Genomic DNA, 115,343 nt, shown 5'->3' on the forward strand with positions numbered 1-115,343 from the left:
TCCAGTCCTTCAACGGGGTCGTCGAGGCTATGCCGAACCTCTCCATGGCCTCGGGCTTCGTCATGCCCTCGTCGACGACGGCGCGCGCGGCGGCGACCTTGGTCTCATATGAGTAGACGGCGTATTTCTTTCCCATGTCTGTCAGCCCCTCGATGCCGACGGATCTGTACGTGTCGATCCATTTTCTCACGGCCTCGTAGGGAACACCGATCAGGCTGGAGATGGCTTTGACACCGTTCCCCGCGTCGTAGAGCTCGGCGGCTTTCGACCTCGTGGCGGCGTCGTACAAAGTTCTTCGGGTCATGAAAGAAGCCTCCCTTTTCTCATGTCCAAGAAAAGGGAGGCGGTTCAGTCTGGCAAGACGGGCCGACTCTTTCCAAAGCGTCTTCCAAGTCGCGACGCGCCTACGACAGCGTGATGCGCGGTCCGCCCAGGGGACGTACGACCTCGCCCACGACGTCCGCGAACGGAACGCGGCCGTCCGCTTGAAGGTCGGCCACCAGGGCATCGGCGTCGCCGGGCGCGACGGCAATCATGAGGCCGCCGGAGGTCTCTGGGCAAAAGAGCACGTCCTGCAACTCGCGCGAGACGCTTCCGACCGCGACCTCGGCCTCGGCAAAGTGACGGTTGCGGTACATGCCCGCAGGCAAGATGCCCAGCTGCGCCCATTCGAGGACGTGCGGCAGCAGCTCAACCGCACCCGTCTCGAGCATGATGGCGACATCTGCGCCCTGCGCCATCTCGAGGAGATGACCCAACATGCCGAAGCCCGTGACGTCGGTCGCGGCATGGACGTCGTGCTCGACCATGACGTCTCGGGCCCAGCGGTTGAGGGTCATCATGAGTCCCTCGGCACGGGTCACGTCCTCCCGATTCGCAAGGTCGCCCTTGGCGGCGGTCACCGTCTCGCCAATGCCCAGGGGCTTGGTGTAGACAAGCAGGTCCCCCGGACGAGCGCCGGAGTTGGTGAGCATGCGGGTGGGATTGACGAAACCCGTCACGGCAAGGCCGTACTTGGGCTCGGGATCGTAGATGGAATGGCCCCCGACGATGCTGGCACCCGCCTCGAAGACCTTCTCGTAGCCGCCGCGCAGGATCTCGTGGACCACCTCGGAGGGCATGTCCTCGGGCACGGCCATGACGTTGAGCGCCACCTTGGGCTCGCCGCCCATGGCGTACACGTCGGAAAGCGCGTTGGTCGCTGCGATGGCCCCGTAGGTGTATGGGTCGTCGGCGATGGGCGGGAAGAAGTCGACGGTCTGGACGAGCGCGAGGTCGTCGGTCACGCGGTAGACCGCCGCGTCGTCGCTGCGGTCGAAGCCCACCAGAAGGTTGGGGTCCTTGCGCACGTCGAGGTCGCTCAGGAGCGCGGCCAGCTGGCCCGCCCCCACCTTCGCGCCGCAGCCGGCGCACTCGGCCAGCTTGGTCAGCTTCACGTCGTCGTGGGCACCCATCGCGCTCACCCAAACCTTTCCGGGGCTACGTCCGCCCCCAACGTCAATCGCACCAAGGCGATGCTCAGAGTTCCAGATCGTACACGCCGGCGAACGAGAAGCGTCCAGGGGCGAGCTCCTCGAACGCCTCCCGCTCCTCGGGTGGCATGGACCACGCGAGCCCGCAGTCAGCGCGGATGGCGGTGGGCGTCGGGATAATCCTTCCGAGCACGCCGGCCTCCCTGCAGCAGCGCTCGCACTCGAGCGCCTCGTGCGTCGAATCGAACGCGGCGACCGCGCGGCGCCTCAGCCTACGCGCCATGGGCCTCGTCCCCCTCGTCGGACTCGTCCTCCGAAGCCAGCTCCCCCAGCGCGCGCAGTGCCAGGTCGACTTCGTCGGCCGTGGTGTGGTAGCCAAACGAGAAGCGAACGGCCCCCGTGTCCTGCGTCCCGAGTGCGCGGTGCATCCTGGGCGCGCAGTGGCCGCCGGCACGCACGGCAATGTCGTAGTCCTCGTCCAGCGCCGCAGCGAGCGAGGCGGAGTCCCATCCCTCGAGGTTGACGGAGACGACGGGCGCATGGTCACGCCCGCAGTCGGAGCCGTCCAGCAGGGCCAGGTCCGACGGGAAGCTGCCATAGACGCGCACGGCGGGAATCGAGCGACAGCCCCCGACGAACCGGCGCACGAGCGCGAGGTCGTGGGTGTGAATGTCATGGAGGCCCTCGGACCACACGAAGTCGGCCGCGGCGGAAAGCCCCGCGATCCCGTGACCGTTGAGCGTACCGGCCTCAAGGCGCTCCGGGAATGCCTCGGGCATGCCCTCCTCGAAGGACAGCACGCCCGTACCGCCAGACAGGAGCGGCTCCACGTCGGCGCCGGGCGCCACCAGCAGGCCACCGGTCCCCTGCGGCCCCATCAGGGCCTTGTGCCCCGTGAAGGCCAACAGGTCGATGCCCAGCTCGTCCATGCTGATGGGACGTGCCCCGGCGGTCTGCGACGCGTCGAGAAGGACGAGCGCGCCGGCGTCGTGGGCCGCCTCAACGAAGCGGCGGACGTCGGCCACGTTGCCCGTCAGGTTCGAGGCGTGGGTGCATGCCACCAGACGCGTTCCGGGCGTCACGAGCCTGTCCAAGGCGTCGTAGTCAAGCCGGCCGCAGGCGTCGGCGGGGACAAAGTCGACCCGTACGGATGAGCGCTCGGCAAGGTAGTGGAGCGGACGCAGGATGGAGTTGTGGTCCCAGTCCGTCGCCACCACATGGTCGCCCGCACGGACGACGCCCGCGATGGCCATGTTCAAGGCCATGGTGGCGTTCTGGGCGAAGACGACGCGCTCGGGATGCGAGAACCCCAGCACGCGCGCCACGCGCTCGCGGGCCAGCATGACCGTGCGCGCAGCGTCGAGCTCGCCGCGGGCGGCACCGCGCCCCGTGCTCCCCAGGGAGCGCAGGGCGGAGGTGACGGCGTCCACGACGCAGTCAGGATGCCAGTATGAGGTCGCCGCGCAGTTGAGGTACGTCATGCTCTTCTCACCTAGATACTCGCCTGAACTTGGATGGCCAAGCCTAGAGGACGCTCACGCCGGGATTGCTCGAGAGGATCTGCGCGATGGCGTAGAGGTTGGTGACGCCACCGACCGCGAGCTTCTCGCGCAGGCCGTAGAAGTCGAGGCAGGTGCCGCAGGTCAGGATTTCGGTGCCGCGGGCCTCGAGTTCCTTGATGTCCTCGAGCGACTCGGAGCCCTCGCAGGTGAGCGACGCGCCGCCGTTGTAGAAGAGCATCGTCTTGGGCACGCTCTCCTGGTGGGCCAGGGCGTAGATGAGCCCCTTCATGAGGATGTGGCCCAGCTCGGCATCGCCGCGGCCCATGGCGTCGGAGTCGACCGCGATGACGGCCGCGGTGGTCGCGGGAAGCTCGCAGTAGGCGGACGCCTCCTCCTCGGCTGAAGCGGTGGAGGCGGTGGCGTTCTCGCCGGGGGTGAACGTAAGGACGGACTCGTCGCCACTCTTCTGGACCTCGAGGTCGATGCCCTTGCCCTGCGCGAGGCGGGTGAGGTTGCCCAGCGCGACGGAGTCGTTGACGGTGACCTTGAGGGACTCGCCGGCGGGTAGCTTGGCCAGGGCCTCGAGGGTCATGACGACGGGCTTGGGGCAGGTAACGTTGCGTGCGTCGATCTCCATTGGTGATGCCTTTCCCTTGTGCGAGGCGCCGCCGCCGGGTGGGTGCCCAGGCGACGGACGCCAGCAGGTCGTTTCTCTGCATTCGATTGTATATCTTGCCAAACTTTCTGTTTGGCGTATGGCCCAACGGCTCCCGCCGCAAGCTCGGCCGCAGCGGGATCGTGCGCGAGCCCCGTGCTACAGCATCTCGAGGAAGGCCTCGATGCGGGTCTTGAGCTGGCCCTCGTCGTCGGCGGAATAGCCCGTCGATATGTGCATGTAGGGAATTCCCGCGTCGCGCGCCGCGAGCTCCATCCCCGTCGCCTCCATGTCGTACAGCGTACAGAACTGCAGAGAGCAGTCGATGATGCCGTCGGCGTTAAGCTCGCGGGCCATCCTCAGGACGTCCTCCTTGCGGCCGTCGTTGGGGGTGAAGATGGCGCACTGGATGTTGAGGTAGCGGTCGGCGATGTCGTTGAGCATGTCATCAATGGTCGCGCCGTCCTCGGGAACGAGGTCCTTGTAGTAGCGGCTGCCGGTGCAGCACTCCTCGCCGACCACGACGGCGCCGCTCTTCTCGATGATGTTGAAGAGCTTCCAGTTGGGCACCGCCATCGGCGTGCCGGTGTAGAGGATGCGCTTGGCACCCTTGGGGGCCACGCCCTCCCCCGCCTCGACGCGGGCCTCGCACTCCTGGGCCATGTCGTTGATGGCGCCGGTCAGGCGCACGGAGTCGTCCATGAACGCCGCCTGTATGGTGAGTAGACAGTCAAGGCCGCTGATGGGAACGGGGTCGGCGGCACGGGTCTGGTCTAGGCGCTTGAGGGCGAGGCGCTTCTGGTTGGCGAGCTTGATGGCCGCACGCAGGGACTCCTCGGTGATCTTCTGGCCGGTGAGCTCCTCGATGCGCCCCGCCAGGCGCTTGACCTCGTTGCGCCACTGCTGGCGCGTGTCCTCGTTGCGGACGTGGGGAACGTCCATCACGAAGGTGTCCTTGAGCTTGCCGAACTCCTCGTAGGCCTTCTTCTTGCCGTCGCAGGTGTTCTCGCCCACGACGAGGTCGGCGGTCTCGATGTAGGGGCAGACGCTCGCGAGCTTGAAGCCCATGAAGCCCTTGATCAGCGGGCAGGTGTTGCGCGGAACGAGCTTCTCGGCCTCCTCGGGCGCCCACTCGGCGCCGGCACAGAGCCCGACCTCGACCGCGCCCGCGGCGCTGATGATCTCTTCGGGAACGTAGAGGCAAAACGAGCCCACGACCTTCCTGGGATCGCCGGCCTCGCGGCCCTCCACGAGCTCGCGAATGCGGCCCGAGTGGATGTTGCTCGCCACGAAGTCGAGGTACGAGGTCGACTTGGGGCGGTTTCCCTGCGTGAGGAACATGTCCCCATACATCTGCCCGACGGCCGCAAGGAGGCCGTCGTGCGCCTCGACGTCCATGCCGAGGCTCCCCCACATCTCGCGATAGTCGTACTCTTCCTGACCTGCCATCATGGCTCCTCTCCGTTGCGTCATGACGTTCTGCATTATTCTTGCGAAAATATAACGATTAGCTGCATTGATACAGCAATGCAGAAACTATACTAATTCGTTGTAAGTGTAACTAACTATTAATTAGGTAACCGGAGGCAACGCCCTATGAGCGGTACGCAGACAGGCGAGAAGGACGCAGGCATCGGGGCCGTAGGAATCGACGTGGGCTCAACCGCCACCAAAGCCGCGGTGGTGCAGTGGGGAGAAGTGACCCACACCCTGGTCGTGCCGACGGGCTTCTCGGGCGTGGACGCGGCATGGCGCGTGCGCAAGGAGCTCGCCGCGCAAGGCGTGCCCGTAGACGAGCTCCCCGTGGTGGCGACGGGATACGGCCGCGTCTCGGTGCCCTTCGCGGGCAAGACCCTGACCGAGATCACCTGCCATGGCCGCGGGGCCGCATGGCTGTTCGCTCCCGACGGCACCGTGATCGACATCGGCGGCCAGGACACCAAGGTCATCGAGCTGAGGGCAGGGCGCGTGTGCGACTTCGCCATGAACGACAAGTGCTCCGCGGGGACGGGCAAGTTCCTCGAGGTCATGGCAACGCGCATGGGCGTCGCCATGGACGAGCTGTTCGAGCTCGCTGCCCAAGGCGAGGGCGCCCAGATATCGAGCGTCTGCACGGTCTTCGCGGAGTCAGAGGTGATCTCGATGATCGGCCGCGGCGAGCCGAGGCAGAACATCGCCCACGGCGTGGTCGAGTCCGTCGTGGCGCGCGTGGTGTCGCTCGCCGGCAAACGCGCGGGCGGAAGCTGCTTCCTGACGGGCGGCCTCTGTGGCGAGCCCTACCTGGTCGAGCGTCTCTCGCAGCGCCTGGGCACACAGGTCGCCACCTGCAAGCAGGCGCGATTCGCCGGGGCCATCGGCGCGGCCCTGCTCGCCTAGCGGGGCGGCAGGGCCGAGGCCCGGCAGCAGCCTCGCTAGGCTCTGCCGCAGTCGGCGGGGCCGTCCCTCAGGATGCGCAGCCCGTGCGCGACGGGGCCCACGACGGCCGAGAGGTTCTCGAGCGCCGCCTTGGGGCTCCCCGGCAGGTTGATGATGAGCGTGGAGCCACAGATACCGCAGGCCTCGCGCGAGAGGCAGCCCAGCGGCGTGATCTCCATCGAGGCGGCGCGCATGGCCTCGGGGATGCCCGGCACCATGCGCTCGCAGACGGCCATGGTCGCCTCGGGAGTGACGTCGCGGGGCGAGAAGCCCGTGCCCCCCGTGGTCAGGACCAGGGCACAGTCGCGGCCGACGGCCTCCTGGAGCGCCCACTCAATCTGGTCGCGCTCGTCGGGCACGACGCTCAGGCGCCGGACCTCGTAGCCCTGGCCCTCGAGGTACTCCACGAGTGCAGGACCGCTCGCGTCCTCGCGCTCGCCGCTCGAGCAGCGGTCGCTCACGGTGATGACCTCGGCCACCCTCACGGGCGCGTCGTGGGCATCCGATGCGTGATGCGCGTGGTGGGCGTGGATCGCGCCCTTCTCGACGATCTTGTCCTTATCCATGGAATCGCCCTCCAACTCGTTGCCTCCCGATGCGCTACTTCCCGAAGGGGCAGACCGGATAGGTGCAGGTGGGGCAGCCCAGGCACATGCCGCCCTCTCCCAGGACCTGGAAGTCGCGCTTGGTCAGCTCGACGCCCGCGACGATGCGGGGCAGGACCAGGTCGAGCACGGTCGCCTTGTTGTACATCGCGCAGCCGGGGACGCCCAGCACGGGAACCTGCTTGCCGTCGCGCCCGTCCAGGTAGCCCAGGAGCATCATGGCACCGGGCAGCACCGGGGCGCCGTAGGTGACGATGCGGGCGCCGGCGCGCTTGATGGAGCCGGGCGTGTTGTCGTCAGGGTCGACGCTCATGCCGCCCGTGCAGAGCACGAGGTCGACGTCGCGCTCGACGGCGTCGTGGATGGCCGCAACTATGTCGTCCATCTCGTCGCCGGGCTTCGCCTTGACCACGGTCTCAACTCCGAAGCTCTCGAGCTTGGCCCGCATGACGGGAGTGAAGCGGTCATCGATCAGGCCCTGCTTGACCTCGGAGCCCGTCGCGATGATCGCGGCGGTCTTGAGGACGTAGGGCTTGACGCACATGAGGGGCTCGTCGGCCGCGGCTGCCTCGGCGGCCTTGAGGACCTCCTCCTTCACCACCAGCGGGATGACGCGGGTTCCGGCAAGCTTGTCGCCCCTCCTCACGCCGAAGTTGCCCTTTCTGGTGGCGACCATGACCTCGTCGAAGGAGTTGACGGCGATCAGGCGCTCGCTGTCGAGCATGAAGACGCCGTCGCAGGCGGCCTCGATCATGATCTTTCCCTCGCTGGGCTCGCCGGCAACGGCGGTGCCCTCGCCCAGGCAGAGCGCGGCAAGGCGATGGGCGGCCTCATCCTCGTGCAGCATGCCGGGGGTCATCTCCCACACGTAGAGATTGACCTTGCCCATGCCCAGAAGCACCGGCACGTCCTCCTGGGTCACCACGTGGCCCTTCCTGAAGCGCGGGCCCTTGTAGCGCTTCTCGCCCTCGGGAATGATCTGCGTCATGTCGTGGCAGAGCACGTGGCCCACTGCGTCGACGGTCTTGATTAGCTTCATCTCAACTCCAATGGCTTGGGCGCGACCGCGCCCGGTTGTCGCTTGGCTCAGCCCCTCCGCGGAAGGGCTATGCCTCCTGCTGCGGGACGACCCTCACGACATCGCCCGCACGCACCTCTCCGTCGCGGACGACCACGCAGAAGATGCCCTCGGTGGGCATGACGCACATGCCCGTGATACGTCTGATCTCGCAGTCGTTGTGGCAGGTCTTGCCAATCTGCGTGACGACTAGGCGTGCGCTTCCCGCGTCGAGTGTGGTGCCGACGGGAAGCCCCTTGAGGTCCATACCCCTGACCAGGATGTTCTCGGCAAAGTCGCCCGCGTTGAGCTCGAGCCCGCGCTCGCGCATAGTGTCCACGGCCTCGTCGGGCAGAAGGCTCACCTGGCGGTGCCACCTGCCGGCATGCGCATCGCCCTCGATGCCCAAGCCCACGCGCAGGCGAAGCGCCTCGACCGGCTTCTTGCGGGTGCCCTTCTTGGTGCTGACGCAGGTGGCGACGACGCTCCCCTGCCCTGTGACGTCCTTCTCCATCGCTACCTCTCCTCGTCTCTCACGAAGTGCCCGCTCTTGCCGCCGTCCTTCTCGGCGAGGCAGACCCTCTGGATCACCATGTCGCGCTGGACGGCCTTGGCCATGTCGTAGATCGTCAGGCACGCGACCGAACAGGCCGTGAGCGCCTCCATCTCGACGCCCGTCTCGCCCTTGCAGCGGCAGGTCGACTCGACCGCTATGCCGTCGTCCTCCCAGGCGAAGCGGATGTCCACACCCGTCAGCTGGATGGGATGGCACATGGGAACGAGCTCCCAGGTGCGCTTGGCCGCCATGATGCCAGCCACCTGGGCGACGGCGAGCACGTCGCCCTTCTTGATGCCGCCCGTGCGGATGAGCCCGAGCGTCTGGGACGTCATGCACACCTTGCCCGTCGCGCGCGCCATGCGCTGCGTCTGGTCCTTGGCCGAGACGTCCACCATACGTGCACGCCCCTGCTCGTTGAAGTGGGTGAGCTCCATGCTCATCCTCCTATCCTGCTCATGCCGCGGGCCGAGTCGCTCGCGTGCGTCTGGTCAATGTTGGAGCGCCGGGGCTTGTGCATGATCGCCTGGCGCAGCGCCTGCTCGAGCGCCTCGCCGTGCAGCCCGCGCAGGGGGATCTCCTCCGCGGAGTGCAGGCAGGGCTTGAGCCTTCCCTCGGCCGAGAGGCGGATGCGGTCGCAGCCGGCGCAGAACTTGTGCGACACCGGGCGGATGAGCCCGACCGTCCCCTTCCAGCCCGGCACGCGGTAGAGCTCCGCGACGCCCTGGGTGCCCGCGGGCACGGCGCCCGGCAGCTGCAGGAGCACCTCATCGGCCGGCACGAAGCGCGAGCGGGGCCAGGCCGCGCACTCCCCCATGCGCATGAGCTCGATGAACCTCACGCTCATGGGGCGGTCCTTGGCGAGCGACGCCAGCGGGAGAATGCCCGCGTCGTTCACGCCGCCCATCAGCACGCAGTCGACCTTCGTATCGGCAAATCCCGCGCGCTCGAGCGCGGCGAGCCCGGCAAGCGCGTCCTCAAGCCTCCCAACGCGCGTGATCTTGCGGTAGAGCACGGGATCCAGGGTGTCGAGGCTCACGTTGACGCGCGTGAGACCCGCCTCCCTGAGGGGCGCGGCCAGAGGCGCCAGCAGCGTCCCGTTGGTGGTCATGTCCACCTCTTCGATGCCCGGGACGGCCGCGATCATGCGAACGAGCTCGACGACGTCCTGCCGCACCAGGGGCTCGCCGCCGGTAAGGCGCACCTTGCGCACGCCCAGCCGCGCAGAGGCGGCCACGACCTCAGTGAGCTCCTCGAAGCTCATGAGGTCATCATGGTCGAGCATGGGCACGCCGCAGCCGGGCATGCAGTAGACGCAGCGGCAGTTGCACCTGTCCGTCACCGAGACGCGCAGGTACCGGATGTTCCTTCCGTATCCGTCAATCATGGTGCCGGAACCTCCTTCATCGCTTCGGCCCGAGCGTCGTCCGTCAGGGGCATCACGTCGGCGGGGGCCACGGCGAGGCAGACGCGACCGTCCGCCCCAAGCCCCTCCCTGACCGAGCGCCACTCCCCCTTCTGCAGCTCCCAGCGAAGGCTTCCGCCCCCGGGAGTCCTCACCATGACAATCGTCGAGAACGTGCTCTCGATCACGCGCTCGACGGCGCCGGCGATGAGATTCTTCTCGCCCGCCCGCCCCGCAGTCAAGGAGGACGTGGCCACGCCCTCGGGACAGTGCCTCAGGTAGTGGGCCCTGATGCCCGCGTGCGTGGCATTCCGCACGGGAAGCGTCGTGCGCAGGGTCACGCCCCAGTCCTCGCAGCGCAGAAGCCCCTCGCCGCGGGGAGCCGCGCGCGAGACGTTTTTGCAGCCCGAGATGAGCGCCGCGGCGAGCGTCCGGGGAGCCTCAAAGAGCTCGCGGATGCCGATGCGCGGCTCCCCGCGGCCGTCCGAGATGACGCAGACCGTGTCGCAGAGGCGGTAGACCTCGTCACGGTTGTGCGAGACGAGCACGACCTCGCCGCCGAACGCCCCCAGCGTGTCCGCGAGCTCCATCTCGAGCTGCCAGCGCAGGTAGCCGTCGAGGGCCGAGAACGGCTCGTCGAGCAAGATGACGTCCGGCCGGCTGACCAGGATGCGGGCCATGGCGCAGCGCTGTTGCTGACCGCCGGAGAGCTCGGCAGGGCGATGTCCCTCGAGCCCCTCGAGGCGCATGCGGCGGATTGCGTCGCGCGCCGCGGCCTCACGCTGGTCGCGCGGAAGCGCGTGGGCCGCGGCGAGGACGTTCTTCCAGACGGACATGTTTGGGAACAACGCGTAGTTCTGAAACAGGTAGCCCACGTGGCGCTCCTGCGGCGGAAGGTCGACGCGCGCGCTCGAGTCGAACAGGACGCGGCCGTCCAGCACGATGCGTCCGCTGTCGGGGCGCTCGACCCCCGCGATGCACTTGAGGGTCATCGACTTGCCGCAGCCCGAGGGTCCCAGCAGGGCCAACACGCCCGCGTCCTGGGTGTCGAAGGAGACCTCGAGGGCGAAGTCGCCCAGGCGCTTGCGAATGTCTACGCTCAGCGACATCAGCCCACGCTCCTTCGACGAACGCGCGGGGCGGCGCCCTCGCGCTGGCGTGCCTCGAACATATTCATCGCGATCAGGACCACGGCCGAGATCGCAAGGTTGACCAGCACCCACTGTAGGGCGAGCGCATCATCACCCGTGCGCCACAGCTGGTAGACCGTCGTGGAGACCGTGGCTGTGCTGCCAGGCGTGTAGCCGGCGATCATCGAGGTGGCTCCGTACTCGCCCAGCGCGCGAGCGAAGGCCAGGACCGAGCCGGCCACGATGCCCTGGCGGCAGCACGGCAGCTTGACGCGCCAGAACACCCAGGCGTCGGACCTGCCCAGGGTGCGAGCGGCGTCCGCCAGGGTCTGGTCGAACGACTCGAAGGCCCCGCGCGCGGTGCGGTACATCAGCGGGAAGCTGACCACGACCGTCGCGAAGACCGCCGCGTACCACACCATTGTGAGCTTGATGGAGAAGGTCTCCATGAACCACAGACCCAAGGGGCGTCGTGGGCCCAGCATCAAGAGGAGCAGGTAGCCCACGACCGTGGGCGGCAGCACCAGCGGCAGGGTGAGGACGACGTCGAGGACGGCCCTCACCCCGCGCGGCGCGCGTGCCACGTGGTTGGCGAGCCAGATGCCCGCAAGGAACACGACAACCGTCGAGACGGCCGCTATGCGAAGCGAGTTGAGGAGCGGATACCAATCCATGGGAGGCGTGACCTCAGCGCTATGCGTTGGCAAGCGGGGTGAAGCCGACCTCCTCGAAGCACGAACTCGCATCGGAGGTCTTGAGGAACTCGAGGAAGCTCTTGGCGAGCTCGGGCTGCTTGGAGCCCTTGAGCACGGCCACCGGGTAGACCACGCGGCCGCACATCTCCTCAGTTGCCTCGTCGACCATGTCGAGCTTCGCGGAGGTGGCGTCGGTCTTGTAGATGACGCCGCAGTCGACGGCGGCCTCGCTCACCTGCGTGGTGACCTCCTTCACGTTCGTGCCGTAGGTGATGCAGCCGGCACTTGCGAGTTCAGCCTCGTCGAGCTTGTAGTACGCGAGGATCTTCTGGGTGTACTGGCCCACGGGAACGTCGGAGTTGCCCATGCCCAGCAGGAGCTCATGGGAGCCGAGCATCTTGGCCATGTTGTCGAAGTTCTGGACGCCCTTGGGGTTGGCGTTCGGGACGCAGAGCGTGACCTTGTTCTCGAGGATGTCGAAGCGCGTGTCATGGTCGACGAAGTCGAGGCCCTCGTCGTTGTCCTTGGTCGCCTTCGCGTCCAGCTGGTTCATCTGGAGCTGTCCGGCCGAGATGAAGACGTCGCAGTCCGCGCCCTCCTGAATCTGGGTCTTGAGGGTGCCCGAGGAATCGAAGTTGAACGTGACGTCGACGTTCGCATTCTGCTGCTTGAAGATGTCGGCCGCCTTGGTGAGCGACTCGGTCATCGAGGCTGCGGCGAAGACGGTGAGCGTACCGCCCTCCTGGGACTTCGCGGAGCCCTCGTCCTCGACCTTCTGGTCGCCCTTGGTGCCGCCGCAGGCCATGAGGCCCAGCGAGCTTGCCGCCACTCCCATCGCGCCCACGAACGTGCGTCTGGTGCAGGAACTCTTCTGCTCTGACATGACCCGTCTCCTTTGCGATTGTGATGCCTATGGTGTTGGGCTTAGTCCCCTGGCTGGAGCCAGCTCGAACAACCGTCCCTACGTGCCTGGGGAAGCGGCCATCGCCCTATGCGAAGCCCCCTGTCGGGTCGAGTCATCGGGGGCGTTGCGTAATGCAGAATATAACGTGCTCTGACAATTTTTTTGGCAGACTAACAAATTTGCGTGCCAGAGTTCGGCAAACGGTAAAAACTTGGTAACGAAGTCGCGGCCTCGTATTGGAACGATATGACCACGCGGCTAGCAGGCGGCGTGCGAGGCCTGGTGCGGCCTGACGGGACGCAGCTCGGCGCGGGCGCGAATCATCTCAGCCGCAATGGAGATGGCAATCTCGGGAGGCGTGACGGCCAGGATGTCATCACCAATGGGAAGGTGGACCGAGTCGAGCCACTCCTTCGACACGCCGCGCTCGGCAAGCGTCTTGCGGGCGAGCCCCGCCTTCCGCCGGCTGCCGATGCAGCCGACGTAGGCAGGCCGGATGGGAGCAAGCTGCTCGAGGACGTCGATGTCCCAGGCGTGGCCGTGCGTGGTCACGACCGCGTAGTCGCGCGAGTGGATATCGACGTAGTCCGCGATGCGCCTGAGGTCGGCGTGTATGACCTTCTCGGCATGCGGGAAGTCCTTCGGAACCGCGACGCCGGCGCGGTCGTCCAGGATGACGACGCGAAAGCCCACGCTCGCGAGCACGGGCGTGAGTGCGCGGCCCACGTGGCCGCCGCCGAAGACGTAGCAGACGGGATCTGCCCCGACCGGCTCGGCAAAGCGATGGCCCGCCTCGTCCCAGGCGACGTCCTCGCCCAGCAGGGACCCGAAGTCATCGGCGGCACCGTCCGCCGGGCACGAATCGCCCGCAAGCATGACCTCGGGCGTACCCACGACGGGTCCGGACGTGACGTCGCCGACAGGCCAACGCTCGAGCAGCCATGCGGTGCCCTCGCTGCCCAGGACGTCCGCCAGACGGCGCAGGAGCCCTTCTCGTCCGGCGTCCCAGCAAGAGATTCCCACCAGGGCGTCGCCACCGCAGGCCATGTCCGTCTTGGCGTGCGTCATCCACTCGAGGGAATCGGGCTCCTCCCCGGCCAGCACGCGGCGGCAGCGCTCCTGCGCCATGAGCTCGATCTGCCCGCCGCCAACGGTGCCCAGCCAGCTGCCGTCCTCGATCAGCGCCATGCGGGCGCTCGCGCCGCGCGGCATCGAGCCGTGCGTCGCCAGGATGGTTGCCAGGGCAAAGCGACGGCCCGCCTCGAGCTCGCCCAGAAGGCGGGTGACGAAGGCACGGTCGCGCATGGTCTCGTGGGAGTCGGTAAGCATGTGAATCCTCTCTATTGGTGTCGCGGCCGCCATCGGCACGCCACGGTTCGTCGCAGGCTAGCGGGAACGTGCGACGTCGGCATCGCCCTCGAGGCGCCGCGAGAAGCGCAGGATGGCCTCGAGCACGCCGCCGCCGATGGAGTGGGCCTTGTCCGAGACGGTGAAGCAGTGGCCCACCTTGCCGCGCGGGTCGATGTCGCCGGACTTCATGTTCTTCGTAACGTGGCAGCCCCTCTGCAAGAGGCCGCGCAGCACGCCGTCGATGGTCGCGTAGAGCGGCTCTCCGGCGACCGTGGCGACAAGGTCGCCCTTCTTGACCACGTCGCCGATCTTTGCGACGGGCTCGAACAGGCCGTCGGCGGGCGCGCGCAGCACGCGCTCGGTCGAGAAGCCGCCAATGTTGCCGGGGACTCCGGTGTTGGGGATGGCCGAGCCGTCCAGAATCACGCGACCCAGGTAATGGCCGCGCTTGGTCTCGACAACCGCGTCGCAGTCGGCGCTGGAGCTCGTCCCCGCATGGAAGCCCGGGCCCACGCCGATGACGATGGGTGCCATGTCCTTGGTGGTGCCCAGGTTGACCTTGGCGAGAATGGCGTCGACCACGACCTCGGGACGGAGCCGTGAAATGCAGGAACCCTCGGGGTCGACAAGCACGGCGATGTCCTTCTTGCCATTTGCATCCCCACGAGCCACGCGAAGGGCCTCGTCCGCGCCGCGGCAGAGCACGCCCCGGACGCCCTCGACCGTGGCCTCGCCCAGGCGCACGGCCTCGCTGAAGCACACGGTGCGCCTGACGGAGGTGGGCTCCGCGACGTCGGTCATGACGATGTCGGCCCCGGCACTGTGGAGGCGCACGGCGATGCCAGAGGCCAGATCGCCCGCGCCACGAATCACGATCAGCATGTGATGTCCTTCTCCCCCAACAGACAGGTGCCGCCACGTCGCGCAGACGCGGTGGCGGCCTTGGAAACGGCTATGTGATCACATTCTAGGCAAGGACCATCGTTAAGGGGACGACATCTCAAGCGCTGCGATCGTTCCGCAGGAGTCGGCCAGTACGTTTTTCCCACCGGCAGCCAGTCGGACGCGGCATGGCACCCCGACCCTCGCCACCGGCTGCCTGTCACCGATAACAGTCCGCGGATTCGGTGCGCCATTGTATAACTATTCCAGCTCCCAAAGGGGGTCTCGCGCGCGGACAGCCCGCAGGGCTCGGCCAGCGGGGACTGCCCGGAGACACATCGACGGAGGAGGGTCGGCGACATGCAGATTTGCGATGCGCTCGGGGTCGGACGCGGCATCACCTCGGTCATCGGAGCGGGCGGCAAGTCGACGCTGCTCCAGGTGCTTGTGCAAGAGCTCTCCGGAAGCCGCGTCCTCACCACGACGACCCGCATGCTCCCCATCGCGGGCATCGAGCTCCTGCTCGACCCCAGCGAGGAGGCGCTCCGGCACGCGTTGGCCGCACGGGGCGCCGTCTGCGTGGGCTCTCCCACCAGCGAGGCATTCGGGGGCGTCACCAAGCTCGCCGCCCCCGGCCTCCCCCTCCAGACGATCGCAGGACTGGCCGACCACGTCTTGGTGGAGGCGGACGGGTCAAGACGCCTCCCCCTCAAGGCGCACGCGGACCACGAGCCCGTCGTTCCCGACGGAAGCCAAAGGACGATCCTGATCCTGGGGGCCTCGGGACTCGGAAGGCCGGCGGGTGAGGTCGTGCACCGCGCGGGACCGTTCTGCGCGCTCGCCCACTGTGGCGAGAAGGACATGGCCACTCCGCAGCGAGTCGCCCGCGCCCTGGCGGCGGAGCGCGCGGTCGGAAGGGCACGGGCCGACGTCATCGTCGTCAACCAAGTGGACGACGCGCACGGCGAGCGCGCCACGCTGGCCCGCGAGCTTGCCGCGGAGCTGCGCGCGCTCGGGGACCAGACGCCCCTGTACGCCGGGTCGATTCTGCACAGACGACTGGAGCGCCTCTAGCGCAGCCGCCTACGAGACGAAGAAGTGCGCATAGAGCGAGGTGTCGTTGAGCGAGGCGACCATGCGCACCGCCTTGAGCAGCTCGGGGTCGCCCGCGGCGAGCGGCTCTAGGACCCCCTCGAGGCAGAAGGCGTGCAGCATGCAGGGCAGGTCCGAGCGAAGCTTCTTGACCAGGCTGAAGGCGTCACGCACCTGCGCGCAGAGGTCATCCGCGGGGTCAAGCGGCAGGAACATGCCGCGCACGGCGAGATTTCGCGACTGGCGCACCAGGCGTGCAAGGCCCTCGCCATCCGTTCCGTCGAAGCCCTCGGCGCCCTCGGGCGAGAAGCCCGTGCGAACGCGCAGGGCGACGTTCTCCAGATGGCCCCGCGCAAGGCGCGGCCCCGCGAGCTCGTCGATCCTTTCGAGGTCGCCAGCATCGCATGCCAGGTAGCGGCAGCGACCGAACGCCGCCTCGAGCTCCTTTTGCGGTGCACGGGCCAAGAGGAACACGTCGCGGTGGTCGACCTCTCCATGGCAGCCGTCGACTGCCGCAAGGCGCCCCGCAAGGACGCCGCTCTCGCTGCGCGCCAGAAGGCCGCTCGGGAGCGCCTCGTCGGACGCAACGAGGGGCCGGGCGCCCGTCTGCTGCCGCGCGAGCCACGCGGCAGCCTCGGCATAGCGGTCAGCTCTCACGCTATCCTCCATTGTTCCGGCGGGCCCCGCGACGTCACCGCGGGCCCCGCGCTCGTTCGTTCTTCCGATCCGCCGGACACCGGGCAGGCCGGGGCTGATGGCGCTAGTTCTTGCGATACGGCGTGTGGGCTATCGGCAGGCTCTGGCGGAACTCGCCGTCAAGGCGATAGTACGCGCCCGCGCAGGCCGGTGCCGTGGGAATCATGCACAGCTCGCCGCAGCCCTTGGCGCCCAGCGAGAACGGCAGCCTGTCCTTCTTGTCCGGCTTGCACAGGATGACCTCGAGCTCCGGCGCGTCAGTCGCGCGAATGAAGCCGATGGTGCCGAACTTGCTCTTCGGCAGGCCGTCCACGCACTCGAACTTCTCGGTCACGCCGTAGCCGATGCCCATGACCATGCCGCCCTCGATCTGCCCCTCGACGGACTGGACGTTGACGGGCGTGCCGACATCGAAGGCCGAGACCGCCTTCTTGATGCGGCGCGTCTCCTCGTCGAGGATGATCAGCTGGGTTCCATAGGAGTAGCTCACGTGGCTGATGGGGTTGTCCTTGATTGCGCCCAGGGGGTCGGTCTTCGCGGAGTACTCGCCGAAGAACTCCTGTCCCTCGAGGTCGGCCACGGTCTTCCCGCCCTCGAGCGCGCACTTGAGCTTCTCGCCCACGCGACGCGCGGCCTCGCCGGTGACGACGGTCTGACGCGAGGCGGTCGAGGTGCCCGAGTCGGGCGTGCGGATGGTGTCGGGGTCCTCGTAGACGAACAGTGCCGGGTCGAGGTGCGTGACGTGGCAGATCTCGGTCAGCACCATCTGGCCGATGCCCTGCCCCATGCATGCCGCGGAGGTGCGGATGTGGATCTTGCCCTGCTCGACGCTGAGCAGCACGCGGCCGATGTCCATCTTGCCCATGCCCGTGCCTGAGTTCTTGAAGCCGCAGGCGATGCCGACGCAGGGGTTCGCGTAGTACTCGTCGCGCACGGCGTCGAGCGTCGCCTCGAAGTTGGTGTCGGGCTCTGCGATCTGGCCGTTGGGCAGGCGGTCGCCCGGCTTGATGCAGTTGCGGCGGCGGATCTCCCACGGGTCGATGCCCACCATCTCGGCGAGGAGGTTGATGTTCATCTCGGTCGCGAAGCAGCTCTGCGCCGCCCCGAAGCCGCGGAAGGCTCCGGACACCACGTTGTTGGTGTAGACCGACATACCAAAGATGTCGAGATTCTGGTAGTTGTAGGGGCCGGCCGCATGGGTGCAGGCGCGCTCGAGGACGGGGCCGCCCAGAGACGCATAGGCGCCCGTATCGGCAATGATGACGCCCTTCATGGCGGTGAGCTTGCCGTTCTCGTCACACGCGGTGGTGAACTCCATCTCCATGGGATGGCGCTTGACGTGGTAGTCGAGCGACTCCTGGCGCGTGTACTTCACCTTGACCGGGCGCTTGAGCACCCAGGCCATGAGCGCTGCGTAGGGCTGGACCGACATGTCCTCCTTACCGCCGAAGCCGCCACCGACCAGCGGCTGGTGGCAGTGGACCTTCTTGGGGTCGAGCTGCAGCATCTTGGCGCACTCGCGACGCACGTCGTAGATGGACTGGCAGGTCGAATAGATAAGAAGCCCGTCGCCCTCGGGCATGGCAAGGCAGCTCTCCGGTTCCATGAAGCCGTGCTCCTGCCATCCCGTCTTGTACTTGCGCGTGACGACGTACTTGGAGTTGCGGATGGCCTCGTCGGCATTGCCGCGCTTGAGGCTCGCGCGGCTCATCACGTTGCCGTCCTCGTGGATCATCGGGGCGTCGCCGCGGAGTGCGTCAAAGGGGTTGGTGACGGCGGGAAGCTCGGTGTAGTCAACCTCGACCAGCTTGACGAGCTCATCGAGGGCGTCCTTGTTCTCGGACGCGACGACGGCGATGACGTTGCCGACGTACTTGGTGACGTCGCCCTCGCCCATCATGACGTCCCAGTCCTGCTTGATGTGGCCGATGACGTTGCAGGGAACGTCCTTCTTGGTCAGCACGCGTAGGCAGTCAGGGTGCGCCTCGGCGCGGCTCACGTCGACCCTCTCGATACGTGCGCGCGGGTACTTCGAGAAAACGCACTTTGCAAAGACCATGCCCTCGGGACGCAGGTCGTCGACGAACTTGCCGGTGCCGTTGACCTTGCTCACGGCGTCGATGCGCTTGGCGTGCTGGTCCATCTCGAGCGTCTTGGGCGCGGGCGGAATCTCCTTGTGCTCGCGGAAGAACTCGGCCGCCATGAGGATGGCGTTCTCGATCTTGGCATAGCCGGTGCAGCGGCAGAGGTTGCCGCGGATGGCCTTCTTGACGTCCTCGCGCGTCGGGTTGAGGTCGACGTCGAGCAGGCTCTTGGCCGAGATGATCATGCCGGGGATGCAGAAGCCACACTGGACGGCGCCCGCCTCGGCAAAGCAGTGCTCGTAGACGCGCATCTCGTCGGCGGGTATGCCCTCGACGGTAACGACGTGCTTGCCCTCGAGCCTGCTGAGCCTCGCGGTGCAGGCCTTGGTCTTCTTGCCGTCCACCAGCACCGTGCACGTGCCGCAGACGCCCTCGCTGCAGCCGTCCTTTGCCGCCGTCAGGCCCAGGTCCTCGCGCAGGAAGCTCAGCAGTTGCTTGTCCTCCTCGCAGCTGTATTCCTTACCGTTAACGAACAACGTGTGCATGAGTTAACTCCTTCGGGATGAAGAGGGACGCCCCTTCCGGAGCGTCCCCGAAGTACGCTTGCTCAGGGGTGCTCCGGCCTAGATGCCCTTGCTGGCCAGGAAGTCGCCCAGAAGGTTCAGGCAGACGTCCTTGCGATACTCGGCGCTGACGCGGCCGCGGGTGAGCTGCATGCGCTCGGCATAGGACGCGATGACCTTCTCACTTGCACCCCTTGCCTCCTCGACGGTCCTGCCCACAAGCTGCGCCTCGAGGTCGGGATAGCGCAGAACCGTCCCAGAGACCGCACCGAATGCGCAGGTGAAGCGCGTGATGACGCCATCCTCGACGCTCAGCAGACCACCAAAGGAGACACGAGAGATCGCCAGGGCCTGGCGCCCGCCCACCTTGTGGTAGTAGTAGTCGTCGATGCCCAGCTTGGGCAGCAGGACCTCGAGGATGAGCTCGTCAGGGGCGAGGTCGAGCTCCTTGCGGCCCTTGTAGAACCGTTCGACGGGTATGACGCGCTCGCCACGCACGCTGGCCACGCAAATCTTGGCGCCCGTCGCGTACTCGACCAGGACGGAGTCGGCCTTGGCCGAGCCGTTGCCCAGGTTCCCGCCGAAGGTTCCAGCGTTGCGGATGGCCGGAGCCGCGATGCGCGAGACGGCCTCCTTCATGAACTGGGGAACCAGCGGGCTCGCGAGCGCCTCCGTGAAGGTGACGGCAGCACCGATGCGCACGTACTCGTCATCCTCGCTGATGTTGCGAAGCTCGGGAAGCTTGCCAACGAACAGGTAGGTCTGGTTGGGCTTGTCCTGCACCATGAGGTCGGTACCACCAGCGTAGGGGACGACGTCGTGCTTGCTGAGCAGGTCGAGTGCCTCGTCCAGGTTCTGGGGATAGAATCCGTTTACCATAGTCCGTTGCCCTCCTTTGCAGCGGCCAGCACTGCGTTGACGATGGCGTTATAGCCCGTGCAGCGGCACAGGTTGCCCGACATGCCCTCGCGAACCTCGTCCTCGGTGGGATGCGGGTTCTGCGCGAGAACCGATTCGGCCGCCATGACCATGCCCGGGGTGCAGAAGCCGCACTGGACGGCCGAGAACTGTGCGAACACCTTGTCGAGCACCTTGTAGCGCTCGGTTGTGCGAAAGCCCTCGAGCGTGACGATGTCGCTGCCCTGGGTCGCGCCCATGGCGACGCAGCAGGAGTTGATCAGCTTGCCGTCCATGAGGACGGAGCACGCGCCACACTCGCCCTCCTTGCAGCCGCACTTGACGGATTTGCAGTCAAACGTGTCGCGGAGCACGTCCAGCAGACGGTCCGTGGCAGAGCCGCCGTACGAGACGGGCCTGCCGTTCAGGGTGAAAGAAATATCGCTCATTTACGCATCCTCCTCAGCAAGAGCCTTGATGGTGTCCTCGGCGGTGAACGGCGCGTGCTCGAGGCTCACCTTGCCGCCCAGAGCCTGCTCGATCGCCTCGACGTAGGCGCCCGGCGCTCCGACCAGGGGCACCTCGCCGGCGCCCTTGGCGCCGTAGGGCCCATCGGGGAACTCGCGGACGTGCAGCTGCACGTTGAGGTTCGGCACGTCGACGGTGGTCGGGATCAGGTAGTCCGAGAACGTGTTGTTGCGGATGCGGCCCTTGTCGTCGTAGTTCATGTGCTCGATCGACGCATAGCCGATGCCCTGCAGGAAGCCGCCCTCCATCTGGCCCATGACGATGTTGTAGTCAATCGGGGTTCCGACGTCGAAGGAAGCGTAGGCGCCCAGAATCTTGGCCTGGCCGGTGAGTGTGTCGACCTCGACCTCGATGGCCTGCGCGCCCCATGCGTAGTCCGGGTAGGCATCGCCCTGGAACTTGTCGAGGTAGAACGGAATCATGAAGTCGGGCTCCTTGAAGCGCTCCTCAACGATCTGGTCCTTCCCGTCCTCCCACTCGTTGCGCAGCTTGATGGCGGCGCGGCGCAGGAGCTCGCCGACGACCATGAGGGACCTGGACGCGACGGTCGGGCCGGAGTCGGGCACGCGGGAGGTGTCCGGGTGGTCGTAGAAGACCTTCTCGAGGGGAAGGTTGAGCTCGTGCGCGACGATCTTGGGGAAGGTGGTGCGCAGGCCCTGGCCGATCTCACCGTTGGAGGCGAGGACCTCGACCGTGCCGTCCTTGTACTTGTGCAGGCGCGCGACGGCCTTGATCATGTCGCGCTCGCCCGAGCCGGTGAAACCAGCACCGTGGAAGTGCCACGAGAAGCCGATGCCGCGACGGAAACGCCCGGTCTGGGGCTTGCTGTACTCCTTGTGCTTGCGCAGCAGGTCGCTTGCCTGGTCGACCTCGGCGAGCATCTCGGGCAGGGGCACGTCGAAGTGGTACAGGCCAGACGTCGAGGTGGCGTCGCCCTTCTTGACGAGGTTCTGGCGCTTGAACTCGATGCTGTCCACGCCGAGGTCGCGGGCGATGTGGTCCATCAGCATCTCGACCGCGAAGTAGGTCTGCGGCGCGCCGAAGCCGCGGTAGGCGCCGGTCGGCGTCGTGTTGGTCTTGAGCGCGCGGCCGTGCACGTGGAGGTTGGGGACGTTGTAGACGCCGTTTGCGCAGATGATGCCGCGCTGCAGGACGACGGCAGACAGCGTCGTGTAGGCGCCGCCGTTGAACTTGACGTCGATGTCCATGGCCGTGACCTTGCCGTCCTTTACGGCCGCCTTGTAGTGGCACAGCGACGGGTGGCGCTTGGAGGTGAACTCGAGATCCTCGCGACGGCTGAAGACTACGCGGACGGGCTTCTGGCACTTGTGGGCTGCAACGGCCACCTGGCATGCCAGGATGGAGGGGAAGGCCTCCTTGCCGCCGAAGCCACCGCCGGTGACATCCTGGTGGATGTGGACGTCGGCAGGCCCACAGTTCAGGACGCGCATGACGGCACCGTGCACGTAGTAGGCGCACTGCATGGAGCCGTGCACGAACATGCGGCCGCCCTCCTCGGGAACGGCCATCATGCCCTGCGTCTCCAAGTAGGCCTGCTCCTGGTAGCCGGTCTGGAACTCCTCGTCGTAGACCTTGTCGGCCCCGGCGAATGCGGCGTCGAGGTCGCCCTTGCCGTACTCGTAGTTGAAGAAGACCTCGTCAGCCTTCCTCAGATCCAGCATCGGCTCGAGCTCCTCGTAGTCGACCTCGATGCGGTCGACGATGTCCTGGCAGACGCCCTCGTCAGGGCCGCAGACCATGCCGATGGGCTCGCCGACGTACTCGACCGTCTCGCGCGCGAAGACCGGCGTGTCGTCCATGACGATGTTGACGTTGTTGTCGCCCGGCACGTCCGTACGGTCGACGTACGTGTAGCCCTCGGGAAGCTCGGGCAGCCTCACGCCCAGCACCTTGGCGCGGGCGTACTTCGAGCGAAGAAGCTTTCCGAACAGGCAGCCGTGCATGTCGACGTCGCCGACGTACACGGAGCGCCCCGACATCTTGGGCTCGTGGTCCTTCTTCGTGACCGAACGTGAAATGTTATGCAACTCAGGTCCCTCCTTCGTTCCTATTGGTAGAGCCGTACGCAGTCCCTGTATTGCTCAAAGGTGTCCAGATCGCACCAACAGCCCCGGTCGTCGACGGGCACCGTAACGACCGCGTCCTCGTGCAGACGCCAGAACCCGCGCAGTCCATCCGGACCCGCGTAGTCCCTGATGGCCGCCACGAAGCGCGCGTCGATCAGGGGCGGATGCTTGCGGTAGCCCCCAAGCGTCGGAAAGACGATCGCGGGGCGGTCCCAGGGCATCGCGCAGCGCAGCAAGAAGAACGTCTGTCTGTCCACGACGGGCATGTCGCCCGGCAGCAGAAAGAAAGCCTCGCAGTCGGGCAGGCTCGCGAGCCCCAGCTTGATGGAGTGGAGCATGTCCGTCGTGGCGAATTCGCGGTTGTAGACCAGACGCAGCTCGGAGTCGGAGTAGCGCCTCCTCAGAAGCCTCTCGACCTCCGCACCGCGAAAGCCAAGCACCACGACGACGTCGGACGCGCCGCCCTCCAGCAGAGAGTCAACCGTGTTCTCGATCACGGTCCTCCCGCGCAGCGGCATGAGCGGCTTGTAGCTCCCCATGCGCGACGAGAGGCCCGCGGCAAGCACGAGGCCACTGATGCGTCCCCTCATGATTCCCTCCCCTCGCAGCTGATCCGGAGCGCCTCGCAAGGGCACGCCAGAGCGGCGGAGGTAGTCCCCACACGCACGGGACCACAGCGCACCACATTGGCATACGCCCGGCGTATTAGCGTTATTTGAACTAATGGATAACGCCTAATTCAATTTTGCTAACCATTTGTTTTGCTCTCAAATACTTTGTGAGAAGTACATGCCGAGCGGCGTGCGAGGGCGCCTGGACGCCGAGATAGACACGCCGCCCGTGAGCGCGGCATAAAAACCGCCCCGCAAGATGCGGGGCGGCGTTGAGATCCGTTGCTCGTTAGTGCCTGCAGCTCGTCGCCGTCTGCGACCGCGAGTCGCGCGTCCGTCGCTATTGGCCGGACGGCCCTTCAGGGGCACGCGCAAAGACGGCGTCGCCGAACAGCTCGTCGAAGCGCCGCTGCGCGAAGCCGTGGATCTCCTCCTCGTACCTTTGAAACGCATAGGCAAGGCCCAGGCCCTGCTCGGTGAGGGTCGTCTTTCCGCCGCGGCTGCCGCCGTGGCGGCGTACGACAACGTCGAAGCCGACCTCGTCCTCGAGCTTGTTCACCATGTCCCAGGCCTTCTGGGGCGAAAGCCCGCAGCGCAGGCAGGCCTGGCGGACGGAGTGAAGGTCCTCGATCAGGAAGAGCAGGAGCTTGAGGCGCGAGTTCATGAAGGGCGTCTCCTTGCCGACGCTCACCTGCACGGAGGGAGCAAGCAGCGACGCGTTATGCGTGCGCAGCTGGGCCTGCAGCTGCTCCTCGTCGTGCACGCTCAACAGCACGCCGGCGTCATCCACCGGCACCCTGACGCGGTCGAGGCCCGAGGCGCCGATGGCACCCCTAAGCCCTTCTCCCCCGTTGTAGGCGAGGATCTTGGAAATGGACTGCGAGCTCACGACGATGGGGTGGCCGCCACGACCCTCGAAGGTCGGAACGGCCACCTCCGCGTTGGCGTCCAGCAGCGTGCGCAGCGCCTGCGCCGAGAACAACGGCGCGTTGACCGGCGTGAAGACCACCTGCTCGCACTTGTCCCGCAGATACCCCAGGCCAAGGCGCACCGACGAGAAGAGCTCGGGACGCTCGCACTCCTCGTTGCGCAGGAAGATGACGCCCAGCGAGGCTACCTGATGGATGACCTCGAGCTCCTCGGCACCCGTCACGATCACGATGGGAAAGACGCCGGCTTGCTGCAGCGTCAGGATGATGCGGCGGACGTTGGTGATGGACCCGAGCTTGAACAGGGGCTCCGCGTCCCGCTTGCTCGCTGCGGCAATTACCGCGCCGACCTTTCCAAAACGCATGGACCCGCTCCTCCCTGGCCTGGCGACGAGGCAGCCAGACGCCCATAATTCACAGGTCTCCAATACAAGCACGCGGAAGCCGGCACGGCAAGGCCCCTAGCGGCGAGCGACGGCCTTGATCTCGACCTTGGCGCCCTTGGGGAGCGCGACGACCTGGAAGGCGGCGCGGGCGGGGTAGGGCTCCTCGAAGAACTCGGCGTAGACCTCGTTCATCGGGCCGAACTCGTTGATGTCGGTCAGAAGGACGGTGGTCTCGACGACGTCGGCCATGGAGGAGCCGGCAGCCTCGAGGATGTTCTTGACGTTGGTGAGGCTCTGGCGCGTCTGGCTCTTGATGTCGTCGCCGGCAAACTCGCCGGTCGTGGGATCGACGGGCAGCTGGCCCGAGACGTTGATGGAGCCTGCGGACTCGACCGCCGCAGAGTAAGGTCCGACCGCTGCGGGTGCCTTGTCGGTGACGATTGCCTTCTTGCTCATGCTCGAACTCCTTCTTCTCTCTTCGGCCGCACGGGCGGCCACGTTGTGGATGGGCGTGCTACGCCCTGCGGGCAACGTAGCGTCCGGGCTGGACGCCCGTCGGATCGCCGTCTTGGGCGGCAAGCACGCCGTTCACGAAGACCAGGCGCGCACGTCCGTGCACGTCGAAGCCCTCGTAGGTGGTGTAGTCAACGGCCTGGTGCTGGTTGGCCTGGCTGATGGTCCAGCGCTGGCCGGGGTCCCACACGCAGACGTCCGCGTCGGAGCCCGCCGCAAGCGCGCCCTTCTGCGGGTACATGCCGAACACCTTGGCCTGGCCCTCGCTCAGCAGGCGCAGGAAGTCCATGGCCCCCAGCCTGCCCTCGAAGGTCGTCATGATCAGGGCGGGACGGTGCTCGACGCCGGGCCCGCCGTTGGGGATGTGCGTGAAGTCGTCGCGACCGCGGTCCTTCTGGCCGTGGAGGTTGAACGAGCAGTGGTCGGTCGAGATCTGGTCGACCTCACCGGCCAGCACGGCCTCGCGCAGCGCGGCAACGTCGTCGGGCTTGCGCAGGGGCGGGCTCATGACGTACTTTGCCCCGGCAAAGCCGTCCTCGCCCTTCTCGAGGTAGCGACTGTCGTCCAGCAGCAGGTACTGCGGACAGGTCTCCAGCATGACGCGGACGCCCCTCCTGCGAGCGGCGCGCACCTGCTCGAGGCCGAGCCTGGTGGAGCAGTGCACCACGTTCACGCGGGCGCCCGTGAGCTCGGCAAGGTACATGAGGCGGCTGATGGCCTCGGCCTCGGCCTCGGCGGGACGCGAGAGCGCGTGTCCCTCGGGCCCGGTGATGCCGGCCTGGACCATGCGCCGCTGCAGCTCGTTGACGAGCGTTCCGTTCTCGCAGTGCACACAGAGGATTCCGTCGAAGGGCTTGATGGCCTCGAGCAGCTCCATGGTCTGGGCATCGTCCAGGCGCAGGTGATCGTAGGCGAAGTAGGACTTGAACGAGGTGATGCCGGCACTACGCATGTCGGCAACCTCCTCGCGGGTGTGCTCGTTCCAGTCGGCGATGGCCATGTGGAACGCGTAGTTCGCGGTGCAGGTGCCGTCGGCGCGGCGGTGCCACTCGTCGAGGGCCTCGCGCAGCGTCATGCCCTTGTCCTGCGTGGCATAGTCCACGATCGTGGTCGTGCCGCCGCAGACAGCCGCGCGCGTGCCGGTCTCGAAGCTGTCGGCCGTCCAGTCCATGCCAGTCCAGCACTGCATGTGCGTGTGGGCGTCGATGAAGCCCGGAAAGACCCAGCAGCCCTCGACGTCGAAGGTCTGCACGCCCTCGGGCAGCTCGGCGAGTCCCCCGGGAACGACCGAAGCGATCTTGTCGCCCTCGATGACGAGGTCGCCGCGAACCACGCCGTCCGGCGTGACGAGGCTTCCGCCCCGCAGGACCTTGGTCGGGGCTCCCTCGCCCTCCGCCTTTACTGACATAGCCATCATCTCCGTTGAAAGTCGATGTGTCTTGGCCGCTGCGTGCCGAGGGACAGACCAGCTAGCCCTCCCGCAGAGAGAGGATCTGCTCCAGGCGGCAGGAGTCCTCCCTCGTGTCGATGTCCTCGAGCTCGCTGGCGTCTTGCGCCTGGACGAGACTGACCAGGCCGGACAGGTCGGGACTGCGACGAAGCAGCTCGAGACCGCCCACGTCCCCCACGAGCGACGCCAGGCTCCCGAAGAGCCATGCGGGAAAAATCACCGGACTCGCGGCCTGGTCGCCAAAGGCCAGGCGGACGATACGGTGGGGATCACGGGCGAACTCGAACGCCAGGGCACGCATGCTCTCGGGGCGCACCAGTGGCTGGTCGCCCTGAGCGAACATGCAGCCCAGGGCCTTACCCGCCGCCTCGATCCCGACCCTGACGCTGTCGCTCTGGAGCCGCCCGGGATTAATGCGGCACTTGACGCCCAGCCGCTCGCAGAGGCCGATCACGTCGGACGACCCCGTCACCACGATCACGTCGAACAGGTCCCTCGGGATCGAGGCGAGCGTGCGCTCGAGCACGGGCCTGCCGCCCAGGTCGCTCAGGAGCTTCTGCCCACCAAAGCGGGTTCCCAGGCCCGACGCCATGACCACGCAGCCGAGCCGGGGAGTCTTCCCCGTACCTGCGAAGGCCGCGCCAAACAGGTCATCGGTCGTCTCCCTCACCGAGGCGGACCAGAGCTCGTAGCGGTCGAGAAGGTCTTGGCACTCCCGGGTGAGGACGGAGCCTCCGCCCCCCTCGCCGCCGGCACTGCGCATCGTGAGGGTGACCCCGAGCCGCTCCTCGGCGTGCTTCACGAGATGGGTCGCCTTGGAGTAGCTCATGCCCATCGCCTTGGCCGCGGAAAGAAGACTCCCCGTCCGCTCCACCAGCCTCAGGAGCGTCGCGGGCCCGGGCCCGAAGACCTTGTCCTTCTCGTCCGTCGTGATGTAGGGGCTGATGGTGGGCCTCAAGGTCTCTCCCTCGCTCGCGGCTTCCAGACGCCAAGGCCGTGCACCGCGGGGGCGCACGGCCGCAACAGCGTCGCGTAACTAGGATATTACGCCTCGAGCCAGCGGCTGGTCCCGCGCTCCTCGAGCGACTTGAGCATGGCGACGGGGTCCTTCGCCTTCTGCAGGAAGATCATTGCGGCGACGGCATAGGGCTTGTAGCTGGCCTCCTTGTACAGGCCGTCGCGATGGTGGTCGAAGACCTCGCTCGCAACCTCGCCGTGCTCGCAGGAGACGCCCTCGATGTCGGCGGGCAGCGGGTGCATGTAGATGGTGTCCATGCCGTTGGCGGTCTTCTGCATGAGCTCGGGCGTGCAGTGCCAGTCCATGTGGGTCGCGTTCTGGGCAAGGAGCTCCTGCTCGAGCTTGTCGATGCCCTCGGCGTCGCCGGCGGCGTAGAGCTTGGTGCGCTTCTCCATGGCGGCATACGGCGCCCAGCTCTTGGGAATGACGATGTCTGCGCCCTCGAAGGCCTCCTCCATCGTGCTGACCTTCTTGAAGGTGGAGCCGGACTCCTTGGCGTACTCCCCGGCCTGCTTGACGAGCTCGGGCATCAGGTCGTAGCCCTCGGGGTGGGCCAGGGTGACGTCCATGCCGAAGCGGGTGAGCAGCATGATAAGGGACTGCGGGCAGGACAGCGGTTTGCCGTAGGAGGGGCTGTAGGCCCAGGTGACGGCGACCTTCTTGCCCCTGAGGTTGTCAAGCCCGCCAAACTCGTTGATCAGGTAGAGCAGGTCGGCCGAGGACTGCGTGGGGTGGTCGGAGTCAGACTGCAGCGAGACGAGCGTGGGACGGTGGTCGAGGATGCCCTCGCGATAGGAATCCTGGACGGACTCGGAGACCTCCTTCATGTAGGCGTCGCCCTCGCCGATAAACTTGTCGTCGCGGATGCCGATGACGTCGGCCATGAAGCTGATCATCGTGGCGGTCTCGCGGACGGTCTCGCCGTGTGCGACCTGGGACTTGGACTCATCCAGGTCCTGCTGCTGCAGGCCCAGCATGTTGGTGCCGGAGGCGAAGCTGAAGCGCGTGCGCGTCGAGTTGTCGCGGAAGTTGGAGACCGCGAGGCCGGAGTCGAAGATGCGCGTCGAGATGTTGCGCTCGCGCAGGTTGCGCAGGGCGTCGGCGACAAGGTAGAGAGCGCGGAGCTCGTCGGTGGTCTTGTCCCAGGTGTGCAGGAAGTCGTTGTTGTACATGTTGGAGCAGTCGAGCTTGGAGAGCTGCTCAAGATAGCTCTGGAACTTGGAGTCCATGGGATTCCTTCCTTTCGAAGGCGCCTCGCGGCGTCTGCCTCTCTTACCGCACGGCCGGCACGCCCCTCGACGCGCCGGCCGCGAGGCTGGTTTACTTGATGTCGTTGCCCGTGAGGGTCGCACGGAACTCGGTGGCGTCGCCGGTCGCGGCGCTGGGGTCGTACAGGTTCAGCGCTGCGACGTAGAGCGCGGCGCAGGTGCTGAGGTCCTGCTTGTAGGTCACCTCGTTGGGGGCATGCGCCTGGGACTCGGCGCCAGGCCCGAAGCCGACGCAGGGGATGCCGTAGCGTCCCTGGATGGACACGCAGTTAGTGGAGAAGGTCCACTTGTCGCAGAGCGGGCGGCCGGCGCGCTTGTCCATGGACTTCTCGCAGCCGATGCGCTCGTCGCCGAAGAGCGCCTTGTGGGCGTCGACGAGGGCCTTGACGTGGGGAGCGCTCTCCTTGTTGATCCAGGTCGGGAAGTAGGCCTCGGTCTCGTAGACCTCGCCGGTCCAGCTGGGACGGTCGTACATGTACATGGAGACCTTGACGTCGTCGCCGTACTTCTTGACGGAGGGGAGGTTGCGAACCTCCTCGAGGCAGGACTCGTAGGTCTCGCCGGCAGTCATGCGGCGGTCGATCGAGATGGCGCAGGAGTCCGCGACGGCGCAGCGACTGGGGCTGGTGTAGAACACCTGACTGACGGTGCAGGTGCCGCGGCCCAGGAAGCGCGCGTCCTCGAAGTGCTCGGGGTTGTACTTGGGGTCGAGCATCTTGACGAGGCCCTTGACTTCGGTGGACTCGTCGCAGCCGTTGTTGTTGAGGGATCGGACGTCGGCGATGATGTCGGCCATCTTGTAGATGGCGTTGTCGCCGCGGTCGGGAGCGGAGCCGTGGCAGGAGACGCCATGAACGTCGACGCGAATCTCCATGCGGCCGCGGTGGCCGCGGTAGATGCCGCCGTCGGTGGGCTCGGTGGAGATGACGAACTCGGGCTTGATGCCGTCCTTGTTATAGATGTACTGCCAGCACATGCCGTCGCAGTCCTCTTCCTGGACGGAGCCGACGACCATGACCTTGTAGCCCTCGGGGATGAGGTCCATGTCCTTCATAATCTTGGCAGCGTAGGTGGCGGAGGCGAGGCCGCCCTCCTGGTCGGAGCCGCCGCGGCCGCCGATCAGCTGGTCGTCCTCGAAGCCCTCGTAGGGATCGAAGTCCCAGTTATCGCGGTTGCCGATGCCGACGGTGTCGATGTGGGAGTCGATGGCGATGATCTTCTCGCCCTTGCCGATGAAGCCCATGACGTTGCCCAGGCCGTCGACCTTGACCTCGTCGAAGCCAAGCTTCTCCATCTCGGCCTTGATACAGGCAACGACCTCGCCCTCCTCGCAAGACTCGCTGGGGTGGGAGATCATGGCGCGAAGGAACGCGGTCATGTCCGCGTTGTAGGCCTTGGCGGCCTCCTTGATCTTGCCGTAGTCGAGCTCCTTCATGGGTCCTCCTGTTCCCGTCCGCAACACCGGCGGCAGGCAATGCCGCCATGACTCTGAATCAATTAAACTTTTTTTGATTCAGTCAAACATTTTGTTTGGCATATTCATTTAAGCATGATGTATAGCCGAATCAAGCGATATTGCCTAACTTTTTGTTTTTGCGCCAAACGGTCGTAGCAAACGGGCGGACGGTTTGTAACAATTCATGTTCTGAGCATCATAAATGCAAGCAAAATGCCGCCGCACGAGACCATATTGGTCCCAGGCGGCGGCACGGGGCAAGGGGTGTGAGTTTCTCGCCTTCTGACTCTTTGTTAGGTACGCCAAAACGGTCGCGAAGACCGCCATGCAGCACCCCCCCTCCTCGACGTTTTGGGGAATGCCGTCGGACGACTACTCCTGGACGTCGGAGCTCTTCCAGGCACCGTCCCAGACGACCTCGCGATAGCGGACGGGGTCGGTGTCGCCCTCGGTCGAGAACATGAGGACCTTGGAGTCGCGGCCGAGCTCGAGCGCGTCGCGCAGCTCCGCGTAGTCGGGGTCGGACATGATGGTGCTGATCACGCCCATGCCAACCGCGCCGGACTCGCCTGACGTGACCGCGGGGTCGCCCTTGACGGGCACCGCGAGCATGCGCATGCCCCTTGCAGAGACCCAGTCGGGGCAGGACAGGAACGCCGTCGCGTGGTTGCGCAGGATGTCCCAACCGATGGTGTTAGGCTCTCCGCAGGCGAGCCCTGCCATGATGGTGATGAGGTCTCCCCCGACGATGCGCGGGTCGCCGTCGCCGGCAAGTGCACCCTTATACAGGCAGTCAGCGGCGCCGGCCTCCATAATCACGAACTTGGGCGGGTTCGAGGGGAAGAGGTTGGTGAAGAAGCCGACCACGGCACTCGCAAGGCTGCCGACGCCCGCCTGGACGAAGACGTGGGTCGGGCGGTTGACCTCGAGCTGGCGCAGCTGCTCAGCTGCCTCGGCGGCCATGGTGCCGTAGCCCTGCATGATCCAGCTGGGGATCTCGGTGTAGCCGTCCCAGGCGGTGTCCTGGACGATGACGCCATGCTCCGTCTCGTCGGCCTCCTTTGCAGCAAGGCGCACGCAGTCGTCGTAGTTGAGCTCCTCGATGGTGACCTCGGCGCCTTCCTTCGCGATGTTGTCGAAGCGGGTCTTGGTCGAGCCCTTGGGCATGTGGACGACGGCCTTCTGGCCCAGCTTGTTGGCAGCCCAGGCGACGCCGCGGCCGTGGTTGCCGTCGGTCGCGGTGAAGAACGTGGCCTGGCCGAAGTCCTTCTTGAGCTGGTCGGACGTCAGGTAGTCATAGGTCATCTGGCTGACGTCCCTACCGGTCTGCTGCGCGATGTAGCGCGCCATGGCGAAGGAGCCACCGAGCACCTTGAAGGCATTGAGGCCAAAGCGATATGACTCGTCCTTCACGAACAGGCCGCCCAGGCCGAGACGCTCGCCCATGCCCTCGAGGTCCGCCAGCGGCGTGATGCCGTACTGGGGGAAGCTCTTGTGGAACGCGCGCGCCTTCGCGACGTTCTCGAGAGACATGATGGGAAGGTTCTCGTCCTCGTTCTTGGGCATGCTGTTCATGACCCACTTGATCTTTGGCTCCATGCGACGCTCCTCTCTCGCCGGTAGGCAAAACCGGCACCAGCAGAATGCGTGAATTCGCTTCACATGTCAGAATAATATTCTGTTTGCCTAACTTACTGTTTGCTCATTTCATGGTCACCGCAAACGGTCACTATTCCTGCGCAGGCGGGAGGCGGCCAGACGCCACCAAGGTGCGCGGACAAGACGGCTCGCGGTATCATCTAGGCATAGAGACAGCAGGTCCAGGCACGTCAGACATCCTACTCCGATGACGGAACAAGGCAGGCGCGCATCAGAGAATGGAATTCGACATGGAACAAAACCCGGACAAGGTACCCCCGGCGACGACTGAGCTCATTAGTGCGAAGGAGGCCCACGGGCTTTCCGAAGCCGCGACCAAGGGCAAGCCGCAGGCAGAGGCCGACACGCTCTCGGCAAGCGCCCTGCGCTGGGCCATCCGCAATGCCGAGGGACAGACGGCAAGTCGGATCCGCACCTACGCAAAGTACGGTAAGACGTCGCTCCACCTGAAGTTCGCCCCGGCGGAGGACGACGGAGCAGGCGAGGGCAACTCGTTCTACAGCGATCTCAAGGCAAACAGCAACGTGCCCGTAGCGGACGCCATTTCAGACATCATCCACGGAAGGCCGCAGGAGCTCATATCCCCCATCCAGGAGATGCGCCTGCTCAACGAATACAACGCCAAGGTCGTCGCGTTCCTTCGCAAGCTGCGCCGACTGGGCTACGACGTCCAGGCCGGCGAGGAGGTCGCCGCCCAGGGCGCGCACGACAACAGCACAATCAAGATTAGCTGGTAGGGTCAAGACAGCCCAAGCGCGGCACGCGCGTGCGCGAATCGTCGCAATCGGTGTGTTTCGGCGGCGATTTACAGGGACCCGTGACTCGCAAATTATGGTGCTCGGTGTATCACCGCAGGTAGTCGTGCGCGTCGCTTTTCGCAGTAATCGTAGAACGGTGTGTTTGGGCAATTATTTGCAGCCGGGGGCGCTTTTTTCGCAAATTGGGCCGAACGGTGTGGGCGAAACACACCGATAGGTCCCATTTGCGCAGCCTCAATTCGCGAATCCTGCGGTTTTGCGAAAAGAGAACTTCGCGAGGCACACCGAACGCGATGATTCGCGTTTTCAGAGCCCTTTTCGCTGCAAGTGGGCCCCGGAAACACACCGTTCGCCCTTTTTTGCGAAGGTCAGAGCTTCCGCCAGCCGATTTGGGTGACCGAGAGCTTACGCGAAGCGATTTGGGTAACCTCGGGACTTCCACCGAGCGATTCGGGTGAGCGCAAGTCGTTCCCGCTAACCATCAGTCACGTAAATAGCCGCCCCCGTCAAACGACAAGAACGGCTAACGACGGAAACGGCCACTTTCCAACCAATACTAGTTAACTAGGAGCGGCCAAACCCGTCTTACACACGGTGATTACCGTGTACTACCGCGCCAGACAGAAAACAATCTGGCAGAAGAACCAAGGCTGGCGGTCACGACCCCATTAACGTCCCGCGCATCCAAAAGAAAACGCCCTCGCTTCGATACTCGAGGCGAGGGCGTCAAGTGCTACTTTTCCTCGACTCCCTGGCCAACCTTCCCGTCCAGGACGTTGACCGCCTTCTCCACGGCGTCGACGATGTTCTGGTATCCGGTGCAGCGGCAAAGGTGGCCGGACAGCTGCTTGCGGATCTCGTCGCGCGTGTAGGTCTTGCCGGAGCGCTCCATCTCGACCGCGCTCATGATGATGCCCGGGATGCAGAAGCCGCACTGGACAGCAAACTCGTCCACGAACGCCTGCTGCATGGGGTCGAGCGTGCCGTCGGCCGCCTGAAGGCCCTCGACGGTCAGGATCTCCTTGCCCTGGGCCCAGTCGGTCAGGTAGAGGCAGGAGTCGGTTGCCACGCCGTCGATCAGGACCGTGCAGGCACCGCACTCGCCCACCTCGCAGCCACGCTTGACGCTCGTCATGTGCAGCCGGTCGCGAAGGGTATCAAGCAGCGACTCGCGCGGGTCATAGCCAACCTGAACCGGCTTGCCGTTGAGTGTGCAAGATAGAATCCTCATGTCCATTAGATATCAGCTCCTCCCTTGCGAGCCGCGTAGGTCAGCGAGCGCTTCGACATCTCCTTGATCAGCTGGAGACGGAACTCCTTGGACGCACGCCAGGAGTCACGCGGGTTGGTGTCCTGCTGGGCGAGTTTGCCAATCTTCTCGACGGCTTCCTCGACGGCGAGGCCGCGGACGGCATCCTCGGCGTTGCGCGCACGAATGGGGGTCGGGGCGGCGACGCCGAAGGCAAGGCGGATGTCGTCGATGCACTTCTTGTCGTCTGAGAGCTTGACAAGGCAGCAGCAGCCCATCGTGGCGATCTCGAGGGCGCGGCGCTTGCCGTACTTGAAGTAGTGACCGGTCCACCCCTCGTAGTGGTCGCGCGGGATGCGGATCTTCACCAGCACCTCGTCGCGCTCGCGCACCGAGCGGCCGGGGCCCGTGTACCACTCCTCGATGGGAATGGTCCTCATGCCGCGCACCGAGCGAACGTCCAGGAGGGCTCCGTAGGCGTAGAGCGTGGAGGCCGTGTCGGCGGAGGTGGCCGCGTTGCAGATGTTTCCGCCGACGGTTCCCGAGACGCGAAGCTGGGGACCACCCGGCGTGTCGCAGGCATCGCAGAGCGTCTGTACCGTCGACTGGGCGACGGGGCTCGTGGTCACGTGGTTGAACCAGGTGATGGGACCAATCTCGACGGTTCCGTCGGCGGCCAGGCTGACGCCGTCGAGCTCGTCGTTCAGGCCGTGGATGGAGACGAGGTGCGCGCCGGCAAACTTGCCCTCGCGGCACTTGACGAGCACGTCAGTGCCACCAGCGATGACCATGGACTGGGGGTCCTCCGCAAGAGCGCGGCAGGCATCTTCGACGCTCGTTGCCTCGTAGAGCGATTCGATGTCGTACATCAGATAAGTCCCTCCCTCTTGAAGCCCTCGAATAGACGCTGGGGCGTCATGGGCATCTCGTAGAACTTGACTCCCGTGGCGTTCAGGATGGCGTCGCGAATGGCAGGCGCGGGACTGATGATGGGGGTCTCGCCCACCGCCTTGTTGCCATAGGGGCCCATGGGGTCCTGGGTCTCGACGTTCTCGGCGATCAGGTCGGGCACGTCCATCATCGTTGGGATCTTGTAGTCGAGCAGGGTCGCATTGCGCACGCGGCCGCTCTTGGGGTCGACGAGAAGTTCCTCAGACAGGCCGAATCCGATGCCCTGCGCCATGCCACCGTGAATCTGCTGCTCGACGAGCTTGGGGTTGATGAGTCTGCCGTCGTCCTGGATCGAGACGATCTTGTCGATCGTGACCTGGCCCAGGGGAATGTCGACCGTCAGGTCGCAGAACGTGCAGCCGGTCGCAATTGCGTTCTGGTGGACGGTGGCCTGGCCGCGCGTCGAGAGCTGATCGGTCTTGTGGATGTTGTAGTAGGCCTCGAGAGCTAGATCCGCAAGGCCGCAGAGCCTGTTGTCCCCTCCGTCGTAGATGGCGTGGTTCCTCAGGTCGAGCTCGCCCTGCGCGTCGGGATAGAGGCGCTCGGCCAGCTCGAGGATGCGCTTGCGCATCTTGGTGCCGGCGTCCTTGCACGCGGTGCCCGAGACGAAGGTCTGGCGCGAAGCGTACGCGCCGGGGTCATACGGAGCGACATCGGTGTCCTGGAAGCTCACGATGTGGATGTCCTCGGTGTCCACGCCGATGGCCTCGGCGGCCATTTGGCAGAAGACCGTGTCGGCACCCTGGCCGATCTCGGTCGCACCCATCTGGAGCTGGAACGTGCCGTCCTGGTTGAGTGTGATCTGGGCGTTGGAGGTCTCGAGGGCGAAGGGCGCGACGGCCGTCTTGTAGACCATGAACGCGACGCCGACGCCGTGGCGGATGGGGCCTGCCTGGTTGGCGTACTCCCTGCGCTTGTTGTCCCAGTCGATGATCTCCTTGCCGCGCTCGACGCAGGCGCGCAGACCGTCGGTGCGATACGAGATCGTGTTCGAGGGGCTGAACTCGTCGACGTAGCCGGGGGCGATGGCATTCTTCAGGCGGAACTCGACGCCGTCCCATCCCATGTCATGTGCGATGTCGCCCATGAGGCACTCGGCCGTCCAGACGCCCTCAGGCACGCCGTAGGCGCGCATGGCTCCCGTGTGCGGGCCGTTGGTGTGGATGGTCCAGGCCTCGCAGCGCACCGCGTCCTCGCAGGTGTGGTAGAGCCAGCGGAAGCTGTTCACGGAGTTGAGGACCAGGGCATGGCCGTGGTGGATGTAGCCACCGGTGTTGGACCAGCCCTTGATTGAGCGGGCGTGCAGGCGCATGTCGTCACCGACGCTCGCCTCGACCTCGAAGTTCTTGGGCTGGCGCCCCGAGGTGTCCCAGAAGCACTCCTCGCGCGAGAGCTCGAGCTTGACGCAGCGACCACCCACCTGATGGCAGAGCCATGCGTTGAGCGGCTCGAAATGGATATCCTGCTTGGTGCCGAATCCACCGCCGATGTAGGGCTTGATCACGCGGACGCTGCCCCAGGGAATGCCGAGGGCCTGGCCGATGATGCGACGGCAGATGTGCGGGATCTGTGTCGACGAGACGCAGACGATCTTGCCGCCCTCCTCGTAGCAGTACGAGACACAAACCTCGATGTGCGCCTGGCTCTGCTCACCAGTGAAGGTCTTAATGGCGAAGTGGTGGTACTTGGGGTCGAGAAGTGCGTCCTCGACGCTCTCGTAGCCCATCTCCCCGAGCTTCTCCTTTGGGGTCACGGCAAGGGTGTGCGCGACGACGTTGTCGGGCTTGCCCTCCTGGACGGGCACCTCGGTGCCCTTCATGGACTCGCGCGCGTCGTAGACGACGGGGTACTCCTCGTACTCGACGTGGATCAGGCGCAGCGCGCGCTCGGCAGCAACGTTGTCCTCGGCCACGACGGCTGCGATGTTGTCTCCGTAAATGCGCACGCGGTCGTCCAGCAGCCTGCGGTCGGCGATGTCGCGCTTGGCCGCCGCGGAGTCCGCATACCAGGGGTGGCCTGCGACCGGATAGGCGAAGTCGGGCACGTCGAAGCAGGTGAACACACCAACGACGCCGGGAACCTTCTTCGCCTCGTCGGTGTCGATCGAGACGACGCGGCCGTTTCCAATGGTGGAGTGGAGTATCTTTGCCACCAGGCAGGGCTTGGGGCAGAGGTCATCGGTAAACATCGCACGGCCCGTGACCTTGTCGTACGCGTCGACGCGCTTTACGGACCTACCGACCTCCTTATAGCTCTCCATCTCTCGCTCCTCTCCTACAAAAGGTTGTTATGCCTAAAAAAAGGTTAGCCGCGACACAGGGCATGGCGCGGGCTTTGTGGTGAGCGGACCCATAGGACGGGCGGCCGCATCAACCAATGATAACTTTTTGTAGGCCTGAACAGGCGTTATACAAGCAAAAGTCCAACGCATCCCTACGTTTGTTCCAAAAAAAGCGGCACATGTGGGCACCACGCCTGACGGGGCGCGCGAGCACAGGCAAGACACAGAAAAAAGCGACGCCCGCCTCACTGGGACGGACGCCGCCTCGATTGTGAACTTCACCGTCCGGAACATCAGTCCGGACGTCTTGCCAACGTCTAGGCGCTCTTGGCGCTCGAGACCGTGGGGTTGGCCGCCGCCGAGGTCAGAACCGCAGCCGGGACCTTGGAGCCCACAAGCCTGTCGTCACGGACGACGAGCCTGCCCGCCACGTACTTCTCGACCATGCGACCACCCTCCTCGGCGAGGTACATGTACCTCTCGACGCGCTCGGAGGGATCGCACTCGAGCGTGGTGCGAATCTGGGAGTCGTCCAGCACGAGGATGTCGGCCTCGTAGCCCTCTTCGAAGGAGCCGACCTTGCCGAAGAACGAGCCGCCGCCGACCGTCGCGACGTAGAAGGCCTCGGCGGTGGAGAGGGGCTTGAGGTTCTGGTCGACCAGGCGCCAGCGCAGCTTGGAGCAGCCAACGAGGTCCGCGACCGCGCGGAACATCGAGAGCGAGGCGCCGCCGGCGACGTCGGTGCCCAGGCCGACGTTCATGCCCTCGACCAGGTAGCGGCGGATGGGCGCGATGCCCGAGGAAAGCTGCATGTTGGACTGCGGGCAGGTCGCGACGAAGACGCCATGCTTCTTCATGATGGCGATCTCCTCGTCGGTCGAGTAGTTGCAGTGTGCCATGACCACGTGGCCCTCGCCGTCCATCTGGCCGGCGTGCTCATAGGTCTGACCGTAGCAGCTGGACCAGGGGGCAAGCCCGTGGACCCAGTCGATCTCGGAGAGGTTCTCGGAGAGGTGCGACTGCAGCGGCAGTCCCCTCTCCTGCTTGAGCCTGCCCAGCCCCTCCATCAGCTCGTCGGTGCAGGTGGGCGTGAAGCGCGGGGTGAGGATGGGCTTGGTGTTGACGTAGCCCTTGGACTCGACCTCGTCCAGCCAGCGAACCGTGTCTGTAAGCGAGGCCTGCGCGTCCTTCTCGCAGAGGTAGTCGGGACTGTTGCGGTCCATGTTGACCTTGCCGACGAAGGTCTTGAGGCCCGTCGCCTCGAGCTTGTCCATGAGGAGCTCGGTGGGCTCGACGTGGAGGGTGCCGAAGACGACCGCGCGCGTGGTGGGCGAGTGCAGCATGTCGTCGGCGAAGATGGAGTACGCTCGGTCGGCGTAGGAGAGGTCGGCGTACTTCTTCTCCTCGGGGAAGGTGTGGGTGTTGAGCCACTCGAGCAGCTCGAGGTCCATGCCCAGGCCACGGAAGGCGTACTGGGGCGCGTGGACGTGGATGTCGGTCATGCCGGGGATCACGAGCCTGCCCGTGCGGTCGCGGACATCGATTCCCTCGTACTCGGCCGGAAGCTCCTGGAAGACGCCCTTGCACACGCCGTCGACCACCACCAGGTAGCCGTCCTTGGCCCACTGGAGGTTGGACGCATGGCGCGACCAGACGATGTCACCGCGGATGGCGAAGGTCTCCTGGCTGGCTGCGACAGAGCTCTCTTTCGACATACGTGCCACCTTTCGTTTGCGCGGGCGCGGCACACGGCCGCGCCCGACTGGTTTGCATACAACTGGTGAAACTGGCGCTGGGCGCCTTGCTATATGAAGAAGTACTTGCAGCAGAACAGGACGAACAGGACCCACATGACGCCCGAGATCTTCTTGCGGTTCTCGGCCCCAGTGACCGCGTTGACGGCCACGTAGGAGATGATACCCAGCGAGATGCCCTCAGCGATGGAGTACATGAACGGCATCGCGATGATCGCGACGAAGGCGGGGATGGCCTCGGCCACGGAGCCCCACTCAATCTGGGTGACGGCGCCAAACATCATGAAACCGACGATGACCAGGGCGGGCGAGGTCGCGAAGGACGGAATCGCCAGGAAGATTGGCGAGAGGAACAGGGAGAGAAGGAAGAGCACGGCGCAGGTGAGGCCCGTGAGTCCCGTGCGGCCGCCCTGCGAGATGCCCGCGGTGCACTCGACGGCGGTCGCCGTGGAGGAGGTGCCGAGCATGCCGGCGAACGTCGTCGCGAGGGACTCGGCCAGCAGCGCTCCCTTGACGTTGGGAAGCTTGCCCTCCTCGTCGAGCAGGTCGGCCTTGGCGGCGGAGCCAATCAGGGTGCCGATGGTGTCGAAGAGGTTGGTGAACAGGAACGCGAAGACGACGGACATGAAGCCGACGGACAGAATGTTCGAGAAGTCAATCTGGAACGCGATCGGCGCGATCGAGGGAACCGTCAGTCCCTGCGAGAAGTCAGGCAGCAGGCTGTAGAAGCCGGCCTCGGCGTTGGGGACGTAGAGGCCCGTGAACTGGCAGACGATGCCCAGACCCCATGTGATGAGGATGCCCAGTAGGATGTTGCCGCGCACGTTCTTGCAGACCAGGATGGCCGTCACGATGATGCCGATAAGGGAGAGAAGGGCGCAGATGCCCGCGGTCGAGAAGGTCCCCTCCGCAAGCGAGCTGTGGAACGAGAACATGGTGACGAGCGTCGACTCGCTGGGGATGACCAGGCCGGAGCCCTTGAGGCCGATGATGGTGATGAAGAGTCCGACGCCGGAGGTGATGGCGAACTTCAGGTTCATCGGGATCGCGTTGAAGATCGCCTCTCGCACGTTGGTCAGCGAGAGTATGACGAAGATGATGCCCTCGACGAAGATCGCACCGAGCGCCGTCTGCCAGGAGTAGCCCATGCCCAGGCAGACCGTGTAGGCGAAGTAGGCGTTGATGCCCATGCCGGGACAGAGGATGAACGGGTAGTTGGTGAGAAGGGCCATCATCAGCGTGCCGATGGTCGAGATGAGGACCGTCGCCGTGAACAGGGCGTCCTGGGGCATGCCCGTGGCGGCGAGGACGCTGGGGTTGACCGCGAGAATGTAGGCGGCAGTGACGAAGGTCGTCACGCCCGCCAGAATCTCGGTCTTTACGTTGGTGCCACGCTCCGAGAGGTGGAAGATCCTGTCGAGGGCACCCTTACCGTCGCCGGTACCACGCTCCGAGTGGTGGAAGACCCCATGCAAAGCATTTTCCATACAGCACATCACTCCTAAGACGAATGCCAACAGTCACGCCCGCGCAACCAAATCCCTCTCCGCGCGAGACAGTTACACGCTTAGCTGTCGATCTTGAAGGCCGCCTTGGGCTAAGGCAGAAGCATGGGCCAAGCCTGGCCCGCCTGCCGCCGGCGATCATAAAAAAGTAAGATATATCATCAGGGGTCGTCCAAGAGGGGATCGCCCCGACTTCGACCCTGGGCGACAGACTGAGGACGGGCAGTCCCCCACCCAAGGTGGCGCGTCCTTCTCCCCAACGCTCTCCCAAGTGGTGCCATAAAACTTGTTTTTTTAGCTAAATATTTTTTTGTTAGCTAGATGGTATCGGGGCTCATTCGGAATGGTCGCGTCTCTCTGGCGGACGGTATGTCCTCGCCCGTAAGCGCACGACTCGATCGTTTATGCTGTACCATTGCGTTTTTGCAGGTAATCCCATAACGAACAACAGCGAATCCAATCTGTCGCAACGCTCGTCCCCCATGTGACGCAGGGAGGCGACGCCGGCTGGGCCGCACGGTCCCCAGACAGCAAGCAAACAAAAAGGCAGGGCAGGGTCTCCCCTGTCCTGCCTCGCGCCTATTGGCACCATGCCGTCTCTGCGGCGAAGAGCTCAGCTCTAGAGGCTCTTCTTGATCTGGTCGACGTCGTCGTCCGAGATGAAGTCGCCGGACTTGATCTGGTCAACGTACTCCTTGATCTTGTCCTGGACATCCTGCGGGACCTTGTCGGAGAACTTGCCGAGCGAGATGCCGCCGTTGTCCATGTTGCCGATAATGGCCTTGCCGTCGCCGAAGGAGCCAGCCTCGATCTCGTCCATCGCCTGGCCGATCATCCAGTCGGTGACGGTGGAGGTGATGACGGTCGGCTGATCATCGCCAGCGATGTCGATGGGCTGGGCGATGTCGAAGTGCGTGTCGGCGCCGGCGCTCTCGAGGGCCTTGCGCGAGCCGTTGTCGACCGCGGAGGCGTCGCCCCACATGACGTCGACGTTCTCGGAGTTGATCCACTGCTCGGTCAGCTTGGTGCCCAGCGAGGCGTCCGTGAAGCCGGCCTCGAAGTTGTACTGGCCCTTGATGGAGGGGTCGATCTTCTGCGCGGCGGCCAGGAACGCGGAGTACTTGGTGAGGGTGGAGGGAAGCTTCATGCCACCGATGAAGCCGATGCTCTTGGTCTTGGTCATGAGGCCCGCGACCACGCCGGCGAGGGCGCCGGTCTGCTTGAAGTCAGGAAGGACGGTCTCAACGGGAGCGAGAGTCTCGTAGTCGGCCATCTCGGTCGTGGGGTCCGTGTTGGTGACGAGGAAGTGGACCTTGGGGTGGCTGGCGGCGGCGTCCGAGACGACCTCCATCCAGTCGGAGGCGAACTGGTTCCCGTTGCCGATGATGAGGTCGACGTCCTGGTCGACGTAGGACTGGGCGGCCGTCGCGGCGTCGGCGTCAGCGGTGTTCTCCTTGGGCTCGAGGAGCGTCCACTTGTCGTGGGACTCGAGCGCCCTCTTTAGGGACTCGTAGTGGCCCTGGTCCCAGCCACCGTCGGTGATGGTGCCGCTCATGATCATGGCGACCTTGTAGCCCTCGGATCCGGAGTCGCCGGAGCCGGAGTCAGACGACCCGGAGCCGCCGCACGCGGACAGCATGAGGGCGCCCACGCCACCAAAGCCCAGGCCCAGGGCCTGACGCCTGCTCACCATAACGGTCTTGTTCTCGTTGCTCATAAACACGCCTTTCCTTCCCTTGCCTTGGAGAAGGGCCTCGCCCTCTCCCTTGCCAAACCAACTACCTTCGCACACGGCCCCGGTCTCCCGACGCCGGAAATGCCAAACTGCCGGGAGGCGCAGACGCGCCCCCCGGCAGAACAAAACGCTACCGCTGCTCGCGGAAGTACGGCTGACCGTTCGCCTTCGGCCCGGCATGCTTCGAGCCGAAGAAGATCAGGGCGACAATCGTGAAGATATACGGAATCATCTTGAAGAACATGACGGGAGCCGCCTGGAACTGTGCCTGGAGGGCAACGTTCAGGCCGTCGAAGAAGCCGAACAGCAGGCTCGCCGCCAGGACGCCCACGGCAGTCCAGCGGCCGAAGATGACCGTGGCCAGCGCGATGAAGCCGCGTCCCATGACGATGCCATCGGTGTAGATGGGCGTGTAGCACAGCGTGAGGAACGCGCCACCGGCGGCCGCAAGCGCACCGCACACGATGCACGCCACGTACTTGGTGCGTACGACGTTAATGCCGAGGGTCTCGGCGGCGTGGGGGTTCTCGCCAACGGAGCGGAACGAGAGGCCCACACGGAAGTGGTGGAAGAAGTACCTCACGACCGGAACCAGGATGAAGGCCAGATAGGCCAGAAGCGTCTGGTTGAAGAGCGCGTCTCCCAGGAAGGGTATCTGCGAGAGCCCGGGAATGGCCAGCGAGGCCATCTGCTCGCCCGTCGCGTTGGCGGGGTTGGAGCCAACGAAGAGGTTGTAGCCGAACAGGGCGATCGCAGGAGCGAGCACGTTGATGGCCATTCCCGTGACCACCTGATCCGCGCAGAGCGTGACCGTGCAGAACGCATAGATCATGTTGACCAGCACGCCGGCGAGCATGCCAACCAGAACGCCTAGCCAGATGTTGCCGCTCATCTTGGCGACGGCGAAGCCCACGAAGGCTCCGACGGCCATGATTCCCTCGAGGCCGATGTTGACCAGGCCCGCGCGCTCGGAGAAGACCTCGCCCAGTGCGGCGAGGAGGATGGGCACGGCGCCCATGGTCATCGCCTTGAAAATGGTGGGCAGTGCAGTGATGAAACCGTCCATTAGGCGTTCACCTCGGCTTTCTTGACCTTGGCATTCTGCCTTGCGGCGAAGAACGCGCGAATCTTGGGGAGCTTGACCGCAGCCATGCCAGCAACCGCGAAGATGATGATGAGTCCGCGGACGATCTCGACGATGGCGGTGGGGACACCAATGACGCTCTGCATCATGGTTCCGCCGGTGGAGAGCACGCCGAAGAGAAGCGCGACGAAGATCGCGGCGATCGGGTTGAGCTGTGCGATGAGCGCGATCGCGACGCCGTCGAAGCCGAAGCCCGAGCCGAAGCCGTCGGCAAGGCGGAACGGTGTCCTGCCAAGGAGCTCGATCGCGCCGCCGAGGCCGGCGATGGCGCCCGAGATGATGAAGGCCAGGAGCACCAGGCGCTTCACGGGGAAGCCGTTGACCTTTGAGGCGACCGGGTTCATGCCCACGGCGCGGATCTTGAAGCCGAAGGACGTGCGGAAGATGAGGTACCAGATGAACACGCCCAGAAGAATCGCCACAAGGACGCCCACGTGGGCGTTGGCAATCTGGGGCAGGCGCGCGGACTGCGGAATCGCGAGCGTCTTGGGCAGGCCGCTGTCAGAGTAGAGGTTCTTGAACACGTACTCCATGAAGTAGAGGGCCACGTAGTTGAGCATGATCGTGGTGATCATCTCGTTGAGGCCGCGGGTGATCTTCATGATGCCCGGAAGAAGACCCCAGATGCCGCCGACGACCATGCCGACAATGAGCCCAAGGGCGAGACCCACGGGACCCTGCAGGCCGAGTCCGAACATGACGGTCGCCGTCGCGCAGCCGCCCATGATGAACTGGCCCTCGCCGCCCAGGTTGAACACGCCGCACTTGTAGGCGAACACGGCGCAGAGGCCGGTGAAGACAAGCGGGCAGGCGCGCTCGAGGGTCTTGGCGATCTTCGCGGGGTCACCCAGAGACCCCCTGAGCATTGCCGCGTATCCCTGGATGGGATCTTTGCCCAATACCGCAATGATGATTGCGCCGACGATGAGGGCGAGCAGCACCGAGACGATGGGCGTGAGAATCATCAGCCTCTTCTCGCTGCGCTCTTCGGCGCTCAGTTCCTTCTTTGCCACGATGGCCCCCTCCTACTTTCCTGCCATTGCGAGCGAGATCTCCTTGATGGGAGGGTTCGCACCCGGATAGGTTCCCATTACCTGGCCCTCGAACAGCACCACGATTCGATCGGAGAGCTTGAGCACCTCGTCGAAGTCGGCGGAAATCAGAAGGACCGCACAGCCAGCGTCACGCTGGGCGACAATCTGGTTGTGGATGAACTCGGTCGCGCCGATGTCAAGGCCACGCGTCGGGTAGACCGCGACGAGCAGCTTGGGCTCGCCCTCGAGCTCACGGGCGAGGATAACCTTCTGCTGATTGCCGCCCGAGAGGCTGCGCGCCGTCTGCTCGACGGAGGTGCAGCGGATGTCGTTCTCCTCGCGCAGCTTGTTGGCGTAGTCGTGAATCTCGCCCATCTTGAGCCACTTGCCGTGGCCCGCCGAGAACTTGTCGCTGGTCGTCTGCTTGAGCACCAGGTTCTCGGCGACCGTCATGTCACCGACGAGACCCATCTTGTTGCGGTCCTCGGGAATGTTGCCCAAGCCCGCCTTAATGAAGGAACGGGGCGAGAAGAGCGCGATCTCCTTGCCGTCAGGCCCGTACACCTCACCGGACTCGGGCTTGACCAGGCCGGTAACGACCTCGGCGAGCGGCGTCTGGCCGTTGCCGTCGATGCCCGCGACGCCCAGGATCTCGCCCTTGTGGATGGCGAGCGAGACGTCCTTCAGGCCGCCATGCTTGACCTCGGGGCGATACGAGACGCCCTTGAGCTCGAACGCAACCTCGCCGGCATCCTCGACCTTGGGATAGGTGCTCTCCTGGAACTTCTGGCCGATCATGAGATCGGCGAGCTCCTGCTCGGTGACGTTAGCCACGTCGACGGTCTCGATGGACTCGCCGCGGCGCAGGACCGTCACGCGGTCGGAGATGCGCATGACCTCGCGCATCTTGTGCGAGATGAAGATGATCGACTTGCCCTCGCTGGTGAGCGAGTGCATGATCTCGAAGAGGCCCTCGACTTCGAGGTCGGTCAGGACGGCCGTGGGCTCGTCCAGAATCAGGAGCTCGGCGCCCCTGAACAGGACCTTCATGATCTCAACGCGCTGCTGCATGCCGATGGACATGTTGGCGACCTTCTCGTCGAGGTCAATCTCGAGGCCATAGCGGTCCATGAGCCCCTCTATGGTCTTGCGGTCGTCGCCCTCGCGGAGCAGCGGGGTGTCGTGGCGCTTGTCGCCCAGGATGATGTTCTCGAGGCCCGTCATGGCATCGATCAACATAAAGTGTTGGTGCACCATGCCGATGCCGTTCTCGACCGCGACGCCGGGACTCGTAATCTGGACCTCCCGCCCGTGCATGAAGATCTTTCCCTCGGTGGGCTGATAGAGTCCGACGAGGACGTTCATGAGCGTCGACTTGCCCGCACCATTCTCGCCCAGCAGGGTGTGTACCTCGCCCTCCCGGACGTCAAACGTGACGTCTTTGTTCGCATAGAACGAACCGAAGCACTTGCTGATGTTCTCCATTCTCAGCAATTCGGCCATGCTTGCCGCCTTTCGCCAACAGGGTCTCATGTTTGCGCGCGGGTCCTCCCACGCAATTCTGAAACGTTTTGATTCTCGCAGCCTTTCGTTAACTTCTGTTTACGACCTCCTTGACACTTTTAAATTATCGCGAATACGGAGTGTCACGCAGGGGCAACGACTCACGCACAAAGCCATCGAGGCGATGGTAGGCGTTCTGCACCGCAGGCGCGGTACCGATCGTCGCGATCTCGCCTATGCCCTTGCCACCGTACGCCACGGGAAGGAGATGGTCCTTCTCGACGTAGATCGCATGGATCTGGGGAATGTCGGTCGAGCGCAGAAGCCCGAGCGTACCGTACTTTGCCTGAGGGACGCAGTCCTTGAGCGGGAAGTCCTCCGTAAGCGCATAGCCCATGCCCATGAGCACGCCGCCCTCGATCTGGCCCTGGATGGCGATGGGGTTGACCACCTTGCCGGCGTCGTGGGCCGCGTGGATCTCGCGAATCCTCCCGCGGTCGGGGCCGTCCGGCTCGAGCACGACCACCGTGGAGCTGAATCCGTAGCAGATGTGGCTCTTGGGGTTGGGCAGGTCGGCACCCAGCTTGTCGGTCGGCTCGAAGTACTCGTAGCCGAACTCGCAGCCCTCGAGCGCGCGCAGGGCCGCGACGGGGTCCTTCGGGTGCACGCCATGGCCCGCAATCAGGGCGCTTCCGTCGGCGTAGCCCACCCCGTCGTAAGGGGTGCCGTCACCGTACTCGATGGCCTTGCCATCGCCGCGGGCAAAGACGCGCTGCGCGGGGACGCCGTTTCCCGCCTCGACGGAGAGCATGGCGTCGCGCAGCAGGAAGGCCACTCCGCGCACGGCCTCGCCGGTCACGACGGTCTGGCGCGAGCCGCTGGTCGTGCCGGAGTCGGGGGCGTTCTCGGTCGAGCACTCGCCGTTGGCGATCGCGTAGCGCGGAAGGCCCGTGGCCTCTGCGACGTCCTGAAGGAAGACGGTGTTGCAGCCCTGGCCGATGTCGGAGGTGGCGCTGTAGACCACCGCACGGCCGTCCTCGACGCGGATGTTGGCGCGACCTGCGTCGGGCAGGCCCACGCCGACGCCAGCGTTCTTCATGGCGCAGGCTATGCCGCAATGGCTGCTGTTCTTTTCGAACACGTCCTTTACGGCGAGCAGGGTCTCCTTGAGGGCGGTCGAGCAGTCCGCGATCTGGCCGTTAGGCAGGACCTTGCCGGGCTCGATGGCGTTGCGCCAGCGGATCTCCCAGGGGCTGATGCCCACCTTGTCGGCCAGAAGGTCGATGCAGCCCTCGAGCGCGAACTCGCTCTGGCACACGCCGAAGCCGCGGAACGCGCCCGCGGGCGGGTTGTTGGTGTAGTAGCCGAAGCCACGGATGTCGGTGTTCTGGTAGGTGTAGGGGCCGACCGCATGCGTGCAGGCGCGCTCCAGGACGGGCCCGCACAGGCTGGCATAGGCGCCCGTGTCGAAGTTGATTTCGCAGTCCAGGCCGGTAATGATGCCGTCCTCGTCGCACGCCAGCGTGAAGGTCGCGTCCATGGCGTGGCGCTTGGGATGGAAGAGGATCGACTCCTGGCGCGTGAACTTGCACTTCACCGTGCGCCCGAAGTGCAGGGCCGCCAGCGCTGCAAGGTGTTGGGTCGAAACGTCCTCCTTGCCGCCGAAGCCCCCGCCGACCAGCATGGTCTCGACCACGACTCGCTCGGGCTCCTGGTCCCAGCCCAGCATGTGGGCGACCTCCTTGCGCGTGTCGTAGGCGCCCTGGTCGGTGGACTGAATCTTGACGCCGCCCTTGTACGGGAACGCGACGGCGCACTCGGGCTCCAGGAAGGCGTGCTCGGTGAAGGGAGTCTCGAAGTGCTGCGTCACCACATAGGGCGAGTTGGCGATGGCCTCCTTCGCGTTGCCGCGCGTGACGTGACGACTCTGGCAGACGTTGTCCTCCAATATCACGTGGTTGCCGAAGGCGTTGAAGCTCTCGTGCACCTGCGGGGCGCCCTCCGCCCTGGCCTCCTCGATGTTGCGGACGGGCTCGAGCTCCTCATAGGAGATCCTGACGAGCTTCTTGGCCTTGGCGAGCACGGACTCGCTCTCGGCCACCACCAGGCAGATGGCGTCGCCAACGCAGCGCGTAATGTCGCCCTCTGCGATCATGACGTCCCAGTCCTGAATGAGGTGGCCCACCTGGTTGACGGGCACGTCCTTGGCGGTCAGCACGCCCAGCACGCCCGGCAGCGCCTCGGCCTTCGAGGCATCGATGGACAGCACGCGCGCTCGCGGGTACTTGGAGCGCACCGCCGAGGCGAAGGCCATGTCGGGGTAGTTCTCCCTCGTCAGGTCGTCCGGGTAGACGCCCTGGCCCAGCACCTTGCGGCGCACGTCGACGCGGAAGGCCCTCTGGCCCACACCATAGTTCTCGCCGCGCTCGAGGTCGGGCTCGATGTTGCGTTCCCCGCGCAGAATCGCCGCGGCGAGCATGATGCCCTCGATGATCTTCTTGTAGCCGGTGCAGCGGCAGACGTTGCCGCGGATGGCGTACTTGACCTCCTCCTCGGAGGGGTCCGGGTTCTGGCGCACGAGAGCCGCGCCGCTCATGACCATGCCGGGGATGCAGAAGCCGCACTGGACCGCGCCGACGGAGCCGAAGGCGTAGACGAAGGCCTCCCTCTCGTCCTCGCTCAGGCCCTCGATCGTGAGCACCTGCCTGCCCTGGGCAAGCTTGGTGGTCATGACGCAGCCCTTGGTGGCGATGCCGTCGATCACGACGGTGCAGGTTCCGCAGGCGCCCTCGGAGCAGCCGTCCTTGACGGAGGTCAGTCCCAGGTCGTCGCGCAGGTAGCGGAGAAGAGACTTGTTCTCCGTGGTTGTGTGCTCTTCTCCGTTGACGAAGAAGCTGTAGCTTGCTGACATGTCCCTCACTCCCCTCCTAGTCCGCGGCGACGATTCCGTTTACGTCGTGAATGACGCCCATCGGGCACTTGGCGGCACACATGCCGCACGACAGGCACTTCTGGTAGTCGATCTTCGCGAGGAAGGCGTCTATGTGGATGGCGTCGGCCGGGCAGACGCGCTCGCAGGTCTTGCATCCCACGCAAACGCTGTCGCACTTCTTCATGGCAGGAACGACCTTCTCGTGGTTCGAGCACTTGACCCACATGGAGTCGTCGGCCGGCATCAGCGTGATGATGGTCTGCGGGCATGAATGCACGCAGGCGCCGCAACCCGTGCAGCGCTCGCGGTCGACGTGGGCCACGCGGTTCTCGTCCACGTGGATGGCTCCCTCGGGGCAGACCTTCTCGCAGGTGCCGCCGCCCAGGCACGAGAAGTGGCACTCGCGCACGCCCAGCGGGTGCTCGCCCACTATGGCGTCGCAGTCGTGCGGGAGGGTGTTCGGGTCTATGTCATCCCTGAATGCGCTGTCGCCTTGGCAGTGGACAACAGCCACGAATCTTCGGGCCATGCTCTTCTCCTCTAAACGCATCGCGGGAGCGGTTCCCGCGCAGTGCCCGGGGAAGCCCCGAGGAGCTTCCCCGGAAAACTCAGACGATCCTTACCTCTCGAACAGGTAGGGATGCTCGTCGCGCGTCGCGACGATGGTCAGGCGGACCGCCTTGGGGAGGCCGCAGGCGGGATTGTCCACGTCGTAGGTGGCGACCTCTCCGTTCAGGCGCACGAGGTACTCACTGCCCTCGACCTCGCCCACCGGCAGGAAGCCGGAGTTGTGCGAGGAGTCGAAGTCCTCTCTGGTCCAGAACAGCGTGAGCTTGTCGCGGAAGGGCCTGCCGCCCTCGTAGGGGCAGAACACGGCGCAGTTGCCGCACTCGTTGCACATGCCGTCGACGTGCACCACCTGGCGCTGGCGCAGGCCGGGCACGCGGACCGCGACGTTGGCGCGGTTGGGGCAGACCTCGCAGCAGGTCTCGCAGGCCGTGGCGCAGCCGAGGCAGCGCGACTTGACCAGGCTCTCGACCTCCTGGGTGAGCGTGGCGCGCCCGGCGAGCGGGCGATCGTAGTCGGCCTCGATGTTGCTCGCGGAGCAGAAGTCGAAGTCGTATCCGCACAGCGCCTCGGTGACAGTCGCGGCGTCGGCGATGGCCTTCACCACCGTGGCGGGGCCACGGCGGCAATCGCCGACCGCGTAGACGTGGGCGACGCTGGTCTGGAGCGTGTCGTCGACCTCGGGCAAGCCCCTCTGGTCGAGCAACACGCCGGAGGCCTTGTAGACGGAGGGCTCTACGCGCTCCCCCACCGCGGCGATGACGGAGGTCGCGACGACCTCGCGGGTCTCGCCCGTGGGCTCGGGCCTGCGGCGGCCGGACGCGTCAGGCTCGCCCAGCCTCATGACATCGCATGTCAGCGTGGTGCCCTCAAGCGCCTTGGGCGAGAGGAGCTCCAGGAACTCGACCCCGTCCTCAAGCGCGAGCGCGAGCTCCTCCTCGTCGGCGGGCATGTTGCGACGGTCGCGGCGGTAGACCAGGCGCACGTTCTTGACGCCCGGCACGCGCTTGGCGGCGCGGGCCACGTCCATGGCGGTGTTGCCGGCGCCGACCACGGCCACGTCGGTGCCCAGCATGCAAGAGGCGGGATCCGCCTTGAACTGCTGCAGGAACTCAAGGGCATCGAGCATCTGAGCACCCTCGATCACGGGGTGGCCGGGCGCCCATGCGCCGATGGCCACTACCACGTCGGTGAAGCCCTTCTCCAGGAGGTCCTGTGCGCTCCTGACGTCTGTGCCGAGCTCGAACTTGGCGCCGTAGGCGCGGCAGAGCTCGATGTCGTTCGCGATGGACTCGGCTGCGATGCGGAAGTCGGGAATCACGTTGGCGACCACGCCGCCGAGCGTCTTCTGGCGCTCGAACACGGTCACGTCGACGCCAGCGCGCGAGAGGAACGAGGCCACGGAGAGCCCGGCCGGGCCGCCTCCGATGACGGCAACCTTCTTGCCCTCGACCGCGGGTGCGGCCTCGAGCTCGGGCAGGACCTCGGCGAGGCCCCTGCGTGCGGCCTCGAGCTTGAACTCGCGGATGTGCACATGTTCCTCGTAGTAGTTGCGCATGCAGCTGATGCCGCAGGTGTGCGGGCAGATGGTTCCGGTGATGAAGGGCAGCGCGTTGCGCTGGAGGACGATGCTGAGCGCGTCGGCGAAGCGGCCCTCCTCGACGGCCCTGAGGTAGCCGGGAATGTCCTGGTGGATGGGGCAGTCGTGGCGGCAGGGCGCAGTGAAGCAGTCCATCAGGGGGAGCCTCTGGTCGATGTGGCGGGAAGGCACGGGCTTGATGGGCTTCTTGTAGCGGGCGTTCTGGTGCATGTCCTCGACGAGCGCGTCGACCGCAGCCACGCGCACGCCGTCAAAGCGGTAGCAGTCTTGCTGCGCGAAGGCGTAGGCGATCTGCGAGAAGCGCTCGTAGCCACCCGGCTTGAGCACCGTGGTCGCCATGGTCACGGGCCAGATGCCTGCGTCGACCAGGCCGCGGATGTTGAGGGCGTCGGCACCGCCGGACCACGAGATGCGGAGCTTGCCGTCGAACTCGTGGCTAATGCGCTGGGCAAGCGTGAGCGTGAGCGTATAGAGCGAGCGGCCGGACATGTACATTTCCTCGCTCGGGAGCTCACCGCGGGTCACGTCGACCGGGAAGGTGTTGGTGAGCTTAACGCCGAACTCGAGCCCACGCTCCCGGCAGAGGGCCGCCAAGCGCTGGAACATAGGGACCGCGTCAGCCCACTGCAGGTCCTCGTCGAAGTGGTGGCGGTCGAAGACGATGTAGGAGAAGCCCAGGGAGTCGAGCAGGCCGCGGGCGGTCTCATAGCCCAATAGGGTCGGGTTGCACTTGATGTAGGTGTTGAGGCCCTTCTCGCAGATGAGGTGCGTGGCGATGCGCTCGATCTCGTCGGGCGGGCAGCCGTGCAGCGTCGACTCGGTGATGGACTCCGAGACGTGCGGGGTGATCGAGTCGACGAATGTCTCGTCGACGTTGTTGAAGCGGTCGAGGTTGGCCTTCGCCCACGCGATGGCCTCGTTGAACGCCACCGTGCCAGAGGCGTCCTTCAGGTCGTTGATGAAGCCGTCGACCTTAGGGGTCTTGATGCCCTCCAGGTCGTAGCCGACCGACATGTTGAAGACGAAGCCGTCGGGGTCGCCCAGGCCAAGCTCGCGGGCGAGCAGCTTGCAGGCCACCCAGGCGTGTATGTACTCGTCGCGGGCGTCGGCCACGGTCAGCTCGGTCGACCACTCGCAGTTGTAGCCCTCGTCGCCCGCAAGGATGCAGGGCTTGTTGACGCAGGCGGCAAGCTCTTCTCCGTCCATCTTCTGGACGGTCTTGAGCTCGAAGAAGCGCGCGCCGGCCACATAGGAGGCCACGAGGTTCTGGGCCAGCTGCGTGTTGGGGCCCGCAGCAGGGCCGAAGGGCGTCTCGAGGCGCCCGTTGAAGATGGGGCGGGCGCTGCCGGGGTCGCGCCGGGGCATGCGGGAAATGCCGAAGATGGTTCCCCTGGTGTGGTACTCGCTCAGGATCCAGTCCATGAGCTGGTCAAAGGGCATGGGATGCATAACGTCGCTCATCGCGATATTCCTCTCGTGGTTAGCTGGTGCGGATGACGTGGGAGTCGTCCCGGGCGGCTAGTACGCGCAGCCGTTGAGGTCTCCCCAGAGCTTCTTGGCCTCCTGCATGACGAAGGCGTCGATGCGCTCCCTGTCGCAGCCCACCAGCTCGCGGTCGCGATAGACCACGCGACCGTTGACGATGGTGGTGCGGCAGTCGTGGCCCTCGACCCCAAAGAGGATGTGGCCGTCGATGTTGTCCGCCCCGAGAGGCGTGGGCGCGGGATAGTCGAACACGGCGATGTCGGCGGCCGCACCTGCCTTGAGGACGCCCAGGGGCTTGCCGTCCGACTTGGTGGAGAAGTACATGTTCGCCACCTCGGCGTTGTTCCTGAACAGCATGTCCATCGCCTCGCCCCAGGCAACGTTGGGAAGCGTCGCGTTCAGGCGCTGCAGGGGCACGAAGGCCTTGAGGGACTGCAGCATGTCGTGGGTGTAGGCATCCGTTCCCATGGTGACAGTAATGCCATGCTTGAAGAACTCGAGCACGGGCGCCGTACCCACGGCGTTGTTGGCGTTGGACTGGGGGTTGTTCACGATCTTGGTGTGGGTGTTCGCGACCAGCTCCATGTCTGCGGGGGTAATGTGTATGCAGTGGCCGAGCATGGTCTTCTCGCCCAGGATACCGTGGTCGAGCAGGCGATGGATGGAGGTGCAGCCGTGCTTCTGGGCCGAGTCGTAGACGTCGTTGGTGCCCTCGCACACGTGGATGTGGAAGCCCGTGAGGCCGTCGTTGGCCTGGACCATCTTGTCGAGCGCCTCGTCGGGCAGAGTGAAGAGGGCGTGGCCGCCGAACATGGCGGCGATCATGTCGGAGTCCTCCTGGGCGGCCCAGCGTGCGAAGTCGGCGTTCTCCTTTATGGACTCGTCGAGCTTCTGCGCACCGTCGCGGTCGGAGACCTCGTAGCAGAGGCACGCGCGCATGCCCATCTCTTTCGCGACGTCCTTGATGGCGAAGAGCGAGCCGGGGATCTGGAAGAAGCTCGCGTGGTGGTCGAACAGGGTGGTCACGCCGTTGCGGAACGACTCCATCATCGTGACGTAGGCGCAGGCGCGCGTTCCGTCGAGAGAGAGGTGCCGGTCGATGTTCCACCACTGCTGCTCGAGGTTCTCGAGGAAGTTGGTGGGATTGCACCCCTTGATGGCGAGGCCGCGGGCCAGGCCGGAGTAGATGTGAGTGTGGCAGTTGATGAGGCCGGGCATGATGAGGCCGCCGCGGGCGTCGACGAACTCCGCCTTGGCGTACTTCTGCCGCATCGCGGCGAGCTCGCCCACCTCGACGATGGTGGTCCCCTCTACCACCACGGCGCCGTCCTCGACGAACGGGGTCGCCTGGTCGCGCGTCACGACGCGGCCGTTGCCTACAAGTAGCATAGGTGTCCTCTCCCTCGCTACGCGCCGCAGATCAGCTACGGCAAATCAAGTAATAGGCCCGACCCTCTCTTGACGGGCCTCCCGGCGAGTACCGCCTTGCGGCGGCTGCGGACGCCGGTTCCGCAGCGACTCGCGCCTCTGCCGCGCGTGGGCAGACCCACGCCGCGCGCTGCGCGAAAAGTCAACCAAAGCGAAACGGAACGCACTTGAAAAACGCCCCAGAAACGAACTACACCCCCTGGGCCAGGACATGCGGTGTAGCGCTCTGAATTTTCTTTTTCTTACCTAACTTTTATTCTGTTGTTTATGAAATATATGCCGAGAAGCCACCTGCGAGGCAATGCGTCGGACCCTCCCTCGGCGTACGGCCCGATTTGCCGCCAGACGGTAGAGACGGCTCCGCACGTATGCTCGAAGCTAAGACAATCGCAGGAAAAAAGGGTTATTTACGCTCGCGTATAACGCTCTCCGCCCAAAGCGGAGGGGTACTCGACGCCCTGCGGAAAAATGCCGCTCACGAAGAATGCGCCGCCGTAGGTCCCCTAAAAAAGAGTTAGGTAGCTGGCAAAGGTAATATGTCAGACAAGCAAAAAATTTGTAATAACGAATGCTTCCGACTGTTTACGCAGCATACTTCTGCTTGATTGGCACAAGCACTTCTCGCCCGCCAAAAAGACGTCGGCCTGGGTCGCTCGCCCACCCTCGCGACTTGGCGGACCGCCATTGGACAATCGCCGTCACGAACTCACATTCGAAGGAGACTTCGCCATGGAGAAAAGAGAGCTCGACCTCCTGAGCAGGCTCGCCAAGGGAATCGCCAAGGAATTCGGCAGCAAGTGCGAGGTCGTGGTCCACGACCTGGAGTCGAAGGACCCCAACAGCACCATCGTGGCCATCGAGAACGGCGAGGTCTCCGGCAGGAAGCTAGGGGACGGCCCCTCGAACGTGGTCCTCAAGGCGCTCAACTCGGACCCCGAGCAGCTGCACGACAAGCTCGCGTACCTCACCAAGACCGAGGATGGGAAGGTCCTGAGGTCGTCGACGATCTTCTATCGCAACGAGGCGGGGAAGCCCATCGCGGTTCTGGGCATCAACTATGACACCTCGCTGCTCTGGGCGATCCAAGACGCGCTGCACGACTTCAACAACCACGAGGACGAGGAGCCCGTCGCCGCGACCGCGACCATCCCGCACAACGTGACCGACCTTCTGGACGAGCTCATTGACGAGTCCATGCGCATCACGGGCAAGCCCGTGGCGCTGATGACCAAGGAGGACAAGGTCAAGGCGATCGGCTACCTGAACGACGCCGGCGCCTTCCTGATCACCAAGAGCGGCCAGAAGGTCTGCAACTACTTCGGCATCTCGAAGTACACGCTCTACAGCTACATGGACGAGGCAAAGAGCGCGCGCGAGGGCGAGGTCAAGGAATAGCATGGAGCTAGACCAAGAGGCAATCGAGCTCGCCCGGGAGCTCGTTCGGATAGACTCCTCCGACCCAGGCGCCTACGAGGGCGAGATACAGGAGTTCATTCGCGCATGGCTGCTCGAGCGCATCGAGCGGCTGCGACCCGAGCTCGCCGGAAGGGCGGAGGTGTCGCTCGAGCAGATCGAGCCGCTTGCGGGCCGCAAGTGCCTTCGCGCGCGAATCGTCCCCGCGGCCAAGGGGGAGGCACTTCTCCCCGAGCTCGTGCTCTTGAGCCACATGGACACCGTGACGCTGGGAGAGGGCTGGTCCAGGGACACGCCCGCGCTGGGCGCGGTTGTTCGCGACGGCCGCCTGTGGGGCCGCGGTTCCTGCGACATGAAGGGCGGCATGGCCTGCGCGATGCTGGCGTTTGACGACGCGCTGGGCGCAGTCGCGAACGACCTGGCTCCCCGAAGGGCCCTGAGCTTCGTCGCGACCTGCGACGAGGAGGACTTCATGCGCGGCAGCGACGCCGCAATTCGCGCGGGCTGGCTTGACGGCTCGCAGTGGGTGCTGGACACGGAGCCCACCGACGGCTACGTCCGCATGGCGCACAAGGGCCGGACTTGGTTCGAGATGGGCTTCTCGGGCGTGACCGCGCACGCGAGTACGCCGTGGATGGGGGCCGATGCCGTTGCTGCGACGGCCTGTGCCATCGACGCCATCAGGCGCGAGGTCGGGGAACTACCCGAAGACGATGAGCTGGGAAAGACCACCGTCACGTTTGGCCAGGTACAGGGAGGATATCGCCCGTACGTCGTGCCTGACTCATGCACGACCTGGATAGACATGCGCCTGGCGCCGCCCTGCACCCCACGCGACGCGCAGGACATTGTCGAGCATGCCATCGCCCTGGCCGAGGGCGAGGTTCCCGGCACGCACGGATCGCTGAAGGTCACGGGAGACAGGCCGGCGATTCCCTCGCACGCCGACTCTCCCCTGCTTGCAAAGATGCGCGCGGCGACGCTGGAGGTCTGCGGAAGCGCCGCAGAGACGAAGACGTTCACCGGCTACACCGACTCCGCGGTCGTGGCTGGGACCTGCGAAAACCCGAACTGCGCATCGTATGGCCCGGGAAGCCTGGAGGTCGCGCACAAGCCGAACGAGTTCGTGCCGCTGGAGGACCTCGCGCGCGTAAGGTCGGTCTTCCGCCGATTGGTGCTCGACTGCCTGGAATAGCGACACACGGCATGGCGAACGATTGCCCCTCGGTCACCCAAATCGCTCCAGATACGCTCTTTGGTCACCCAAATCGGCTCGCGGCAGCTCTTTGGGCCCGGTTTTGCTGGGCAAACGTGGAGGGAAGAGCTTCTTGCGGGCGATTCGGGTGACCGCAGGGCTTCCGGCGGGCGATTTGGGTGACCTGCCGCGCCGAACAAGAGGCGCCGGGCCCGAAACCGGACCCGGCGTCTCGCTCGGCTGTTATTGCTCCCCCTACTCGACCAGACGGCCGCCAAGGTAGGTGGCTTCGAGGCCAAGCCCCTCGTTCAGGACGACGTAGTCGGCGGGGCGGCCACAGACGATTGCGCCGCAACGGTCGGCGATGCCGGCGGAGCGGGCCGCGACCTCGGTCGCCATGCGGATGGCTTGCTCGGCAGAGGCAATCTGCCAATCGTAGAGGTTCTTGACCCCCTGGGCCAGAGTGAGGACCGAGCCCGCGATGCTGCTCATGTCGGACAGGTAGCAGAGCCCGTCCTTCAGTACCACGTCCATGCCACCGCTGGTGTAGGAGCCGTCCTCGAGCCCACCGCAGGCGAGGCAGTCGGTAATGGGCACCACGTGCTCCCAGCCCTTGGCGCGCACGAGCGCCTTCATGGCCGGTGCCGATACGTGCTTGCCGTCGCAGATCAGCTCTGCGTAGGTGTCGTTGCTCACCATGGCGCAGCCAACGACACCCGGCTCGCGGTGGTGCAGGCCGCGCATGCCGTTGAACGTGTGCACGAAGCAGCTCGCTCCCGCGTCGACCGCGGCGGAGGCCTCCTCGTAGGTTGCGTCGCTGTGCCCGATGCAGGACACGACACCACGCTCGACCAGTCCGGCCACGTATTCCTTGGAGCCATCGCGCTCGGGAGCCAGCGCGCTCTTGCGAATGATCCCGCCCGCAAGCTCCTGCCAGCGGTCGAACACCTCAAGCGACGGGTCAATCAGGTACGCGGGGTTCTGTGCGCCCACGTGCTTCTGGGTGAAGAACGGCCCCTCCAGATAGATGCCCTGGATGCGCGCGGCGGCACCCGTCTGCCCCTGCGCGGCCTCGGCAATCGAGGCGCAGGCCCGGCCGATGCGCTCCACGTCGTCGGTGAAAGTCGTCGGCAGCCACGAGGTGGTGCCGCGGCGGGCCAGCTCCAGACCAGCCTCACCGAGGCCATCGGGGTCGAGGTCCGTGGCCGCGTGGCCAAAGAAGCCGTGGATGTGCGTGTCGACGAAGCCAGGCGCGATCCAGCAGCCGCTCTCGTCGACCAGGTCCATGCCCTTGGGAATGTCGGGCGTCCACAGGCCGAAGCGGCCCTCGTAGACGGTCAGGTAGCCACCGTCGCAGACGCGACCCGGCAGGACGAAGTGATCAGCGCGGATGGCGTAGGTCGCGCGCGTGACATCGACGCCGCCCGCAGCGCTTGCGTTGCTTGCCATGGGCGCCCCTCCTATGCCTCGAACGGGTGAATCGTGACGCCCTTGACCACGCGGTTTACCGTGCCCGTGGGCGACGGCGTGTCAGGCGTGTTGCCAACCTTGATGGAGGTGTTGAGCGAGACCGTCTGCGCAAGGAGCACGAACGGCAGCGCGAGGTAGGCCTCGGGGAGAAGTGCCCCGCCAAGCGTAATCGACTCCCCGCCGAACATGAGGTCGGCCTTCTGCTGGACGGCGACCACGTGCTGCGCGATGCCATCGGCCGCAATCTCGTCGAGGATGTCGACGTCGTACTGGCGCGTGTAGGGGTCGTTCGAGACGAAGACGAACACCAGCGTACGATCGTTCACAAATGACTTGGGTCCGTGGCGGTAGCCCATGGAGCTGTCATACGAGGTCGCGATCAGGCCATGCGTGAGCTCCAGAATCTTGAGCTGGGCCTCCTTGGTCAGCGCATTGAGCGAGCCAGAGCCCAGGTAGGTGATGCGGTCGAAGTCACTAGCGAGAAGGGCCTTGACCTCATCCTCGCGGGCGATGACGTCGCGGCCAAGTTCGGCCGCGGTCGAGACCCACGCGCCCTTCTCGTCGCGGGAGGAGGTGTCGAAGATGAGTGCGGCCAGGAGCTCCATGCAAGAGAACGAGCCGGTCATGGCGAAGCCCTGGTCGTTGGCGCGCGGGATGAGGATGGTCAGCGCGTCGTCGCGGTCGGCGGACTCGACGGCCAGGCGCCCCTCGGGAGCGCAGGTGATGTTGAGGAAGCGGATGTCCTTGCACACCTGGCCGGCGCGCTCGACGGCGGCCAGCGACTCGGGGCTGTTGCCACTGCGGGCGAACGAGACCAAGAGCGTCGGGTCGTCGGCGCGCAGGTAGTCCTCGGGCGCGGCGACAATGTCGGTCGAAGCGAGCGAGAGGAACACGAACGCGTCGTTGTCACCCTTGCGACGAAGGTACGGGACGAGCGTGTTGCCCACGTACTCGGACGTGCCCGCCCCCGTGAAGACGACGCGGGTGCGACGGTCGCCGCCCAGCTTGCGGGCCGCCTCGACAAACTCGTCTATGGCCTTGCGGTTCTTGTCGTAGATGCCGAGCGTGTCCTCCCAAAGGTCTGGCTGCTGCTTGATCTCGTGGGTAGTGATATGGGCACCCTGGGACTTAAGGGTCTCCTCGTCCGCCTCGAACATGTGCCAACTCCTTTCCTCAGCCAGACGCCGCACGCCTAGCCTCTGTGATGCGAAACCTTGTATATGAACTGATCGGCGCGTGCGACGCTGTGCGTGTACTCGATGATCAGGTTCTTCTCGTCGTAAGTGGTCCTTACCAGCTTCAGGACGGGCGCGCCCTCCTGGATCCCCAGGAGCTCGGCCTCCTCGCGCCTGGCAAGGCTCGCGCGAAACTCCTCGTCGGCCACCTTGATGACGTCGCGGTAGTCGTTCTCGATGATCTCGTAGAGGGGCCTCTCGTCCAGGTCTGCTCGGGTAAGCCCGACGAACTGGCTCACGGGCAGGTAAGTCCGCTCGAGCATCATGGGAATGTCGTCGGCTATGCGCAGGCGGCGAATCCGGTAGACACGCTCGCCCAGGCGAACGCCCAGGTGCTCGGCCACGTGCTTGGGAGCCTCGACAATCTCGAACTTCAGCGTCTCAGTGCGCGGGGTGCGTCCCATCTCGCGCATCTGGTCGGTGAAGCTGTAGGCGCCCAGCAGGTTGGTCGGCTCCTCGTGCGCTTCGGCCACGAAGGTGCCCTTGCCGTGCCTCCTGACAACGAGCCCCATGCTCTCCAGCTGGGCCAGCGCCAGGCGTACGGTCGTGCGCGAGAGACCATACCTCTCAGAAAGCTCGCGCTCCGAGGGAAGCAGGTCGCCAGCCAAGAGCTCGTTCTCGATCCTGTCCTTAAGCACGTCCACAAGCTGGTCATACAGTGGTTGCTTGCGTGAAGATTTAGCCATTGCAATCTCCTATCGCGACTGGTCTGGTGTCCCAAGTGGTTTGGTTATCGCTACCAGTACTATACCCATGGGGATCTGACGAGAAGCGACGGAAGTCGGGAGGCGTGCGGCATGCGGCGCCGCACGCCTCCCCAGGGGGAATCATCTTAGGGCCCAGGCGCGGGCCCCGGATGCCACTAGCCCCAGATGCTGGGCCAGAGCCCGAAGGGACCAGCGCCCAGGATGCCCAGGACGAGCACCAGGGCAATGCCCTTCATGGGAGTGAAGTTCTTCTTGGAGAACAGGTAGTACAGGAGCATGACGATCGCCATTGGGACGAGCTTGGGGCAGATGCTGTCCAGGATGTTCGCGATGTCAATGGTGACCGGGGTCTCGGTGTACTCCATGTACGTGACCTCGCTCATGCCGTTGCCGAGGTCGGTCGCGCCCGCGGTGACGGGGTTGCCGTCGGCATCGGTGGTGGTGAGGTAGTTGCCATCAGCGTCGGTCATGCCCGAGAGCGTGACGCCCTCGTCGTTGGAGCTGATGATGTTGAAGCTGTCGACCTGGTCGTTGCTGACCGTGGCGGTGTGCGCCACGTAGGCCTGCGTCGTGCCGTTGGGGATGACGGCGTTGATCTGGGTGCCACCCATCGTGACCGTGAGGCAGCCGACGATGAAGACGCCCATGATGGAGGCAGCGCGGGTGAAGGGCTTCATGACGCCCATCAGCGAGTCGATGGCCGAGGAGCCCATCTTGTACGCCCAGTTCATCAGGCCGAAGCGCAGGGCGAACTGGACCAGGTTGAAGATGAGCAGGAACAGAATCGGGCCGAACGCGTTGCCCTGGATGGCCATGTTCGAGCAGATGCCCGCGGTGATGGGCACGAGCGTCATCCAGAAGAGCGCGTCGCCGATGCCACCGAGCGGTCCCATGAGCGAGACGCGGACGGCGCGGATCGTGGGGATGTCCACCTTCTTCTGCTCCATGGACAGGATGATGCCCATGGCGAAGGTCACGAGGAACGGGTGGATGTTGAAGAACTCGAGGTTGTGCTCCATCGACGTGGACAGGTCGTCCTTGTCGGTGTGGATCTTCTCGAGGCCCGGGAGGATGGAGTAGAGCCAGCCGGCGGCCTGCATCCTCTCGTAGTTGAACGACGCCTGCAGGAAGCAGGAGCGCCATGCCATCTTGTTCAGCGTCTTCTGATCAAGGTCAGCAGCCGGCTCAAGGTTCTTGTACGAGGTCTTCTGCTCCTTAGATGCCATCTTCCTCACCTCCGTCAAACTCCGCAACCGCACCCTTCAGCTCCGTCTGCTGCTGGAAGTCCCAGTAAGCGATACCGAAGCCGATGAGGGCCAGGATGAGAAGTGCAGGCGTAGCGAGCACCTCGTTGGTGGAGACGATCAGAGCCAAGCCGAATCCCAGGAAGTAGAAGCCCCACATGTCGCGGTTCATCATGAACTTGAGCAGGATGGCGAAGCCGACGAAGCGCATCATGCCACCGGCAGCAGAGAGGCCCGCGGACAGCCAGGTGGGGATTGCGTCGACGACGGACTGGCCCATGGTTGCGCCACCGATGAAGAACAGGGTGACGACGGCGCCGAAGACCAGGCCGAGAAGAGCCATGGCGAGGTAGTTGATGCGCTCGATGCCCTTGGGGTTGGCATCGGCGGCATACTGGTCGGCCTTGCCCATGAGGGGAGACATGAGCGTGAAGATCAGCGTAACGCCATACTGGCCAAGCAAGGAGAACGGGATTGCGGTCGCAACCGCGATGTTGGGCTCGAGCTTGAGGGAGATGGCAAGCACGCATGCCATGATGCCACCGACGACCGCGTTGGGCGGCTGGGCACCTCCGATAGGCATGTTGCCAATGGTCATGAGCTGATAGGTACCACCCACGATAAGACCCGTCTTCAGGTCGCCGAGGATGAGACCGATTACCAGGCCCATAACGATGGGCTGGTACAGAGACTCCAAGAAGTTGAACTGGTCGATTGCCGCCACGAACGTGACGAGGAAGACCAGGGCCACCTGAATGACCGAATACTCCATCCTTGCTCCTCCTTTCCTTTCAGTTACAAATTTGCGCAAAGCTATCGCCAGCACCTCTCATCCCCATCTGAGACGTGCCATTGACCACAGATAAGTTTTCAAATGAATGAGACGAACGGGAGCCCTACTTGAAGAGCTTGCTCACGTCCTCCTCGGGAATGCTGGGGACGCGCTGGATCTGCAGCTCGACGCCGCACTCCTGAATCTCGCGGAAGGCCGCGACGTCCTCGTCGTCGACGGCGACGGAGGTTGCGACCTGGCGCTTGCCGTCGGACATATGCATGTTGCCGATGTTGAGCTTCTTGATGGGGACGCCGCCCTTGATCAGGCGAAGGGCGTCCTCGGGGCTCTCGACGATGATGAAGATGTGCTGACGCGGGGCCGCCTTGTGGATGACGTCAATGGTCTTCTGGATCGTGAAGTACCTAGTCGCGACGCCCTGGGGCGCAGCCATATTCATCAGGTTCTGGCGCATCTTGTTGCCGGCGACCTCGTCGTTGGCGACCAGCAGCAGGTTCGCGCCGATGGTGCTCGTCCACTGGGTCGCAACCTGACCGTGGATGAGGCGGTTGTCGATACGCGTAAGGAGGATGTTTGGTTCAGCCATGCTCTTCTCTCCGTTTCTTTCCGCGCAACGCGCGTCACTCAATAGGACCAACTCGGCTGAGCACACTCCGGGGGCGGACGGTCGGATTCGACGGGCCAATCCACCAGTGGCGCTCAGGGGACGGCGCCTTGCCCGGGCGTCGCGACAAGGGGGGATAAACGCGACGCCCGGGAAACGCCGGGAAAGGCTAGGACTCGATCGCCTGAATCGCGTAGCGCGACACCTCGATCACCTCGCCGGACTTGACCCGAACGTCACAGGTCTCGCGGCCGACTCTGACGAGTTCGCCAAACAGGCCGCCGGCGAACTGGACGCGCTGCCCCGACTCAAGGGTCTTGTGGAGCTTCTCGTAGTAGCCCTTCTGCTTGCGCGTCCTCATCGCGTTGAAGGCGAACAACACGACTCCCACGAGGGTCATCAGAACCAGAAGGACGATCGAAGAGGCCAGGACGGCCTCGCCCAGCGACGCACTCATTAGATACCGTCCTCTCCAGGCTCCTCGTCGGCTGCCGCGCCGGTCACAGTCAGGTGAGCGACGCCGCTGCGGCCCGACTCCTGCGCCAGCGCGGCAAGCCCCTCGGCCGTCATGCTGTCATCGCGGCTCATCAGGCCTTCGAGAAGCATCGGAAGGTTAGTGCCAGCAACGACCTGCACCTGGGGAAGCTCTCCAGTGAGCATCATGGACTGGTTAAAGGGCGTACCGCCCACCAGGTCGCAAAAGACGACGCAGGAGCCGTCGCGATCGACCATGTCCCTTACGGCATCGGAGATCTTCTTCGCGTATTCGCCCGCACCCTCCTCATGGAACGGAACGGCACGGAACTCTTCCTGAGGACCGGCAATCATCTCGAGCGCGCTGGACAGGCCCAGCGCGAAGTCGCCGTGTCCCGTAACGATACAACCAACCATTGCGAACCCTTCCTCGGCCCGGGGACCGTACACCCAACCTGGGCCAGACACCCCAACCAACTGCATGTTCCTCTTCGTAGAGAAGAACAACTATCAATAACTAACTGGTTACAACCACGTGACATGACTGCACCATACAGCTCCTACAAACCATCGGTCAATGACAAATCGACAAACGACTCTCCAAATTTTTGAGCTTTTGGCCCACCATCCTAATACCAGCGTATCCGCAGGTAGATGGTATTGGCATTGAGATACCAGTTAAGCTCGTCGTGTCAAAGGACCAACAGTGGCGCGCCGTGGTCAACATATGCGAGACGCCTTGCGGCACGCAGCATTTCTTGACAACTGGTATCAAAATCGTCTATTCACTGAAAGGCATAGGAAACAGTGTTTCGAGCTCGTCTCACGAGAGAGGACAGCCGAATGGTACTCACGATCACCCTCAACACCTCCATTGACAAGGCGTATTGCCTGACAGAGCCCATCGCAGATGGCACGGTGATGCGCGTGAAGGAGTGCATCAACGTTGCCGGCGGAAAGGGGCTCAACGCCTCGCGAGCCATTTCAACATGTGGCGAAGACGTGATTGCGACGGGCTTCTGCGGAGGAAACAACGGCCGGCTCCTCTGCGAACTTCTCGCCCAGGACGGCATCAGCGAGAGCTTCGTGCACGTGAAGAACGAGACGCGCTGCTGTGTGAACGTGCTCGATCCCGACGGTCGCTCGACCGAGTTCCTCGAGCCGGGACGCGAGGTGACCCCCGACGAGGTCGGCGCGTTCCTGAGGCGCATCGACGAGCTGTTGAAAGATGCCGACGTGGTGACCATCAACGGAAGCGTGCCCAAGGGGCTGCCGACCGACACCTACGCCACGCTGGTCGAACGCATCAAGCAGACGGGCGTCCCCGTCATCCTGGACACTTCCGGAGAGCTGCTGCGAGAGGGCATCAGGGCGTGTCCCACCATGGTCAAGCCGAACACCGACGAAATCGGCCAGCTCCTGGGCCGCTGCGTATCCTCGCTCGACGAGGTCGCACGCGCGGCATCCGACCTGCACGAGCAGGGCATCCAGAAGGTCGTCGTCTCACTGGGAGGAGACGGCGCGCTGATGGCCTGCGACGAGGGAGTGTTTCGCGGGATTGCCCCTGCCATCGAGGTGGTCAACCCCGTCGGCGCGGGAGACACCATGGTCGGAGCCTTTGCCGTCGGCATCGCGCGTGGCATGGCGCCCGACGCGCAGCTCGCCTATGCCATGAGCTGCGCGAGCGCGAACTGCCTCTCCCCCTCCACCGGTCACTTCGACATGGGCGTTGCGCGCGACCTCCTCTCGCGCACGACTGTGGAGAAAATCGCTTAGGCGGCGCCTAGGCGTGCGCAAGTCATCGCGACCAGTGTACTTCGGGCAAGATTTACAGCTCGAGGGCCACTGTTTCGCAAATACAGCCGAGCGGTGTGGACGAAACACACCGCTCGGCGTCATCTGTGCAGGGCCCAACGGCATATCCTGCGACTTTGCGAAAGGGAGATCCTCGCGCGGCATGCCGATTGCCCCTTCGGTCACCCGAATCGCTTCAGATAAGCTCTTTGGTCGCCCAAATCGGCTCGCGGCAACTCTCTGGGCCCAGTTTTGCTGGGCAAACGTGGAGGGAAGTGCTTCTTGCGGGCGATTCGGGTGACCGCAGGGCTTCCGGCGGCCGATTCGGGTGACCGCCCACGTCGTTCGTCACCCTTTGTGCAACGGCACCCCTCCCGCGCGCTATGCCTCCGGAGACGCAATCACCAGGCGCGCGTCGCAATCGGCGGCCTCGGCGGCGAGCAATCCTTCGGGGTCACTGTCCGCTACGACCGTGTCGACGTCCTCAAGCGAGCCGAAACGCATAAGCCCCGACGCGCCGACCTTCGCGTAGTCCAGAAGCGCCACGGTGGTCTCGGCGCACGAGAGGAACGCCTGCTTGAGCTCGGCCATCGCTTGGTAGTTGGTCATGAAGCCGCGCCCGGGGACGAACGAGGTCGGGACGACGAAGGCCTTGTCGGGATGGAGCATCCTCAGGGCAGACAGGGCCATGGGACCGCAGGTATAGCGATGGCCCTTCCTCAACCTTCCGCCCAGCATGATGACGTTCATCGCTGGCATCGAGCGATCCACGAAGTCGGCGATAGTGAAGTCGTCCGTCACGACCGTGACGCCGCTCTTTCCGCCCAAGGCGCGCACGAACTCGAGGGCCGTCGTGCCGGAGTCGACCAGAATCGAGTCTCCGTCCGAAACCAGGGCCGATGCCGCAACGCCAATCGCCCGCTTCGCCCCGACGTTTACGTTCACGCGAGCGTCCTGGATGGAAACCGTGAGCGTCTTGGAGAGCGAGACCGCTCCGCCGTGCGTCCTGCGAAGCTTGCCGTCACGCTCGAGCGCGTCCAGGTCGGCGCGCGCCGTCACGCGCGAGACGCCAAACGTCTCGGCGATCTCCGACACCTGCACCGACGAGTTCTGCCGGAGCATCGACAGGATGGCGGCTCGCCTCTCCTCGACATAGAGCTTCTGGTGGGTTGCTTCCTGGGGCAGATCCATGACTTCCTCCCTCGAGCACCTGCGAGGATGCCCTCAAGACGCGCTACTTCAACGTCAATTGTGTAGCTCGTGTGTTTCTTTTCCTTTCGGCAAAAACAAGTATTCGACTTTCTTTTCTTTTGGGAACCAACCGAGGAATACCGTGTCTGAGCTTGCCGAACAGGAGCGTAACGCTAATCATTCCCTTTTTCTTTTCATTTTAGGCCTTTTCGCAAAATGAAAGGAAAACGTCAAAACGAAAACCCCAATAGAATAGCCGCAAACAACAACGACGCCGGGGGCAAAAACACCCGACGCACCGGCGAAAGGGGTCACGCTCATGCTGACAACCACAAAGGAAATGCTTCTCAAGGCACAGGACGGCCACTACGCGGTCGGCGCGTTCAACGTCGAGAACCTCGAGTTCGTCATGGCCGTCATCGCCGCGGCAGAAGAGAGGCACTCCCCCGTCATCATGCAGACCACTCCGGGAACCGTGAAGTACGCGTCGCTGGACTACTTCGCGGCAATGGCCCGCGTCGCCGCCCAGAATGCCTCGGTCCCCGTCGCAATTCACCTTGATCACGGCGACGGATTCGACCGCTGCATGCAGGCCATGCACGCAGGCTACACCTCCGTCATGATCGACGGCTCTCACGAGAAGTTCGAGGACAACATCGACCTGACCGCCTCGGTCACGAAGGTCGCCCTTCCCCTCGACATCCCCGTCGAGGCCGAGCTCGGCAAGGTCGGCGGCAAGGAGGACGACGGCCCGGCGGTCGAGGGCGAGAGCCCCTACACCGATCCCGACCAGGCCCAGCAGTTCGTCGAGACCACGCTGTGCTCCAGCCTCGCCGTCGGCGTCGGCACCGCGCACGGCGTCTACAAGGGAACGCCCCACATCGAGCAGCAGGTCCTGAAGGACATCCGCAGCCGCGTCGACGTTCCCCTGGTCCTCCACGGCACCTCCGGCGTGCCCGACGACCAGGTCGCAGAGGCAATCAAGAACGGCATCTGCAAGGTCAACTACGCCACCGAGCTGCGCCAGGCCTACACGCGCGGCTTCATGGGCTTCATGTCCAAGTACCCCGACACCTTCGATCCCAAGAAGGCTGCCAAGCCCGCGATGGAAGAGATCAAGCAGCTCGTCATGAGCCACATGGACAACCTCGGCTCCTCCTACAAGGCCTAGCGCCAAAAAAGCGGCGCCGCCCGCCGGCAGCGCCGCCACAAAAGCCAATCCCCCCCCTAGGCGGCCCGGAAGCGCACAACCGGGCCGCCCCCCTCTTTTTTCGGGCCCGCTTCCGCATCAGGCCCGCTTCCGCGCACGGGAAGAAGGGCCTCCATCTCGGGGCCCCAGCCCGCAACGAACCTCAGGCTGCCGGTGGCCCCAACCCGTCGCTGCCACCGGCCCGTCACCGACCCGGCAGGCGCTAGTACAGCTTCGCGCCCGCGGGAATCGCGTCGTCGACCATCAGCAGGCTCAGGCGCTCCTCGCCCGCGACCTCCCACACGGCCGAAAGCAGCATGCCGCACGAGTCGATGCCCATCATCTTGCGCGGCGGGATGTTCACGATCGCGACGACCGTCTTTCCAACAAGCTCATCGGGCTCGTAGTACATGTGGATACCCGAGAGGATCGTGCGCTCGGTGCCCGAACCGTCATCCAGCGTAAACCGGAGCAGCTTCTTGCTCTTCTTCACAGCGACGCAGTCCAGAACCTTGCAGACGCGCATGTCGGACTTCGAGAACGTGTCAAAGTCGATGTCATCCATCAGCGGCTCGATGGTCGGCGCGCCGGCAGCCTCAGCGCCAGCGCCCTCGGTACCAGTGACCTCAGCGCCAGCAACCTCAACCACGCCTTCCTCCGTCTGCACGTCTTTGACGTCCTCAAGCTCAGCCATTGCACTCCTCCTCACGGCCGCGCATCCGCGCGGCGACGGTCAATCCAGAAATCCCAAGGCAACGCGTCCGTCTGTTCGCGCGCCCAACCAGTCCATTCTATCGCACGGCCCTTGCGCCACCCATGCCCGCAAGCCGCCCGTTAGCGGATTCGGGGTCAGATTTGTTACCACTCGGTGCCGATTAACGAACGCCTGCGCCCACTTCGATTTACAAATCCGAGTCCGAGGAGCACCCTTGCGCTAACGACTTATTTTCACCTTGCAAATAAGTCTCATTTCCAGCTCCGTTCGTCTTGTACGTCACCGTACCAGCTCTTTTAGCCCCCAGGGGCAACGCCGCTCGCCTTGGTCCCGGCAATCGGGCAGCACGGGCACACGGTTTCGTCACACGAGCTCAAGGGAGAAGGGCAGCATGGGCAGCTTCGGCATCACCAAGGTCGTCACCTCCAACCGCTCCCGGGTCATCCAGGCGGTGGTTGAGGGCAAGGCCCCTTCCCGCACGCAGATTGCCGACGCAACCGGACTCTCCGCATCCACCGTGACGCGCGTGGTGGCGCTCCTCATGACCGAAGGCGTCCTCGCCGAGGACGTGGGACGCGTCGCCACCGAGGGCCGCAGCCGCATTCCCATCAAGATCAACCCCTCGTACGGAAGCGTGCTCGCGCTCTCGGTCAACCGTGACGGCATCACCCTCGCCGAGTATGACATGAACCTCAAGAGCCTGGGCGGCCAGAGGCTCGACCATCCGTGGGCCGGCGCAGACGACCTGGTGGACCATGTCGCGCACACCGTCTCGCTCACCGACAGGCCCCGCCCCTTCCCCGCGCCCATACGCGGCATGGGCGTCGTCCTAGGGGACGACATTGCACTCGAGCTGAGCGTCACGCGGCAGGAGCAGCTGGTCGAAGCGCTCTCCGCGACGCTTGGCATCCCCGTGGTCCAGGCGACCGCGCAGGAATGCACCGAGCGCCACATCATCAGCGGGTCTCCCGAGGACGTCGGCGCCAACCACGCCCTCGTCAGCTGCGGCTCGCACGTGCTCGTCAGCATCACGCAGAACGGCTCCATGCTCCCCATGCGAAACGGCAGCTTCGCCAGCTTCGACCTCGGGCAGGGCGGCCTTGGCACCGGCGAGCTCGAGGCGCAGGCCGTCGAGCGACTGGCGGAGCTCACCCGCACCATCCCGCGGCTCTTCTCCATCAATACGGTGTTCCTCAGGTTCGCCAACCCCAAGCACGACGCGTACGACAGCGGGTCCGCCATCCGGAACATGATGCGCATCGAGGAGCAGCTGGGTCCCAAGGTCCCGCCGTTCGTGCTGCTCAACACGCACTCGAGCGACCTTCGGCGCGCAATCGGCCGCGAGGCCCGCGTCGCCGCGCTGTGCACCTAGCGCCTTTGGCAGCTCCGCCCGCCCGCGGGCGCGAGATAGCACCAGCAAGCATCGGACGGAAGGGAGAACGAATGATTGCACTGGTACGATGCGACGATCGCCTGATCCATGGCCAGACGATGACCGTCGTCGTGAAGTTGAACCACATCGAAAGAATCATCGTGGTCGACAACCTCACCGCCACCAACCCCGTACTCAAGAAGGTATTCGAGACGGCGGTCCCGGCCTCGATGAAGGCTGGCGCCTACACCGTCAGCGAGGCCGTCCCCCTGATTGAGGCAGCGCTCGCCAACGACGAACGCACGCTCGTGCTCATGAAGACGCCCGAGGTCTATCGCGATCTTCTGGAGAAGGTCGCAGACATGCCGCTCGAGCTCAACGTCGGGCCCATGAGCAAACGCAAGGACACAACCGAGGTCCACGCCGCGGCGCACCTCACGGCATCTGAGGCCCAGGCGGTCAAGGAGGCCGTCGCCAAGGGCGCCCACGTCTACTTCCAGCAGATCCCGTCGCAGCCAAAGGTCGAGTGGGCCGACGTGGCGGACAGGTTCTAGGCCAAGGCGGCGCGGCTTAGGCCACGCCAACCAAAGTCGCACGCAAGGCAGCAAGGAACATCGTTCGAAAGGAGCATTGCCATGACATTCCTTCAGGCATTCCTTCTCGCACTGTTCGGGTGGATGGGCTCCATCTACTCGCCGGTGCTCATCGGCGGACTCGCCGGTTGGTACACCATCGGACGCCCCCTGGTATCCGGTCTGATCATCGGCCTCATCCTGGGTGACGTCCAGACGGGCATCATCATGGGCGCGGCCATCCAGATGCTCTACATCGGTCTGGTCACCCCCGGTGGCACCATGCCCGCCGACGTCAACTTCGCCGCGTGGATCGGCATCCCGCTGGCCATGGTCGCCGGTGCGGGCAAGGAGTACGCACTCGCGCTGGCCGTGCCCCTCTCCACGCTTGGCGTTCTGGCGGTTTACGGACTCTGCGCAATCAACCTGTTCTTCGTCCACAAGCAGGATGCGCTGGTCGAGGCCGGCAAGCTCGACGCCGCGGCCATGGTTCCCGTCTGGGGCCAGATCACCAACTTCGTCCTGCGCTTCGTCCCCATTCTGCTGATCAACTACTTCGGCGCAGACCTCATCACCACGCTGGTCAACGCCATGCCCACCCAGGTGACCGACATCCTTCAGATCTTCGCCAACATGCTCCCGCTCGTCGGCTTCATGCTGCTCATGCGCATGATCTGCAAGAAGGACATTGAGCTCATCCTGTTCTGCGCCGGCTTCGCGCTGACCGCGGTCCTCAACCTCAGCATGGTCCCCATCGTGGTCTTCGCCCTCGTCGTCGCATACCTTGACTACCGCGGAAGCGGTTCCGCGGCCGAGACCCAGAAGGCTGGTGAGTAACAATGGCAGAAGAGAAGAACGAGGCAACCGAGCCCACGGGCGGCGCCACCAAGCTCAGCAAGAAGGCCACCCGTCGTGCGTACTGGGACTGGATGTTCTGGAACCTCTCGATGCAGAACTTCGAGAGGATGCAGGGCCCTGCCATCATTAAGATGCTCGGCGACATTCGCGAGGACCTCTACCCCGGCGACAAGGAGTCGCAGCAGGAGATGCTCGAGCGCCACGAGGTGTTCTTCAACACCGAGCCCTACCTGGGGTCGATCGTCCCCGGAATCGTGCTCGGCATGGAGGCATCCAAGGCCGAGGGCAACGACGACGTCACGCCCGAGTTCATCAACGCGATCAAGACGGCCCTCATGGGGCCCTTCGCCGGCATCGGCGACTCGCTCCTGCCGGGCACCCTCATCCCCATCCTGCTCTCCATCGCCCTGGGCCTGTGCCCCAACGGCGAGCTTACGGGCCCGCTCTTCTACGTGGTCGCCTTCCTCGCGATTATGCTCCCGCTCACGTGGTTCCTCTTCAGCTACGGCGTGAAGGCGGGCGCCAACGCGGCAGAGCTCGTTCTCTCCGGCGGCGTGAAGGACAAGGTCACCCGCGCGGCCGAGGTCGTTGGCCTTATCGTCGTGGGCGCCATCGTCGCGGCCTACACCAAGTTCAACATCGGCCTGGTCTACACCAGCGGCGACCTCTCGATCAGCATCGCGGACATCCTCGACTCCATCTTCCCCGCGCTGCCCGTGCTGATCCTCTCGTTCGTCACCTACTGGCTCATGGTCAAGAAGAACTGGGGCGCCGGCAAGACGATGCTCCTCTTCCTCGCGATCTCGATCATCGGCTACTTCACGACCATCCTGGCCGTCTAGCCTGACACCCAGCCGCAAGGGGCGGCGACCGCGTTCGAATCCCGACGGTTTCGAATCACGACGGGGCGGGCCGCCTTCGGCTCGCCCCGCCTATCATGCGCATCGGTGCCACAGCTCCCCAGGACCGCGCGAATGCAAAGAAGCGCAGGGCACGCGTCCCGAATACGGGCGACGATGCGACGGCATCACGAATCAGAAGGAAAGCATCAGGCAGGGGGCGCGGCAGCGCCGCTCGCCCAAGGAAGGAAGAGAACCATGGAGGTTGCACCTCTCGTCCAGAGCCTCAAGGGTAGGCTCATCGTAAGCGTCCAGGCGTATCCCGGCGAGCCCCTGCGCCACCCGGAGACCATGGCGCAGATGGCCCAGGCCTGCGAGGAGGGCGGTGCCGCCGCCATCCGCTGCCAGGGCCTCGCCGACATCGCCGCCATCAAGGGACGGGTCGAGGTGCCCGTCATCGGACTGTGGAAGGAGGGGCACGAGGGCGTCTACATCACCCCCACCCTGCGCCACGCCGTGGCCTGCGTGAACGCCGGCGCCGACGTCGTCGCCATCGACGCGACCGACCGGCCCCGCCCCGACGGCCGCACGTTCGAGCAGACGGTACGCGACCTGCGCGCCCAGTGCGAGACCCTCGTCATGGCAGACTGCATGACCATGGAGGACATCCGCCGCGCCGTCACCTGCGGCTGCGACCTGGTCTCGACCACGCTGAGCCACAACAAGCCCGCGATTCAGACCACCATGGACGAAGGTCCCGACATCGCCCTCCTGCACCAGGCGACGCTGGAGTTCCCGGATCTGCCCATCATCTGCGAGGGCCACGTGCACACGCCCGCCGACGGTGCCGCGGCCATCGACGCGGGCGCCTGGGCGGTCGTCGTGGGCACGGGCATCACGCACCCCACAAGCCTCACCAAGTGGTTCCGCACCGCAATCGAGGGATAGCATCTGGCAACCTGGCACCGGCAGCCCCCTGGCACCGGTGCCGTTTTCTCTTGCTAGGCGACGCATCTTGCGCCCTGGTGTCCGTGCGCTAGCGGCAGGGGCAGTCGCGCAGGTGGTCGTTCACCAGGCCCACGGCCTGCATGAACGAATAGGTGATGGTCGGCCCCACGAAGACCATCCCACGATGCCTAAGGTCCGCGCTCAGTCGACGCGACTCGTCCGACTTTGTGGGAATCTGGTCGACGGACGCCCAGTGCCCGTCGATGGGGCTCCCGCCCACGAAGTCCCACAGGTACGCGTCAAAGCTGCCAAGTTCGCGCTGAATCCGGAGAACGGCTCGGGCGTTTCTCCGCACGCCGAAAACCTTCGCACGGTTGCGCACGATGCCGGGGTTTTCCAGGAGGCCCTCCAGCGCGACGTCGCCGAGCGCCGCGCACGCGGCGACGTCGAAGTTGCAGAAGGCATCCAGGTACGTCCGGCGCTTGCGCATGATGGTCTTCCACGAGAGGCCGGTGCTCGCGCCCTCGAGGCAGAGCATCTCGAACTGGAATCGGTCGTCGTGGCTGGGCTTGCACCACTCGTGGTCGTGGTAGTCCTCCAGCAGCGGGTCGCCCTCGAACCACGCCCGGCAGGCGGTCGCGCCGGACTTGCCTGCGCCGACCTTGCTCGCGCCGGCCTCTGCCCACTCGGCCATTCGCACCACGCCCTTCTCCGCCGCCTTGCGGCACCTGGACGCCACGCCCGGCCGCCGCCAACCCAACGCTTGCATTGTAAGCCACCCGTCACAGGCCAAGGAGCGGGCTGATAGACGTAGAATGGCCACAGCGACAGGCGCTTGCGATGGCCTAGCGCTGGTCACGCGCCGGGGTCCCCGCGGCCCAGGAGCGTCTGTCGCAACGCGAGCTGCCCTACGATGGCGCAAGGCCCATGCTCGTGGTGGACATCGAGAGCCACGAGGCCGTTGCCGAGCTCGTCGCGGCAATGCTTCCAGAACTAGCCCGGAAATAGCACCTGAAGCCGTCCACAACAATCGCTTTATCGAAGGAACCAGCTTCGGAGGCAACTGGGAGATTCACCGGCTAGATTGTGAACTTCGCAGATGGCTTTGGTAAGTCATCGTCCCGATTGAAATCAAGCTGCGCGCGCAATTCGCTTGCCAGTTAGGACATCGTTGCGATGCGACTCAACCCAAAGATGCTCAAACGTGATAAACGGTTTGCGAGCAGCAAGAGACGCAAAACCCGCCCTAGATCCACCACTCGGGCGTGAGCCCTCCCATGGTCACGACCCTCTGCGCGGAGTAGTCCAGCATTACCTCGACGTCCTGGTAGCGCCCGGGCATCAGCTGCGCGATGAACTCCCTGCACGCACCGCAGGGCGCGGCGCAGGATCCGTCGGGCATCAGCGCGAGCACGCGAAGCACTTCTCCCTCACCGTTGGTGATCATGTTGAACAGGGCGTTGCGCTCGGCGCAGATGCCCAGCGTGCACGAGGTGTCCACGCACACGCCGGTGTAGATCCTGCCCGAGGCGGACTCCACCGCCGCGGCGACGCCGCCCGCGTAGACGCGCTCCGATATCTCTCTGGGCCTCTGGGCTGCCCTGGCCGCCTCGTAGAGCTCTTTCCAGATTGGTTCCACTACAACTCCCGCAATCGTTGGGGTCATCAATAGCACCTCATTCTACGGGAGAAGTGCTTGGCGTTCGCGGGCCGAAAGGGCATGCTTAACGCTCGTTTCTCAGACGAGCGCGCCGGCCCAGAGCAAATCTCCAGATCGGCGCGCATGCAATCACGCTACGACGCGGACTCGAAGTCCTCGATCAGGTGCACGAGGGGCAAATACTCCCTCTCGTAACGCTCAAGCAGCCTCGCACTCCGCTCTGCAGAGGGCAGAAAGCGATGCGTCGAATACTCCAGCTTCGCGGCAAGGCCGCACTTCGTCGCGGAAACGAGAACAGAACCGCGCGCGACAGCGTCTTCCACCTCGCACGAGACGAAGGGCACGCCTATGAGGTCCGCCTTGAGCTGCATCCAGAGGGGATTTCTAACCGCAGGGCCAATGACCTTCACGCACTCCAGCCCCTTCGCACCGGATGGGCCAACCACAGAGTCGAACAGGCTGGCAAACTCGAAGCACACACCGGAAAACACAGCGAAGAGCACCTCGTCGGTCGGGGTCTCATCTCTGAGACCGTAGAGGTTCGCCCGCGCATCGACGCTCCTGTGAGGTGGCCCGCTTCCCCGAAGGTGAGGAATGAACAGGAGCTTCGAGTCCTTGTACCTTTCCTTCAGATAGCCCTCGAAGACCTCTTCCTGGCCCTTCTCAAAGAACGAGTCCCTGTCCATCCCCAGCGCCCTCAGAGCCCAGTCAAACGACAGCCCAGCCGTCGGAAGCGACGCGTACGAGGTGAAGGTACGACCGTCTACGTAGCGGCCACGCGTCACCTGGCAGCCATCCGAAGGCGTCTCGCCATAGTCGTCAGACAGCCTGAGCAGGCCCTCGGAGGTGCCCGTCGAGTTGAGCAGCTCCGACGAAGTCCGGATTTCACAGGCGAAAGCACCCGACATATGGTCGTGGCCGGACACGCAAACCCGGCACGTATCAGGAAGCCCCGTGCCCTCGCATACGCGTTCAAGCAAACACCCACGGGGAGAGCCGCTGTCGACCAGCTTGGCAAAGACTCCATGGGGGAGGCCATAGTGGTCAAGAATCTCCTTGGATACGCAATCTTGCCTGACGTCGTAGGCAGAGGTTCTAGACGCAAGCGTTCGATCCTGGCCCTTCTCACCGCACAGCACCCAAGCGATAAAGTCTGCCATGGTGAGCCAGGTCGCACCCTCGAGGGTGGCGCCAGCGTCGCGCATCCACAACAGCTTGAACAGCGATGACGCCGAGTGGGTGGGGACGCCCGTAATACGATAGAGGTCCCGCGCATAGCCGGATGCGAGGGCAGAGCGCGAGAAAGACCCTCCCCTCTTGTCGTACCAGGCAATCGAACGTGGGGAGAAGCTATCGTCGGGGTAGACGAGCACACCCGACTCCCCCACACTTGCAACCGAGACGAGCTCGACCTCAGAGGCGCGAGCGCCAAGCCTCACGGCACAGGCCGACAATCCTTCGAGCACCTTGCTTACGAGCTCGTGCACCTCGTAGTCGGCCTTGTCACCGAAACGGTGCATGGGGCTCGGGAAGCGCTCGGTCAGCACGGGCTCACAGGAGGGCAGCTCGCACAGGACCACCTTGGTATTCGTCGTCCCCACATCTACGCCAATCGCATATGGCAACGCCCATCGCCTCGTCTCTGGAACGTCCTGGCAGAAAATCGAGCAAAAAGGCGGCGAGCCAACCTCACTCGCCACCTCAGGGGGAGCTACTCCGCGTCAGAACCCGGATGAGTCTGCTTGAAGGTGAGCTTGTAGGTAAGGAACACCAGGGCAGCAGTCGCAACCGCAGCGACAACGGCAATCATGTTGCCAGAGAAAACCTGGTAGATCAGGTAGCGGAACGGGTTGCCGCCATCGAGGAACGCAGTGATGTTGTTCCCGCCCGCAGCGGACATGTCGTATCCGACCGTCGTGGCGAGCTTGGTGATGAGCGGGGATGCTGCAGAGCAAATCAGCAGGTCGCCAATGAGACACGGAATCGCGATGATGACCGCCCTGACGATGTTCTGGTTGCATGCGACGACGATCATGGAGCAGAACACCGCAAGGTTTGCGAGGTCTGCAACGGGAAGCGTCTCGTTGCCAGGAACGACAAAGGCCAGCAGGATGGCGATCGGGGTGAGCAAGAGGCCTGTCGCGATAATCGCAGGATTTCCGATGGCGACAGCGATGTCGAGGCCGATGTAGAAGTCCTTGCGGTCCGGAAACTTGTGTGCCATGAACTCCTTGACGCCGTCGGACACGGGAATGAGGCCGTCCATGAGGATACGCACCATACGCGGAAGGATATACATGACAGCCGCCAGGTAGATGGCAAGCGAGATGATGCCTTTGAAGTCATACCCCGCGAGCAGGCCCAGCAGCACGCCCAGCATGAATCCAACCATCATAGGCTCGCCGAAGATGCCGAAGCGTTTCTGGATGTAGACGGGGTCGGCTTGCAGCTTGTTGAGGCCGGGAATCCTGTCGATGACCCAATTGCCCAGAAGCCCGATCGGGAAGAAGACCGCACTCGAGAGCGTAGGCAGCGAAATCCCAGGAAGCCCGCAGTACTTCTGCACCAGAGGCGCGCACCAGTCAGCAATCTTGATGACCACGACCGCAGCGATGGCGGAGCCTAGAAGGCCCAGGAAGAAGTTGCCCGTCGCAACGTACACGAGCGCTCCGGCAAAGGCGAAGTGCCAGTAGTTCCAGATGTCGATGTCAACGGTCTTCGTCCACTTGAAGGCCAGCATGACGAGGTTGATCACAAGCGTAAGCACGATCGCAAACGGAGCGATCACCGAACCCCAGGTGATGGCCGAAAGCGGCGCCCATCCCAGGTCGACGTCGGGCAGGTTAAGCCCCGTCCTCGCGACGATTGCCTTAGCGGCCGGACCAACCTGGTCGCCCATCAGGGCGAAGATGGTAAAGACGCCGACGAAGCCGATGCCAACGACGAGCGCGGACCTGAACGCCTTCGACGGCTTGATCCCGAAGCAGAGCGCAAGAATGAAGATCACGATCGGGAGCATGACGATGGCCCCAAGCCCAAGTATGTATTGGACAAGGTCATACAGCCCTTGATAGATTCCGTCCATCTCTTTTCCTTCCTATCGACGTGCCCAAAGACACTCGATCCCATCTAGTCAGCCAGTACCGTCTTGATCTTCTGCAGCGCCTCCTCTGCCCCAAAGCCCGTAAGGAAGGGAAGCCCACTCACAACGGGCTCCTTGACCTCAAAGGGAATCTGCGTGGTCGCCACAATGAGGTCGAAGTCGTCCGCGATGCTGGGGACACTTCCAAGGTTTCGTTGGTCAGCATCAAAGTCGATGCCCTCTTCGCGCAAGTATTCGCAGACCTTCTCCTCGACGACCGTGGATGTCGCGATGCCAGTCGCGCAGACGAAAAGTACCCTCTTCTTTGCCATGCTCACTCCTATCAGTAATGCGTTCCTAACCTATCGATCTCCCAGGAGGGAGCCGGTAACCAGCTGGTAGAGGTCGTCATCGGTCGTCGCGTTTATCAACTGGCTCATAAGCGCCTTGTCCTGGGCGAACCTAACGACCCTCTGCAAAAAGGCGATGTGCGCATGGCCGTCATCGAGAGCGAGCATGAACACCACGGATACGGAAACCGTCTCGTCAGGGCTGCCCATCACGTGGAACTCGACGGGATTGCAAAGCGTCGCAACCGAGATCGCCGGAGCGATGACATGCTCCGGGTCGGTATGGGGAATAGCCATCCCCATCTCACCCAGGGGAAGACCCGTGGGAAACCTCAGCTCTCGTGACTGGACGAAAGACGCATAGTCGCCCTTTACTCTTCCCGCTGCGACAAGCGGCCTCGCAAGCTCCTCGAAGATCTCCTCCTGGGTCGCAACGTCCAGGTCACACCTTGCAAAGTCGGAATCGAAGGAAACGTCCATGGGAGGCACCTCGTCCTAGCAGGCCACGGGCCAAGTCGAGGGGCTGGAAAACTTACCAATGAGGACATCCTCGTTCATACCGATGGCAAGTCTGAAGGCCACGTCACTCACGGCCTCGCGAGCATCCATGAGGACTGACGCGAGACAGGCCTCGTCGTGGTTGGCCTCATAGCGCTTAGCGACGGCACGAATGTACGCTTGGCGCAGGTCGCTCGCAATGTTGACCTTCATCACGCCAAACGGGCGCATCGCACGGATGGTCTCGAGGGGGATGCCGGAGCCTCCGTGAAGGACCAGGGGCACTGGCGACACCGCGTGGATGGCGGCTAACGCCTTAAGGTCAATCTTGGGCTTCTCCACAAGGCCGTGGACGTTGCCGATGGACACGGCGAGCGTGTCGCATCCGGTGCGGTCGCAGAACTCCTCGACCAGAGCCGGGTCCGTATGGCAATCGGCCTCACAAACGTAATCGTCCTCCTTGCCCTTAAGCGCGCCGAGCTCCGCCTCGACGGGAATGCCATAGCAGTGGGCGTAGTCGACTGCCTCGCGCGAAAAGCGAATATTCTCCTCGAACGGAAGGGCTGCCCCGTCGATCATGACCGACGTAAAGCCAGCGGATACCGCCATGCGCACGTCCTCGAGCGTCTTGCCATGGTCAAGATGCAGTGCAAACGGGGTCACGTAGTGCTCTGCAGCCATCTTTGTGGTCTGCGCAATGTACTCGTAGCCCGTCACCTTGACGTTCGTCGGAGCAATCTGGACGATTCCCGGCATCCCCGCCCTTTGAAACGCGTCCATAATTCCAAGCGTCATCTGCACGTCCGTCGAGTTGTACGCCGGAAGCATAAGCCCGTTCTTCTTCGCGATTCTCATCAGCGCATTCATGTCCACGAGCGGCATCGTCGTCCTCCTTGACTCCAAAAGCCCTGTTTGCTCGTGAGCAGTTATACAAACGTGGACAAATGTATGCAAGTATCGTGAATTTGTACAAATTACGACGGATTTCTTATTGACACATCTACATTTATCGTTCTATTTACGCGTTTTGCCTGAAAGCAAGGTCTCGGAGGGAGCCATCGGGGTCATGGACGCCAGGCGTCGTCCCCATTGCACGCGCAAAGGTCCCGTCCTCATGTACAAATGAGGTCAAATAGGCCAAATCCAAACGCTCAAATGAGGGGGCGCATTCCGCCAGCGGCTCTCATTCGAGGGCGGACGAGAAGGTCACGCTCTGGGCAGTATCGTCCCCACGACGTATCGGTACGCCTGCAGCCAGACGTTGCCCCACTCCGCCGGCGTATCATCTGCATAGAAAATGTGCTGCTCGAGATGAAGTACTGGCGACTCCGGGCTCACTCCCAGGGCCCTACCCCTCGACTCTCCCGCAACCTCTGCGTCGTAGCGCGCGTTCGAGAAGCCGATCCTCCTCCCCGCGAGGCGCTCCATCGTCTCGAAAAGGGTGGCTTTCGAGAAGTCGACCTCCTCGATGTCGGGAACCAGTTCGGCACGAATGCGGTTCTCGATGTACATGATCGGCTTGCCCTCGACCAAGCGCACCCTCCGAAGGAAGAAGACGGGGTCACTCTCCGAGATATAGAGCATCCTGGCAAGATGCGCGTCGGCAGGGACGATCTCAGCGCCGAGCTGCCTGGTCTCAAACTTTATTCCCTGAGAACGCAACGACTCGGCAAACGAGAGGAGCGTATTTCCCGTCGGGTGAGAGATGGCCTTGCGGTCGGTGACAAACGTGCCCCTGCCACGGCACTGGACGAGAAGACCCTCAGAGACGAGCGAGCTCATACCTCTCTTCACGCAGCCACGGCTCACGCCCAGCAGGCCGCAGAGCTCATACTCCGTGGGTATCTTGCAGCCGGCCTCCCACTCATGAGAGTAAATCTTGTCCCTGAGCACATCAGCGACCTGAACGTAGAGCGGAACGCTCGTCTCCCTCCGAAGTGTCATAACGACCTCCGCAAATGCCTCGTTGTCTAGGTTGGTTGGCCCACAGTGCCTAACCAGGCACGTCTCGTTTGCACCCCGTAGTGGAGAATGGTCGTTCTGTGCCCGGAGCAAAGCAACGCCAATTACGGTGACGGCGCCATACCAAGCGCAAGCGTCGAATAACAAGGGAGGCCCGCCAGGCGGACCTCCCGAGATCACCCAACTTGATGGCGACACGCAGTGCCCGACGGCATCTGCCCCTACCTCACGAAGGGCAGGAGTCCCTCCGCCAGTCCATCGAAGTCGAGGCCGTTCGCCCGCTGGAGCAGGTCGATCTTCTCGCGCGAGAAGTCGGGGTTCATGGCGCCGCAGATGGTACAGGCTATGGCCGCGACGGTGTCCGTATCGCCCGCGGTGTTGGCCGTCAGCACGGCCGCCCGATGCGGGTCCCCCTCGCCGAGGGTGACCATGGCAAGCACGGCCGGAACCGTCTGAACGGTCTCGAAGCCCATGCCCAGGAAGTCCTGAATCTGACGGATGACCTCGTCGGGCATCGCGCGCATCACCAGGTCGCGCATGTACGCCAGACGCTCGCCCAGCAGCGGCCCCGGAAGCTGGTTGCCGCGACGAGCACCGGCTTCGGCCATGTCCCGGGCCACGTCCCACATGGCGTCGAAGTCGGTACCACCGCGTACGGCATAGCTCACACAACCCGCGACAGCCGCCGCGCCCGCAATGGCGACGCCCGTGTTGTGCGTCGGCAGGCAGAGGCGTTCCACGGCATCAACGAGCGTGACGGTGTCTCGGTAGTCGTAGACGATACCGATTGGGCCGACCTTCATGGCAGATCCGTTTGTGGTGCCCATGCGCCCTGCCTGGTCCAGCGGAACGCCGTCATCCAGCGCCCGGAGCGCCCGCGCGGTGCTGGGACCCAGCACCATGGCAGCACGGTCCGCGTTTCGCGCGACCCAACGTCGCAGGAGGCCAAGGTAGCGCTCGGTCTCGAACTCCCCCTGCCCCTCGACGATGGCCTGGCAAACGAGGACCGTGTTCTGGGTGTCGTCCGTGACGGTTCCCGCCGGGAATTGACGGCCGAAGAAGTCCAGGCGGCTCGAGGGCTCCAGGCGCATCACACCGCCCGGAAACGCCCGGTCCAAGAGCTCGCGGGTCATCATCTCGGTTGGCATGCCAAACGCGTCCCCGTAGGCACAGCCTATGAGCGCCCCGCGCACCCTGGACGAAAGATCAGTCTGCATGCCATCCCCCTGTATTTCTCGACTTCCCCTTTTACCTTGGTTCATCCCAATGCGGCGCCTCCCATCGCAAGGCCAGCCAGGTTGTCCTCGGCACCGGCCTCGGGAACCTCGGAGGCAATCGCCACCATCAGGGGCTCGCCGCAGTCCACCCGATCCTTTCCGTAGCTTACGACGTCGAGGTACTCGCTGCTGTTGCTCACCACGACCGCCGTGCGCACGTCCCGACCGGCGTCCCTCAGCGCCTGCGCGTCAAAGGTCAGCAGGAGCTCGCCGGCCCTCACTGCGTCGCCCTTCCTCACCTGGGGCAGAAACGCGCCCTCGGAAAGGTCGAAGGTGTCGGTTCCCACGTGAATCAGCACCTCGGCGCCACCTTGCGAGATGATGCCGATGGCGTGGCCCGTGGGGAACAGCGCGGACACGACGCCATCACAGGGAGCGACCACCCTGCCCTCGGCGGGATCGATGCAGACGCCCTTGCCGAGCGAGCCGTTCCCAAACGCCGCGTCAGACATGGCGGAAAGGCCCTTGACCGTGCCCCGCATGGGAGACTGGATGACCTCCTTGTGGTGTCCGGAGTCAGCAGGGCCCGAGCCGGCATGCGAGCTCTTCTCCGCGCCGTCCTCGTCGGGACGGTAGCTGAGCCAGGTCAAGAGGAACGTCACCGTCATGGCGGCAAGGCACGCGACGACGCACCACACCAGCCCTATGAAGCTATGCGAAACGGGATCGACGAACGACATGAATCCGGTCACGCCCATGCTGATGGCGAACATCGGCGAGTTGGTCAGCACGACGATCAGCCCACCCACCAGGCCGCCGGCCATGCAGTAGCCAAAGCGCTTCTTGACCGGCAGGGTGACGCCGTAGATGGACGGCTCGATGATGCAGAAGCACGCGCTCAGGAAGGCCGGTAGGGCCACGTTGCGCATACCCGTGCTCTTGCTGCGCAGGAAAACGGCAAGACAGGCCGCCATGTGCGTAAAGCTCGCGGGGAAGATGGCCGCGACTATGAGCGTGCTTCCGCCGGTCGCAAACTCCATGAGGCCCAGCGTGATGAGCGGCCAGTGCAGGCCGAAGATGACCAACGGCTGGTAGATCAGGCAGATGACCGCGAAGGCCAGAATCCGCGAGGTGCCAATAAGAGCATCGAGCCCCGCCTGCAGTGCGTTCTGAATCAGGATCGAAACGGGACCGATGACCAGCACGCCGACGATTCCGGACGCCAGGATGGTGACGAACGGCGCCATGAACTGCTTGGTCACGGCCGGCAGGTGAGCCTTGAGCCAGCCCTCGACCTTGGACGCGAGCCAGTTGACCAGCATGATGGGAACGACCGTCGAGGTGTAGCCCGTTGTCGGGAAGACGATGGGAATCCCAAAGAACGTCTTGTAGACCGGCATCGCAAAGGGCGTTCCCTCAAACAGCGAGAAGAGCGCATCGCCCGAGGCCAGCGAGTCCACCACCCCCGGGAAGATCAGAAACGCGCCCAGGATCATTCCCACGAAGGGGTCCATCCCAAAGGCGACGGCGCTGGTGTAGCCCAGGATGACCGGGAAGAACGTCAGGCATGCGTTGCCCAGGTTGGACAGAAGCACATTCGCGCCGTCGCCGGCGGCAATCACGCCGGTCGCAAGCAGGATCGAGTTGATTCCCGCGATGATGCCGCACGCGCAGAGCACGCCAAGCGAGGGCACCACGATCTTGGTGATGAGCGCCGCAAAGCGGTTCAGGAGCGAGCCCTTCTTCTGGAGCTCGCCCGTCTTCTGCTCATGCGGGCCCGTAATGCGCACCAGCTGCTCGTAGACCTCCCCCACCTGCGTGCCAATGATCACCTGAAGCTTGCCCTCGGCCACCTGGGTCGAGATGATGCCCTCGTGCGCATCGAGCGCCGCGCGGTTCGCCTTGGAGTCATCCCTCAGCTTGATGCGCAGCCTCGTCATGCAGTGGTTGGCGCTCTCGATGTTGTCGCCTCCGCCAACGTTGTCGACGATGAACTGCGCCAGTTGCCTGTTGTCCGCCATGGTCGCCTTCCTTTCTCGCCTTCCCGCGTTGCCCAACACCCGCACATCCAACCGTCCGCGCTACGCACCTCCCGAAACGGCACGCTGGATGTGTATGACCAGGTACAGAAGCTCCTCGTTGCCCATGTCGACGTCGTAGCGGCCCCTGACGAAGTCCCTCACGGTCGAGGCGCACAGGTAGGGCTCCCTATACGTCTGACCCATGACCGCAAGAAGCGCCTCGTTCTGCTGGTCGTCGCCGAATGTCGCGCACGAGGCAATCCGGTGCGCGAGGTACTTGAGGTGCGTGACAAAGCGGAAGTACGCCAGGGAGCCCTCCGCAAGGGAGCAGCCAAAGTAGTCGCGCACGATGCCGACTATCTCCTCGATGATCTTGGTCGCGCGCTCGACCCCGTTGGTGTCAATCGAGTTCTCCGTCTCGGCGTTGACTATGTGCAGCGCAATGAAGCCTGCCTCGTCCTCCGGCAGGCTCACTCCGCGCTCCTCCCGGATGACCTCGAGCCCGCGCATCCCGACGGCAAACTCCTCCGGATAGAAGCGCTTGATGTCCAGCAGCAGGTTGTTCTGCACGCGAATCCCGCGGGTCTCGTTCTGCAACGCAAAGTGAATGTGGTCGCTCAGCGAGACATAGATCGAGTCCTGAATCCTGCGCCCCATGCGCATCTTGGCCTCGTCCACGACTCGGCTCGCCAGCTCTACTTCCTCAACGGGAATGGACGAGAGGATCTTCTCAAACCGGTCGCTGGTCTCTCGGGACGAAAGGTGGAACTCCTTCTCGACGCTCTCAGGCGCCACCTCGTCGCCGGACCTCTTCTGGAAGGCCACACCTCTGCCCGTGACAACGAACTCCCTGTCGTCGTCGCCAACCACCAGGGCGGCGTTGTTGTTGAACACCTTGCGCAGCCTCATGCTTTGCCCTCCGATGCGCTTCGCGTCCCTGAGCTGCGGCCAAACGCGGCCATAAAAAAGACCTGCCCACCAGACGCCACGGCATAACCATGACGTCTGGTGGGCAGGTCAAGCTCGCACGGGGCAGTATGCGATCACTTTCCTGCAACACACCGTGCAGGATAGCCAATGTCGCAGACCCAAGCGGCGCCATTCGCCTAAGAGTGTGCGAGCGGTCGAATCGGTCTGGCCGAGCGGCAGGCACAACAACCCCGCAACCGCGCAAACCTCAGCGTCAGAGCGCCTAGCGGAGGTCCTTGTAGAACAACCCATGGCGGTTGCAGTACGCGTACACGCGTCTGACGCCCGCAAGTCTGAAACGAGCCGCAGCAGGCCCCTCGGGATAGAGCTTCACCAGCTGCACGCGATCAGGCGATACCGCCACCAAGAATGACAGGTAATGAAGCTTGCCCATAGGGTGCTCCGCGGACACGTAGAGCTCGTCCTCAACGCACGCCGCCCGAACCTCATGCTCGCCCTCGGCGGGGTCGGCCTCAAGCGCGGGTAGCGTGATGCCACAGCACGAAACCATAGCCTCCCCCGTCGCCTGAAGTACATTCCCGCAAACGGGACAGACGTAGAGCCTGGCCCTGAGCATGTTGGACGATCGGTTCGCGTTCCTCACGTCACTTCCGGCAACAAGCTCGGCAACAGAAACACCCAAGGCTCGTGCAAGAGGCTCAAGCAGCGTGATGTCGGGGTATCCCCGTCCACACTCCCAGCGCGAGACGGCCTTGTCACCAACGTCGATGCGCGCGGCCAGCTGCTGCTGGGTCATGCCAGATTCCTCGCGAAGACTCTTGATCAACGCCCCGGTCACGTAGCGGTCCATATCGCGCTCCCGTCCTCACCTCGCCACACCTTATCACGGCGAACAGTTCTCCTGAGAACAGTCTTGCACGCAATCTAGAACAACACTACCTATGCTCAGTAGAGTTGCGATTAACGAAAAAAGGACGACAATCTGATTGAGCGACAAATGCATTCGCAAACACCATTGTCAACGCCAATTCGTCTCACGCCAGACGAGCGAAGCACGGCGCGCTGCGTTCGAACCCCAAACCCTCGCCCGTCGCTTCAGGTTCGTCGCTCGTTTCACCGAATAAGTCTTCCCAGTCGTCAATAGCGATTTCTTCCTTGTTGTCTGAGCGACATTCCGCAAACGCGAACATGACATTGCCCGCGATGCCGTCGCGGGCAATTCGCAGATAGGCAATGCGGATGGGCGCTAACCGGACTGCGATAACTCGTGCTTCTGCGCTCTCGCTCGCAGTCGCCGCGGCGTTGACCCTGTGCCTTGCCCTTTTTCCGGCAGCCGCCCTCGCGGTATGCCCCGCCCCAGGTTCGGAGGCTGAGACAAGCGGCATGGGATGTCCTTCTCATACCGGCGTTCTCGTTACGCTCGATGACATAAACGCGAGCCACCCGGCGTCAACAGGAGACCCCTCATCCACCCTGGACACCCAATCCCAGTCGCCCGGCAACGCCCAGCCACAGGTGCCCGAGAGTGACCAGGGCGAGACGTCGGCCAAGAAGACCATGCCCCTGCTCGTCGTCGTGGTGGGCTTCGAGGGCACCCCGTACCGGGACGACTTCGACTGGGGCGAGACCATATTCGAGGACGACGAATCGCTGGCGGCCTACTACGAGGACATGTCGCTCGGGCAGTTCACGTTCGGGCCCATGAACGAGACGTGCCGCCTTACGCTTGGGTGGATTTCCTACATCGAGCTCGAAAAAGAGGGCGACACCATCCTGGTCACCGCGCAGGACTACTCCGTCGCGCCCAAAGACTCGGGCTACGTCTGCGCGCTCATCCATGTAAATGGGTGCAAGGACGAGTACTACCTGGTCGAGAATCGTCGCTACCACGGGTGGGACGAGGCCCTCAGGCCAACCTACGGGTCTCTTAGCCCCGACGGCGGGCTCGTGTTCTGGCACGTTGACGTGAGCATCTTCTATTGGGACCCGGGCAACGTAAACGGCACCAAGCACCATCCGGCCATCATGCCCCTGTTCATAGAGAGCACGACGGACGGCGGCATGGCCATCCTAGGTGACCGACCGATCACGAAGCGAGCGTTCTTCGACGCGAAGTCGTGGAACAAGACGTACGCGAGCGTGATGGGCGACTACCTGACCCTCCCCCAGTACGGCGTGGGCAACTTCAACGACACCCCGGCGGACCGGAGCCCATCGCAGGTCTGCGTCTTCTTCACCGCAATGTCGGACGACGGAGAAGGCGCCTACATACGCCGCGGAGAAGTGCGGGGAGAACAGCCTTGTGACCACGTCCTGGTGCACCACGAGGCCGTGGCGCCCACGAGCGAGACGGACGGGACCATCGAGTACTGGGAGTGCACGATCTGCGGGAAGCTCTTCGCAGACGCCGAGGCGACCCAGGAGCTGTCCCCCGACGACATCGTCCTGGCAGCGACAGGACTGGCGGCCGAGCCAGAGACGGATCCGACGGTTGACCCGACGACGAAGCCGGAAGCGGACCCGCCAAGGGAGAACCCCTCAGAGGCGGATGCAGGCGACGGCGCGTCCAAGGCGGACGTTTCCCCAGAGGCGGGCGCAAGCGGCGACGCGACGGCAACAGAGGCCCCCTCCAGGGCGAATGCGCGCGCCGGCGTCCCGACAACGGAAGACCCCCTGCGCACAGAGGAGCTCGCCGCGCTGATCGCGTGCGCGCTTCTGGCCCTGTCGGCAGGACTGGTCGAAAGGCGACCCAGGCCCTGAGGAAGAGCGACGGCCAGCCCGCGTTTGGTTGGCACCGCCAATCCGATTCGGCCTCATGGGCGATTCTTCCCCTGGGTACACTAAACTCAACGATTCGCAAGCGTTCGGGAGGGGTGGAACCGATGCGGAAAACCCTGGCAACCATTCTGTCGTGCTGCACGCTCGCGCTAACGCTGGGCCTTGTCGCCTGCAGCGGGGACAGCCCTTCGTCTTCGGGAACCGAAGCGTTCGGCAGCGCCGAATCAGACCCCAACAGCCCCAGCTCCGACGAAGCCGCAAAGGCCGAGTACGACCGCGCCGGTGCCCTGTACGAGCAAGGCAAGTACTACAGCGCGAAAGAGGCCTACGAGAAGAGCGAATACGGCGACTGGGAGCAGCGCGCCGCCGAGTGCGCGCAGCCCATGCCGGAGACCGGCGAGCTCTTCCACGACCCGAACATGACCAGCAACAACATGATCCTCAATTTCATCGTCAACGACGACGGCGCCGGCACGGGAACCTACATCTCGGTGTACACGAAGGACAACACGCTCGTCGAAACCGTGTTCATCAAGGGCGGAGGCTCTGTGGAGACGCGGCTGCCGGGCGGCGAGTACTACGTGAAAGACTCAACCGGAACCGAGTGGTACGGCGAGGACGAGCAGTTCGGACCCGACGGGCATTACGAGTCCATGGTGTTCAACTCGGTCGAGGGCGACCCCTGCCTCGTCGTGCTTGAAGAGGGCTACCAATGGGACATCACCATCAACGCCGCCGACAGCTCGGGACGAAGCGTCGAGTCACAAGAAGAGAGCTGGGGCAACCGCTAGCTTGCGGCCACCCAGAAGCACGCGTCAAAATCTGAAATGCGTCGAATCTGAAATTGTCCATGGCCCCACCAACGCTCTGTTTTGGTGGGGTCACATTTCTGGCATCTGCTTTGGCGTCCAGCTTGGTGTCCTAAACGAAAACAGGCCACCGCGTACACGATGACCTGAGAATTCATGGTGGGCGTTAGAAGATTTGAACTTCTGACCTCTTCCGTGTCAGGGAAGCGCTCTCCCCCTGAGCTAAACGCCCGAATTTGTCTCGCTGGGGTGGGGTGCCTCAGCGCGGTAGCTACTATACGGTAACTAAGAACCAAACGCAACCGACAATTTCGATTCCTTCACAATTAGTTCGAGAAATCGTGAAATCGCAGGTAGTCGAGATGTGCTACCAATCGCGCTACTCGAACATCGCCGCGACGACCAGTCCCCACACATACATGATCGCGATCACGTTGAGGACAACCGAGAAGACGTAGCACATGATGGGGGCGATGGCGTCGTGCTTGACGTCGACCTCCTCATGCTTGACGAACTTGCGGTACGGGATGCGTGCCGCAAGGTAGATCGAGACGCCCGCAAGCACGGCCGCCGCGAGGAACACGAAGATGGCCGGGCTCGTGAGCGTGGTGAGGGCAACCATGTACAGAAGGTAGAAGCACCCGAACAGAAGCATGATCGGCATGATGATGAGAATGCTGAGGGCAGCCATGTGTATCTCTCCCTTAGGTGGCGCGGGGCGGACGGACGCGACCACGCGGACACGCTACGGCGCGCAACACGGGCACGGCCCTCCCCTTGCGGTCTCGGACTGTGCCATTGTATGCGGAAACGGCGGACGGGACGCTGCGGACCCCACTTGGTAACGCGACGAGCGTGTGAGGAGCGCTAGTCGCAAGGGCGTTGGATGATGCCGCCGCCCATGCAGCGCAGTCCGTCGTAGATAACCGCGCTCTGGCCAGGCGCGACCGTGCGCAGGGGCTCTGCGAAGTCGATGCGGGCCGCAAGGCCGGCCTGCTGGCAGGAGGCTGCAGAGGCCTCCGCACAGGGGGCTTGCGAGTGCTCCGCAGACGGCGTCAGCGTCACGTGGGCGCGACGTAGCTCGCCGGTATGGCGCGTGCGCACGAGGTAGTCGCCCTCGGGCAGGTCCTCGGCGACCAGGTGGACATCGGCAAGATCCATGGAGGAGGTCCAGAGCGCAGGACAGTCACGGTTTGCGGTCGCGTAGACAATGTTCTTCTCTACGTCCGTCCTGACGACGTAGCGGGCGGGCCCGCCGCCCAGGTTGAGGCCCTTGCGCTGACCCACGGTGAACAAGAAGGCTCCGTCGTGGCGGCCGAGGACGGCGCCCGTCTCCCAGTCGACGATGTCACCCGCCCGGCGCTCGAGGGTGTCGAGCAGGAAGGTGCGGATGCCGACCTCGCCCACGAAGCAGATGCCGTCGCTGTCGGGCTTGCGCTCGACGCCCAGGCCGCGCTCGGCACACATGGCGCGAACCTCGGCCTTGCTGGCGATGCCGCCCACCGGGAAGAGCGTGCGCGCGAAGATGTCGCGGGGAACACGCCAGAGGAAGTAGGTCTGGTCCTTGTGCTCGTCGGCGGCACGCATGAGGCGCGTGGTGGCGCCGGCGGGGTCGGCGGGATCGGCCACGGCGCGGGCGTAGTGGCCCGTCGCGACATAGTCCGCCCCCTCGGCGAAGGCGCGGTCCGCGAAGGTGCCGAACTTGACCGTCTGGTTGCACATGACGTCGGGGTTGGGCGTGAGGCCGTGGGCATAGGAGTCGACGAGGTAGTCGACGACGGTCTGCTTGTACTCTCGCTCGCAGTCCCACACCTCGAGGTCGAGCCCCAGCGTGACGCAGACGCGCTCCGCATCGGCGAGGTCCTCGGCCCAAGTGCACTTGAAGCCGGGCAGGTCGCGCGACCAGTTGCGCATGTAGACGGCCTTAACGTCGTAGCCCTGCTCGAGCAGGAGCGCGGCGGAGAGCGACGAGTCGACGCCGCCGCTCATGCCGAGATAGACCCTCTTGCCCACGCTAGATCACGTCCTTCCTGCCCGTTGCGGGGTCGATGCCGAGGCGGCCCGCCTCCTGGCGCACGGCGTCGCAGATGGCCCGTGCGGCGTAGTCGACGTCCTCGGCTGTGGTGGGGCGGCCCAGCGTGATGCGCAGCGAGCCCGCGGCGACATCGTCTGGCACGCCGACGGCGCGCAGCACGTGCGAGACGCGCATCTTGCTGGCGGCGCAGGCCGATCCCGTGCCCACGCAGACGCCGACGCGCTCGAGCAGGATGACCAGGCGTCGTGCCTCGAGGCCGGGAAACGACACGTGCATGAGGCCCGGCAGGCGACTCTTGCCGGAGCGGGGCCCCGACACCCACGCCCACGGGAACGCGGCCATGATGCGGCCCTGGAGGCCGTCACGAAGCATAGCCAGGCGGCGCGACTCCTGCGGGCGCAGCTCCTCCGCGAGCTCGAGCGCGCGGGCGAACGCGACCACGCCGGCCACGTTCTCGGTTCCGGAGCGCACGCCGCGCTCCTGTCCGCCACCCAGGGTGAGCGGGCGCAACTCGACGCCATCTGCCGCCCAGAGAAGACCAACCTGTTTGGGGCCGTAGACCTTGGCCGCGGAGAGCGTCACGAGGTCGGCCCCGAGAGTCGACACGTTGACCGACACGTTGCCGGCCGCCTGGGAGGCGTCGGTGTGCAGAAGGAGGGGGCACTTCTGGCCCGCCTCAAGCCTGCGCATGCGCTCGGAGCGCACCACCTGGGCGATCCTGCGGATGGGCTGGACGCAGCCAATCTCTCCGTTGGCGAGGCTGATGGAGACAAGCTGGGTCTGGGGCGTGAGCGCACGCGCAACCTCGGCCGGGTCCACGAGACCCTCTGGGGAGACGGGCACGAAGGCGTGCTCGCGGGCCTCGGCCACGCGCAGGGTGCTCTCATGCTCCGTCGCGACGGTGAGGACAGGGCCGTCCACGGCGGCAAAGGCCAGGTTGTTGGCCTCGGTTGCGCCAGCCGTGAGTGTCACGTTGTCGGGCCGCGCGCCGATGACGTGGGCGAGGCGGGCACGGGCGTCCTCGAAGTCGGCCTTGGCCGCGCGGGCCAGGGCGTAGGGCGCGCTGGGGTTGCAGAAGCGCTCGCTCAGGTACGGGAGCATGGCCTCGAGCGCCTCGGGGGCCATGGGCGTGGCCGCGGCGTAGTCGAGGTAGCAGGTGTGCGGGGCGGGGCGTCCGGGCGCGGCAGCGGGTGCCGTGGGCGATGCGTCTGTGGCGTCGTATGGCATGTTCTTCTCCCCTGGGCCGTGCCTACGCGAAAAGAGCACCCGCTTTCGCAGGTGCTCCCGAGTTTACTGGAGGCGAGACCCGGATTCGAACCGGGGATAAAGGCTTTGCAGGCCTCTGCCTTACCACTTGGCCATCTCGCCGAATATGAAAAGAGCCGAGTGAATCGGCTCCAGATAAATCATGGAGCGGGCTACGGGGTTCGAACCCGCGACCTCCACCTTGGCAAGGTGGCGCGCTACCAACTGCGCCAAGCCCGCGACGCAGGAGATAATATACGTGAGGGTGCGTGCGGATGCAAGCATTAATTTGAAAAAAGTTGGCGCGGGGCCGCGCGACGGGTCGCACTGGGCTGGCCGGCGGCTTCAAGATGGTTGCAGTGGCCAGCTAATGGCGAGGTAGATACGGTATTTTTGGCGAGCTTGGGGCGAGACGGCGCATCTGGCAGGCAGGTGCAGGCGACGTGGAGGGCGGTCGCAGGCTACTGCGCGCTTCGCACGAGCTTCACGAGGCGCACGCGCGTGCCCTTGCCCGTGCCCCTGCGCGAGATGGTGACCGAGTCGGCTAGCAGGCGCATGAGCCTGATGCCGCGGCCGCGCTCGTCGGCGGCTCCGGCATGCGGGATGTCTGAGGCACTGCGGACCTCGAAGCCGTCGCCGACGTCGGTCACGTCGATCACCACGCGGTCGGGATAGCTGGCGATGGTGACCAGCGCGCCCTCCCCGGAGGTGTGGTCGACCGCGTTGCCCATGGCCTCCCCCACCGCAAGGGTGATGTCGAACATCTGGTCAGGCGAGAACGGCATGCGACCCACCAGCTGCTCGACGCGCGCACGGGTCTGCGACAGGTGGCGGGCGTCCACGCTGAGGGTGGTGCGCCAGTTGGGCACCACCGTGGGGTCGAGGTCTGCCACCTCGCGGTGCGCCCCCGCCCCCGTGACGGGCGCGAAGTCGACCACGCGCGCGATCCTGAGGGAGCGCAGAACACGGTCGCTCACGTTGACGAGAGAGACTAGACCGCCCGCCTCGCGCATGCGACGAATCTCCCTGAACAGGAGGGCCATGCCCGCCGAGTCGAGGTAGGAGCATCCGCTCATGTTGAGCACGATACGCCGACAGCCGTCGTCAATCAGGCCGTCTATCACCTTGCGTGAGCGTTGTACGGTGGTGACGTCCAGGTCGCAGTCGATGGGCACCTGGGCTATGTAGGCTCTTCTCTCCATACCTTGCTTGTTCCCACAAATCTCTGGCACTAAGCACTCTGGCCGGAGCCGGGCTGGCTGACGGCAGGCTGCGACGAGTCGAGCTGGCTGGAGTCGGACTGGGTCGCGGCGGGCTGCGGCGAGTCGGGCAGGCCGTCGAAGCGCAGCGCTACCATGGCCACGTCGTCCTCGAGGTGGCGGTCCGTGAACACGTCGAGATCGCCCAACAGGCGGTCGAGCACGCCCTCGAAGCCCAGCGCCCACTCGCGCACGACCGCGTCGCGCAGGCCGTCCTCCCCGAAGAAGGAGCCGTCGATGGCGCGGGCCTCGGTGGTGCCGTCGGTATAGAGCAGCAACATGTCGCCCGTGTCGAAGCGGGCGATGCCGTCGTGATAGCCCATGTCGTGGAAGGCGCCCACGACACCGGACTGGACGTTGAGAGCCTCGACCTCGGCTGTCTTCGCGCGAACCATCATTGCGGGGGGATGACCCGCCGAGCAGTAGGTGATGCGGCTGGTCACAAGGTCAATCATGCCGACGAAGAGCGTGGCGAAGGTCTCGAGGCGCGAAAACCCGAGCAGAAACTCGTTGAGCAGTCGCACCATGCGCGAGGGCGGAAGCCCCTGCCACGAGTAGGCGCCCAGCGCGGTCTTGACTGCCGCCGAGACCGACGCGGCCTCGACGCCCTTGCCGCTGACGTCGCCCATGATCACGCACGCCCGGTTGTCGGGCAGGCGAATCAGGTCGTAGAAGTCGCCGCCGATGACGGCCGCCTGGGTGGCGGACGAGTAGATTCCTGACGCGCTTATGCCCACCACGTCCTGCAGCTCGTTCTTCATTCCGGTCTGGAGCGCCTGGGCGATGTGCTTCTGCTGGCGACGCACCTCGCCGCCCTGGGCCAGGCCCTTGACGCCCTCGGCCACGCGGCCCACGAAGGCGAGCTCGAGCTCGTCGAGCGGCTCGTCGTCCGCGTCGCGCAAAAGCAGGAACACGCGACGGATCCCCTCGATACGACCGAGGTCAACCACCACGCCCACGCAGGGGCCACCTTCGCGGCCCAGCTCGCAGGACAGCTCCGAGCCCTCGTCGATGGTCACGACGCTCGCGTCAGAGTGCCCCTTGGCAGAAAGGTGCGAGGAGAGGTCCAGCTCGCAGAGAGCTCCCGTGGGCAGGGTCACCTGAGCCATGAGCGAGCCGTCGGTTGCAAGCTCGGCTGGGACGAAGGCGGCACCGACGGTGGCGGCCGCGTCGTCGAGCGCGAGGGCCATGCCCTCCTCGTCCACGTCGCCCTGGCTCATGAGCATCTCGCGGATGCGAGACGAGGCCTCCTGCAGGCTCTGCTCGCGCTGCTCGCGCATGGCCGAGAACGCGCCCACGAGCTGGACGGACAGGTATTGTGCGACGGCGTCGAGCAGCTCGGCGTCCTCGCGACGCGTCGGATGCATGCGACCCCAGCCGACCTCGATCATCGCTATCACGTGGCTGCCGAACCAGACCGGTACCGCGATAAAGCTCGCGAACGGCGGCATGTGCTCGACGCGGACCTGGTAGGTCTCGCCCGTCTCCTCGTCCATCACCTCGCGGTGGGTGAGACGGCCCTGGCGCAGCGCCTCCGGGTCGGGCGAGAGGGCGCGCAGCCTGAGCGCGTGGCCCTGCTGCGTGGTCAGCTTGTCGATCGTGCGGTCGAATGACATGAAGCGCGCGAGGTGGGGGCAGTCGAGCCCCGTGCTGGTGCCACGCAGATGATATCCGTCCGACCCCGCGACGTAGAAGATGGTACCCGTAGCCTCCATCGTGCTCGCAATCTCGTCGAGCACGCGCGAGAAGAGCGTCATTACGTCCTCTGAGTCCAGCGTGGCGAGCACGATGCTGAGCGTGCCGGAGAGCCTGCGGTTGGAGCGGGAGAGCTCCTCGACGAGACGCTCGTGCTCGCGGTCGCTCGCAAGCTCCTCGCTGTGCTCTCGGGCAACCAGTACATAGCGCACGGTGGTTGCAGAGGGGCCCTGAACAGCCGCATCGCGGAGGGCGGAGCCGAAGAGGTCCGGCGTCGCGGCGCTGATGCGCTCGCACCTAAGGTTCACCTGGAACGAGGCGCCATCCGAGCGCCGGGCGAAGGCGGAGCAGGACTGCCCGTCAAGCGAAAAGGGAAGCTCCCCTAGGTCGAAGGCGAGCGTGGGCACGGGACCCGCGCCCTTCTCGCCCTCTGGGGAGGGCGCAGGCGCGACCACGTCCGGAGCCTCGACGGGCCTTCCATCACACCCGAGGAACAGCTGACGCACGCTCAGGCCCATCAGAGAGGCGCGAGAGAGCCCCCAGACCCCTTGGGCCGCTTCATTGGCCAGCAGCACCCTACCGGAGCCGTCAAAGGCGATTACAGCCTCGCTCATGAGCGACAGGACGGCAGCCAGAGCGTCATCGGTCATTGGCTTGGACTTAGTGAGCCGGCCGGCAGCTGACTGGTCGCCAGCCTCTGACTGCCGGGTGCTTGGCTGAAGGATTCTAGGTTGTTGGGGGCTTGCGTCTGGCATGTGGGTCTCCTGGTCGCGTTCTGCACACTAGGATACCCACTGCGGAACGTAGGTTACTCGTGGATGCCAAGCTCCTCCGCGCTCATGCCGAGGAAGCCAATCTCTGCGAGCTTCACCTCGACCGGCTCGCTCGAGACGTTGATGATGTCGACCACACGGCCGCCTATCGTGCAGCAGTAGGCGTAGCCGATGTTAAGGTCGGCGGAGACCAGGCGGGCAAGGATGGTCGAGAGGCCACCGGGGACGTCGGGAACCGCGATGGCGAGAACCTCAGTGACGGCGGCCTGGATGCCCGCCTCCTGAAGCGACTTGCATGCGCGGACGGGGTAGTCACAGGTGAAGCGCACTGCGCTGAAGTCGCTTGAGTCAGCCACCATAAGGCCGAGAATCTGAATCCCTGCATCGCCTAAGACCTTGCTCATCTGCATGAGCACGCCGGGCTTGTTTGGCAGAAACGCCGTGACCTGCTTGATCATTCTGAACCCCTTCCCCGCTTGCCATCGGTGGCCACCGACAGCCGATCTGGCGGTGGCGCTGTAAGACCGATGCTACGATCGAAGGCTTTCAGACTCGTTGCGCGAGCGTTGCTCGGGGATTGGTCCTTGGTTAGGAAGCGCTTTCCGGAGAGGTCCGCGAAAGTTGCTCAAATAAAAAAAGGGACCCTTTCGGGTCCCTTGAAAGATCGTGGTGTCGGAGGCGGGACTTGAACCCGCACGACCTTTTAGTCAGTCACTAGCACCTCAAGCTAGCGCGTCTGCCAATTCCGCCACTCCGACATGGGGTTGGTGCGAGAGCTATAGTAGCACGGTGTTCTGGAATGGCCAACGACAATTTGAGATTTTTTCTCTCGCACCGTCTCTAGGTAGGAATGAGATAAGCCAATTAGGCGATTACAGGCCATTTACCTGCACTGACACAAGTTGTGAAGACACATTCATAACTCAAACGAATGTGGGAGCCTTCTTCCTGTCGGACGGCGGCACAGGAGGGCCGCAGGCGCCCGCAAGGTCGGATCTCCTGTGCGTGACAGACCGGAGATCCCCCGAATTAGGTTGCTGCCGCCGCCTGGTCGCCCGGATTCGCCGGCGGAAGCTCATTGGCCACCGTAATCGGACAGTGAGGGCCTTGAGTGGCGAGTGGGGCTCCGGAGACCTGAAGAAACACGTCAACCATCCGTGGGAAGAGCTTGCGCCGAGCGATTTTGGCGACCGCGGGCAAGAGCCAATAGAAAAAGCCCCACCCTCTCGTGGAGGATGGGGCAAGATGGCATGTGCGGCCCGTTGCTGGCCCAGGTGCACGGAAGTCCTGCTTAGAGCTCGACCGAGGCGCCCTTGATCGGGTTCGGCGCGGCGAAGTGGCACGCGCAGAAGTGTCCGGGCTTGACCTCACGCAGCTCAGGCATCTCGCCAGAGGCGCAGACGTCCTGGGCGATGGGGCAGCGCGTATGGAACGGGCAGCCCGCAGGCGGCTCGATGGGCGAAGGGGGATCGCCCTTCAGGATGATGCGCTTGCGGGAGCGCTGCACGTCCGGGTCGGGCACGGGCACGGCAGAGAGCAGTGCCTGCGTGTACGGGTGGTGCGGCTCGTCGTAGAGCGTCTTCCAGTCGGAGTTCTCCATCATGTGGCCGAGATACATGACGGCCACGCGATCGGAGATGTGCTGGACGACCGAAAGGTCGTGGGCGATGAACAGGTATGCGGTGCCGTACTCCTTCTGGAGATCGCTCAGGAGGTTGAGGACCTGCGCCTGAATGGAGACGTCGAGTGCGGAGACCGGCTCGTCGCAGATGATCAGCTTAGGCTTGAGAGCGAAGGCGCGCGCAATGCCGACGCGCTGGCGCTGGCCGCCCGAGAACTCGTGCGGGTAGCGGTTGATGTGCTCGGGGTTCAGGCCGACGATGTCGAGAAGCGAGCGGACGTACTCGAGGCGCTCCTTGGCATCGGGCATGACGTTGTGGATCTGGAGCGGCTCGGAGACGATCTCGCCGATGGTCATGCGCGGGTTCAGCGAGGCGTAGGGGTCCTGGAAGATGAACTGCATATTGCGGCGCATCTCCTTGAGCTCCTTCTTGTTCATCTTCGCGACGTCCTTGCCGTCGAAGACGACCTTGCCCGAGGTAGGGTTGGTAAGACGCATAATGGTGCGTCCGGTAGTGGACTTGCCGCAGCCGGACTCGCCAACGAGGCCGAAGGTCTCGCCGGGATAGATGTCAAAGGAGACGTCCTCCACAGCATGAACGCGCTTCTTGTTCATGCGGCTGGCGAACACGCCGGCCTCTACGGGGAACTCCTTGGTCAGGTGCTCGACGTGCAGCAGGGGCGCGCCCTGGTTCTTCTCTGCCATTTACTGCTCGCCTCCTTCTGCGTTCTGGGTGCGCGAGGTGGACGGCGCGTTCTTCTTGATGAAGTCGGGGTCGCTCGCGAAGTGGCACTTGGTGTAGTGGCCCTCCCCCACAAAGTGAGGCTCGGGCTTTTTGTTGCGGCAGATGTCCTGCGCGTAGGGGCACCTGGGCGAGAAGGGACAGCCCTTGGGCGCGTTGACAAGCGAGGGCGGGTTGCCCTTGATTGGCGTGAGAGGCTTCTTCTCGTCCTTGACCTGCTTCGGGATAGAGCGGATGAGGCCCCAGGTGTAGGGGTGGGACGCGCCGTAGAAGATCTCGTCGGCGGTGCCGAACTCGACGGGCGAACCAGCGTACATGACCATGATCTTGTCTGCGACGTCTGCGACGACGCCCAGGTCGTGGGTGATCATGATGATGGCGTTGCCGTTCTTCTCCTGCATCTCCTTCATCAGCTCGATGATCTGAGCCTGGATGGTGACGTCGAGGGCCGTGGTGGGCTCGTCGGCGATCAGGATGTCAGGGTCGCAGGCCAGCGCCATGGCGATCATGACGCGCTGGCGCATGCCGCCGGAGAACTCGTGCGGATAGTCCTTGACACGCTGCTCGGCGTTGGGGATGCCGACCATCCTGAGGAGCTCGATGGAGCGCTCGGTCGCCTGCTCCTTGGTGTAGCCGCGGTGAAGCCTTAGGCCCTCGCCCAGCTGACGACCGATGGTGTAGACCGGGTTCAGCGAGGTCATGGGGTCCTGGAAGATCATCGCGATGTCATTACCGCGGATGTGCTCCATCTCGTGCTCGGACATCTCGAGCAAGGACTTGCCGCGGTAGCGGACGTCGCCGCCTTCGATCTTTCCCGGGGGCATGTCGATGAGGCCCATGATCGTGAGTGAGGTGACCGACTTGCCGGAGCCGGACTCGCCGACGACGCCGAGGGTTTCTCCGCGGTCGAGGGTGTAGGAGACGCCGTCGACTGCCTTGACCACGCCGTCCTGGGTGTGGAAGTACATCTTGAGGTCGTCGACCTCGAGGAGGTGCGAGCCCTCGGGAACGGGCTGGTCCTTGAGCTCGACCCAGTTGTCATTCTTCTTGCGTGCCATTATGCGTCCTTCATCTTGACGTCGAGTGCATCGCGCAGGCCATCGCCCAGGAGCGTGAAGGCAAGCACGGTGGTGAGGATAGCGAGACCGGGCATGAGCATGAGCCAAGGCTGGGTGGCCAGGTAGGTCTGGCCGTCCTGAATCATGATGCCCCAGGAAGGATCAGGCGGAACGACGCCCATGCCGAGGTAGGACAGAGCCGACTCGGTCAGGATGGCGCCACCGATGTTCATCGTCGCGTAGACAACGATGGAAGCAACGGAGTTGGGGAAAATGTGACGAGCGATGATGCGGAAGTCGGAGGCTCCCATGGCACGCGCCGCGTCGACGTAGTCATTCTCCTTGACCGAGAGGATCGCGGAGCGGAAGACGCGCGCGATCGACGGCCAGCCAAGGATGCCGATTGCAACGAACACGTTCTGGATGCCCGAGCCGATGACCGCGAGCATCGCAATGACGAAGAGCGTGTACGGGAATGCCAAGAATATGTCTGCCAGGCGCATGATGATCGTATCCCAGATGCCGCCGTAGTAGGCCGCGAGCGCACCCATCACCAGACCGATGAGCGTGGAGATCGCCGTGGCGAGAACGCCAACGGCCAGCGAGATGCGTGCACCGTAGATGACGCGGCAGAGCACGTCGCGACCGAGGGTGTCGGTGCCGAACGGGTGCTCGGCCGACGGGGCCAGGCGCGACATCTGCGCCATGGTAGTGGAGTCAGCCTCTGTCGGGCTTCCCAGGGTCTGCGGGACCCAGAGGTCGGCGGTCAGGGCGACGAGGATCATGAAGATGATCCAGATGGCGCCAAAGATGGCGAGCTTGTTCTTGCGCAGGCGCTTCCAGGCGTCACCCCAGAGGGTTCGGGCGGGAGCGGCGGAAAGATCCTCGGCCTGGGCGGAAGCCTCGACCTTGACTTGAGACTCAGTCATGGTTTCCATGTCCTTCTTGGATTCAGTAGCCATTCGCGCACCTCCTATTCGTTCTTGCCAGCGCCGTACCTGATGCGCGGATCAAGGAAGGCGTAGGAGACGTCGACGAGAAGGTTGATGACCATGACCACGACGACGATGACGGTTACGGAACCAAGGACGATCGGCCAGTCGCGCTGCGTGATGGCGCGGTAGGTCTCGTAGCCGACGCCGGGCCAGTTGAAGACCGTCTCGGTCAGGATTGCGCCGGCCATCATGGCACCGAAGTCGATGCCGATGTAGGTGACGACGGGAATGAGCGCGTTCTTGAGCGCGTGGTGCCAGATTACGTCCCTGCGGGAGAGGCCCTTGGCACGGGCGGTGCGAATGTAGTCCTGGTTGAGGACCTCAAGAAGCTGGGAGCGCATGATGCGCGCGCAGTATGCGGTCGAGACCGCGGCGAGGGTCATTGCGGGGAGGATGTAGTACACCCAGTCGTTGAACTCCGCGTTGGGGCCACCGGCGCCCGAGATCGGGAGGTAGAAGCCGCCGCCCGTGACGTCCTTCAGGACGATGCCGAAGAACAGCTGGAGCAGCATGCCGAACCAGAAGGCGGGCATTGCGACCAGAATCGAGGTGACCAGCGTGACAAGAATGTCCCAGAAGGAATATCTCTTGATTGCCGAGACCATGCCGGCCCCGATACCCACGATGGCTTCGAGCAGGATTGCGCAGATCGAAAGCCTGATCGTGTAGGGATACTTCTGCGCCAGGATGTCGGCCACGGGCTGGCCGCTGCGCTGGTACGAAGTGCCCAGGTCACCATGAAGCAGGCCCGAGACGTAGAAGACGTAGCGCTTCCACATAGGCGTCTCGATGGTGTTCCCGCTCTCGTCGTACACCGGCTGACCGTTGTCATCGGTCTCAATGAGGTGGTACGACGCGCGGAGGGTGACCTCGGTCTGAGGATCAAGCTTCTTCTCCCCTGCCATCAGCTTGATCGGGTCACCCGGAACGATATTCTCCATCGCGAAAAGAATCAGCGTCACGCCCAGAAACACGGGAATGAACTGGAGAATACGTTTGAGAATGTACTTTCCCATACTAGGAATCCCCTTGCGTAGTCCAACAGATACCGTTCGAGCCTGCATAAACAAGCCGTAGAACCCGTAAATTATACCGTGTGGTGAACTTCTTTATATACAGGCAGCTAAATAAAGCGAACAGCACACGATAAATCCCATAAGCATAGAAGCCAAAAAGCGGGGCACCGGACGCGCCGATGCCCCAGGTACTTCTAGCTGCGATAAAGCGAGCGGAAGTGCTTATGCCATGGTCGCGGAAGCAAACTCGCCCTTGCTCTGCGGATCGAAGAAGAAGGTACCGATCTTGTCAGAGCCAACCCACATGTGGGAGTAGAACATCAGCGGGATGATGGGCACCTGAGCGCCGATCTTCTTGTTGATCTCGCGGTAGGCGGCCTTGCGATCGTCGTCACCGGTCATCTGACGTGCGTCCTCGATGGCCTTGTCGATCTCGGGGTCGTTGTACTTGGAGTAGTTGTTGTCCGCCGTGGAGAAGAAGTTCGGGTAGATGAAGTTGTCCATGGTCGGGTAGTCGGCGTTCCAGCCAAGACGGCCGACCTGGAAGTTGCCGTCACCGAGGGCGGTCAGGTAGGTAGCCCACTCCATGGAGGACTGGGTCACCTTGAAGCCGACGGCCTCGAGGTCGGTCTGGATGATGGACATGATGTCCTCGTGGCCACCGCCAGAGTTGTAGGAGAGGGTGATCTCGGTGCCGGCGAGGTTGTTCTCGTCCATGATCTTCTGGGCGGCGTCCTTGTCGTACTTGCAGAACTCCCAAGCGTTGCCGTCATCCTCGTCGATAACGCCGGGGAAGATGCAGTCGGCAGGCTTACGGGTGCCCTCGAAGAGGGTGTCGACGATGTTCTGGCGGTTGATGGCCAGAGACATAGCCTTACGGACGTTGACGTCCTTCATGACGGGATCGTTCATGTTGATGCAGAGATAGTAGACGGAAGCCTCGGCACCGGTCAGGACCTGGGCACCCTTGGTGACGGTGTAGCCGTCCTTGGCCTCGCCATACTTGTCCTTGGCCTCGGAGATGCGGCCCGCGGGAATCTGGGCGAAGTCCATGTTGCCGGCCTCGAACTCGCGGTAGGCGGTCTCGGGGTCCTTCTGGATGGAGAAGTTGATGCCGTCGAGCTTGGCCTTCTCGCCGTAGTAGTCGTCAAAGCGAACGACGTTGATGTACTGGCCAGTCTCCCACTTGCCGTCCATCTTGAAGGGGCCGTTGCCGATGGGGGCGGTCAAGAAGGAAGCAGGATCGTCGATGGCTGCCTTGGGGACGGGAGCCAGCGCGGGGTGGGCGCAGACATAGGGGAAGTCAGCCATAGGAGCGGAGAGCTTGACGACGAAGGTGTTCTCGTCGGGGCAGCTGAGGCCGGAGAGCTCGGTTGCGGCACCGGACTTCATCTCGTCGTAGCCAGCGACGGGAGCAAGGTGGTAGCCGATCTCGGAAGGCGTGGCCATGCTGGGGTCGACCAGACGCTGCCAACCGCGCTTGAAGGACTCTGCGTCGACGGGGTCGCCGTTGTGGAACTTGGCGCCCTTCACAAGGTGGAAGGTGTACTCGGTGGCGTCGTCGTTAACATCCCAGGACTCAGCAGCCTTGGGGACGACCTCCTGCTTGTCCCAATCGAAGTCGGTAAGGGCGTCGAACAGGATGTGCTCGACCTGGGTGCCCTCGGACTCCTGAGTGTTGTAGGGATCGATAGCAACGGGGTCGTTGATGTAGAACTTCATGGTTCCACCCTTGGCCTCACCCGCGCCGTCAGAGGAGCCACCCTTCTTGCCGCAGCCCGCGAGGGCAGCGAGCGCACTGGCCGCAAGTCCGCCCTGGACGAACGTGCGACGGCCCATCATCAGCTTATCCGCCATTCTTTCCTCCAATACTTGTTTTGCATCACGGCTTGTGCCGGGACGTCTTATTAAAAACGAGACAGCCTCGTCGAATGTACGTATTTTTACTCAATATGCATGCACGTGCAAATCTTCTGAAGTTCAAAAAACAAGTCTGCAACAATTACTTTTAACAGAAGAAATGCAGGTTAAACACATTAAGAGTCATAGCTACACGCTAGTACCGGCACGGTTCACGAGTGTCAAAGTTAACACTTACGAAATAGAGCAAATTGCAGGTAAACCAATAAAGGACTGATTGGCTGCTGCGTCAATTCTCTTCGACCCAAGTTCAATTATGCAGATGACATTGGCTGTGAGCTGCCAATTATGCGCACAGAATAGCATCACAGCCGAGAGGGGGAGGCACTTCTTCCCCGTAACTCCGCCATGCACCGGGGATGGGAGAGACTGCGTCTGCCCAGAAATGCCTGAGCGGTGCGTGGGCGAACGAGGGACGCACGTCGGGCGATTTGGGTAACTGGCGGCATGAAAAAGCACCCGGCATGCCACGAGAGCACACCGAGTGCGGAGGTTGCAAGCTTGCTTAGGCAACAAGCGCGTTGCGAGCGACCAGAGAGGTGCCAGGCACTTGGGCCTGGAAAGCTCGCAGCGCGGGCTGGCAAAGGAACTGGCCGAGTGGAACTAAGCCATGCCGATGACGCCCTGCGGGAAGGTGAGAGCCATGACCAGAATGCAGAGGCCAAATACCACGGCGGTGATTACGGTGAGGCGATCGAGGTTCTTCTCCCACACACCAGAGCCGGCCGTAGAGTTGTACATGGAGGAGGAGATCATGTCAGACACGCCAGTGCCCTTGCCGGAGTGCAGGAGGATCAGGATGATCGTCAGGACTGCAGAAACGGCCAGAATGAAAAGAAGAATGAGGTTCAGAGGGCTCACGTGTACTCCTTTTAGAAAAGGTCGGCACCGCTCGCGCGATGCCGACCCCCGATTGCTTCACACGACAGCGTAGAAGCATATCACAGTTTGACGTGCTCTTTAGAGCTCGACCAGGACTCTCCCCGTCATCTCCTCAGGACGATCGATGCCCATCATGGCAAGGATCGTGGGGGCGATGTCGCTCAGGCGACCATCCTCGATGCCGGCAAGCTTAACGGGCTTGTCGTCGGCGATGATCAGCGGGACGCGGTTGGTGGTGTGAGCCGTGAAGGGCTTCTTCTCGCCATCGACGACGTCGTACATGTGGTCGGCGTTGCCGTGGTCTGCGGTAATCAGCGCGAAACCACCCTTGGCGAGGATCGCGGGAATGACCTGGGACAGACCGTGGTCGACGGCCTCGGTCGCCTTGACGGCGGCCTCGACGACACCGGTGTGGCCAACCATGTCGCAGTTGGCGTAGTTGACGACGTAGAAGTCAGCCTCGTCATTGTTGATGGCTTCGACGAGCTTTTCCGTAACCTCGGGCTCGCTCATCTCAGGCTGCAGGTCATAGGTAGCGACCTTGGGAGAAGGAACGAGCACGCGGGTCTCGTTCTTCTTCGGCTCCTCGACGCCACCGTTGAGGAAGAACGTGACGTGCGCGTACTTCTCGGTCTCGGCGGTGTGCAGCTGCTTGTAGCCGCCATCGGCAAGGACGTCCGCCAGGACGTGCGCGGGAACGCTCTTGGGGAAGGCGATATCGACGTCGAAGGTGGGGTCGTACTCGGTCATGGTGACGAAGGCGGAAAGCTTCGGGAACTTCTTGCGGTCGAAGCCCTCGAATGCCTTGTCGGTCATGGCGCGGGTCATCTCGCGGGCGCGATCGGGACGGAAGTTGAAGAACACGACTGCGTCGCCGTCGTTCACTCCCCCGTCGTCGAGCACGAACGGGGTGACGAACTCGTCGCCACGCTCGTCCTGCACGTAGTAGTCAAGCAGACCCTGCTCGGCAGTGGTCGCCTTGACGCCCTCGCCGCAGACGATGGCGTCGTAGGACTTCTGCTCGCGCTCCCAGCGGTTGTCGCGGTCCATTCCCCAGTAGCGGCCGGCCACCGTTGCGATCTTGGTGTCGTTGCCGAACTTGGAAGAGATTCCCTCGCAGTACGCCTGGAGGTCCTTCATGAAGCCAGCACCCGACTGGGTCGGAACGTCGCGGCCGTCCGTGAAGGCGTCGATGCGGACGCGCTTGACGCCACGCTCGCCAGCCATCTCGAGCAGCGCCTCGCAGTGGCTCATCTCGGAGTGGACGCCACCGTTGGAGATGAGGCCCATGACGTGAAGAGTGCTGCCGTTGGCAACGACGCCGTCCATGGCCTTGACGAGAGCCTCGTTGGACTTGAAGGAACCGTCCTTGATCGCGTTGTTGATCAGCGAGAGGGACTGGTAGACGATGCGGCCGGCACCGATGTTGAGGTGACCGACCTCGGAGTTGCCCATCTGGCCGTCAGGCAGACCGACGTCCTCGCCGGAGGCGCCTAGCGTGGTGTAGGCGTACTTCTCGACGAGAGAATCGAAGAACGGCCTCTTGGCCAGAGAGACGGCGTTATCGGGGCCGGCAGGCGCAAGGCCGCAGCCGTCCATGATAACGAGGAGAGCAGGAGTACGAACCTCAGACATTACATTGCCGCCTTAACCATAGCTGCGAAAGAATCGGCCTTGAGCGAAGCGCCGCCGACGAGGGCACCGTCAACGTCCTCCTTCTCGAGGAAGCCGGCGACGTTCTCGGGCTTGGCGGAGCCGCCGTAGAGGACACGGATGCCGTCAGCGGTCTCCTGACCGAAGATCTCGGCGAGGGTCTTGCGGATAGCGCCGCAGACCTCCTGGGCGTCGTCGGCAGTGGCGGTCTTGCCGGTGCCGATGGCCCAGATGGGCTCGTAGGCGACGACGTACTTGGAGGGATCGGAGATCTCGAGGCCCTCGGTGTCCTTCTTGATCTGGTCGACGACGAACTCGACGTGCTTGCCGTCCTCGCGGACCTCAAGGGGCTCACCGCAGCAGCTGATGGGGACGATGTCGTGAGCCATCAGAGCCTTGGCCTTCTTGTTGATGTCCTCGTCGGACTCGCCGAAGTAGCCGCGACGCTCGGAGTGACCGATGATGCAGTAGGTTGCACCGATGTTGGTCAGCATGCCGGGAGCGGTCTCGCCGGTGAAGGCACCGGACTCCTCCCAATAGACGTTCTGGGCACCAAGCGAGAAGGGCGCGCCCTCCTGCTTGATGACCTCAGCAACGCCCTTGAGGTCAACGGTCGGGGGGCAGACCACGACGTCGACGTCGCCGGTGCCGTCCGCGAGCTCCTTGGCAAGACCCTGAGCGAGGACGACGCCCTCGGTGTAGGTCTTGTTCATCTTCCAGTTACCAGCAATCATCCTATTACGCATCGAGAAGCGCCTCCACTCCAGGAAGAGCCTTGCCCTCGACGAGCTCCATGGAAGCGCCACCGCCGGTGGAGATCCAGCTCATCTTGTCCGCAAGGTCAAACTTGTTGATAGCTGCGACGGAGTCGCCGCCGCCAATGATCGACGTGCAGTCAGAGTCCGCGACAGCGCGCGCGACGGCCTCGGTGCCGGCTGCGAACTGGTCGAACTCGAAGACGCCCATGGGGCCGTTCCAGAAGACGGTCTTGGCGCCCTTGATGGCCTCCGCGTAGAGCTCGCGGGTCTTGGGACCGATGTCCATACCCATGCGATCGTCAGGGATCTTGTCAGCGTCGACGACCTCGCCCTCGGCATCCTCGCCGAAGTGGTCTGCGACGACGTTGTCGATCGGGAGCAGGATCTTAACGCCCTTCTCCTCTGCCTTCTTCATCATCTCGGCAGCACGCTCGACCCAGTCCTCCTCCTTGAGGGAGGTGCCGACGGTGTAGCCCTTGGCCAGGTAGAAGGTGTAGGCCATGCCGCCGCCGATGATCAGGGTGTCAGCGGAGTCGATGAGGTGATCGAGGACACCGATCTTGGAAGACACCTTGGAGCCGCCGACAATGGCGACGAAGGGACGCTCGGGCTCGGCGAAGATGGAGGTCAGGGTGTCGACCTCCTTCTCGAGCAGGAAGCCGGCGACTGCGGGGATGTGGGCAGCCGGGCCGACGACGGAGCCCTGGGCACGGTGGGCGGTGCCGAAGGCGTCAAGGACGAAGATGTCACCGTAAGAGGCGAGCTTCTTGGCGACCTCAGGGTCATTCTTCTTCTCGGCCTTGAGGAAGCGGACGTTCTCGAGGACGAGGATGTCGCCAGGCTTGACCTCGGCGACGGCAGCAGCAGCCACGTCACCGTAGGTGTCGGGGCAGAACTTCACGTCGTAGCCGGTGAGCTCGGCAAGCTTGTCGGCAGCGGGCTTGAGCGAGAGCTCGGGCTCGGGGCCGTCGCCCTTGGGGCGACCAAGATGGGACATGAGCACGATGCCAGCACCCTGCTCCTTGAGGTACTTGATGGTGGGGATGGCCGCGCGGACGCGGGTGTCGTCGGTAACGACGCCGTCCTTCAGAGGCACATTGAAATCGACGCGCATGATGACGCGCTTGCCCTTGACGTCAATGTCGCGGACGGTCTTCTTGGTAAAGGCCATGTTGCAACTCCTTGCTGATAGCTTCTTACCTAATGACATAAAAAGGGGCACGGCCGCGGCCCGTGGACCTGCGACCGCACCCCTTGTGATACCCGAAAGTCAGGATCGCACTTAGGCGACGAACTTCTCGAAGTACTTGATGGTGCGGACCATCTGAGAGGTGTAGGAGTTCTCGTTGTCGTACCAAGAGGTGACCTGAACGAGGGACTGGCCGTTGCCAAGGTCCTGGACCATGGTCTGGGTGGCATCGAAGATGGAGCCGTGGGTCTCGCCGACGATGTCGTGGGAGACGATCTGGTCCTCGTTGTAGCCGAAGGTCTCGGGGATGGTCTCAGCGTAAGCCTTCATGGCAGCGTTGACCTGCTCGACGGTGACGGTGCCCTCGACGACAGCGTAAAGGTTGGTGAGGGAGCCGGTCGGCGTCGGGACGCGCTGGGCAGCGCCGATGAGCTTGCCGTTGAGCTCGGGGAGAACCAGGCCGATTGCCTTAGCGGCACCGGTGGTGTTGGGGACGATGTTCTCTGCGCCGGCGCGGGAGCGACGGAAGTTGCCCTTGCGCTGGGGGCCGTCGAGGATCATCTGGTCGCCGGTGTAGGCGTGGATGGTGGTCATGATGCCGGAAACGATGGGAGCAAAGTCGTTCAGGCCCTTGGCCATAGGAGCGAGGCAGTTGGTGGTGCAGGAAGCAGCGGAGATGATGTTGTCATCAGCGGTGAGCTTCTCGTGGTTGACGTTGAAGACGATGGTCGGGAGGTCATTGCCCGCAGGAGCGGAGATGACGACCTTCTTGGCGCCAGCGTTGATGTGAGCCTGAGCCTTGTCCTTGGAGGTGTAGAAGCCGGTGCACTCGAGGACGACGTCGACGCCGAGCTCGCCCCAAGGCAGGTTGTTGGCGTCTGCCTCCTTGTAGATGGTAATCTCGTGGCCATCAACGATGATGGAGTGATCGGTAGCCTCGACCTTGTGATCACGAGAGTAGTTGCCCTGCGTGGAGTCGTACTTCAGAAGGTAGGCGAGCATCTCGGGAGAGGTGAGGTCGTTGATAGCAACGATCTCGGAGCCCTCGTGACCGAACATCTGACGGAATGCCAGACGGCCAATACGACCAAAGCCGTTAATAGCAACCTTAACTGCCATGCTATCTCCTTTCGCGAGGTCACTCGGGGCCCTTCCCCAAGCTGACCAACACAGACATGCACTAGATTCGATTTTACCCGCTTTCAAGATTTTCCGATTCGTGAACACGCATAGTTTGAAGAAATGAAGCACCCACCAGAGGTTGTCCATCCATCGCTATTCAATTCAGTGAGCGGCGTAATTCTGTCTGCGAACGGTGTACCAGCGAATTGTTCTAACTTGACCAATCATTACTGATCATTGGTTTAGGCTTTGCCGAACCATCAACTTTGCGTCACATTTGCGGAGAATGACCAACCATCACTGTTCATTAGCGGAGCCGTCCGCCTCGCCCATGAGGCGCTGCAGCCTGAGCACGCGATGGTACATGGCCGACTTCGACGCCGGCGGGTTGCACCTCTGGCCCAGCGCGGCCAGCGACAGATCGGGGTTGGCACGGCGCAGCAGGCAGAACTCGCGCAGGGCAGGCGGCATGGAGCGCAGGCCGATGACCTTCTCGGCCTGGGCGATCATCTGGATCTGGTCGGCGGCTGCGCCCGTGGAGCGCGCCTGGTTGGCGATCTCGGCGTTGACACGGCGGTTCACGTCGTTCTTGAGCGACTTAACGCGCCGCACGTTGGCGACGGCCTGCGCGGAGCGGCGCGCGCCCATAGCGGTCAGCAGGGTCACGATGTCGTCGAAGCTCTTGACGTAGATGGCAAACGACCCGCGGCGTCGGTTGAGGCGCGCCTTGACGCCCAACTGCTGGAAGAGCTCCACCACGCCGGTCGCGAAGTCCTCGCCCGTGACCGCAATCTCGAGGTGGAAGTCGCCGCGCGGGTCGGCGATGAAGCCACCCGCCATGAAGGCGCCGCGCACGAAGGAGCGCACGCAGCAGGGGCTGCCGAGAAGTTCCTGGGGCACGCCAGGTGCGACCCCCTGCCCCGGGAGGAGGATGCCGAGTCGGATGAGGTCTGCCTCGAGCTCGTCCTGCTCCGGGATCTCGATGAGGTAGTTGCGCGTCTTGTGCAGGTTGGAGTGGCGCACCGTCAGCGGGGTCTCGAGCTCGAAGAGCTCGTGAGTGAGCTTGATCATCGTGCGCGCGACTGCGCCGGTCTCGGTGGCCACGCGGATGGAGTAGCGGCCCGAGCCGCGAAACGACAGCGTGCCGCAGACGCGGGTGATGGCCGAGAGCTGCGCGTAGGCACACCCCGGGCACTCGCCGTCGACACGCGAGAGCTCGTCTTTTACCTGTGCGGTGAACGACATGCGCTATCCCGTCGTGACGTTTGCCAGCTTGAGGTCGCGGTGCGAGAGCGTCACGTGGTAGCCCTGCTCCTTGAGGTAGGCGGCGGTGTCGTTGGCGATGGCAACGCTGCGATGCTGGCCGCCGGTGCAGCCCACGGCAATGGAGAGCTGCGTCTTGCCCTCGGCGATGTAGCCGGGCATAGCGACGTCGAGCAGCTGGCGCCAGGCCTTGAGGAACTTGCGGGTGACGTCGTTGTCGAGCACGAAGCGCGCGACCTTCTCGTCATTTCCCGTCATGGTGCGCATCTCGGGGTCGTAGAACGGGTTGGGCAGGAAGCGGACGTCAATCATGAGGTCGGCCTCGACGGGCATACCGTGCTTGAAGCCGAACGAGTAGACGCTCACGTCAAGCAGCTGCTGGTCGGAGAGTTCCGAGAAGCTGCGACGAATGCGGTTGCGAAGCGTGGAGGTGCGGATGCGGCTGGTGTCGATGACCAGGTCGGCACGGTCGCGCACGGGCTGGAGCTGGAGTCGCTCACGCTCGATCGCGCTTTCGAGCGACTCGCCCGAGAGCGCGATGGGGTGACGGCGGCGCGTCTCCTTGTAGCGACGAATCAGGACCTCGTCAGAGCAATCCAGGTAGAGAAGCTTGACCGTGAGCTCGTGGTTCTCGAGCTGGTGCATGACGTCGAACATCTCGTCGAACAGGCCCTGGCTACGCAGGTCGCAGGTGACGGCCAGGTGACGGCCCACGCCGGAGTTGATGCCGACGACGCGGGCAAGGTCGAGCACCAGGCGCGGGGGCAGGTTGTCGATGCAGTAGTAGCCCATGTCCTCGAACACGTGCATGGCCTGCGTGCGGCCACTTCCCGACATGCCCGTGATGACCACGATGTCGGGAATGCGGTCGCTCTCCGCAGCCGCGCGCATCTCTTGTCCGGACTTAGCCATGCATACCTCCGTGGTGGGGACGCCGCCCGGGCGACCCGTTCGTTCGAGCACTGTCTAGAGGATACCCTTAGCGCCCGGACGCGGGGGCGTCTCCCCCATCTGCACGCAGCTTCGCCACGATGCCGCGACCTTGACGGCGACCGAACCGCCTAGGCCTCGGGCTCCTGTGCCTCGTCGCCGTCGCGCCGGACCGACTCGGCCTCCTCGCCCCAGGCGCGCAGCTCCTGCCAGACGGCTTGCGCTACGGAGTCCGGAACGCCCTTGACCTGCGCAATCTCCTCCGGCGAGGCCGAACGCAGGCGCTTCATCGAGCCGAAGTGGCGCATGATGGCCTTCTTGCGCTTGGGGCCAACGCCCTCGATGTCGTCGAGGATCGAGACGCTCTGCGCCTTGGTGCGCAGCTCGCGGTGGAACGTGATGGCAAAGCGATGCGACTCGTCGCGGACCTGCTTGATGAGGTAGAGCGAAGCCGAGCCCGAGGGCAGGACGACGGGCGTGTCGTCCCAGGGCACAAAGACCTCCTCGTCCGACTTGGCCAGGCCGCAGACGGGAATGTCGAGCCCCAGCTGGGACAGCTGCGTCATGGCAGCCGTCAGCTGCGGCTTGCCGCCGTCGACCACCAAAAGGTCCGGCGCGCTCTTGGCAAAGCGCTCGTCGGCCATGCGATCGGGCCCGTAGCGCCTGCCCAGGACCTCCTGCATGCTGACGAAGTCGTTCGCCTCGTCCAACTCGGCGCGGATCTTGAAGCGGCGGTACTGTCCCTTGTCGGGCCGGCCGTTGGTGAAGACCACCATCGAGGCGACGGTGAAGTTGCCATGCAGCGTCGAGATGTCGAAGCACTCGATGCGCATGGGTGGCGCGTCAAGCGCAAGTGCGCTCTCCAATTGGAGAAGTGCCTGGTTCGTGCGGTCGTCGGCATACCCCGTCCGGACCATGTAGCGATTGAGGGCGTGGTGGGCGTTGCGCGAGGCCATCTGGAGGAGGTGGCTCTTCTCGCCGCGCTGGGGACGATGCACATGGCAGGAGAGGCCGCGCTTGCCCGAGAGCCACTCCCCCAGCACCTCGGCGTCGGCGAGGTCCACGGTCACGTCGACCTCGGCGGGAATGTCGGCCGTCTCGTCGTAGTAGCGCTTGACGAAGCCGCCGACGAGCTCCTCCTCGTCGACGTCCATGCCCTTGTTGAGGATGAACTCGCTCGTACGGATGGTACGACCTTCTCGCACGACGAAGACGCAGGCCGCCGAGATGGTCTCCTCGCGGTAGATGCCCACCAGGTCGAGGCTCACGTTGGTGGGGAACGTCACCTGCTGCTTGTCGTCCAGGCCGTTGATGACCTCGAGGCGGTGCTTGAGGCGGGCGGCGCGCTCGAACTCGAGGTTCGCGGCGGCATCGGCCATCTGCTCCTCGAGCTCGCCGATGATCTCGCTGCGCTTGCCCGAGAGGAACTTCTCGACCTGCCTGATGTTGCTCGCGTAGTCGACCGTGGAGATGGCCCCGCAGCACACGCCGGGGCCGCGCCCCACGTGGTAGTCGAAGCAGGGACGTCCGCGCTCGGCCAGCACCATATTGGCCACCGCGGCGTCGTCGGGGTGGCTCTGGAGGAAGCGGCGAGTGCGCTTCCACTCGGCGCAGTTCGCGACGCAGACGGGCACGGCCTTGCGCAGCGTGTCGATGGTCTCGCGCGCGGCATGGGCGTCGGTGTAGGGGCCGAAGTAGCGCGTGCCCTTCTTGTGCTTCTCGCGCGTGTACTTGATGGCCGGAAAGACGTCGGACTCCGTGATGGCGATGCAAGGGTAGCTCTTGTCGTCTCTGAAGTCGACGTTGAAGTACGGGTGGTACTGCTCGATGAGGTTGCGCTCGAGCAACAGGGCCTCGTGCTCGGAGCCCACCACGACGTAGTCGAAGCTGCGAACCACTTGCATCATCAGGGGGATCTTGGCGCGGTCGTCGGTCAGGTTGACGTACTGGAACATGCGGCTGCGCAGGTTCTTGGCCTTGCCGACGTAGATGACCTCGCCCTTGGAGTCCTTCCACAGGTAGCAGCCGGGCGAGGTGGGAACCTGCGCCACCTGCTCGGCGATGCTGGGCATGCCAAGGTCCTCGGGGCGCGGGGCCGCCGAGCCGAGGTCGGGCGTGATGGGGGCAGGGTCCTTCACCGACATGGTCGCTCGCTAGAACGAGGTGTCTGTGGGCTCTGGGTAGTAGCGCGAGAACTTGCGGATCTGGTTCTTCTCGGTGAGCTCGACGTCCAGGGCGCGGCGGAGGCCCCAATCCTTCTTGTAGCGCTGCGGGTCGAACACGAGGCCCTTCTTGACCAGGCCGTTGACCTGCTCGAGCAGCTGCGGGTCGCGCACATACTTGCGCAGCAGGCTCACGGGGACGAGCGTGTAGAGCACCTTGTCAGAGGCGGTCTGGGGCTCGACCGCCTCGTGGTCTACCAGGTCGCGCACGGCCAGCTCGACAGGGTTCACGCCCGCGGCCAGGTTGTAGAACGAGTTGCGCCCGATGCGCGGGTTGACCTCGAAGAACACGTAGCGGCCCGGGTGCTTGGGATCGCGCTTGATGTCGAAGTTGGCGAAGCCGCGGTAGCCCACGGACTTGAGCATCTGGGAGGTCTTCTGCCAGAGCTCGGGCACCTGCTGGGTGATCATCGCGACGGGGTTGCCCAGCATGGCGGGGGCGTGATCCTCGAGCAGGACGCGCGCCGAACCGAAGAGCGTGCACTCCCCTCGCTGGTCAAGGTACAGGGTGATGGAGTCCATCCAGGTGTCGTCGCCCTCGATGAGCTCCTGCACCAGCATGTCACCCGCAAAGCCGGCCTCGCGAAGCGACGTCAGGATGCCCTCGAGCTCCTGCTGGCTCTGGACGTAGTAGACCTTCTGGAAGCCGCGCGCGATGTAGGCGGCATACTCGGGAGAGTAGGCGGGCTTCAGCACCAGGGGGAAGTCCTTCTCCCATACGGGCCACGCCTCGTCGCCGCCGCAGCGAGCGACCAGCGAAAGCGGTGCCTCGAGGCCGTTCTGCTCGCAGAGGCGCGCGAACTCGACCTTGTCGGAGACCAGGTCGACGACCTCGGCGGGAGGCATGCACATGACCAGGTTGTCGGGAAGCTCCGCTGCCAGGCGGCTCAGGATCGCGATGATCGGGTCGGCGTTGGACAGCACAAAGACGGTCTTGCCGGCGTTGGCGGCCGCGATGTCGCGCAGGGCATCGCGCAGGTGCTCCTGCGAGAGCGACTCGACGCGGTGCCAGTCGAAGATCTTTGAGTGCCGGATCGCGCCGATAGGCAGGGGCGCCACGCAGATGCTCCTGACGCCGAAGGCCTCGTGCATCTCGCGCCCTAGCGCGTAGGCGCCAATGTCGCCCGCGATGACGACGGATACGAGGTCTGTCCTGGTCTGACCCTGGGTCATGTGTGCTCCGATCATGGGATGGACGTGGTGCGGTGACGCGGCTCGAGGCCGCCTGTGGCAGATGTTAGCGCTGCTCGGAGGTATCCTGCTGGACGCTCGAGGCACTCTGGCGGATGCGGTGACGGGTGAGCGCCCAGTCCCACAGGCCGGCGAGGGCCTTCAGGCGGCAGTCGAACGAGCCGATCCAGAAGGTGGGCTCCTTCACGAACAGCATCTTGAAGTCGCTGATGCCATCGTTGAGAAGACCATTGAGGTCGTAGTAGAGGGCGCCCTTTGCCTTCGCGTCCAGAATCGCGTGCCACTTCAGGCCGTAGTTCGCACGACTGCGCTTGCCGGCGTCGGTCACGGCGCCCCAGAGCTCGAACGCGGTGCCGCCCTTCGTGGTGACGTTCCACAGGAAGGCCTGGATCTCTCCGTCCTTCTCGGCAACGTAGAACTGGTTGATGCCATCCATCACGTCGAACGCGGCGCGATAGAACTCGTCGGCGTGCAGCGCAAAGCCGTCGGCCTCGGCGGTGTTGTGGTAGATCGACAGAACCTGGTCCAGGTCGTCCTTGGTCGCGGCGCGGAAGACGATGCCGTCGCGTGCGGACTTGCGGATGTACTGCCTGCACTTGCGATTGGGAATGGACTTGTTGAGCGCGTCCTCGTCGAGAGTCAGGTCCATGACGGCGGTCTTCTTGACCAGCACGCGCTCGCTCTTGCGCCAGGAGTCGGACAGCTTGAGCTCGGTCACGGCCGGGTCAATCTTGACGGTGATTGCGGCGGTGTTCTTGCGGCACCACTCGGCAATGGCGTCTGCCACCTCGGGCAGGAGCGCGGGATCCTTGGCAAGCGGGCCACGCGGCACGTAGGCCATCATCTTGAACGGGAAGGGCAGAGTGCGCAGGAGGACCTGGGCGGCGCCCACGACCTCTCCCCCCTCGAGGCAGACGACGCGCTTGGCGTCCCACGGACCGGTCTGCGACTTAAGCTGGCCCCACTGCCAGGCCTGGAGCGGGTGGCCGCCGCAGGACTCTACGATTTCGTTCCAGCTCTTGGGGTCATTCTCGATGCGATAATCCAACGATCTGCCTTCCTTCGGTTGCCACCCGGGGGGGCGGCGCTTGGGAGCCGCGCGGGACGCGGCGCAAAACCTAGAATCCCATCCATATAAGCAGACGGGGCGCGCCATGAGCACGCCCCGAGCAAAAACCCATCACGATGACACCTTGCGGTGGCCGGCGCACGACCGGGCCAGCACCCCCTAGCGTCGCGAGAAGCGCGACAGCAGCGAGCCGACCGCCTCGCCCTCGGGGAACCTCAGCAGCACCGCGCCGCCGAAGGTGACCGCCACCGCCGGGATGCCGGCGCAGACGCAGTAGATCAGGCTGCGCAGGAGCGACCCGCTCCACGAGCCGATGGTCGCCTGGAGCAGCAGGAAGATGCCCATGGCGACGGCGCAGCCCAGCGCGCCGAGCACCAGCGAGCGGACGAACGAGAAGAACATCGAGCGCAGGCCGAGCGCGCCGATCTGCTTGCGAATGTGCAGGAAGCTCACCACGTCGACCGCGGCGAAGAACAGGGTCGACGAGAACGCCACGCCCGGCAGGCCCAGGATGTCGGTGGTCAGGAAGCAGAAGGCCACCTGGACCGCCGCCGCGATGACGGTCGCGACCGCAAAGAAGTTCATGCGCCTGAGCGACGAGCAGATCTTCTGGATGTAGGTGCTGATGCCGTAGAACGGCAGCGCCGTCGCGAGCCAGGTGAGGTAGACGATGGTGTCGTCGAGGCCCTGCGCGTCGAACTTGCCGCCCGCAAGGAGCGTGATGAGGCAGGGCGAGAAGATCACGAGGAACATGGCGAAGGGAACGAGCAAGAAGACGATCCTCTCGGTGCCGAAGCGAATGCCCCGCTTGAAGGACTCCATGTCGCCGTTGGAGGCATAGTCGCTCAGCTCGGTGAACATGGCCACGGTCAGGGGCACCGCGAACACCGAGTACGGCAGCATGTACCAAAGGCGCGCGTAGTAGGCCACCGAGGCTCCGGCGGCGGTCACCTGCAGGGCGCTGCTGGTCTGGACCGCAACCGTGGGAAACGAA

Annotated in this window: 100 protein-coding genes and 4 tRNA genes (1 of these 104 running past the window's edge); 14 read left to right on the forward strand and 90 right to left on the reverse strand. The window is 64.3% G+C overall.

Features of this window, described 5'->3' with window-relative positions:
- From BMY31_RS07450 to BMY31_RS07475, 6 genes are all read right to left on the reverse strand, one after another.
- Window positions 1-304 (reverse strand): helix-turn-helix domain-containing protein (locus tag BMY31_RS07450; RefSeq protein ID WP_143802950.1); only part of this gene is annotated, 304 nt, incomplete at its 3' end.
- Between the two features lie 100 nt (window positions 305-404).
- Window positions 405-1,454, reverse strand: coding sequence for a selenide, water dikinase SelD (selD, locus tag BMY31_RS07455; protein ID WP_078687069.1), 1,050 nt, complete (start codon window positions 1,452-1,454; stop codon window positions 405-407).
- Window positions 1,455-1,518: 64 nt separating this feature from the next.
- On the reverse strand, window positions 1,519-1,755 hold the full coding sequence (locus BMY31_RS07460) for a DUF3343 domain-containing protein (RefSeq protein ID WP_078687070.1): 237 nt from the start codon (window positions 1,753-1,755) through the stop codon (window positions 1,519-1,521).
- The gene (locus BMY31_RS07465; protein WP_091009477.1) at window positions 1,745-2,953 is read right to left on the reverse strand and encodes an aminotransferase class V-fold PLP-dependent enzyme; all 1,209 of its coding nucleotides are present in this window, start codon (window positions 2,951-2,953) and stop codon (window positions 1,745-1,747) included. Before BMY31_RS07465 ends, BMY31_RS07460 begins: the two co-directional genes overlap by 11 nt.
- A gap of 43 nt (window positions 2,954-2,996) precedes the next feature.
- A complete protein-coding gene (gene yedF, locus BMY31_RS07470) occupies window positions 2,997-3,611 on the reverse strand; it encodes a sulfurtransferase-like selenium metabolism protein YedF (RefSeq protein ID WP_078687072.1) in 615 nt (204 codons plus the stop codon).
- 177 nt (window positions 3,612-3,788) lie between these two features.
- On the reverse strand, window positions 3,789-5,078 hold the full coding sequence (locus BMY31_RS07475) for a double-cubane-cluster-containing anaerobic reductase (RefSeq protein WP_091009480.1): 1,290 nt from the start codon (window positions 5,076-5,078) through the stop codon (window positions 3,789-3,791).
- A 147-nt stretch (window positions 5,079-5,225) separates the two neighbouring features.
- On the opposite strand from BMY31_RS07475, the gene BMY31_RS07480 reads away from it, so the two are divergent.
- Window positions 5,226-6,005, forward strand: a complete 780-nt coding sequence (locus BMY31_RS07480; RefSeq protein ID WP_257612396.1) for an acyl-CoA dehydratase activase — start codon at window positions 5,226-5,228, stop codon at window positions 6,003-6,005.
- Between the two features lie 35 nt (window positions 6,006-6,040).
- On the opposite strand, the gene BMY31_RS07485 is transcribed toward BMY31_RS07480, so the two are convergent.
- From BMY31_RS07485 to yqeB, 10 genes are all read right to left on the reverse strand, one after another.
- The gene (locus BMY31_RS07485) at window positions 6,041-6,610 is read right to left on the reverse strand and encodes a MogA/MoaB family molybdenum cofactor biosynthesis protein (protein ID WP_078687074.1); all 570 of its coding nucleotides are present in this window, start codon (window positions 6,608-6,610) and stop codon (window positions 6,041-6,043) included.
- 34 nt (window positions 6,611-6,644) lie between these two features.
- Window positions 6,645-7,688, reverse strand: a complete 1,044-nt coding sequence (locus tag BMY31_RS07490; protein ID WP_091009482.1) for a molybdopterin-binding protein — start codon at window positions 7,686-7,688, stop codon at window positions 6,645-6,647.
- 67 nt (window positions 7,689-7,755) lie between these two features.
- Window positions 7,756-8,220 carry an MOSC domain-containing protein gene (locus BMY31_RS07495; RefSeq protein WP_078687076.1) on the reverse strand — a complete coding sequence of 155 codons (465 nt, stop codon included), beginning with the start codon at window positions 8,218-8,220 and terminating at the stop codon, window positions 7,756-7,758.
- A gap of 2 nt (window positions 8,221-8,222) precedes the next feature.
- Complete coding sequence (gene moaC / locus BMY31_RS07500; protein ID WP_180363873.1) at window positions 8,223-8,699, reverse strand: cyclic pyranopterin monophosphate synthase MoaC; 477 nt, start codon at window positions 8,697-8,699, stop codon at window positions 8,223-8,225.
- A gap of 2 nt (window positions 8,700-8,701) precedes the next feature.
- On the reverse strand, window positions 8,702-9,649 hold the full coding sequence (gene moaA / locus BMY31_RS07505) for a GTP 3',8-cyclase MoaA (protein ID WP_078687078.1): 948 nt from the start codon (window positions 9,647-9,649) through the stop codon (window positions 8,702-8,704).
- On the reverse strand, window positions 9,646-10,776 hold the full coding sequence (locus BMY31_RS07510; RefSeq protein ID WP_091009485.1) for a sulfate/molybdate ABC transporter ATP-binding protein: 1,131 nt from the start codon (window positions 10,774-10,776) through the stop codon (window positions 9,646-9,648). Before BMY31_RS07510 ends, moaA begins: the two co-directional genes overlap by 4 nt.
- Window positions 10,776-11,471: a molybdate ABC transporter permease subunit gene (modB, locus tag BMY31_RS07515; RefSeq protein ID WP_091009488.1), complete on the reverse strand. Its 696-nt coding sequence runs from the start codon at window positions 11,469-11,471 to the stop codon at window positions 10,776-10,778. The genes BMY31_RS07510 and modB overlap by 1 nt, the downstream gene beginning before the upstream one ends.
- 19 nt (window positions 11,472-11,490) lie before the next feature.
- Window positions 11,491-12,375: a molybdate ABC transporter substrate-binding protein gene (gene modA, locus BMY31_RS07520; RefSeq protein ID WP_078687081.1), complete on the reverse strand. Its 885-nt coding sequence runs from the start codon at window positions 12,373-12,375 to the stop codon at window positions 11,491-11,493.
- Window positions 12,376-12,654: 279 nt separating this feature from the next.
- Window positions 12,655-13,725 (reverse strand): XdhC family protein, encoded by a 1,071-nt coding sequence (locus BMY31_RS07525; RefSeq protein ID WP_091009491.1) that lies wholly within the window; start codon window positions 13,723-13,725, stop codon window positions 12,655-12,657.
- Between the two features lie 57 nt (window positions 13,726-13,782).
- A complete protein-coding gene (gene yqeB / locus BMY31_RS07530; RefSeq protein WP_078687083.1) occupies window positions 13,783-14,628 on the reverse strand; it encodes a selenium-dependent molybdenum cofactor biosynthesis protein YqeB in 846 nt (281 codons plus the stop codon).
- A 360-nt stretch (window positions 14,629-14,988) separates the two neighbouring features.
- Between yqeB and yqeC the strand changes: the two genes are divergently transcribed.
- The gene (gene yqeC / locus BMY31_RS07535) at window positions 14,989-15,702 is read left to right on the forward strand and encodes a selenium cofactor biosynthesis protein YqeC (protein ID WP_091009494.1); all 714 of its coding nucleotides are present in this window, start codon (window positions 14,989-14,991) and stop codon (window positions 15,700-15,702) included.
- A 9-nt stretch (window positions 15,703-15,711) separates the two neighbouring features.
- On the opposite strand, the gene BMY31_RS07540 is transcribed toward yqeC, so the two are convergent.
- From BMY31_RS07540 to dpaL, 13 genes are all read right to left on the reverse strand, one after another.
- Window positions 15,712-16,377 carry a hypothetical protein gene (locus tag BMY31_RS07540; RefSeq protein ID WP_091009497.1) on the reverse strand — a complete coding sequence of 222 codons (666 nt, stop codon included), beginning with the start codon at window positions 16,375-16,377 and terminating at the stop codon, window positions 15,712-15,714.
- Window positions 16,378-16,480: 103 nt separating this feature from the next.
- Complete coding sequence (gene xdh / locus BMY31_RS07545; RefSeq protein ID WP_091009500.1) at window positions 16,481-19,045, reverse strand: selenium-dependent xanthine dehydrogenase; 2,565 nt, start codon at window positions 19,043-19,045, stop codon at window positions 16,481-16,483.
- Between the two features lie 78 nt (window positions 19,046-19,123).
- A complete protein-coding gene (locus BMY31_RS07550) occupies window positions 19,124-19,942 on the reverse strand; it encodes an FAD binding domain-containing protein (protein ID WP_091009502.1) in 819 nt (272 codons plus the stop codon).
- Window positions 19,936-20,409 carry a (2Fe-2S)-binding protein gene (locus BMY31_RS07555; protein WP_078687088.1) on the reverse strand — a complete coding sequence of 158 codons (474 nt, stop codon included), beginning with the start codon at window positions 20,407-20,409 and terminating at the stop codon, window positions 19,936-19,938. The genes BMY31_RS07550 and BMY31_RS07555 overlap by 7 nt, the downstream gene beginning before the upstream one ends.
- Window positions 20,410-22,536: a xanthine dehydrogenase family protein molybdopterin-binding subunit gene (locus BMY31_RS07560; RefSeq protein ID WP_090991431.1), complete on the reverse strand. Its 2,127-nt coding sequence runs from the start codon at window positions 22,534-22,536 to the stop codon at window positions 20,410-20,412.
- Window positions 22,537-22,556: 20 nt separating this feature from the next.
- Window positions 22,557-23,165 carry a nucleotidyltransferase family protein gene (locus BMY31_RS07565; protein WP_078687089.1) on the reverse strand — a complete coding sequence of 203 codons (609 nt, stop codon included), beginning with the start codon at window positions 23,163-23,165 and terminating at the stop codon, window positions 22,557-22,559.
- 361 nt (window positions 23,166-23,526) lie between these two features.
- The gene (locus tag BMY31_RS07570) at window positions 23,527-24,480 is read right to left on the reverse strand and encodes an NTP transferase domain-containing protein (protein WP_091009505.1); all 954 of its coding nucleotides are present in this window, start codon (window positions 24,478-24,480) and stop codon (window positions 23,527-23,529) included.
- Window positions 24,481-24,576: 96 nt separating this feature from the next.
- Window positions 24,577-24,957: a RidA family protein gene (locus tag BMY31_RS07575; protein WP_078687091.1), complete on the reverse strand. Its 381-nt coding sequence runs from the start codon at window positions 24,955-24,957 to the stop codon at window positions 24,577-24,579.
- Window positions 24,958-25,015: 58 nt separating this feature from the next.
- Complete coding sequence (gene hydA, locus BMY31_RS07580; protein WP_091009507.1) at window positions 25,016-26,422, reverse strand: dihydropyrimidinase; 1,407 nt, start codon at window positions 26,420-26,422, stop codon at window positions 25,016-25,018.
- 61 nt (window positions 26,423-26,483) lie between these two features.
- The gene (locus BMY31_RS07585; RefSeq protein WP_091009508.1) at window positions 26,484-27,422 is read right to left on the reverse strand and encodes an NTP transferase domain-containing protein; all 939 of its coding nucleotides are present in this window, start codon (window positions 27,420-27,422) and stop codon (window positions 26,484-26,486) included.
- Window positions 27,423-27,508: 86 nt separating this feature from the next.
- Entirely contained in the window at window positions 27,509-28,711 is a 1,203-nt protein-coding gene (gene ygeW, locus BMY31_RS07590) for a knotted carbamoyltransferase YgeW (protein ID WP_078687094.1), read from the reverse strand.
- A 91-nt stretch (window positions 28,712-28,802) separates the two neighbouring features.
- On the reverse strand, window positions 28,803-30,185 hold the full coding sequence (locus BMY31_RS07595) for a YgeY family selenium metabolism-linked hydrolase (protein ID WP_078687095.1): 1,383 nt from the start codon (window positions 30,183-30,185) through the stop codon (window positions 28,803-28,805).
- 393 nt (window positions 30,186-30,578) lie between these two features.
- Window positions 30,579-31,805, reverse strand: a complete 1,227-nt coding sequence (gene dpaL, locus BMY31_RS07600; protein ID WP_078687096.1) for a diaminopropionate ammonia-lyase — start codon at window positions 31,803-31,805, stop codon at window positions 30,579-30,581.
- Between the two features lie 290 nt (window positions 31,806-32,095).
- On the opposite strand from dpaL, the gene BMY31_RS07605 reads away from it, so the two are divergent.
- Window positions 32,096-32,602 (forward strand): hypothetical protein, encoded by a 507-nt coding sequence (locus BMY31_RS07605; protein WP_078687097.1) that lies wholly within the window; start codon window positions 32,096-32,098, stop codon window positions 32,600-32,602.
- A gap of 754 nt (window positions 32,603-33,356) precedes the next feature.
- Here the strand turns inward: BMY31_RS07605 and xdhC are convergent.
- From xdhC to ssnA, 13 genes are all read right to left on the reverse strand, one after another.
- Window positions 33,357-33,860: a xanthine dehydrogenase subunit XdhC gene (xdhC, locus tag BMY31_RS07610; RefSeq protein ID WP_078687098.1), complete on the reverse strand. Its 504-nt coding sequence runs from the start codon at window positions 33,858-33,860 to the stop codon at window positions 33,357-33,359.
- Window positions 33,860-34,741, reverse strand: a complete 882-nt coding sequence (gene xdhB, locus BMY31_RS07615) for a xanthine dehydrogenase subunit XdhB (protein WP_091009511.1) — start codon at window positions 34,739-34,741, stop codon at window positions 33,860-33,862. The genes xdhC and xdhB overlap by 1 nt, the downstream gene beginning before the upstream one ends.
- A complete protein-coding gene (gene xdhA / locus BMY31_RS07620; protein ID WP_078687100.1) occupies window positions 34,741-37,083 on the reverse strand; it encodes a xanthine dehydrogenase subunit XdhA in 2,343 nt (780 codons plus the stop codon). Before xdhA ends, xdhB begins: the two co-directional genes overlap by 1 nt.
- Before the next feature lie 338 nt (window positions 37,084-37,421).
- Window positions 37,422-38,819, reverse strand: a complete 1,398-nt coding sequence (locus tag BMY31_RS07625; protein WP_091009515.1) for an amidohydrolase family protein — start codon at window positions 38,817-38,819, stop codon at window positions 37,422-37,424.
- 89 nt (window positions 38,820-38,908) lie between these two features.
- The gene (locus BMY31_RS07630) at window positions 38,909-40,345 is read right to left on the reverse strand and encodes an NCS2 family permease (protein ID WP_091009518.1); all 1,437 of its coding nucleotides are present in this window, start codon (window positions 40,343-40,345) and stop codon (window positions 38,909-38,911) included.
- 637 nt (window positions 40,346-40,982) lie between these two features.
- Window positions 40,983-42,080, reverse strand: coding sequence for a BMP family lipoprotein (locus tag BMY31_RS07635; protein WP_091009523.1), 1,098 nt, complete (start codon window positions 42,078-42,080; stop codon window positions 40,983-40,985).
- 148 nt (window positions 42,081-42,228) lie between these two features.
- Window positions 42,229-43,164 (reverse strand): ABC transporter permease, encoded by a 936-nt coding sequence (locus tag BMY31_RS07640; protein ID WP_091009524.1) that lies wholly within the window; start codon window positions 43,162-43,164, stop codon window positions 42,229-42,231.
- On the reverse strand, window positions 43,164-44,255 hold the full coding sequence (locus tag BMY31_RS07645; RefSeq protein WP_078687105.1) for an ABC transporter permease: 1,092 nt from the start codon (window positions 44,253-44,255) through the stop codon (window positions 43,164-43,166). The genes BMY31_RS07640 and BMY31_RS07645 overlap by 1 nt, the downstream gene beginning before the upstream one ends.
- Before the next feature lie 12 nt (window positions 44,256-44,267).
- On the reverse strand, window positions 44,268-45,779 hold the full coding sequence (locus BMY31_RS07650; protein WP_091009527.1) for an ABC transporter ATP-binding protein: 1,512 nt from the start codon (window positions 45,777-45,779) through the stop codon (window positions 44,268-44,270).
- 124 nt (window positions 45,780-45,903) lie between these two features.
- Window positions 45,904-48,690 carry a selenium-dependent xanthine dehydrogenase gene (gene xdh / locus BMY31_RS07655; protein WP_078687107.1) on the reverse strand — a complete coding sequence of 929 codons (2,787 nt, stop codon included), beginning with the start codon at window positions 48,688-48,690 and terminating at the stop codon, window positions 45,904-45,906.
- Between the two features lie 16 nt (window positions 48,691-48,706).
- Complete coding sequence (locus tag BMY31_RS07660) at window positions 48,707-49,240, reverse strand: 4Fe-4S binding protein (RefSeq protein WP_180371382.1); 534 nt, start codon at window positions 49,238-49,240, stop codon at window positions 48,707-48,709.
- Between the two features lie 90 nt (window positions 49,241-49,330).
- Window positions 49,331-52,339 (reverse strand): putative selenate reductase subunit YgfK, encoded by a 3,009-nt coding sequence (ygfK, locus tag BMY31_RS07665; protein WP_091009531.1) that lies wholly within the window; start codon window positions 52,337-52,339, stop codon window positions 49,331-49,333.
- Window positions 52,340-52,396: 57 nt separating this feature from the next.
- A complete protein-coding gene (gene ssnA / locus BMY31_RS07670) occupies window positions 52,397-53,752 on the reverse strand; it encodes a putative aminohydrolase SsnA (protein ID WP_078687110.1) in 1,356 nt (451 codons plus the stop codon).
- A 768-nt stretch (window positions 53,753-54,520) separates the two neighbouring features.
- Between ssnA and BMY31_RS07675 the strand changes: the two genes are divergently transcribed.
- Together BMY31_RS07675 and BMY31_RS07680 are read left to right on the forward strand one after the other, a co-directional pair.
- Entirely contained in the window at window positions 54,521-55,186 is a 666-nt protein-coding gene (locus tag BMY31_RS07675; protein ID WP_091009534.1) for a helix-turn-helix transcriptional regulator, read from the forward strand.
- Window position 55,187: 1 nt separating this feature from the next.
- The gene (locus BMY31_RS07680) at window positions 55,188-56,399 is read left to right on the forward strand and encodes a M20 family metallopeptidase (protein ID WP_091009536.1); all 1,212 of its coding nucleotides are present in this window, start codon (window positions 55,188-55,190) and stop codon (window positions 56,397-56,399) included.
- Window positions 56,400-56,654: 255 nt separating this feature from the next.
- Here the strand turns inward: BMY31_RS07680 and nagA are convergent, their stop codons facing one another.
- From nagA to BMY31_RS07720, 8 genes are all read right to left on the reverse strand, one after another.
- Entirely contained in the window at window positions 56,655-57,848 is a 1,194-nt protein-coding gene (gene nagA / locus BMY31_RS07685; RefSeq protein WP_078687113.1) for an N-acetylglucosamine-6-phosphate deacetylase, read from the reverse strand.
- A gap of 11 nt (window positions 57,849-57,859) precedes the next feature.
- Window positions 57,860-59,026, reverse strand: a complete 1,167-nt coding sequence (gene agaS, locus BMY31_RS07690) for an SIS domain-containing protein (protein ID WP_091009538.1) — start codon at window positions 59,024-59,026, stop codon at window positions 57,860-57,862.
- Window positions 59,027-59,061: 35 nt separating this feature from the next.
- Entirely contained in the window at window positions 59,062-59,790 is a 729-nt protein-coding gene (locus BMY31_RS07695; RefSeq protein ID WP_078687115.1) for a GntR family transcriptional regulator, read from the reverse strand.
- A gap of 176 nt (window positions 59,791-59,966) precedes the next feature.
- Window positions 59,967-61,037, reverse strand: coding sequence for a PTS system mannose/fructose/sorbose family transporter subunit IID (locus BMY31_RS07700; protein ID WP_078687116.1), 1,071 nt, complete (start codon window positions 61,035-61,037; stop codon window positions 59,967-59,969).
- Complete coding sequence (locus BMY31_RS07705) at window positions 61,027-61,827, reverse strand: PTS mannose/fructose/sorbose/N-acetylgalactosamine transporter subunit IIC (RefSeq protein ID WP_078687117.1); 801 nt, start codon at window positions 61,825-61,827, stop codon at window positions 61,027-61,029. The genes BMY31_RS07700 and BMY31_RS07705 overlap by 11 nt, the downstream gene beginning before the upstream one ends.
- Before the next feature lie 124 nt (window positions 61,828-61,951).
- The gene (gene agaB, locus BMY31_RS07710; protein WP_078687118.1) at window positions 61,952-62,434 is read right to left on the reverse strand and encodes a PTS galactosamine transporter subunit IIB; all 483 of its coding nucleotides are present in this window, start codon (window positions 62,432-62,434) and stop codon (window positions 61,952-61,954) included.
- 187 nt (window positions 62,435-62,621) lie between these two features.
- Window positions 62,622-62,909, reverse strand: a complete 288-nt coding sequence (locus tag BMY31_RS07715; RefSeq protein WP_091009541.1) for a preprotein translocase subunit YajC — start codon at window positions 62,907-62,909, stop codon at window positions 62,622-62,624.
- On the reverse strand, window positions 62,909-63,343 hold the full coding sequence (locus BMY31_RS07720) for a PTS sugar transporter subunit IIA (protein ID WP_180371383.1): 435 nt from the start codon (window positions 63,341-63,343) through the stop codon (window positions 62,909-62,911). Before BMY31_RS07720 ends, BMY31_RS07715 begins: the two co-directional genes overlap by 1 nt.
- Window positions 63,344-63,769: 426 nt before the next feature.
- Between BMY31_RS07720 and BMY31_RS07725 the strand changes: the two genes are divergently transcribed.
- Complete coding sequence (locus tag BMY31_RS07725) at window positions 63,770-64,702, forward strand: 1-phosphofructokinase family hexose kinase (RefSeq protein WP_091009546.1); 933 nt, start codon at window positions 63,770-63,772, stop codon at window positions 64,700-64,702.
- A gap of 399 nt (window positions 64,703-65,101) precedes the next feature.
- On the opposite strand, the gene BMY31_RS07730 is transcribed toward BMY31_RS07725, so the two are convergent.
- The gene (locus BMY31_RS07730; RefSeq protein ID WP_078687122.1) at window positions 65,102-65,911 is read right to left on the reverse strand and encodes a DeoR/GlpR family DNA-binding transcription regulator; all 810 of its coding nucleotides are present in this window, start codon (window positions 65,909-65,911) and stop codon (window positions 65,102-65,104) included.
- A 319-nt stretch (window positions 65,912-66,230) separates the two neighbouring features.
- Between BMY31_RS07730 and BMY31_RS07735 the strand changes: the two genes are divergently transcribed.
- Window positions 66,231-67,082, forward strand: coding sequence for a class II fructose-bisphosphate aldolase (locus BMY31_RS07735; protein WP_091009548.1), 852 nt, complete (start codon window positions 66,231-66,233; stop codon window positions 67,080-67,082).
- 241 nt (window positions 67,083-67,323) lie between these two features.
- On the opposite strand, the gene BMY31_RS07740 is transcribed toward BMY31_RS07735, so the two are convergent.
- Complete coding sequence (locus BMY31_RS07740; protein WP_091009550.1) at window positions 67,324-67,794, reverse strand: methionine--tRNA ligase subunit beta; 471 nt, start codon at window positions 67,792-67,794, stop codon at window positions 67,324-67,326.
- Window positions 67,795-68,206: 412 nt separating this feature from the next.
- On the opposite strand from BMY31_RS07740, the gene BMY31_RS07745 reads away from it, so the two are divergent.
- The 5 genes from BMY31_RS07745 (at window position 68,207) to BMY31_RS07765 (ending at window position 72,404) form a co-directional block, all read left to right on the forward strand.
- The gene (locus BMY31_RS07745) at window positions 68,207-69,187 is read left to right on the forward strand and encodes a helix-turn-helix domain-containing protein (RefSeq protein ID WP_078687125.1); all 981 of its coding nucleotides are present in this window, start codon (window positions 68,207-68,209) and stop codon (window positions 69,185-69,187) included.
- 71 nt (window positions 69,188-69,258) lie between these two features.
- Window positions 69,259-69,741 (forward strand): PTS system mannose/fructose/N-acetylgalactosamine-transporter subunit IIB, encoded by a 483-nt coding sequence (locus BMY31_RS07750; RefSeq protein WP_078687126.1) that lies wholly within the window; start codon window positions 69,259-69,261, stop codon window positions 69,739-69,741.
- An 81-nt stretch (window positions 69,742-69,822) separates the two neighbouring features.
- A complete protein-coding gene (locus tag BMY31_RS07755; protein ID WP_078687127.1) occupies window positions 69,823-70,596 on the forward strand; it encodes a PTS mannose/fructose/sorbose/N-acetylgalactosamine transporter subunit IIC in 774 nt (257 codons plus the stop codon).
- 2 nt (window positions 70,597-70,598) lie between these two features.
- Entirely contained in the window at window positions 70,599-71,459 is an 861-nt protein-coding gene (locus tag BMY31_RS07760; protein WP_091009553.1) for a PTS system mannose/fructose/sorbose family transporter subunit IID, read from the forward strand.
- A 255-nt stretch (window positions 71,460-71,714) separates the two neighbouring features.
- On the forward strand, window positions 71,715-72,404 hold the full coding sequence (locus BMY31_RS07765; RefSeq protein WP_091009556.1) for an N-acetylmannosamine-6-phosphate 2-epimerase: 690 nt from the start codon (window positions 71,715-71,717) through the stop codon (window positions 72,402-72,404).
- Window positions 72,405-72,492: 88 nt separating this feature from the next.
- Here BMY31_RS07765 and BMY31_RS07770 read toward each other — a convergent pair whose 3' ends face one another.
- The 12 genes from BMY31_RS07770 to BMY31_RS07825 form a co-directional block, all read right to left on the reverse strand.
- On the reverse strand, window positions 72,493-73,098 hold the full coding sequence (locus BMY31_RS07770) for a DNA-3-methyladenine glycosylase I (protein WP_091009558.1): 606 nt from the start codon (window positions 73,096-73,098) through the stop codon (window positions 72,493-72,495).
- Window positions 73,099-73,650: 552 nt separating this feature from the next.
- Window positions 73,651-74,043, reverse strand: a complete 393-nt coding sequence (locus tag BMY31_RS07775; protein ID WP_091009561.1) for a cytidine deaminase family protein — start codon at window positions 74,041-74,043, stop codon at window positions 73,651-73,653.
- A gap of 155 nt (window positions 74,044-74,198) precedes the next feature.
- Entirely contained in the window at window positions 74,199-75,764 is a 1,566-nt protein-coding gene (locus BMY31_RS07780) for an FGGY-family carbohydrate kinase (RefSeq protein ID WP_091009564.1), read from the reverse strand.
- A gap of 11 nt (window positions 75,765-75,775) precedes the next feature.
- Window positions 75,776-77,149, reverse strand: coding sequence for a PTS galactitol transporter subunit IIC (locus tag BMY31_RS07785; protein ID WP_091009567.1), 1,374 nt, complete (start codon window positions 77,147-77,149; stop codon window positions 75,776-75,778).
- A 44-nt stretch (window positions 77,150-77,193) separates the two neighbouring features.
- Window positions 77,194-77,478 carry a PTS sugar transporter subunit IIB gene (locus tag BMY31_RS07790; protein ID WP_091009569.1) on the reverse strand — a complete coding sequence of 95 codons (285 nt, stop codon included), beginning with the start codon at window positions 77,476-77,478 and terminating at the stop codon, window positions 77,194-77,196.
- Window positions 77,479-77,508: 30 nt separating this feature from the next.
- The gene (locus tag BMY31_RS07795; RefSeq protein ID WP_091009572.1) at window positions 77,509-77,976 is read right to left on the reverse strand and encodes a PTS sugar transporter subunit IIA; all 468 of its coding nucleotides are present in this window, start codon (window positions 77,974-77,976) and stop codon (window positions 77,509-77,511) included.
- A gap of 15 nt (window positions 77,977-77,991) precedes the next feature.
- A complete protein-coding gene (locus BMY31_RS07800) occupies window positions 77,992-78,876 on the reverse strand; it encodes a class II aldolase (RefSeq protein ID WP_091009575.1) in 885 nt (294 codons plus the stop codon).
- Between the two features lie 324 nt (window positions 78,877-79,200).
- Window positions 79,201-79,938, reverse strand: a complete 738-nt coding sequence (locus tag BMY31_RS07805; protein ID WP_091009579.1) for a GntR family transcriptional regulator — start codon at window positions 79,936-79,938, stop codon at window positions 79,201-79,203.
- 239 nt (window positions 79,939-80,177) lie between these two features.
- A complete protein-coding gene (locus BMY31_RS07810) occupies window positions 80,178-81,173 on the reverse strand; it encodes an ADP-ribosylglycohydrolase family protein (protein WP_180371387.1) in 996 nt (331 codons plus the stop codon).
- 41 nt (window positions 81,174-81,214) lie between these two features.
- A complete protein-coding gene (locus tag BMY31_RS07815; RefSeq protein WP_091009585.1) occupies window positions 81,215-83,194 on the reverse strand; it encodes a glucose PTS transporter subunit IIA in 1,980 nt (659 codons plus the stop codon).
- Window positions 83,195-83,254: 60 nt separating this feature from the next.
- Window positions 83,255-84,103 carry a BglG family transcription antiterminator LicT gene (gene licT, locus BMY31_RS07820; RefSeq protein WP_091009588.1) on the reverse strand — a complete coding sequence of 283 codons (849 nt, stop codon included), beginning with the start codon at window positions 84,101-84,103 and terminating at the stop codon, window positions 83,255-83,257.
- Window positions 84,104-84,386: 283 nt separating this feature from the next.
- Complete coding sequence (locus BMY31_RS07825) at window positions 84,387-84,974, reverse strand: helix-turn-helix domain-containing protein (protein ID WP_091009591.1); 588 nt, start codon at window positions 84,972-84,974, stop codon at window positions 84,387-84,389.
- Between the two features lie 533 nt (window positions 84,975-85,507).
- Between BMY31_RS07825 and BMY31_RS07835 the strand changes: the two genes are divergently transcribed.
- On the forward strand, window positions 85,508-86,884 hold the full coding sequence (locus BMY31_RS07835) for a hypothetical protein (protein ID WP_143802951.1): 1,377 nt from the start codon (window positions 85,508-85,510) through the stop codon (window positions 86,882-86,884).
- 122 nt (window positions 86,885-87,006) lie between these two features.
- Window positions 87,007-87,693 (forward strand): hypothetical protein, encoded by a 687-nt coding sequence (locus BMY31_RS07840; RefSeq protein WP_091009600.1) that lies wholly within the window; start codon window positions 87,007-87,009, stop codon window positions 87,691-87,693.
- Window positions 87,694-87,868: 175 nt separating this feature from the next.
- Here the strand turns inward: BMY31_RS07840 and BMY31_RS07845 are convergent.
- The 26 genes from BMY31_RS07845 to murJ form a co-directional block, all read right to left on the reverse strand.
- Window positions 87,869-87,943: transfer RNA gene (locus BMY31_RS07845), tRNA-Val, on the reverse strand.
- A gap of 147 nt (window positions 87,944-88,090) precedes the next feature.
- Window positions 88,091-88,402 carry a hypothetical protein gene (locus BMY31_RS07850; protein ID WP_078687133.1) on the reverse strand — a complete coding sequence of 104 codons (312 nt, stop codon included), beginning with the start codon at window positions 88,400-88,402 and terminating at the stop codon, window positions 88,091-88,093.
- A 176-nt stretch (window positions 88,403-88,578) separates the two neighbouring features.
- Entirely contained in the window at window positions 88,579-89,724 is a 1,146-nt protein-coding gene (gene mnmA, locus BMY31_RS07855) for a tRNA 2-thiouridine(34) synthase MnmA (RefSeq protein ID WP_091009602.1), read from the reverse strand.
- Between the two features lies 1 nt (window position 89,725).
- Window positions 89,726-90,973 carry a cysteine desulfurase family protein gene (locus BMY31_RS07860; RefSeq protein ID WP_078687135.1) on the reverse strand — a complete coding sequence of 416 codons (1,248 nt, stop codon included), beginning with the start codon at window positions 90,971-90,973 and terminating at the stop codon, window positions 89,726-89,728.
- A gap of 67 nt (window positions 90,974-91,040) precedes the next feature.
- A tRNA-Cys gene (locus tag BMY31_RS07865) sits at window positions 91,041-91,114 on the reverse strand.
- Window positions 91,115-91,155: 41 nt separating this feature from the next.
- Window positions 91,156-91,231: transfer RNA gene (locus BMY31_RS07870), tRNA-Gly, on the reverse strand.
- 221 nt (window positions 91,232-91,452) lie between these two features.
- A complete protein-coding gene (locus BMY31_RS07875; protein ID WP_091009604.1) occupies window positions 91,453-92,193 on the reverse strand; it encodes an anti-sigma factor antagonist in 741 nt (246 codons plus the stop codon).
- A 29-nt stretch (window positions 92,194-92,222) separates the two neighbouring features.
- Window positions 92,223-94,700, reverse strand: a complete 2,478-nt coding sequence (locus BMY31_RS07880; RefSeq protein WP_257612397.1) for a GAF domain-containing SpoIIE family protein phosphatase — start codon at window positions 94,698-94,700, stop codon at window positions 92,223-92,225.
- A 53-nt stretch (window positions 94,701-94,753) separates the two neighbouring features.
- Window positions 94,754-95,176, reverse strand: a complete 423-nt coding sequence (locus BMY31_RS07885; protein ID WP_078687137.1) for a hypothetical protein — start codon at window positions 95,174-95,176, stop codon at window positions 94,754-94,756.
- A gap of 209 nt (window positions 95,177-95,385) precedes the next feature.
- Window positions 95,386-95,476 (reverse strand) — tRNA-Leu (locus tag BMY31_RS07890).
- Between the two features lie 533 nt (window positions 95,477-96,009).
- Window positions 96,010-97,044: an ABC transporter ATP-binding protein gene (locus BMY31_RS07895; protein WP_091009607.1), complete on the reverse strand. Its 1,035-nt coding sequence runs from the start codon at window positions 97,042-97,044 to the stop codon at window positions 96,010-96,012.
- Window positions 97,045-98,139, reverse strand: a complete 1,095-nt coding sequence (locus BMY31_RS07900; protein WP_078687139.1) for an ABC transporter ATP-binding protein — start codon at window positions 98,137-98,139, stop codon at window positions 97,045-97,047.
- Window positions 98,139-99,068 carry an ABC transporter permease gene (locus tag BMY31_RS07905; RefSeq protein WP_180371388.1) on the reverse strand — a complete coding sequence of 310 codons (930 nt, stop codon included), beginning with the start codon at window positions 99,066-99,068 and terminating at the stop codon, window positions 98,139-98,141. The genes BMY31_RS07900 and BMY31_RS07905 overlap by 1 nt, the downstream gene beginning before the upstream one ends.
- 44 nt (window positions 99,069-99,112) lie before the next feature.
- A complete protein-coding gene (locus tag BMY31_RS07910) occupies window positions 99,113-100,150 on the reverse strand; it encodes an ABC transporter permease (protein ID WP_078687141.1) in 1,038 nt (345 codons plus the stop codon).
- Between the two features lie 222 nt (window positions 100,151-100,372).
- Entirely contained in the window at window positions 100,373-102,007 is a 1,635-nt protein-coding gene (locus BMY31_RS07915; RefSeq protein WP_091009611.1) for a peptide ABC transporter substrate-binding protein, read from the reverse strand.
- A gap of 666 nt (window positions 102,008-102,673) precedes the next feature.
- Entirely contained in the window at window positions 102,674-102,931 is a 258-nt protein-coding gene (gene secG / locus BMY31_RS07920; RefSeq protein ID WP_091009614.1) for a preprotein translocase subunit SecG, read from the reverse strand.
- Between the two features lie 99 nt (window positions 102,932-103,030).
- Window positions 103,031-104,587: a 2,3-bisphosphoglycerate-independent phosphoglycerate mutase gene (gene gpmI / locus BMY31_RS07925; protein ID WP_078687144.1), complete on the reverse strand. Its 1,557-nt coding sequence runs from the start codon at window positions 104,585-104,587 to the stop codon at window positions 103,031-103,033.
- Window positions 104,587-105,351, reverse strand: coding sequence for a triose-phosphate isomerase (gene tpiA / locus BMY31_RS07930; protein ID WP_091009616.1), 765 nt, complete (start codon window positions 105,349-105,351; stop codon window positions 104,587-104,589). Before tpiA ends, gpmI begins: the two co-directional genes overlap by 1 nt.
- Entirely contained in the window at window positions 105,344-106,534 is a 1,191-nt protein-coding gene (locus BMY31_RS07935; protein WP_091009618.1) for a phosphoglycerate kinase, read from the reverse strand. Before BMY31_RS07935 ends, tpiA begins: the two co-directional genes overlap by 8 nt.
- A 111-nt stretch (window positions 106,535-106,645) precedes the next feature.
- Window positions 106,646-107,671: a type I glyceraldehyde-3-phosphate dehydrogenase gene (gene gap / locus BMY31_RS07940; RefSeq protein WP_078687147.1), complete on the reverse strand. Its 1,026-nt coding sequence runs from the start codon at window positions 107,669-107,671 to the stop codon at window positions 106,646-106,648.
- A 300-nt stretch (window positions 107,672-107,971) separates the two neighbouring features.
- Complete coding sequence (gene whiA, locus BMY31_RS07945; protein WP_091009621.1) at window positions 107,972-108,919, reverse strand: DNA-binding protein WhiA; 948 nt, start codon at window positions 108,917-108,919, stop codon at window positions 107,972-107,974.
- Between the two features lie 3 nt (window positions 108,920-108,922).
- Window positions 108,923-109,849, reverse strand: coding sequence for an RNase adapter RapZ (gene rapZ, locus BMY31_RS07950; RefSeq protein ID WP_078687149.1), 927 nt, complete (start codon window positions 109,847-109,849; stop codon window positions 108,923-108,925).
- A 149-nt stretch (window positions 109,850-109,998) separates the two neighbouring features.
- Window positions 109,999-111,939, reverse strand: a complete 1,941-nt coding sequence (uvrC, locus tag BMY31_RS07955) for an excinuclease ABC subunit UvrC (RefSeq protein WP_257612399.1) — start codon at window positions 111,937-111,939, stop codon at window positions 109,999-110,001.
- Between the two features lie 81 nt (window positions 111,940-112,020).
- Window positions 112,021-113,262 (reverse strand): carboxylate--amine ligase, encoded by a 1,242-nt coding sequence (locus BMY31_RS07960; protein WP_091009626.1) that lies wholly within the window; start codon window positions 113,260-113,262, stop codon window positions 112,021-112,023.
- Between the two features lie 64 nt (window positions 113,263-113,326).
- A complete protein-coding gene (locus BMY31_RS07965; RefSeq protein ID WP_234970686.1) occupies window positions 113,327-114,328 on the reverse strand; it encodes a lipid II:glycine glycyltransferase FemX in 1,002 nt (333 codons plus the stop codon).
- Between the two features lie 180 nt (window positions 114,329-114,508).
- Window positions 114,509-115,343, reverse strand: the end of a protein-coding gene (murJ, locus tag BMY31_RS07970; protein ID WP_257612398.1) for a murein biosynthesis integral membrane protein MurJ. Its footprint extends 881 nt past the window's final position; the window shows 835 of its 1,716 coding nt (coding positions 882-1,716); its start codon lies off the right edge, out of view; it ends in the stop codon at window positions 114,509-114,511.

It is taken from the genome of Parafannyhessea umbonata (assembly GCF_900111255.1).
Lineage (GTDB): Bacteria > Actinomycetota > Coriobacteriia > Coriobacteriales > Atopobiaceae > Olsenella_J > Olsenella_J umbonata_A.

Coding starts and splice junctions, on each gene's coding strand:
- BMY31_RS07760 (WP_091009553.1), top strand. CDS start 70,599: ATGGCAGAAGAGAAGAACGAGGCAACCGAGCCCACGGGCGGCGCCACC.
- BMY31_RS07715 (WP_091009541.1), bottom strand. CDS start 62,909: ATGAGTGCGTCGCTGGGCGAGGCCGTCCTGGCCTCTTCGATCGTCCTT.
- dpaL (WP_078687096.1), bottom strand. CDS start 31,805: ATGGAGCCAAAGATCAAGTGGGTCATGAACAGCATGCCCAAGAACGAG.
- BMY31_RS07815 (WP_091009585.1), bottom strand. CDS start 83,194: ATGGCGGACAACAGGCAACTGGCGCAGTTCATCGTCGACAACGTTGGC.
- BMY31_RS07550 (WP_091009502.1), bottom strand. CDS start 19,942: ATGGTAAACGGATTCTATCCCCAGAACCTGGACGAGGCACTCGACCTG.
- BMY31_RS07565 (WP_078687089.1), bottom strand. CDS start 23,165: ATGAGGGGACGCATCAGTGGCCTCGTGCTTGCCGCGGGCCTCTCGTCG.
- whiA (WP_091009621.1), bottom strand. CDS start 108,919: ATGTCGTTCACCGCACAGGTAAAAGACGAGCTCTCGCGTGTCGACGGC.
- BMY31_RS07695 (WP_078687115.1), bottom strand. CDS start 59,790: ATGGCTAAATCTTCACGCAAGCAACCACTGTATGACCAGCTTGTGGAC.
- xdh (WP_091009500.1), bottom strand. CDS start 19,045: ATGCACACGTTGTTCGTTAACGGTAAGGAATACAGCTGCGAGGAGGAC.
- yqeB (WP_078687083.1), bottom strand. CDS start 14,628: ATGCTGATCGTGATTCGTGGCGCGGGCGATCTGGCCTCTGGCATCGCC.
- moaC (WP_180363873.1), bottom strand. CDS start 8,699: ATGGAGCTCACCCACTTCAACGAGCAGGGGCGTGCACGTATGGTGGAC.
- BMY31_RS07490 (WP_091009482.1), bottom strand. CDS start 7,688: ATGAAGCTAATCAAGACCGTCGACGCAGTGGGCCACGTGCTCTGCCAC.
- BMY31_RS07510 (WP_091009485.1), bottom strand. CDS start 10,776: ATGTCGCTGAGCGTAGACATTCGCAAGCGCCTGGGCGACTTCGCCCTC.
- BMY31_RS07725 (WP_091009546.1), top strand. CDS start 63,770: ATGGTACTCACGATCACCCTCAACACCTCCATTGACAAGGCGTATTGC.
- tpiA (WP_091009616.1), bottom strand. CDS start 105,351: ATGCGTAATAGGATGATTGCTGGTAACTGGAAGATGAACAAGACCTAC.
- BMY31_RS07650 (WP_091009527.1), bottom strand. CDS start 45,779: ATGGCCGAATTGCTGAGAATGGAGAACATCAGCAAGTGCTTCGGTTCG.
- selD (WP_078687069.1), bottom strand. CDS start 1,454: ATGGGTGCCCACGACGACGTGAAGCTGACCAAGCTGGCCGAGTGCGCC.
- BMY31_RS07680 (WP_091009536.1), top strand. CDS start 55,188: ATGGAGCTAGACCAAGAGGCAATCGAGCTCGCCCGGGAGCTCGTTCGG.
- BMY31_RS07475 (WP_091009480.1), bottom strand. CDS start 5,078: ATGGCAGGTCAGGAAGAGTACGACTATCGCGAGATGTGGGGGAGCCTC.
- BMY31_RS07750 (WP_078687126.1), top strand. CDS start 69,259: ATGATTGCACTGGTACGATGCGACGATCGCCTGATCCATGGCCAGACG.
- BMY31_RS07810 (WP_180371387.1), bottom strand. CDS start 81,173: ATGCAGACTGATCTTTCGTCCAGGGTGCGCGGGGCGCTCATAGGCTGT.
- BMY31_RS07720 (WP_180371383.1), bottom strand. CDS start 63,343: ATGGTTGGTTGTATCGTTACGGGACACGGCGACTTCGCGCTGGGCCTG.
- hydA (WP_091009507.1), bottom strand. CDS start 26,422: ATGTCAGTAAAGGCGGAGGGCGAGGGAGCCCCGACCAAGGTCCTGCGG.
- xdh (WP_078687107.1), bottom strand. CDS start 48,690: ATGTCAGCAAGCTACAGCTTCTTCGTCAACGGAGAAGAGCACACAACC.
- BMY31_RS07795 (WP_091009572.1), bottom strand. CDS start 77,976: ATGGACGTTTCCTTCGATTCCGACTTTGCAAGGTGTGACCTGGACGTT.
- BMY31_RS07555 (WP_078687088.1), bottom strand. CDS start 20,409: ATGAGCGATATTTCTTTCACCCTGAACGGCAGGCCCGTCTCGTACGGC.
- BMY31_RS07465 (WP_091009477.1), bottom strand. CDS start 2,953: ATGACGTACCTCAACTGCGCGGCGACCTCATACTGGCATCCTGACTGC.
- BMY31_RS07900 (WP_078687139.1), bottom strand. CDS start 98,139: ATGGCACGCAAGAAGAATGACAACTGGGTCGAGCTCAAGGACCAGCCC.
- BMY31_RS07755 (WP_078687127.1), top strand. CDS start 69,823: ATGACATTCCTTCAGGCATTCCTTCTCGCACTGTTCGGGTGGATGGGC.
- BMY31_RS07960 (WP_091009626.1), bottom strand. CDS start 113,262: ATGACCCAGGGTCAGACCAGGACAGACCTCGTATCCGTCGTCATCGCG.
- BMY31_RS07850 (WP_078687133.1), bottom strand. CDS start 88,402: ATGGCTGCCCTCAGCATTCTCATCATCATGCCGATCATGCTTCTGTTC.
- BMY31_RS07875 (WP_091009604.1), bottom strand. CDS start 92,193: ATGGAGAGAAGAGCCTACATAGCCCAGGTGCCCATCGACTGCGACCTG.
- xdhA (WP_078687100.1), bottom strand. CDS start 37,083: ATGGAGAGCTATAAGGAGGTCGGTAGGTCCGTAAAGCGCGTCGACGCG.
- xdhB (WP_091009511.1), bottom strand. CDS start 34,741: ATGTACGACATCGAATCGCTCTACGAGGCAACGAGCGTCGAAGATGCC.
- BMY31_RS07480 (WP_257612396.1), top strand. CDS start 5,226: ATGAGCGGTACGCAGACAGGCGAGAAGGACGCAGGCATCGGGGCCGTA.
- BMY31_RS07885 (WP_078687137.1), bottom strand. CDS start 95,176: ATGATCAAGCAGGTCACGGCGTTTCTGCCAAACAAGCCCGGCGTGCTC.
- BMY31_RS07765 (WP_091009556.1), top strand. CDS start 71,715: ATGGAGGTTGCACCTCTCGTCCAGAGCCTCAAGGGTAGGCTCATCGTA.
- modA (WP_078687081.1), bottom strand. CDS start 12,375: ATGTCAGAGCAGAAGAGTTCCTGCACCAGACGCACGTTCGTGGGCGCG.
- BMY31_RS07525 (WP_091009491.1), bottom strand. CDS start 13,725: ATGCTTACCGACTCCCACGAGACCATGCGCGACCGTGCCTTCGTCACC.
- BMY31_RS07660 (WP_180371382.1), bottom strand. CDS start 49,240: ATGGCCCGAAGATTCGTGGCTGTTGTCCACTGCCAAGGCGACAGCGCA.
- BMY31_RS07740 (WP_091009550.1), bottom strand. CDS start 67,794: ATGGCTGAGCTTGAGGACGTCAAAGACGTGCAGACGGAGGAAGGCGTG.
- BMY31_RS07915 (WP_091009611.1), bottom strand. CDS start 102,007: ATGGCGGATAAGCTGATGATGGGCCGTCGCACGTTCGTCCAGGGCGGA.
- BMY31_RS07570 (WP_091009505.1), bottom strand. CDS start 24,480: ATGCGTTTTGGAAAGGTCGGCGCGGTAATTGCCGCAGCGAGCAAGCGG.
- BMY31_RS07640 (WP_091009524.1), bottom strand. CDS start 43,164: ATGGACGGTTTCATCACTGCACTGCCCACCATTTTCAAGGCGATGACC.
- BMY31_RS07805 (WP_091009579.1), bottom strand. CDS start 79,938: ATGACACTTCGGAGGGAGACGAGCGTTCCGCTCTACGTTCAGGTCGCT.
- BMY31_RS07495 (WP_078687076.1), bottom strand. CDS start 8,220: ATGGAGAAGGACGTCACAGGGCAGGGGAGCGTCGTCGCCACCTGCGTC.
- BMY31_RS07860 (WP_078687135.1), bottom strand. CDS start 90,973: ATGCCATACGACGCCACAGACGCATCGCCCACGGCACCCGCTGCCGCG.
- BMY31_RS07840 (WP_091009600.1), top strand. CDS start 87,007: ATGCGGAAAACCCTGGCAACCATTCTGTCGTGCTGCACGCTCGCGCTA.
- BMY31_RS07595 (WP_078687095.1), bottom strand. CDS start 30,185: ATGAAGGAGCTCGACTACGGCAAGATCAAGGAGGCCGCCAAGGCCTAC.
- BMY31_RS07485 (WP_078687074.1), bottom strand. CDS start 6,610: ATGGATAAGGACAAGATCGTCGAGAAGGGCGCGATCCACGCCCACCAC.
- uvrC (WP_257612399.1), bottom strand. CDS start 111,939: ATGCCCAGCATCGCCGAGCAGGTGGCGCAGGTTCCCACCTCGCCCGGC.
- BMY31_RS07630 (WP_091009518.1), bottom strand. CDS start 40,345: ATGGAAAATGCTTTGCATGGGGTCTTCCACCACTCGGAGCGTGGTACC.
- BMY31_RS07700 (WP_078687116.1), bottom strand. CDS start 61,037: ATGGCATCTAAGGAGCAGAAGACCTCGTACAAGAACCTTGAGCCGGCT.
- BMY31_RS07770 (WP_091009558.1), bottom strand. CDS start 73,098: ATGGCCGAGTGGGCAGAGGCCGGCGCGAGCAAGGTCGGCGCAGGCAAG.
- licT (WP_091009588.1), bottom strand. CDS start 84,103: ATGAGGCTGCGCAAGGTGTTCAACAACAACGCCGCCCTGGTGGTTGGC.
- BMY31_RS07730 (WP_078687122.1), bottom strand. CDS start 65,911: ATGGATCTGCCCCAGGAAGCAACCCACCAGAAGCTCTATGTCGAGGAG.
- rapZ (WP_078687149.1), bottom strand. CDS start 109,849: ATGGCTAAGTCCGGACAAGAGATGCGCGCGGCTGCGGAGAGCGACCGC.
- BMY31_RS07735 (WP_091009548.1), top strand. CDS start 66,231: ATGCTGACAACCACAAAGGAAATGCTTCTCAAGGCACAGGACGGCCAC.
- BMY31_RS07460 (WP_078687070.1), bottom strand. CDS start 1,755: ATGGCGCGTAGGCTGAGGCGCCGCGCGGTCGCCGCGTTCGATTCGACG.
- BMY31_RS07880 (WP_257612397.1), bottom strand. CDS start 94,700: ATGCCAGACGCAAGCCCCCAACAACCTAGAATCCTTCAGCCAAGCACC.
- BMY31_RS07895 (WP_091009607.1), bottom strand. CDS start 97,044: ATGGCAGAGAAGAACCAGGGCGCGCCCCTGCTGCACGTCGAGCACCTG.
- agaS (WP_091009538.1), bottom strand. CDS start 59,026: ATGTTCGAGGCGGACGAGGAGACCCTTAAGTCCCAGGGTGCCCATATC.
- BMY31_RS07745 (WP_078687125.1), top strand. CDS start 68,207: ATGGGCAGCTTCGGCATCACCAAGGTCGTCACCTCCAACCGCTCCCGG.
- BMY31_RS07935 (WP_091009618.1), bottom strand. CDS start 106,534: ATGGCCTTTACCAAGAAGACCGTCCGCGACATTGACGTCAAGGGCAAG.
- BMY31_RS07625 (WP_091009515.1), bottom strand. CDS start 38,819: ATGTCGAAAGAGAGCTCTGTCGCAGCCAGCCAGGAGACCTTCGCCATC.
- BMY31_RS07605 (WP_078687097.1), top strand. CDS start 32,096: ATGGAACAAAACCCGGACAAGGTACCCCCGGCGACGACTGAGCTCATT.
- BMY31_RS07790 (WP_091009569.1), bottom strand. CDS start 77,478: ATGGCAAAGAAGAGGGTACTTTTCGTCTGCGCGACTGGCATCGCGACA.
- nagA (WP_078687113.1), bottom strand. CDS start 57,848: ATGGCAAGCAACGCAAGCGCTGCGGGCGGCGTCGATGTCACGCGCGCG.
- yedF (WP_078687072.1), bottom strand. CDS start 3,611: ATGGAGATCGACGCACGCAACGTTACCTGCCCCAAGCCCGTCGTCATG.
- BMY31_RS07635 (WP_091009523.1), bottom strand. CDS start 42,080: ATGAGCAACGAGAACAAGACCGTTATGGTGAGCAGGCGTCAGGCCCTG.
- BMY31_RS07705 (WP_078687117.1), bottom strand. CDS start 61,827: ATGGAGTATTCGGTCATTCAGGTGGCCCTGGTCTTCCTCGTCACGTTC.
- BMY31_RS07825 (WP_091009591.1), bottom strand. CDS start 84,974: ATGGACCGCTACGTGACCGGGGCGTTGATCAAGAGTCTTCGCGAGGAA.
- BMY31_RS07905 (WP_180371388.1), bottom strand. CDS start 99,068: ATGACTGAGTCTCAAGTCAAGGTCGAGGCTTCCGCCCAGGCCGAGGAT.
- BMY31_RS07800 (WP_091009575.1), bottom strand. CDS start 78,876: ATGCCGCTCGTGGACATGAATGCGCTGATGAGAATCGCGAAGAAGAAC.
- gpmI (WP_078687144.1), bottom strand. CDS start 104,587: ATGTCTGAGGTTCGTACTCCTGCTCTCCTCGTTATCATGGACGGCTGC.
- ssnA (WP_078687110.1), bottom strand. CDS start 53,752: ATGCTACTTGTAGGCAACGGCCGCGTCGTGACGCGCGACCAGGCGACC.
- BMY31_RS07785 (WP_091009567.1), bottom strand. CDS start 77,149: ATGGACGGAATCTATCAAGGGCTGTATGACCTTGTCCAATACATACTT.
- yqeC (WP_091009494.1), top strand. CDS start 14,989: ATGCAGATTTGCGATGCGCTCGGGGTCGGACGCGGCATCACCTCGGTC.
- ygeW (WP_078687094.1), bottom strand. CDS start 28,711: ATGGACTCCAAGTTCCAGAGCTATCTTGAGCAGCTCTCCAAGCTCGAC.
- BMY31_RS07835 (WP_143802951.1), top strand. CDS start 85,508: ATGGGATGTCCTTCTCATACCGGCGTTCTCGTTACGCTCGATGACATA.
- agaB (WP_078687118.1), bottom strand. CDS start 62,434: ATGGCTGAACCAAACATCCTCCTTACGCGTATCGACAACCGCCTCATC.
- moaA (WP_078687078.1), bottom strand. CDS start 9,649: ATGATTGACGGATACGGAAGGAACATCCGGTACCTGCGCGTCTCGGTG.
- xdhC (WP_078687098.1), bottom strand. CDS start 33,860: ATGGACATGAGGATTCTATCTTGCACACTCAACGGCAAGCCGGTTCAG.
- ygfK (WP_091009531.1), bottom strand. CDS start 52,339: ATGAGCGACGTTATGCATCCCATGCCCTTTGACCAGCTCATGGACTGG.
- BMY31_RS07910 (WP_078687141.1), bottom strand. CDS start 100,150: ATGGGAAAGTACATTCTCAAACGTATTCTCCAGTTCATTCCCGTGTTT.
- modB (WP_091009488.1), bottom strand. CDS start 11,471: ATGGATTGGTATCCGCTCCTCAACTCGCTTCGCATAGCGGCCGTCTCG.
- gap (WP_078687147.1), bottom strand. CDS start 107,671: ATGGCAGTTAAGGTTGCTATTAACGGCTTTGGTCGTATTGGCCGTCTG.
- BMY31_RS07575 (WP_078687091.1), bottom strand. CDS start 24,957: ATGAGCAAGAAGGCAATCGTCACCGACAAGGCACCCGCAGCGGTCGGA.
- BMY31_RS07675 (WP_091009534.1), top strand. CDS start 54,521: ATGGAGAAAAGAGAGCTCGACCTCCTGAGCAGGCTCGCCAAGGGAATC.